Here is a 115,343-nt window from a genome sequence, read left to right as displayed (position 1 = left end):
ATAATAACCTCCCAATGAGGTTGGATAGCTACCACTCTTACTTTCCAAAATATCCTCTGTCAATTGATAGAATACATCAAATTCGACAGCTAATTTCTGATTTAAAACATTGAACTCTAAACCTAGATTATAACTATGAGTAGTGGACCATGTTAAGTTACGGTAGATATATGCATTCTTAGAATAGAACTGAGCCATAGCAGTATTTCCTAAAACCATGCTATTATTAGCGACCGCAAATGTAGAGTTATACAAATAAGGGGTTACATTATCATTACCAGACTCACCATAACTTGCACGGAGCTTTAAGTAATCTACAAATGGAAGAGCTTTCTTAAAGAAATTCTCCTCTGACATTATCCAACCGACGGCGACAGAAGGAAAAAATCCCCAACGGTTTTCCGGAGCAAATACGTATGACCCGTCATAACGGAAAGCAAATTCAGCCAAATATTTTTGATTATACGCATAATTCAGACGACCTGCCCATGAAGCCTGTCCTGTATACGTATGAGATCCAGTTACGGGAGTTTCAGGGAATGTTGTACCCAAAGTCAAATCAACCGGATCATCACTATAGTATCCTAACTTTGTTCCAGTCATGGTATTGGTTGAATTCTTCTGTGCTTCATAAAAGAACAAGGCACTTACATGATGTAAAGCGAAATCGCGGGAATAATCTATTTGTGGACGGAATAACCAAGTATCTCCCCAAGAGGCAGATTTTGTATATCCTCCCCCCTTCGAAAATCCACTGGCACCAGCTACTCCTTCATCAAATGTTTTATTGACATAATACAACTGATAATAACGGTCATAACCAGAATCTGTAGAATTACTATAATTATAGGCAGCAAATACGGATGCTTTTAATCCTTTTAATACATCGGTCAAACCAGAAAAGTCATATTCCAATTTGTAATTAGAATCCAATACCCAACGCGTTTGGCGTTTGTATCCAGATTCCGTCAAAGCTGCATAACCATTTACATAATAGGTGCTTCCCATCCATGCTGTAGGCAATCCATTATATTCTGATTTAATAACCGGCACAGAGTTAATCGCCTGTCTTACAGGATCGAACTCCGCTTGATTACCAATAGCTGTACCAGGCCAGTCTCTATCCAGACGATATCCGGATATATTTGTTGTGAATTTAAGGTTTTTAGCTACCTGAATATCTAAATTTGCACGTACATTGTAACGAGTAAAACTTGTGTTTTTCAAAGTGCCTTCCTGATCCATATAACCGAGGCTGGCAAAATACTTCGTTTTTTCAGTACCACCTGATGCTGAAATATTATGTTGTTGCATCATACCTGTTTGAAAAACTTTGTCCAACCAGTCTGTTTCTCCCCAAATGCTGTTAGGATCATTACTTAACACTTTGTTTTGAATATCTGCTGTCCAGAGTGGTGTCAGACCATCCATTTCACGAGCTTTGTTATGCCAGTACATATAATCTCTCGCATTCAGAAATTTAGGCATCGCTGTGTTTTGAGTCATAGTGAAGGAAGCATCATACGCAATTTTAGCCGGTCCATCACCACCGGATTTTGTAGTGATCAAGATAACTCCATTGGCTCCCTGAACACCGTAGATAGTAGCCGCAGCATCTTTCAAAACTGAAATGCTTTCAATATCATTCGGATTCACATAGTCTATGGGACGAGCTACTCCATCTACAATGACCATCGGGGCATTATCACTAAACGCATTCATACCGCGTACATAAAGAGCTGTTCCATCTGCACCCGGTTTACCAGAAGATTGGATACTGGTTAATCCGGAAACTTTTCCTGTAAGCAAGTTTGATACATTTTGCATGGGTGCTCTCAATAGTTCTTTTGAACTTACTGTTGAAACAGATCCGGTCAGATGACCTCGTTTTTGAGTACCATATCCAACGACCACTACTTCTTCCAATGACTTTGAATCATCAATCAAAACAATTTTGATTTCCGAACGTCCCTCTAATGCAACCTCTTGTGTCTGGTATCCAATAAAGGAGATTACTAGCGTTGAATTCAAGTTTGGCACATTCAAATTAAATTGTCCGTCAATATCGGTAATAGTACCATTGGACGAGTTTCCTTTTAGACTAACATTAGCACCAATTAACGGTTCTTTGTTAGAGTCATACACTGTTCCTTTCACATTTGTGGCTTTCTGTGCCTGAATGCCTAGAGCTGAAAATGAACAGATCAATAAGGCTATAAGCCTTATACTCCATGTGATTTGTTTTTTCATATTAAATATAAGTATTAATAAAACAAAAATGATTATTTTATTTGTCTTTCTTATTGTTGTGTTTCAGCACGTTTAATGCCTTCTTTTATTCCATCCCACAAGTTCATTTCTATTACTTGCACGATATCAAAGACCATTAAACCTTCTGATTTTTCGAGACAGATGCTGACTGCGTCAGCTATATTTGTTTTATGATTTAAGGCATAAATGGTTCCAAATACACTACAGTCATCGCCAATTAGCTTTTGTGCGCGAGCTATTCCATATTCTATGGATTCAGGATCATCCATTCCATAAATTCTTTCTAAATAGGTTCCACATAAGAACGTATCCAGGTATGGTGCAAAGCCTGTTTCATTATAAGCTTTTGATCCCCATGGATAATTGAGTGAAAAGTCAGACTTAGGACTTGCCCAATTTTGTCCTTGTCCATAAATCGCGTGAATCCAGGAGGCGGCCCAATACTCCAACTCTACCTTATCATTAATTGTATCAATGTTATCACGCACATCTTTGACAAAACTGGATATTACATGAGAACGGAACGCCCACCATTCTTTATAGTAGATACCGGGATTTTTTGTTCCATCCGCGTTCCAAGTATATACATCTTCGGGAAAGTTCTTAACCTTTTTGCCTAGATATCGTTCGAAAGCGTTACGCGTTTCTTTTGAAAAATCACTGTCATCAGAGGGATATCTACAATAATCCAATGCATAAGCATCTACATCGTATTTTTTTACTATTTCACGAACGATACTCAAAGCAAACTTACGTACATCTTTACGAACAGGATTCAGAAAAGCACCAACTTTCTGTTTGTCATCTCTGATATCAAGCATTTGTCCGTTTGGCATATACTCCAAACACGTTTTTCCGTCCCAACGGTTATCTTTATAGACCAATCCTTCACCTGTTCCGGGATGTCCCGATGGAAACATAGCTGTAGAAACGGTTACTTTCAATCCAAGACGATGAGCCTCATCTACAAAATATTGCAGGTAATCCCAATCTCTGTGAATGACTTTACCATTGACAGTGGTAAGTGGAGTAAGAATTTTACTTTTGTATAAAACTTCTCCGTATATTGGTTTTACATCCACTACTACTTGATTGAATCCAACAGATTTGGCTTTCTCTAAATAGTAAGAGATAGAATCTCTAGAAGCAAAACGTTCAAAGTTGGCTTCTGCATCAAACCAGAGGTATTTGGGCTTTTCTTGGCATATAATCTCTGTGAAAGGACAGATTGTTAGAAATACCAACAGAAAAACAATATGATATCTTTTCTTTAGCATTGTTCAAGATTTATACAGGTTTCTATGACTTCTTCTTTCTCCAATTTTTCCAGTGTCTTCCAGCACTGGTACAACCCCCTTGGCACATGGAAACATCCCTTCCACTTTCCCCCTTTGAGCGGTAACAACACTTCCCCTCTTCGATTCAGGTAACCGAACCATTCGGGATAATCCGGATCTTTAAAATGGCTCCATGTATAATCGTGTACTTTCTCAAACCATTCCAGGCAGTGTTTATCTCCGGTCAGTTGATATCCTTTCAATAGGGAGATTAGTGTTTCTATATGTACCCACCAGAGTTTCTGGTCCCATTCCAATTGTTGGGGGGGACAGCCTTTGCGGTCCATGAAGTAGTAGATGCCTCCGTATTCTTTATCCCAGCCGTAATTGAGCATGGTAAGAGTGACATTTTTCGCCTTTTCAATCAGCTCAGGACGATTCAAACGTTTGCCAAGGTCCATGATGAACCACATGGCTTCTATGGCATGGCCGGGGGTGAGCTGACGACCTTCGAAACAATCTGCAAGGCTGCCGTCCGCATTTACATTCTCTACTATGATGCCTCCCAGTTCGGGACGGTAGAATATGTCCATTACTTCGTGGATGCAGGTTTCCATGGTTTGTTGAAGATAGTCTTCATCCAGCAAATGTTCAATCTCCAGAGCCAGATTACAGAGAATCATCGGTAAAGCGAAGTTTTTCAGGTTGCGGGTTCCCGGATGGAGTTTGTTCCATTTTCCTTTCGGATTATCCACCTTGGAGAGAATAATCTCGAATGTCTTCTTTGCGATATCAGCATATTCCTGATTTCCCGTTGCCAGACTCAGTTGCCCGAAGGCCATGGTGGCGAAGGTATACGAGAAGATGTTGTAGGGTTCTACCAGGGGGCTACCCGAACGGTCGAGGGAGAAGTACCAGTTGTAATTCCCATCATGTCCGTATTTCTTTAGAAATTCACCGCCTTGGATGGCGCAGTCGAGCCATTCCTGACGTTTTTCTACTTTGTTGTAGAGCATGGAGTACATCCAGACTTGGCGGCCTTGGAGCCAGATGAATTTGTCTGTATCGAAGACATTCCCTTCACGGTCCAGACAGGTGAAATAGCCGCCGAACTGATGATCTTGAGAGTTTTTGAGCCAGAATGGAAGGATGTTATCCAGCAGTTCATCCTGGTATTGATTTGCTAATTTCTTAAAATCCATAGTGTTGTTTTTATTATAGATAGGTATAGGGGTACGGCAGGTAAGGAAATGTTTTTTGAATGGCTATACCAAAATGACCTGTGACTTTTCTATACTTCTCAGTTGTTAGTTTATTGTTATTAAGGTCTTTTCTCTGACTGTTCCGAACGGGTCCAGTATCTTTCTATTTCTTCCAGGGACTTGCCGGTGGTTTCCGGCACGAGTCTCCAGACGATGAGCATATAAGGCACGCACATGAGGGCGAACAGGAGGAATGTTCCGGCGGGGGTCAGGTTTTGGAGCATCCAGGGGGTTAGCTGTCCGATCAGGTACGTTCCGATCCATAGGGCGAAGCCGGCTATGGACATGGCGAGTCCGCGTACTTTGGTGGGGTACATCTCTGAGAGGAGTACGAATATTACGGCGCAGATGGAGACGGCGCAGCAGAATACATAGAATAGAAAGAAGGTTAGCAGGAAGAGGCTGGAGATGCCCAGAGTTTCACCGTAAAGGAAGTAGGACCCGATAAGAAGCAGGGAGATGACCATCCCGGAGACTCCGTAGTATACCAAGGTTTTACGACCCACTTTGTCGATGATGGTAAGGGCAAGGATGGTGGTGAGCGTATTGACTAGTCCTACGAGAACTTGGTAAAATAAAGAAAGAGTTGATGCTTCTTGTCTGAAAATTAGTCGGAAAGTTATATCTTTACACCGTTAAAAACTAACTAATACCCCCAATTTATGAAAACAAGTCGTTGTTTACTTTTCCTGATTTTATTAGGATTTTCCTTTTCTCTAAAGGCTTCGGATACAGTGCATATACGTGAAACACAGATTCCTATTTTGATTGAACGCCAAGATAATGTGTTATTTTATCTTCGTTTAGATGCCAAAGAAAGTAAGGTGTTAAATGAAGTACTTCTGGATTTTAGTAAAAGCACAAATGTCTCAGATATTCAAGCGGTCAAACTTTATTATGGAGGAACGGAAGCTTTGCAAGATAAAGGAAAAAAAAGATTTGCTCCTGTTGAATATATTTCCAGTCATCGCCCGGGAGAAACTTTAGCAGCTAATCCCTCTTATTCAATAAAATGTGCAGAGGTACTGAAACCTTCTGGTAAGGTTGTATTAAAGAGTAATTATCAGTTGTTTCCCGGTGTAAATTTCTTTTGGATTAGTTTGCAGATGAAATCTGGTACTTCTTTACATACAAAAATAAGTTCTTCATTACAGTCGGTAAAGGTAGATGGGAAGGCTGCTATCTGTCAATCAGTTTCATCAAAAGATATTGTTCATCGTATGGGTGTCGGAGTACGCCATGCCGGTAATGACAGTTCTGCATCTTTCCGTATTCCAGGGTTAGTTACTACGAATAAAGGAACATTATTAGGTGTATATGATGTCCGATATAATAGTAGTGTCGATTTGCAGGAATATGTAAATATAGGTCTGAGTCGTAGTGCGGATGGCGGAAAAACCTGGAAAAAAATGCGTCTACCTCTCTCTTTTGGTGAATATGGCGGACTACCGGCTGCACAGAATGGGGTAGGAGACCCCTCTATTTTGGTAGATACTAAGACAAATACAGTATGGATAGTTGCTGCATGGACACATGGAATGGGAAATCAACGTGCATGGTGGAGCTCACATCCGGGTATGGATTTGAATCATACAGCACAATTAGTGATGGCAAAAAGTACGGATGACGGTAAAACCTGGTCGAAGCCAATGAACATAACAGAGCAGGTGAAAGATCCGTCCTGGTATTTCTTGCTTCAGGGACCGGGACGGGGTATTACAATGAATGACGGGACTTTAGTATTTCCCACTCAGTTTATCGATTCTACACGTGTACCTAATGCTGGTATTATGTATAGTAAAGACAGGGGAAAAACATGGAAAATGCACAACCTTGCACGGACGAATACCACTGAGGCGCAAGTCGTTGAAGTGGAGTCGGGAGTACTGATGCTGAATATGCGAGATAATCGTGGAGGGAGTAGAGCTGTCTCTATAACGAAAGATTTAGGTAAAACATGGACGGAACATCCTTCATCACGTAAAGCATTGCAGGAATCGGTATGTATGGCAAGTATTATTCATGTCAGTGCTGAAGATAATGCCTTAAATAAAGATATTCTTTTCTTTTCTAACCCCAATACTACAAAAGGACGAAATCATATTACCATCAAAGCAAGTTTGGATGGAGGACTTACTTGGCTGCCTGAACATCAGTTATTACTGGATGAAGCAGAAGGGTGGGGATATACTTGTCTGACTATGGTTGATAAAGAAACAATTGGAATTTTGTATGAAAGTAGTGTGGCACATATGACATTCCAGTCTGTGAAATTTACTGATATTGTACAACAGTAATTGTTTGCAAGAAATTTCTTTTATCTAATAGACATAGAATGCATGAAATATAATCATATTATTTATACAATTTTCCTTTGGTCTGTTTTTTGTTTGGTATCAACTGCTACGGTAGCTGATAATCTTCTATTGCCTAAACCACAATACTTTTTTTCTCACGGTTCTGATTTTACGTTGAATAAAATTAATCTGATTACTCCGGTTCTTCAAAAGGAATGGGTGGATTTTATTAGAGAGCACGGTGGGGATATAGACTCTAATGCAAGTTCAGTAATAGAAGTTGTATTGCTTTCCTCTCTGAAGGGTGTATCCGTCAATCAGGAAGAAGCTTATCATCTGAAAGTGAGTAAACGAAAAATAAAGATTGAAGCTATTACAGAACGTGGAGTATATTGGGCTATGCAAACGTTAGCACAACTGGCTAAGAACTCAGAGACAAAGATCCGTTTTGATGGGTGTGAAATATTAGATTGGCCTGCTTTTCGAATTCGAGGATTTATGCAGGATGTCGGACGTAGTTATCTGTCGTTGGAGGAGCTAAAGGGAGAGATTGCTATCCTTTCAAAATTTAAAATCAATGTATTTCATTGGCATTTGACGGAAAACCAAGCGTGGCGTTTGCAAAGTAAAATATTTCCAATGTTGAACGATAGTACAAACATGACTCGTTTTCCTGGCAAATATTATACCTTGGAGGAAGCCAGAGAATTGGTGGCTTTTTGTAAAGCTCATCAAGTGCTGTTAATTCCGGAGATAGATATGCCGGGACATAGTGCAGCTTTTGTACGTACTTTCCGTCACGATATGCAAACACCGGAAGGCATGAAAATATTGAAGCTGCTATTGGATGAGATCTGTGATACGTTCGATGTCCCTTATATGCATATTGGAACAGATGAAGTTGGATTCACCAATCCGGAATTTGTTCCTGAAATGGTAGCATATGTACGATCTAAAGGGAAAAAAGTGATTTCATGGAATCCGGGATGGAAATATAATTTGGGAGAGATTGACATGACTCAACTCTGGAGTTATCGTGGCAAAGCTCAGGAAGGTATTCCGGCTATCGATTCCCGGTTTCATTATTTGAATCATTTCGATACTTTTGGTGACATTATTGCATTATACAATAGTCGGATTTACAATGAAGGAATTGGTAGTGATGATCTTGCCGGGGTCATTTTAGGGGTTTGGAATGACCGTCTATTGAATAGTGAGCAAAATATAATTCTGGAGAATAATTTCTATCCGAATATGCTGGCTATCGCAGAACGTGCGTGGAAAGGAGGGGGAACTGAATATTTTGATGAACAAGGGACCATTCTTCCTACAGACGAGAATTCCGAAATCTTTCGTGATTTTGTAGATTTTGAGTATCGTATGCTATGGTATAAAGAGCACTTGTTTAATAATTATCCGTTTGCTTATGTCCGACAGACAAATGTGAAGTGGAATATTACAGATGCTTTCCCGAACGGAGGTGATCTGACAAAAGTTTTTCCTCCGGAAAATGTACTCAACGATTCGTATATTTATCAAGGTAAACAATATAAAGTACGTCCGGCAATAGGGGCGGGCATTTATCTGCGACACGTTTGGGGGAATATTGTACCTGCTTTTTATAAAGATCCGCAAGAAAATCATACTGCTTATGCCTACACTTATGTATATTCTCCTCAAAAGCAGGATGTTGGTTTATGGGCGGAATTCCAGAATTATGGACGTTCAGAAAGCGATTTGCCCCCTTTGCCAGGTAAATGGGATTATAAAGAAAGTCGTATTTGGTTAAATGATCAGGAAATATTGCCACCTGTATGGACTGCTACTCATCGGGAAAGAAGTCAGGAAATTGCATTAGGCAATGAGAACTGTATAGCTCGTGCTCTTTTGAAGGTTCATTTGAATAAAGGTTGGAATAAGGTACTGCTAAAACTTCCGGTTGGTAAATTCACAACTAATGAAGTTCGTTTGGTAAAATGGATGTTTACTACTATATTCGTAACTCTTGATGGTGAGAAGGCTGTGGAAGGTTTGGTCTATTCACCGGAGAAAAGATTGTAATGATGATAGATATAGTTATAGGATCGGAATTATAAAATCATACATTTGTGAAAAATGAAAAAGCTCGTATTTGTTTATATATGCTTGGTTATGACTCTTTTTGTCAATGCTCAACAGCGTAAAAAAGTAGCGTGTATCGGTAATAGCATAACGTATGGTTATAGTTTACCCGATCGAAATACACAGTCATATCCGGCACAGTTACAGAAAATGCTTGGTGAATCTTATGAGGTCAGTAATTTTGGTAAACCTGGTGCTACTTTATTAAATAGAGGGCATTATCCATACACACAACAGGAAGAATATAGGAAAGCTATCGATTTTGCAGGAGATATAGTTATTATTCATTTGGGCATCAATGATACAGATCCGCGTAATTGGCCTAATTATCGTGATGATTTTGTAAGAGACTATGTTGCATTGATTAACTCTTTCCGAAATGTGAACCCGAAAGTTCGTATTCTGATTGCCCTAATGACTCCGATTACTGACAGACATCCTCGTTTTTTGTCAGGAACCCGCGATTGGCATGGAGAAATTCAGTTAGCTATTGAGAATGTAGCCCGTTATACCGGAGTACAATTAATAAACTTTTATACTCCTTTACATTTGTATCCTTTTATGTTGCCAGATGCGGTCCATCCTAATCAGGAAGGAGCATCTATTATGGCTCAAACAGTCTATTCTGCCATTACCGGTGATTATGGAGGTCTAAAAATGTCGATGCTCTATACCGATAATATGGTGTTGCAACGAGATACTCCATTGACAATTCAAGGCAAAGCTAATGCCGAAGAACAAGTGACAATAAGTATTTCTAATCAACACTTGAAGACAAAAACAGGACTGGATGGAAAATGGTCTATCAAACTTCGTCCTTTAAAAACCGGTGGACCTTATACCTTGAAAATAGGGACAGCTAATCAAAAGCTTCAATATAATAATGTATTGGCTGGAGAAGTGTGGCTTTGTTCAGGACAATCGAATATGGCGTTTATGTTAAAACATAGTTCAACAGCAAAAAAGGATATACCACAAGCTACTGATCAGCAAATTCATTTATATGACATGAAAGCACGTTGGCATACCGATGCAGTAGAGTGGGATGCAACAGTACTTGGTTCATTAAACCATCTTCAATATTATCGAAATACCGAATGGAAAACTTGTATTCCTGCAACTGCTTCCGATTTTTCAGCAATAGCTTATTACTTTGGAAAAGCATTGCGTGATAGTCTGCAAGTTCCGATTGGTTTGATTTGTAATGCGATTGGTGGATCTCCTATAGAATCTTGGGTGGATAGATCATCACTCGAATATGAGTTTCCGGCTATCTTAAAAGATTGGCTGAATAATGACTTTATACAAGGATGGACGCGTGAACGAGCAGCACTAAATATTAAGAAATCAACAGATCAATTCCAACGTCACCCTTATGAGCCTAGTTATCTATATGAATCAGGCATCTGTCCTTTGGAGCAATATCCTATTAAAGGTGTCGTTTGGTATCAAGGAGAGTCGAATGCACATAACTGGGAAGCTCATGAGAAACTCTTTAAACTATTGGTACAGAGTTGGCGAAAAAAATGGAATGATGATTATTTACCTTTTTATTTTGTACAGTTGTCTGGTATAGACCGTCCTTCCTGGCCTTGGTTTCGTGATAGCCAACGACGATTAATTGAAGAAATTCCATATACAGGTATGGCTGTGTCCATTGATCATGGCGATTCATTAAATGTTCATCCTAACTGTAAGCAACCAATTGGTGAACGCTTGGCACGTTGGGCATTGAACAAGACCTACTCAAGGGATATAATACCTTCCGGCCCTTTATTTCGTAGTGCTATTAGTCGGGGTGGAGCCGTATTTTTGTCTTTTGATTATGGACAAGGAATGAAGAGCTCTGATGGGAAATCATTACGTACCTTTGAAGTGGCAGAAATAGAAGGTCTATATTATCCTGCAATAGCAGAGATCGTAGGAGAACAAGTGAAAATCCGTAGCAAGGAGGTTCCAAAACCTCGATACGTAAGATATGGATGGCAGCCTTTTACCCGAGCCAATTTGATAAATCAGGTATCTCTTCCGGCTTCTACCTTTATGGCCGAAATTCCGGTGAAATAAGAATTTTGTATGTTTTATAGTAAAGATTTGACAAAAAAATAGTATCTTTACTCCGTTAAATATCTAATGCCCCCACTATGATTTTAAATTTAACAGGAAAAGTGAGCAAAATAGCATATGGATTGTTATGCTGCTGCACTATGGCTTATGCTCAGAGAAATGATACTTCTGAAATTGTCATTCTGGACACTGGTTGGGAGTTTTCACAAGCTGGAATAGATAAATGGATGTCGGCTACCGTACCCGGTACAGTCCATCAGGACTTAATCCATTATAACTTATTACCAAATCCTTTTTACGGTACTAATGAAGAAAAAATCCAATGGGTAGAGGATAAAGACTGGGAATATAAAACTTCCTTTATAGTATCCGAGGAACAATTGAGCAGAGATGGAGCTCAGCTTGTTTTTGAGGGGCTTGACACTTATGCCGATGTATATCTTAATGGAGCTCTGTTGCTAAAAGCAGACAATATGTTCGTTGGTTATGCTCTTCCGGTAAAACCAGTATTACGTAAAGGAGAGAATCATCTTCAGATTTATTTTCATTCACCTATTCGTCAGACGTTACCTCAATACGCATCCAATGGATTCAATTATCCTGCCGATAATGACCATCATGAAAAACACTTAAGTGTTTTCACTCGTAAAGCTCCATATAGTTATGGTTGGGATTGGGGAATCAGAATGGTGACAAGCGGTATTTGGCGCCCCGTAGCACTTCGCTTCTATGATGTGGCAACTATTTCTGATTATCATGTAAAACAGACATCATTGACGGATGAGGCTGCAAACTTATCCAATGAATTGATTATTGATAATATTTCGAAAGAAACAACTGCAGAAATTAAAATCAATGTTTCTTTAGACGGAAGTGCTATCATAGGAGAAAAGAAATCGGTAATACTACGTCCCGGCACTAATCATATAACACTACCTGTAGAAATATCTCAACCTATTCGTTGGATGCCCAATGGTTGGGGAAAACCTGTTTTATATGATTTCTCTGCTCAAATACTAGTCAATGGAAATATAATTGCCGAGCAAACTCATCGAATTGGCTTGCGTACAATCCGCTTGGTGAATGAAAAAGATAAAGATGGAGAATCCTTTTATTTTGAAGTAAATGGTATTCCTATGTTTGCTAAAGGTGCCAACTACATTCCTCAGGATGTAATGCTTCCTTCGGTCACCACTGAACGTTATCAGAATTTGTTTCGTGATATTCGTGAGGCAAATATGAATATTGTTCGTGTATGGGGAGGGGGAGTTTATGAAGATAATCGTTTCTATGATTTAGCAGATGAAAATGGAATTCTGGTGTGGCAGGATTTTATGTTTGCTTGTACCCCGTATCCTTCAGATCCGACTTTTATGAAAAGAGTCGAGGCGGAGGCTGATTTTAATATCCGGCGACTTCGTAATCATGCCTCTTTGGCTATGTGGTGTGGTAATAATGAAATATTGGAAGCCTTAAAATATTGGGGTTTTCAGAAAAAAATTACCCCTGAAGTATATCAGGGAATGCTAAGAGGTTATGACAAATTGTTCCGTGAATTGCTTCCTGCCATGGTGGATAAATTTGATTCCGACCGATTTTATGTACACAGTTCTCCTTATTTTGCTAATTGGGGACGACCTGAATCATGGGGAATAGGAGATAGTCACAATTGGGGAGTCTGGTACGGCAAGAAACCATTTGAATCCTCAGATACGGATATTCCTCGTTTTATGAGTGAATTTGGCTTCCAGTCATTTCCAGAAATGAAAACTATAGCAACTTTTGCTGCTTCTGAAGATTATCAGATTGAATCCAAAGTGATGAATGCACACCAGAAGAGCAGTATCGGTAACTCATTGATTCGTACTTATATGGAACGCGACTATATTGTTCCAGATAAATTTGAAGATTTTGTGTATGTAGGATTAGTCTTACAAGGAAAAGGAATACGGCATGGATTAGAAGCCCATCGTCGTAATCGTCCCTATTGCATGGGTACTATGTATTGGCAGTTGAATGACAGTTGGCCGGTTGTATCTTGGTCTAGTATCGATTATTATGGCAATTGGAAAGCTTTGCATTATGAGGCAAAACGTGCTTTTGAACCGCTTTTGATTAATCCTATACAACAGAATGACAGCTTATGTATTTATCTGCTTTCTGATCGGCTGGATACAATAGAACAAATGAAGTTGGAGATGAAAGTTCTTGATTTTGAAGGGAAACCAATAAACAAGAAGATTTTGATAAACTCATTGACTGTTCCTTCGAATACTTCTTTGTGTGTTTACAAAGAAGATTTCAAGACCAAACTGACCCCGGAACAACTTCAACATTGTCTCTTACAACTAACACTTAAAAATAAATCAGGACAGGTTCTTGCAGAGTCAATCCATTTCTTCAGAAAGACGAAAGAACTGTTTCTGCCTCAAACAACAATTAACTATAAGATGAAACAGACAGCTGGTAAGTGTGAATTAACCATCATTTCTTCCAAATTAGCTAAAGATGTATTTATAGAAGTCCCCTTTCAGGGAGCTCATTTCAGTGATAACTTCTTTGATCTTTTACCGGGAGAACGTAAGACGATTGTTATAACTTCTCCTTTTATAAAAAAAGGACAGAAGTTACCTCTGAAAATCAAGCATATTCGTGAAACTTATAATTAAACCCCAATTTATTAACTAACAAATTTATTAACTAACCCCTAATTTTTATTTTATGAAACAGTTCTTAAAATTAACCGGATGCCTGGCAATTATGGGAATTGCTACTTCTTGTCAATCAGTACAACAAGAAGCAAATTACCAGATTATTCCATTGCCGCAGGAAATAGTGACCACTCAGGGAGATCCTTTTGTCCTAAAGAGTGGTGTTAAGATTCTCTACCCCGAAGGGAATGAGAAGATGCAGAACAATGCAGAGTTTCTAGCTGATTATTTGAAAGCATCAACCGGAAAAGACTTTGCTATTGAAGCAGGTACGAAAGGACAAAATGCAATTGTACTGTCGTTGGGATTAGAGTCTGAAAATCTTGAAGCCTATCAATTAAAGGTGGCGAGTGATGGAATTACGATTACGGCTCCTACAGAAGCCGGAGTTTTTTATGGAATTCAATCCTTACGTAAATCATTGCCTATCGTAATAGAGGGAGATATTTCATTACCCGCTGTGGAAATTAATGATTATCCTCGCTTTAGCTATCGTGGTGCACATTTCGATGTAGGACGTCACTTCTTTACAGTAGATGAGGTGAAGACTTATATTGATATGATGACATTACACAACATGAACCGTTTACATTGGCACCTTACTGAAGATCAAGGCTGGCGTTTGGAAATCAAAAAATATCCGGAATTAACGGAAATCGGTTCTAAACGTTCAGAAACTGTAATAGGACGTAATTCCGGTGAGTATGACGGTAAACCTTACGGTGGATTTTACACACAGGAACAAGTTAAAGATATTGTAGCTTATGCAGCTGACCGTTATATTACCGTTATTCCGGAAATCGACCTTCCGGGACATATGCAAGCTGCTCTTGCTGCTTATCCGGAATTGGGGTGTACAGGTGGTCCTTATGAAGTATGGAAAATATGGGGAGTATCAGACAATGTGCTTTGTGCCGGAAATGATAAAACCTTGCAATTTATTGATGATGTACTGACTGAAGTAATGGAAATCTTCCCTTCAGAATATATTCATGTCGGTGGTGACGAATGTCCGAAGACACAATGGGAAAAATGTCCAAAGTGTCAGGCACGTATCAAAGCATTAGGTTTACACTCAGATGCATCTCATAGTAAAGAAGAGCGTTTACAAAGCTTTGTAATCAATCATGCAGAGAAATTTCTGAATGACCATGGTCGCCAGATTATTGGTTGGGATGAGATTTTGGAAGGTGGACTTGCTCCTAATGCAACAGTGATGTCATGGCGTGGAGAAGCTGGTGGTATCGAAGCTGCTAAGCAAAAACATGATGTAATTATGACTCCTAATACTTATCTTTATTTTGATTATTACCAGACTAAAGATGTAGAAAACGAACCTTTGGGTATTGGTGGTTATGTACCTATTGATAAAGTTTATAGCTACGAACCTACCCCATCTTCACTTACTCCGGAAGAACAGAAACATATTATAGGCGTGCAGGCTAATCTTTGGACAGAATACATTTCTACTTTCTCTCATGCTCAGTATATGGTATTGCCACGTTGGGCTGCATTGAGCGAAGTTCAATGGACTATGTCTGATAAGAAGAATTTTTCAAATTTCTTATCTCGTCTTCCTCAATTGATAGAATGGTACGAAATTGAGGGATACAACTATGCAAAACATGTATTTGATGTAACAGCTGAATTTACTCCGAATCCGACAGACGGTACATTAGACATCACGCTGACAACGATTGATAATGCACCTATTCATTATACGTTAGATGGTACAGAGCCTACTGCAACTTCTCCATTGTACGAAGGTATGTTGAAGATAAAAGAGAATGGAACATTAACAGCAGTTGCAATCCGTCCGACCGCAAAGAGTCGTAAGATTTCAGAAAAAATAGATTTTAGTAAATCTAGTATGAAGTCAATTATAGCTAATCAACCTGTCAATAAACAATACGAATTCAAAGGTGTAGCTACATTAGTAGACGGTTTGAAAGGAAATGGTAATTATAAAACCGGTCGTTGGATTGCATTCAACAAAAACGATATGGACGTAACCATGAACCTTCAGCAACCGACAGAGATTTCAAGTGTTGCGATATCTACTTGTGTGGAAAAGGGTGATTGGGTATTTGATGCAAGAGGACTATCTGTAGAAGTATCAGAAGACGGTAAAAACTTCAGAAAAATAGCTTTTGAAGAATATCCGGCTATGAAGGAAACAGACAAAAATGGAGTTTTTGAGCATAAATTGGATTTCACTCCGATAAAAGTACAATATGTAAAAGTTATTGCTTTATCCGAAAAACAGATTCCGGAATGGCATGTCGGAAAGGGTAATACAGGTTTCTTATTTGTAGATGAAATCACTATTAATTAATAAATAGATAAAAAAAATACTTTAAAGTTTATCTTTTCTTATAATTAAAGAGGCTGAATCAAAATTGATAATCGCTATTATTTTGCTCTGTCATTCTGAACATAATGAAGAATTTTTTCTATAAGAATAAAAGAGAAGATTCTTCAAGCTGTCTGGGATAACAGAAGAATAAGCTAATCAGTATTTTGAGACAGCCTCTTTGTGTACAAGAAATGTATGTGGCGATAAGTAATTTGGTAGATGGATTTTTACAAATGAAATAATCGTGAAATCAAATTGAAGACAGATATTTATGATGATAAAAACTAAAATTCTATTAGGACTGGTTATCCTTTCATTTTTCAGTGTGTTGAATGCGCAAGTACGTACTTCTTATACTTTTGAAAAAGGGTGGAAGTTTACACGTGAGGACAATACTGAATTTTTTCAGCCCGATTATAGTGATACTAAATGGCAATCAGTGGTAGTACCCCATGATTGGGCAATTTATGGACCATTTGGTATAGACAATGATAAACAAATGACAGCCATTTCGCAAGATGGGCAAAAAGAGGCGATGGAACATGCAGGACGTACCGGAGGGCTCCCTTTTGTAGGAGTCGGTTGGTATCGGTTACAGTTTGAAGCTCCTTCTTTTACGAAAAGAAAGAAAGCTACCCTTATTTTTGATGGCGCTATGAGTCATGCCCGTGTTTATGTGAATGGACAAGAGGCGGGTTATTGGCCATATGGTTATAATTCTTTCTATTTGGATGTCACTCCTTATTTAAAAGAAGGAGCATCAAATATATTGGCTGTCCGTTTAGAAAATAAACCAGAATCTTCCCGTTGGTATCCTGGTGCCGGACTTTACAGAAATGTACATCTGGTGATAACAGAGGATGCCCATATTCCAACGTGGGGTACACAACTGACAACTCCGGTTGTAAAAGATGATTATGCGAAAGTAAACTTGAAGACAATACTTGTAGTACCCGCTGGTAAAAACTTCGATAAATATCGTATTGTAACTGATTTGTTGGATAAGAATGGCAAAGTAGTAGCTACTAATGAAAAACAGGGTAACCGTTTTGAAAACAATACTTTTAGCCAAGAACTAGTCGTTACTTCTCCGGCTTTATGGAGTCCCGCAACTCCAAATCTTTATCAGGCGATATCGAAAGTTTATGAAGGAGAGGTGTTGAAAGACGAGTATACTACCTCTTTCGGTATACGAACCATTGAGATCATTCCCGATAAAGGTTTTTATCTGAATGGAAAAAGAACGGTTTTTAAGGGAGTATGCAATCATCATGATCTTGGTCCTTTGGGTACTGCCGTCAATGATGCGGCTATCCGTCGTCAAATCCGTATTCTGAAAGATATGGGTTGCAATGCCATCCGTACATCCCATAATATGCCGGCACCGGAATTGATTAAAGCCTGTGATGAAATGGGAATCATGATAATGGCTGAATCCTTCGACGAATGGAAAGCAGCCAAAGTTAAGAATGGCTACCATCTTGTATTTGATGAATGGGTTGAGAAAGACCTGACTAGCCTGATACATCATTATCGTAATAATCCGAGTGTAGTAATGTGGTGCGTTGGGAATGAAGTGTCCGAACAGTGGCAAAATGGAACAGGAGCTAAAATGTCTCTTTTCTTACAAGATATTTGTCATCGCGAAGATCCGACTCGCCCTGTCACACAAGGTATGGATGCACCGGATGCTGTAGTCAATAATAATATGGCAGCAGTGATGGATGTTCCCGGATTCAATTATCGTCCTCATAAATACCAGGAGAATTATAAAAAACTTCCCCAACGGATTGTATTGGGTAGTGAAACGGCTTCTACAGTCAGTGCCCGTGGTGTCTATAAATTTCCTCTTACCCGTCAATGGATGAAGAAATATGACGATCATCAGTCTTCTTCCTACGATGTAGAATCATGCTCTTGGTCTAATCTTCCTGAAGATGATTTTATTCAACATGAAGATTTACCCTATTGCATAGGAGAATTTCTGTGGACAGGTTTTGATTATCTGGGTGAACCGACACCTTATTATACAGATTGGCCAAGCCATTCTTCGTTGTTCGGTATAATCGATCTGGCAGGTCTGCCTAAGGACCGTTATTACCTTTATCGCAGTCATTGGAATAAAGGAGAAGAGACATTGCATATCCTTCCACATTGGAATTGGGAAGGTCGTGAAGGCGAAGTTACTCCGGTTTTTGTTTATACTAACTATCCTTCGGCAGAATTATTTATCAATGGCAAGAGTCAGGGAAAACGTACGAAAGATTTTTCTGTGACAATAGATAACAGTGCCGATTCCGTTTCTATTATGAATTTGAAACGTCAGACACGTTATCGTTTGATGTGGATGGATACAAAGTATGAACCCGGAACTGTCAAAGTGGTTGCTTATGATGAGAATGGAAAAGCAGTGGCTGAAAAAGTAATTCATAGAGCAGGAAAGCCGGATCATATTGAGTTGGTAGCCGATCGTGATAGGATAGAAGCTGATGGAAAAGATCTTTCATTTGTTACGGTGAAAGTGGTAGACAAAAAAGGAAATCTTTGTCCGACAGCCTCTCATGAGATTAGCTTTAAAGTGAAAGGGGCAGGTACATATCGTGCCGGAGCTAATGGAAATGCAGCTTCTTTGGAGTCTTTCCAATCTCCGAAGATGAGAGTCTTTAATGGCATGATGACAGCTATCGTTTCTTCAACGGAACAACCTGGTATGATTATACTTGAAGCCACAGGTAAAGGTTTGAAAAAAGGAGTCCTAACCCTTGAAAGTTCTTCGATAAATGTAAAATAAGAAAAATATTTTATTAAATTCAGGATCCCTCTAAGTGTTTCATTGAAAAATACTTAGAGGGATTTCCTTTAGTCTCTGAAAGTAGATTAATATTGTAGTTGATAAAATTAAAGTGATAAAAGTATGTTCTTTTATTAAATTGTATTACTTTTGCAGTGTTTTAGTACTGTATCCGTTCCTCTATGAACATAAGTTCTTATATGGAGGTAAGATAAAAAGGCTAAATCCTTAAGAGATGCGCTACTGATTCATAAATGGATTTCATTTATGGGTGTCAGGGCGCTTTTGTCTTTTAAGATGCTATAAAATCTAATAAAAAAACTAGGGGATGGTGTAAATAATGAATGAGCGGGGCAACAACCAGCAAATAGAAAAACGACGCGTATGGTATGCCATACAGACTTTCTATTGTAAAGAAGAACATTTGGGGAAATTTTTGGAAGAAAGGGGAATAAGCTATTTTATTCCGATGCGCTATACGGAGCAAGAGACTTTGGATGGCAAAAAGCATCGTAGACTCACTCCTGCTGTTCATAATTTATTGTTTGTTGAAAAAACATTTACAGAGAAAGAGTTCTTAGAAAAAATTGAGGGATGTCCTATTCCTTTTTTAATTGTACGAGATCGCAGTACACGTAAGGGTTATGAAATTCCGGATGGAGAAATGCTGGAATTACGTGCCATCTGTGATCCGAATTACAAAGGAACTCTCTATGTTGATACAACAACAGCTGAAGCCCGCCCAGGACAAGCAGTCCGGGTAATCCGTGGCCCGTTTGCCGGACTCGAAGGCAAACTTACGCAATACAAGAAAAGCTATTATGTAGTCGTTACTTTGGCTACTATTGGCGTTATGCTACACATTCCCAAATGGTATTGCGAGAAAATCAACTAATCATAACTTTTTAATTTTTCAGTACTGCGTGTGACGTGTTTGTAGGCTATTTTCTAAATAGTCCTGCTTTTTCACATCCATTCAAAAGCTACTTTTTATATTTATTGAAAATTTTAATTATCGATGAGAATACAAAAACTTTTTAGTGTATTTCTATTTGCTTTGATGCTAGGAAGTACTTCTTCACTAATGGCCCAGACCATGAGTGACCTGCAAGTACTTGAATACGTAAAGGAAGGTATCAAGCAAGGAAAGGAGCAGAAGCAACTCGCCTCCGAATTAGCTCGTAAAGGAGTAACCAAGGAACAGGCAATGCGTGTGAAAGAATTGTATGAAAAACAGAATAATGTCAATACTTCCAAGTCTACCGGAACGGATGTGAATGAATCCCGTCTTCGTGAGGAAATGAAAGAGAATACTTCCGATATGCTCGAAGACAACCCAACCACACAGGATCTCGCCCATGAAGATCAAGTATTTGGTCGGAACATTTTTAATACTAAAAATTTAACTTTCGAACCCAGTGTCAATCTAGCCACTCCATCCAACTATCGTCTAGGTCCTGGTGACGAAGTCATCATCGATATCTGGGGAGCCAGTCAGAATACCATTCGGCAAACAATCTCACCGGATGGAACCATTAATATCCAAAAAATCGGTCCTGTTAATTTGAGTGGATTAACCGTCTCTGAAGCAAATGACTATCTCAAGAAATCCCTGAATAAAATCTATAATGGTCTGAGTAATGCTACCGATCCCAGTTCCGATATCCGCCTGACACTAGGTAATATCCGTACTATTCAGATCAATATTATGGGTGAAGTTGTTCAGCCCGGCACTTATGCGCTTTCTTCCTTCTCTACTGTCTTTCATGCTCTTTATCGTGCGGGTGGAGTAAGTGATATTGGTAGTTTACGTAATGTACAACTAGTACGAAATGGGAAGAAGATCGCTACTATTGACGTTTACGAATTTATAATGAAGGGTAATACTCAAGACGATATCCGTTTGCAGGAAGGAGACGTAGTTATTGTTCCTACTTATGAAGTCTTGGTAAAGATTAGTGGTAAAGTAAAACGTCCGATGCGTTTTGAGATGAAAAAGGATGAACCACTTTCTACTTTGATAAAGTATGCCGGAGGTTTTGATGCCGATGCGTATACCCGTTCTTTGCGTATAGTACGGCAGAATGGTCAGGAATACGAAGTTAATACAGTGCAAGACATAGACTACAGTGTTTATCAAATGCGCAATGGAGATGTTGTCACAGCTGAGGCTATCCTTAACCGTTTTACTAATAAGTTAGAAATTCGTGGAGCTGTTTACCGCCCCGGTATCTATCAATTAAGTGGAAAACTCAATACCATTCGCGAATTGGTAAACGAAGCCCAAGGCTTGACAGGAGATGCTTTTTTAAATCGTTCCGTTCTTTATCGTCAGCGTGAAGACTTGACTAAAGAAGTTCTTTCAGTGGACATTAAGTCTATCATGGACGGTACGATACCCAATATCGCCTTGATGAAGAACGATATACTCTATATTCCCAGCATTCACGATCTAGAAGATCGCGGTAACATAACAGTTCATGGTGAAGTCGCTAAACCGGATTCCTATCCCTATGCTGATAATATGACTTTGGAGGATTTGATTATTCAAGCGGGAGGTTTGCGTGAAGCTGCTTCTACGGTTCGAGTGGATGTAACAAGACGAATTAAAAACCCTCGCAGTACAGCCGACAATGACACAATAGGTCAAATGTTCTCCTTCTCCTTGAAAGACGGTTTTGTCATAGACGGTCAGCCCGGCTTTGTCCTTCAGCCTTATGATGAAGTCTATGTTCGTAGAAGTCCCAGTTATCAGGCCCAGCAAAATGTCGGTATTCAAGGAGAAATCCTTTTTGATGGTACTTACGCCTTGACCAGTCGCGAGGAACGCCTATCCGATTTAATCAGCAAAGCCGGTGGAGCCACTAATTACGCTTACTTACGTGGAGCAAAACTGACTCGTGTTGCCAGTCCCAGTGAAAAGAAACGTATGGGTGATGTCATCCGTTTGATGCGTCGTCAGTTGGGAGAAGCGATGATCGATTCTTTAGGAATTGAAGTTGAAAACACGTTTACTGTAGGCATTGATTTGGAAAAAGCACTCGCTAATCCGAAAAGTTCGGCCGATCTTGTATTACGTGAAGGCGATGTAATTTCTATTCCAAAAAATACAAATACAGTAACCATTGACGGTGCTGTAATGATGCCCAATACCGTGTCTTACCTAGAAGGACAGGATATTAATTACTACTTGAATCAGTCCGGCGGTTATTCAGACAATGCGAAGAAGAGCAAGAAGTTTATTGTTTATATGAATGGTCAAGTAACCAAGGTGAAAGGTAATGGTAAGAAACAAATAGAGCCTGGTTGTGAGATTATAGTTCCAAGTAAATCTAAGAAGAAAGTGAATATGGGCGAGATTTTAGGTTATGCTACTTCCTTCAGCTCATTAGGATTGATGATTGCTTCAGTTGCTAATCTAATAAAAAAATAGATATATAGGGAAAGAATAGCTTTATTATTTATGAAAAAATGATTATAGGAATTGTATTGAACCTAAATAAATATTGTCCGTATAAAAAAAATAGTTAGATTTATTTTTATGAAGAGAGAGCGTATAACATCTATTGATGCACTTCGTGCTATAACTTTATTAGGCATTCTTTTAGTACACACCGCTGGACTGTTTGGATTTAATAATGAATATAATGATTTTTCCTCTTTTTTATCAGGAAATGTAACATCAAGATTAATATATGCGTTTTTGCCTGGGCGATGTTCTGGTATATTTAGTATTCTTTTTGGGGTAAGTTTCTATTTGATATTAAGAAACCCAGCAAATTCGAGTAAAAAATTCTTTTGGCGTTGTGCCATTTTAGTTTTGATTGGAATTTTAAATAAACTATTTTATACATATGATGCATTAATGTGGTATGGTATGTGTGGAATGATATTGGTTTTTTTAGAAATTTCACTCCAAAAATGTTATTTATTTTATTTATCGTGTTAAAACTAGCTTCTTTATATTTAGCTCGTTTTGATATTGGTACATTATTCTTTCCTGAAACATACTTTAATAATAGTAGGTATATATTGGGAGACTCTTTAAAAAATATAATATCTTATCCTTTAGATAAAGTTATAGTTAATTATATACAAATTGTTTTTAATGGAGGCATCTTTCATACTTTATCTTATTTTGTTTTAGGGTATTATTTTGCAAAAAAGGGAATAATAGAGCATCTTGAAGATTATGTAAAATTGAAACCGTTAATTTTAATAATGTTATTGTACATCAGCTTACTTCTGTTGTTTCATTTTACTTACATAAATACATTACTCTCATTAAGTAATTTATTTGGAAGTCTTTTTTATGCTATGCTTTTCATATATGTATATAACTGTAAGTCCTCATTATTTACACTGTTAGAGCCTTTTGGGAGAATGGGACTTACTAATTATTCTTTCCAAAGTATTATTGGTGTGATATTAATGGTTACTTTTCTTTTGCCGAATAAAATAGGTTTTGATTATATAGTACTGTGTTTTATATTTGTGTATGTTTTACAAGTTTTGTTTAGTATATTGTGGTTAAACTATTTTAAATATGGTCCCTTGGAATGGTTATGGCGTTGCTTTACTAATATGAAATTTAATTCTCCTTTTAAAACAAATATTTTTTTCTATGGAAAATAAAACGATTACTATAATGTTTTCTTTATTTTTTACTTTTGGTATTTTAATTGTTTAAGTTGGTGGTTATTTAAATAATACAAAAAATGGATGGTGAGGTTTCTGGAAAATCGATACATAAAAACAGCGAAGATATCGAAATCGATCTAATGGAGATATTTCGTAAGATTATAGCTATTCGTAAGACGTTGTATAAAGCAGCGGTTATAGGTTTGGTTATTGGTATTATTGTTGCATTTAGTATTCCCCGAAAATACACAGTTAATGTTACTCTATCTCCAGAAATGGGAAATTCTAAGGGAGGGAATGGCTTAGCTGGACTTGCTGCTTCTTTTTTGGGCAGTAATGTCACTAGTGATGGCACAGATGCGTTGAATGCTTCTTTATCGTCTGATATTGTATCTTCCACTCCGTTCTTATTAGAATTGTTTGATATGAATGTACCGATCGATTCGGATACAATTACATTAAAATCTTATTTGAGTGAACAGTCTTCTCCTTGGTGGAACTATGTTATAGGTTTTCCCGGAATGATTATTGGAGGCATTAGATCATTATTTACAGATAAGGAGAGTGAGAATCTTACTAATAGCAATTGGCAGGGGGGGACTATTGAATTAACTGAAAAAGAAAATAGTAAGATAAACTTCTTAAAAGAGAACATAATTGCTACTATCGACAAGAAAACTGTAATAACTAGGGTATCTGTTACGTTGCAAAATCCCAAAGTGGCAGCTATTGTTGCTGATTCAGTTAGTCATAAATTGCAAAAGTATATAATTAGTTACCGAACTTCAAAGTCAAAAGAAGATTGTACCTATCTTGAAAAGTTATTCAAGGAACGTCAGCAGGAATATTATGCGGCACAAAAGAAATATGCTAGCTATGTAGATACTCACGACAATCTGATTCTTCAGAGTGTACGTACCGAACAAGAACGGCTACAAAATGATGTGAGTATGGCATATCAGATATATAGTCAAGTAGCTAGCCAATTGCAAGTAGCCAGAGCTAAAGTACAAGAAGAGAAGCCTGTCTTTGCCGTGGTTGAGCCGGCTGTAGTGCCTTTATATCCATCCGGTATGGGGATGAAAATGTACGTAATACTCTCTGTGTTTGTTGCAGTCTTCTTTAGTATTGTCTGGACATTATTCGGTAAGGGATTACTAAATAACCTGAAGAACGAAATTAAGTAAAACCTAAAATCACAGCCCTATTTCAGGGCTATCTATCGCAATGAATTATTTATTTATAATCTTAGCTTTTGTCATTTCGGCTTTTATTGCAAGGCTTATTATTCCCCGTATCTTGATGATTTCTTTACGGAAGAAATTATTTGATATGCCGGATGAGCGTAAAATACATAAACGTGCTATTCCACGTTTGGGAGGTGTATCTTTCTTTCCTACCATTTTATTTTCATGCTGCGTGATATTAGCTTTAAGAACTTTGACAGGATATGGTATACCTGTTCTTCCGGCAGTTTTCATTCTTCCGGAGTGTTTGCTCTTCATTTGTGGAATGACTCTTTTATATCTGACGGGGATTGCAGACGACTTGATCGGTGTCCGTTATCGTCAGAAATTTGCTATTCAAATCCTTTGTGCTTGTCTCTTTCCTATAGCCGGACTTTGGATAAACGACTTCTATGGATTGTTTGGTATTTATACCATTCCAAAATATATAGGCATTCCATTTACGGTACTGACTGTTGTTTTTATTACTAATGCAATTAATCTAATAGATGGGATTGACGGACTTGCTTCAGGATTAAGTAGCGTGGCTCTTTTAGTGTTGGGAGCATTGTTTGTAGAGAAAGGTTTATGGTTCTATGGCATGCTTGCTTTTAGTACAGTGGGAGTACTTGTTCCTTTTTTCTATTATAATGTATTTGGTAGTGCCGAGCGTGCCCGGAAAATTTTTATGGGAGATACAGGTAGCTTGACTTTAGGTTACATCCTTAGTTTTTTAACTATCAAATATAGTCAGAACAATCCGGAAATAATTTCTTATACGGAAGGTGCTTTTGTGATAGCTTTCAGTACTTTGATTATTCCTTCATTTGATGTTATACGTGTTGTGCTTATTCGTCTTCGTAATGGGAAAAACCCTTTTGAACCAGATAAGAACCACATTCATCACAAATTATTGGCCATTGGATTAACACCTCGCAAAGCAATGATTAGTTTACTATTTATATCTTGTGCTTTTAGTGCTGTCAATATTTTATTTATGCCTTATATTAACAATACCATTATGTTATTGGCAGATATAGTTATTTGGATTGGGCTGAATCTATGGTGGGACAGATTACGTAAAAAAAAGCAGGAAAAACGATCTCAATTAGCGTAGTTTGTATTGAATTCTCTCATTATTTTCTTTGATATTTAAGTAAATTACCATTGTCTGAATCACTAAAAAATAAAACTATTCAAGGAGTTAGCTGGAGCTTTATTGATAATATTGCTAGTTCTGGTATCGCTTTTCTGATAGGATTAATTCTTGCACGTTTGCTTACACCGGCAGAGTATGGAACCATGGCGATAATCGCCGTTTTTATTGCAATTTCCAATTCTATTATAGACAGCGGTTTCTCCAGTGCTTTAATACGAAAGATAAACGTTGAAAGGGCGGATTATAACACCGTGTTTTATTTTAATTTTGTGGTTAGCATAATCCTTTATCTTTTACTTTTTATTTCTTCTCCTGCTATAAGCGCTTTTTTCAAAGAACCTATATTGATTGAAGTAACGAAAACCATAGGCTTGATTTTAATCATTAATGCACTGGGTATTATTCCTCGTACAATTTTCGTGAGGAATATTAACTTTAAGACTCAAACGAAAGTCTCTCTTATATCCTCTATTTCTAGTGGTATAGTAGGAGTGGGTATGGCTTTTGCAGGTTTGGGAGTTTGGAGTTTAGTAGGGCAACAGCTTTCAAGACAGATATTGAACACTCTTTTCTTATGGGTTTATAGTAAATGGCGTCCTGTATGGGAATTTTCAATAAATAGTTTCAAGGAACTTTTCGGATTTGGCTCTAAGCTGTTATTGTCCGGTCTTCTGGATACAATTTATAAGAATGTATATTATATTGTAATAGGTCGATTCTACAGCGCTGCCCAATTAGGGCAATATACCCGTGCAGAACAATTTAATACTATATTTTCCAGTAATTTGACCTCTGTTGTTCAACGCGTTAGCTATCCCGTTTTAAGCTCCATACAAGACGAACCGGAGCGTTTGCGTGAAGCTTATCGCAAAGTTATTAAAATTACTATGTTAGTAACTTTTGCATGTATGTTAGGATTAGCAGCAATATCAAAATCACTAATTTTTATACTAATAGGTGAAAAATGGCTTTCTGCTGTTTATTTCTTACAGATTATTTGCTTTGCAGGTATGCTATATCCTCTTCATGCCATAAATCTGAACATCCTTCAGGTGAAAGGTCGCTCTGATCTTTTTTTAAGGCTTGAAATAATAAAAAAAATTATAGCGATAGTACCTATTACGATAGGCATCTTTCTGGGAATTGAATATATGCTTTGGGGGAGTGTTTTTACTTCTTTTATTGCCTATTTTCTAAATAGTTATTATTCAGCTTGCCTGATTCATTATTCGACGACAGAACAAGTAAAAGATATACTTCCTCTGTTTTTGATTTCATTCTTCGTAGCTGCGGTTATGTGGAGCATCTCTTTATTAAATATATCAGTATTTATAATTCTTCCTGTTCAAGTCTTACTGGGGCTTCTCATTGCTTTCATTATATATGAAAAAACAAAACTACCGGAGTATTTAGAATTGAAACAATTAATATTCTCTATAATCCGTCGAAAATAATTTCAATATGGATAATAAAACAATTACAGTAACTTCCCCGTTACTTCCTTCCTTAGATGATTTTATACCTTATTTACAAGACATCTGGGAACGTAAATGGCTGACTAATAATGGTCATTATCATCAAGAATTAGAGAAAGCATTGTGTGAGTATTTGAAGGTCCCTTACATTAGTCTATTTACAAATGGAACTTTGCCTTTAATGTGTGCTTTACAAGCCTTACGCATAACAGGTGAAGTAATAACAACTCCCTATAGTTTTGTAGCTACGACTCATTCTTTGTGGTGGAATGGCATTAAGCCCGTATTTGTGGATATTAATCCTGAAACTTGTAACCTTGATCCTGATAAAATAGAAGCAGCCATTACTCCAAGAACAACAGCTATCATGCCAGTTCATGTATATGGTAAACCATGTGATACACAACGTATTCAAGAGATTGCAGATAAATATGGCTTAAAAGTAATATATGATGCTGCACATGCCTTTGGCGTTGAAATGAATGGTAAATCTATATTGGAAGCAGGCGACATGTCTACGTTAAGTTTTCATGCTACCAAGGTTTATAATACAATTGAAGGAGGTGCTTTGATTTGTCAGGATGAAAAGACGAAGAAGCGTATTGATTATCTAAAAAATTTTGGTTATGCCGATGAAACAGAAATCGTAGCTCCAGGCGTTAATGGTAAAATGGATGAAGTAAGGAGTGCCTATGGTTTGTTGAATTTGAAACAAGTAGATATTGCAATAGAAGCACGACATCAAGTTGCCATAAAGTACCGTGAGGCTTTGAGAAATGTAGAAGGTATTCGTTTTATGAATGATATGCCGGGAATTCGTCATAATTATTCTTATTTTCCTGTTTTTATAGATGTAGAAAAGTATGGTATGACTCGAGATGAATTGTATTTCAAAATGAAAGATTATAATGTTTTGGGACGTCGGTATTTTTATCCATTAATCAGTGAGTTCTCAACTTATCGCGGGTTAGAATCTGCAAAAAAGGAAAATCTTCCAGTGGCTACTAAAGTTGCAGACAGTGTGATATGCTTACCCATGTATCATAATTTGGGTGAAGATTCAGTAGAACGCGTTATAAATCTAATTATTAAATAATGGAAGGGAAACAAAAAAAACTTTTACTTTTAGGAGGATTAAGATATTTATTACCTGTTATTAAGGCTGCTCATCAGTTAGGTTATTATGTTATTACTTGTGATTATATTCCGGGCAATATAGCTCATAAATATTCTGATGAATATCATAATGTGAGCATTATAGATAAAGAAGCGGTATTAAAACTAGCGCGTGAGTTACAAATAGATGGTATTATGTCATTTGCTGTAGATCCAGGTGTAGTAACTGCCGCTTATGTGCAAGACCAAATGGGGCTTCCTGGGAATCCGTATGATTCGGTTTGTATTTTACAGAATAAAGATCGATTTCGTAATTTTCTCACTGATAATGGTTTTAATGTTCCTAAAGCGAAGGGATTTTCTTCTGTGGAAGAAGCTTTAGCAGAGAAATACTGGTTCCCTTGGCCAATTATGGTAAAACCAACAGACGCTGCTGGGAGTAAAGGAGTAACAAGAGTTGATTGCTTGGAGGAATTGGAGTCTGCTTTGAATTATGCTTTTGAACACTCCTTATCCAAGCGAGTAATTGTAGAAGAATTTATAGAAAAAGCAGGCTGCTCATCGGATACAGATAGTTTTTCAGTTGATGGGGAACTGAAATTTGTTTCTTTCTCTGCTCAGCGTTTTGATGAGGACGCAGCTAATCCTTATACCCCTTCTGCTTATAGTTGGCCTTCTACATTTACTGTAGAACAGGAAGCTGAATTAACTTCCGAAATACAACGGTTACTTACTCTTTTGGGTATGCGTACCTCTATTTACAATATTGAAACCCGAATAGGTATTGATGGTAAACCTTATATAATGGAAGTCTCTCCTCGTGGGGGAGGTAATCGTTTGGCAGAAATGCTATATTATGCTACAGGTGTTGATTTAATTGCCAATGCTGTTCGTTCGACAGTAGGTGAGGAAGTAATTGGTGTGGAACAGAAATCTTATAACGGTCATTGGGCGGAGGTTATTCTTCATGCAGATAAGACTGGGTATTTTGTAGGATTGGATATTAATGAAGATTTTAATAAATCGTGCGTAGTTGAAAAAGATTTATGGGTTAGAGAGGGCGATGCAGTGTCTTCTTTTAATGGTGCAAATGATGCGGTAGGTACTCTTATTTTAAAATTTGATTCGGAAGATCAGCTAAAAAATGTATTGTCGTATCAGACTAATTTTTTTAGAGTAATAATTAAATGATAAAAAACATTGGTTGCTATAAAAAAACAAGATGAACTATTTTGTTAATGCAGATGATTTTGGATTAAATCAATATAGAAATGAGGCGGTAGTTTATTCTTTTCAGAAAGGTATTAGTTCTAAAACTTCTCTCATTATCAATTCTGAATTTACTGAAGAAGCGGTGGAATTATCAAAAAAATACGATTTTTTCGATAAAGTAGGATTACATATTAATATAACAGAAGGCATACCTTTGACGGTAGGATTAAAAGAAATAAGAAGTTACTGTAATGAAGACAGTACATTTGTGAATACTTCTCCTAGGTCTTTATTAAAGGTTTTTTCATTGTCTCATATAAAGGTATTACGTTCTGAAATAGAAGCTCAAATAAAAAAATATTTAGATTATGGGTTTACTTTACCATATATTGATACACACAATGATATAATATTTAATTTACCAGTTTGGTATGCCTTAGAACCTTTGTTATTAAAGTATGATATATCAGTAATTCGTGGTATAGAGCCATATCTTTTTGGTTATTATCGTAAAAGTATTCTTTCCTATTTACCTCTTAAGTACTATTTTATGATGAGATATTTTAAGAAAAAGGCTAATAAAACTAAAATTATAGGTGGAGGTCGAAATATTAATCAATTTGTTTGTGATATGGAAAATTCTAGAACCAAAAGAATTGGTGACATTAATAAATTGAAACTTATAGAAATCATAATTCATCCTGATTTTGATGGAAAAAAATATATCGATCGAACTAACTTTTTAAAGAATAATAATACTCTTATATATAACACATTAGCTGATACAGCTATGAAAATTTCAAGATTTGAGATGAATAAAATTGAATGTGCTGATATATGTAGCTATTTATATTAAATAATTATGAAGAATAAATTGTCAGGAAAAAAAATATTGATTTTAGGAGGTAAACCTATAGGCTCTTTTGAAATCGTGAAATATGCTAAAGAAAATGGGGTATATACAATTGTGACTGATTTTTTACCTAAGGAAAAATCAAAGGCCAAACAAATAGCTGATGAATGTTTGGATATTAGTACTGCAGATGTGGATGTACTATCAAAATATGTTATAGACCAACACATTGATGGAATATATACAGGGGTTCATGAATTTAATGTTGAGATGGCAATGAAAATTTGTTCACAGACTGGAAGACCATTTTATGCAACCCAAGAACAGTGGGAGATTTGTACAGACAAAGCTTTATTTAAAAAGAAGTGCAAAGAATATGGTTTACCTGTTGCACATGATTATTCCATTCATGACATGAGAAATATAATCTATCCTGTTATAATAAAGCCTGTCGATGGTAGTTCTGGGAAAGGTATTTCAATATGCTATACTGAGGATGAACTTTTAGTAGCATACGATTACGCTATTTCTGTTTCTTTAAAAAAAGAAGTTGTAATAGAGGAGTATTTATATGGTGATGAGATTGTTGTATTTTATACCATAGCAAATGGTGAAAGTAGATTGTCTGCTATTAGTGATTATTATTATAACTATGACCAGAAAGTGACAATGCCATTACCGCAATTGTATGTTTATCCTTCACGATATTTATGTAGATTTATGCTAGAAATGGATGCAACAGTTCGTTCTTTCTTGGCTAATTTAGAAATTAAGAATGGAACTTTTTTTCTTCAGGCATTTGTTAATAAAGATGGTTTTTCTTTTTTTGAACCAGGCTACAGACCTGGAGGAAGTTCTGTATATAAATATACATCCTATCTTAATAATATAAGCTATATTGATATGCTTGTCAATTATTCTTTGACAGGATCAGTTGGGGAAATAGATATTAATTTAGAAAATCCCAATTTCTCTAAACCATGTTGTACATTGAGTCTTGTTGCGAAAGGCGGATGTATAAAACAGATTATTGGCTATGAACAAGCATGTCAGATAAAAGAAGTTATTGATTCTGAAAAGCGATATGACATAGGTGATTATATAAAAGAGAATAGTGCTTTGATGCAAATTGTTTTACGTTTTTTTATTGTTGCTGACAATAAAAGTCGTATGAAAGAAGTTATTGATATTATTCAGAATACTGTCCAAGTTTGCAATGATAAGGATGAGAATATGTTAATCGCACCTTTTAATATAGAACGAATCGTCTAATTGCTATGGAAATTTTGATTATTGGATGTGGGAACCAAGGTTTAGCGATTGCTGCGCACTTATCTTTGTCGGGTGTGACAGTGAATATGTGGAATAGGACAGGAGATAATATAAGTGATTTATCACAAACAAAAGAAATATGTAGTGAAGGTGTTATTTGTGGAGTAGCAAAAATAAATAAAATATCTAGTAATATAGATGATGTTTTGACAGAATTTATTATTATTACAGTACCTACTATAGCGCATAATGATATAGCGCGGATGTTATCGGGTCGCATTACTGCCAATACGATCATTGTGTTAAGTCCTGGTCGCACGTTTGGTGCATTGTATTTTTCTGAGGCTTTAGACTTTTCTTCTAATGAAGCTCTACCACATATATTTGAAATGCAAACAATCATTCATACGGCAAGAAAAATGTCTTCGAATAAGGTCCATATTTATGCGTTGAAGAATGAAGTGTTGATGGCCTCATTAAAAACTGAATCGATGTCTTTATTTCATTTGTTTCCACAATCAATGAGACTGTATATAAAGCCTGTTAATTCATTTATATATACATCATTAGGAAATGTTGGAATGCTACTACATTGTGCTCCCACATTGATGAATATTGGATGTATAGAGAGTGAGCGAATCTCATTTAAATATTATTTTGATGGAATTTCTCCAAGTATTTCTTTATTTCTTGAGAAAATGGATAAAGAGCGTTTGTCAGTAGCTGTTGCTTTAGGTTTTTCTTTAGAATCCTTACAATGCTGGCTTTGCCGGACATATTCTGTTTCTGGAGATACACTATATGAATGTTTACAAAATAATTTGGCTTATAGAGAAATAGATGCACCCGCTACTATACAACATAGATATATTTTTGAAGATATCCCTTGTGGGTTAGTTCCATTGGAATCCTTGGCTCAATATTTAAGTATTGAAGTACCATATACTACATTGATAATTGATTTGGCTTGCAAAATAATGAATGTAGATTATAGGATAATTGGACGTAATATAAATAAAAAAACGTTATATTATATTTTGTGAATTATGGATAATCCTTTAGTTACAATTCGTTGTTTAGCTTATAATCATGAACTTTATATTCGTGAGTGTTTAGAAGGTTTTATAATGCAAAAAACACATTTTCGTTTTGAAGCGATTGTTCACGATGATGCATCTACTGATGGTACGGCTGCTGTAATACGTGAATATGCAGAAAAATATCCCAATATAATAAAACCTATTTTTGAGACCGAAAACCAATATTCCAAACACGACGGTTCTCTTCGTAAAATAATGGATGCACATACACATGGAAAATATGTAGCATTATGTGAAGGAGATGATTATTGGATTGACCCTTATAAACTGCAAAAGCAAGTAGAACTTTTGGAGGATAATGCGGATTGTTCATTATGCTGTGGTGGATATATTAGAAGGCAGTTGGGAAAGATAGATAATATACAGAAAATTGATTCTAAAGAAGGATTTTTCTTTTTTACGTTACAAGATTGGGGAAAAAGATGGTTTACGATGCCTTTAACTATTCTTTTTAGGAAAGAGATGTTAGTTGAATATCAACAGAAGTTTAAATATTATAAGTATTCACGTGATATACATTTAATATATCATTTATTGAAAAATGGTAATGGAATATATCTATCAAATGTTTTGGCCGTATATCATGTCCATCCAGGAGGAATCTGTAGCATGATGCCAGCTGCTGTTAATGCAATTAATAATTACAATTGTTATCGTGAATTGTATCAACTGAATAGCGAAGATGAAGTGATGAAAAAATTATATATAGACAGTATATCAATACGTTTAGTATATCCTTCAGAGAAAAGATATTCATCAAAAAAAATATTTTTAAAAGGATGGAAAATATCAACCACCTTTAGGCAAAAAATTAAGTTATTGTATCATTATGTAACTCCATTATCTTTAATTCAAATAATTTCTAATTTGAAAAAGAGAATATGCATAATATAACTTTTTGTGAGTTGGTTATAAATTATAAGGTTTATAGAATTGGCTTTTTACATTTTTATATAAGTAGATTTTATTATAGGATATCTATAATAAATAGTGAGAGCATATAAAATGATTTATTATTTAATTCTTTCTGTGTTATTCTTTTTTTCTATTGTCGATTTTTTTTCAGGAAAGTATGAAAAGGAATTTCATTATTGTTTTTATGCTTTTTTTCTACTATTATTAGTCGTATCTGGATTAAGATATGGCATTGGGATGGATTATTTTGCTTACAATGGGCTATACCAAGATTCCTTTGAACTTAATGATGAAATAAAAGAAACTGGATTCAGATATTTATTTTATTTTTTTAAAAATATATCCGTCCCTTTTGCATGCATGATATTTCTATTTTCTTATATAACAATGAAATATGCGTTTTGTTTTATTCGGAAATACTCTCCTTTTGTGTTTTTATCAGTTCTAATATTTTACTCAGTTGGACAATTTTACTTTAATACATTTAATGTTATAAGACAAACGCTTGTTGCTTATGTGTTTTTGGGAGTATTGGTTGGATGGTTAGAAGAAAGAAATTTCAAGAAATACTTATTAGGGGTTATTTTTATGAGTTTTTGTTTTCATATGTCTGCGATAATATTACTTCCTTTGTATTTCTTTGTGTATAAACGAATAAATAATTATATTCGTTTATTAATAATTATATTACTCTATTTCTCTTCTTCATTATTGATATTCTTGATATATAACTCCCCCTATTCAATGTATCTAACATTTGAGCATAATTCGGCAGAAGTTGCATTAACTATGTATCTAGTTTTTATTATAGCTGTCATTATTGCAGTATTTGAATCTTTTTATTCAGTAAAAACTGTAAGAGAGAAAATTTTATTTAACTTAAACTATATTTCTATTGTTATTATAATGTTGGTTATTTTATTTGAGAATACTCCTTTAGTTTTATTTTTTTCTAGAATTTCATATTTTTTTACTCCAGTGCAAATTGTGTTAATTCCTATAATTATAAATCATTTTTTTCAACATAAGAGTAAACTGATAATAATTAGTTTATTATCTATATTATATACTGGGTTGTGTATTATGTCTATACATTCTAATGGAGTGTCCAATAGATTACTTCCTTATCAAACAATTTTTTCAACATACTAAGAATTGAATTATGAAAATTTTTATTATTTGTGCTGTATGGAAAAATACAAAAAATAACCATGCAGGAATGTATTATTTGGCAAAGCAACTAAAAAAAAGAATAGATTTTGATATCAAAATTATTCCAATATTTGTTCATGGCTCTAGGTTTTTTACTCCTTTATATCGTTTATTGAATTTGTGTATAGGATGTTTTTTATATTTTATTTTAAAGCCGAATGATATTGTTTTTTTAATGGAATATTTATTGCCTGTATGTGAGCAGAGTGATATAGCAAGGATAGTATCTAAAAAAGCTAAAGTGTTAGCATTAGCACATTTAATACCAGCACGTATAGAAGAACAATATTCTCGCGAGGATTTGTTTAAAAAAATATCATATATTGATAATTTGTTAGTATTAGGAACATCGCTGAAAGATTATTTTATTAGCAAAGGGATTGAAAATGATAAGATTATAAGAATATTTCATTACGTTGATAATCATTATTATACAATTGGCAAGAATGATTACAATACAAAATTTAATATAATATGTATGGGAAATATGGAAAGAAATTATACATTATTGTGTGATATACTTTCAAAGTTGCCAGCATTGCATTTTCATATTTGTATGGGAATTGGAGATCTCTCTCAAAAATTTACTTCTTTTTCAAATGTAACCATTTATGGGTATATGGAAGAGTCAGAACTTCTGGAATTAATGCAGTCATCGGATGTTTCGTTGAATCTGATGAATGATACTGTTGGTAGTAATGTTATTACAACTTCTTTAGCTTCTGGGCTCGTTGTATTAGCTTCAAATGTTGGTTCAATTAATGATTATATTACAGATGGAAAAGAAGGATTCCTATTTAATGATATAAATGTCGCAATTGAAAAATTGAGAATTCTTTCCGAAAATGCTGATCTATTATGTTCAATGAAGAAGAATGCAGTTACTAGAGCTGAAGAACTAAGTTTAGATAATTTTTGTCAATGGTTTCGTCAATTAGTAAGTCGTAAATAATGAATTATAACGTATCTATAATAATTCCAATCTATAATGTGGCTGAATATATTCATAGTTCTTTTATATCAGCTTTAAACCAATCTTTTCAGTCTATAGAATATATATTGGTTGATGACTGTGGTACAGATCATAGTATGGATATAATAAACGAGATATTAAAAAATCATGTTCGTCGAAAAGATGTTTTTATTTATAGGCATAATAAGAATCGAGGATTATCTGCTGCTAGGAATACTGGCCTAGAAAAAGCTACAGGAGAATTTGTTTTCTTTATGGATTCAGATGATGAAATAACTTTGGATTGTATTGAAAAACACTATAATGCTATTATTAAAGATAAATCTGATTTTACCATAGCTAATATAAAATTAGTAGGGTCAAGATCTATTCATGTGAAGGATTTTCCGAGAGAATGTGAAGAAATTCCTTTATTTGTCTCTTTTTCCAGAAGAATGTGGAGTGTAAGTGCTTGGAATAAACTATACTTGAAAAAATATCTACAAATGAACCGCTTAACTTTTCAAGAAGGACTTTTGCACGAAGATATATTATGGTCTTACAATTTATGCTTGAATACAGATAAAGTTAGTTGGGTAAAAGAAAAAACATATATATATAAAACAAGAAGAGGTTCTATTACTGTATCTAAAAATACTCCTTTGAAAATCGAAAGTCTAATATTTATTTTAAATAAAATGATTCAAGATTGGGAAAATGGAACGGTGAATCATAAATATGAAAGTGAATTTGCACATATGTTTAGTTTCTATCGATTTAACACAGCACTTCTTTTGTTAAATTTCTCAGATACTATGGAAAAGGCATGGCATTACTATAATCTTTTAAGGACCAATTTTGCGACTTTGTTAAATAACAACTCATTATATTCTCGAATATTGAGTTTGCCTTTTCCTTTATTCTTAATATTTATATACCCGTCTTATTCTGTTTATAAAATATTATCAAAGTAGAATTTATTATGTCCATATTTAAAGACAAAACCCTATTAATCACCGGTGGAACTGGTTCCTTCGGTAATGCAGTTCTACGTCGTTTCTTAGATTCCGATATTAAAGAAATACGTATTTTTTCAAGAGATGAAAAGAAACAGGATGATATGCGTCACGCATTACAAAATCCTAAAGTAAAGTACTACATTGGTAATGTTCGTGACAAATCCTCTGTTGATGTTGCCATGAATGGGGTCGATTATGTATTCAGTGCAGCTGCACTAAAGCAAGTCCCTTCTTGTGAGTTCTTCCCTGTGGAAGCTGTTCGAACTAATATTGTAGGGACTGAAAATGTTTTGAACTCTGCAATTGCGCATGGTGTACAGAGCATAGTCGTTCTATCAACAGATAAAGCTGCTTATCCTATCAACGCAATGGGAATGAGCAAAGCACTGATGGAAAAAGTAGCTGTAGCCAAAGGCCGTGAACTCGGAGAAGGAGCTAAAACAACAATCTGCTGTACTCGTTATGGTAATGTAATGGCTAGCCGTGGTTCTGTAATTCCTTTGTGGGTGGAACAAATGATGGATGGAAAGCCAATCACCATCACCGATCCGGATATGACTCGTTTCATGATGACATTGGATGATGCAGTCGATTTAGTTATATATGCTTTCACGCATGCCCATAATGGAGACTTATTCGTACAAAAGGCTCCAGCTGCAACTTTGGAAACATTAACCCAGGCATTGAAAGAAACCTATGGTAAAGTTGATCCTAAGTTTTTAAAGACTGAAGTAAGAGTAATCGGTACCCGTCATGGCGAGAAATTGTATGAAACATTGGTAACTCGTGAAGAAATGGTACGTGCTATCGACATGGGCGATTATTATCGCATCCCATGTGATACCCGTGATTTGAATTATGATAAGTATTTCACCAAAGGAAATGAAGAAATTTCTAAGATAGAAGATTATCATAGCCATAATACTCATCGCCTGGATGTAGAAGGCATGAAAGATTTGCTATTAAAACTACGTTTTGTACGCGAAGATATGGGATTGGAAGCTAAAGCAAAAGCGCGTGAAATAAGAAGTGAATAACTTATAAATATTTGATTATGCTAAAAGTCATGACAATTGTTGGCACTCGTCCCGAAATAATAAAACTGAGTAGGGTGATGGCTGAATTAGACAAATATACAGAACATATTATTGTCCATACCGGACAGAACTATGACTATGAATTGAATGAAATCTTTTTTCAGGAGCTTCATATTCGTAAACCCGACTATTTTTTGAATGCTGCCGGTAAAAATGCAGCGGAGACAATAGCCAATGTTATTCAGAAATCAGATGAACTGTTGGAAGAGGTAAAGCCAGATGCTTTATTACTTTATGGGGATACTAATAGTTGCATCTCAGTCATATCTGCCAAACGTAGAAAAATTCCTATTTTTCATATGGAAGCAGGCAATAGATGTTTTGACCAACGTGTTCCTGAAGAAATTAATCGTAAAATAGTAGATCACCTCAGCGATATTAATATGCCTCTTTCCGAACATGCACGTAAATACTTATTAGCAGAAGGATTACGTCCGGAGACTGTGATAAAAACGGGTTCTCCTATGACTGAGGTTCTTTTATATCATAAAGAAGAGATTGAACGCAATGATGTATTGGAAAAAGAAAATCTGAAAAAAGGCGAGTATTTTATTGTTAGTACCCATCGTGAAGAAAATGTAGATTCTGAAAAGAATTTTGCAAACCTGCTCAACTCATTGAATGCTATTGTGGATAAATATCACAAAAAAGTAATAGTCTCCACTCATCCACGTACCCGTAAAAAGCTTGAGGCTATTGGTTTTGTAAACTCAAATCCAATGATAGAATTTATGAAACCTTTTGGCTTTATGGAATATATCAAGTTGCAGCAAAATGCTTTTTGTGTTATTTCGGATAGCGGAACAATCACAGAAGAGTCTTCCATACTTCATTTTCCTGCTATTACTATTCGTCAGGCGCACGAACGACCTGAAGGCATGGATGAAGGGGCTTTAATAATGACCGGGCTGAATAGTGAGCGTATTCTTGACTCAATCGACATTGTTACCTCTCAATATGCAGAAGATGCAAGTTCCATTCATTCAATTCCTGATTATGCTGCAGATAATGTTTCGAAAAAAGTAGTCCGTATTATCCTTTCTTACACAGATTATGTCAATCGTACCGTTTGGCATAAAGATATTTGATTTCTATCCCTTATATGTTGAAGAAAAAAGTATTGTTGTTCGGTGCCACTGGTATGGCCGGACATATCGCTTATTATTATCTCCAAAGCACCGGACGGTATGAACTAGTGAATGTTGTGTATCGTACTAAACTGACAGAAGATAGTATAGTAGTGGATGTAACAGATAAAAATGCTGTAGCAGAAGTAGTTCGGAAGGTTCGGCCTGAATTAATCATCAATTGTATTGGAGTCCTGATAAAAGGTTCTAAAGAACACCCTGATAATGCAGTTTTTATAAATGCTTATTTCCCTCATTTATTGAAAAAACTCTCGGACGAAGTCGGAGCAAAATTAGTGCATATCAGTACTGATTGTGTCTTTTCAGGTACAAAAGGAAATTATAAGGAAGATGATTTTAGAGATGCCGATGATGTTTATGGACGTAGTAAGGCTTTAGGAGAAGTCATCAATGATAAAGATCTGACTATTCGTACGTCAATTATAGGACCGGAGTTGAAAGTTAACGGTGAAGGTTTATTTCATTGGTTTATGCACCAAACTGGGAGTGTAAATGGATTTAAAACAGCTATCTGGGGTGGAGTAACAACACTTGAATTGGCTAAAGCCATAGATATAGCTGTTGTCCATGAAAAAACGGGTCTTATACAACTTAGTAATGGTGTAGGTGTTTCTAAATATGATTTATTAAATCTGTTTAAGCGAATCTGGCATCGTAACAATATCGAGATACTTCCTTTTAATGGAAATGGAGTCGATAAGTCTATTGCCAAATCAAACAGATTTGATTATGAAGTTCCGAGCTATGAAGATATGTTGTTGGAACAGTATGAATGGATGAAAAAGAACAATCGTTTATATTCTCAATATCTGACTGATTGATGAAGGGAAAAAAGAAAGCGTTGGTCATTGGAGAAGCCTTCTATCCGGAAGATTTTCTAATTAATGATTTAGTACAAGAATGGGAAAAAGAGCAATATGAGTTTGAAGTCTTAACCAGAGCTCCCTCTTATCCCTTTGGAAAGGTTTATAAAGGGTATAGAAATAAAATATACCAAACAACTTATTTTAATACAATTAAAGTGCACCGTTTTCCTGTGATGCAGGGATATGAAAAAAGTACTTTGATTAAGATTTTAAATTATTTTTCTTTTGTTTTCTGGAGTTTCTGGGTTATTTTATTCATAGGACGCCGGTTCGATAAAGTGTTTATTTATCAAACCGGACCTTTGACATTAGCAACAGCAGGAATTATTTTAAAGAAACTCTATAAAGCTGAAGTAACTATCTGGACACAAGATTTATGGCCCGAAACAGTATATGCTTATGGCTTTAAAAAGACTCGCTTTTTAACCTACTGTTTAGATCATTTTGTAAAGTGGATCTATAAGAATTGTGATCATATTTTTGTTTCCTGCAAGGGATTTGTTGAGCGTCTTCATCGCTATGTGCCGGAAAAAGAAATCATTTTTGTGCCTAACTGGTCATTGATGAAGTACTCACCTAATCATAAGAAGTCATTACCTGGAAAATTTAACTTCACTTTTGCAGGAAATATTGGTAAAGTTCAGAACTTAGAGAACATTATATATGGTTTCTCCAAGTTTGTGGAGGAATATCCGGAAGCATATTTGAATATAATAGGTGATGGTTCTTACTTAGCCGAATTGAAAGAACTGGTTAGTAAAGAAAAGATCCAGAATATAAACTTCATGGGAAGGAAGCCTCTTTCTGAAATGTCCGATTATTACGAAGCAAGCGATGTTTTAATTATATCACTGAAAGATACCCCTATTTATGAAATTATGGTTCCTTCCAAATTCCAAGCATACCTTACTACCCATAAGCCTATATATGCCGTATTTAAAGGTGAAGTAAAGAAAATGGTGGAGGAGTATGAATTGGGAATGGTAGCTCATCCTTCGGATATTAATGAAATAGCTTCGGGATTAGAAGCATTTCTAAAATTATCGCATGATCAGATGAAAAGTATCTCAGAGAATTCATCCCGGTTGTTAGATTCAGTGTTTAACAGAGAAAAGATTATTGAGAAAATTAATTTAATATTTTGGAGGTCTCAAAATGCCTGAAATAGAAATAATCCAAGGAGGTATTTCGGTAGATTCCAGAGGACAAATATCCCATGTAAATAGTTTGGATATGAGTGAGATTGAACGTTTCTATATCATTCATCAAAATGATACATCTATTATTAGAGCCTGGCATGCGCATCAACATGAAAAGAAATGGTTTTATGTGGTTAAAGGATCATTTACTACTGCATTTGTGAAAATAGATAATTGGGAAAACCCTTCTTTAGATTTAATACCGGAAATTTTTCATTTATCGGCAGAAGATAGCCGAGTCTTATGTATTCCTGAAGGGTATGCTAATGGCATAAAAGCAGAGGAGCCGGATTCCGTATTAATGGTTTTTTCGAATAAAATATTATCTGAAGCACTCAATGATAGTTGGAGGTATAATAAAAACTGGTGGATGAATTGGGATAAGTAAGACTTCTACTTATATTTAATAAAATATTTTCAACATACTTTTGAAAGGAGATGACCGCTTAATTTACCAAAATTGAGCGGTCTCTTTCGTTTAAAAATATGGTTTAGCCAATAAAAGGCAACTAATCAATTTGTTATATAAATTAGGAGTTATAGCAACTGAAAGAGCCGAATATTATTAATTGAATATTGATACTTGCTATGTATTAAAAGTGTTTTATTCTTTCTTTTTATTGCTTATTTCAATTAATTTCTTTTAATTTGTTGCATAGTAACCAATAAAACTACTACAAAATGAAAAATTTAGCAATTTCTTTATTAACTATCGCACTCTGTTTTTGGTGTAGCACAGCGTTTGGCTGGGGAAAGGTAGGGCATGATGCAATCGCATACATTGCGGAATGTAACTTAACGCCGAAAGCGAAGAAAAATATCGAAAAACATCTCGGTGGACATTCGATTGTGTATTATGCTTCTTGGATGGATCAAATTCGTCACACACCAACGTATAAACATACTACAGTGTGGCATACCAACAGTGTCGATGCCAATGGCAATTACGCCCCGAATCCCAAAGGTGATGCTATGTCTTTTCTGGAGGACTGTATCACTAAGATGAAAGATTACCGTAATCAGAACGATTCTACTATCACTGTTTCGATCCGCTTTATCGTGCATTTGGTCGGTGATATGCATTGTCCGGGACATGTGAAGTATCCTTGGTATAAAAATATTAATTTCTCGCTAAATGGCAAAGAATATGGTTTTCATAGTTATTGGGACGAGTGGGCTCTTACGCTAAGCAACAAATGGTATTATATGGAATACCAACACCAACTCGACCGTTGTTCGAAAAAAGAGAAGCGTGAATTAGGTAAGGGCACACCACGCGACTGGCTCGCTGACAATGCTCAAAACTGCCGCGTGATCTATGATTGGACTAAACCTAATCAGAAACTCTCGTACGAAGAGTCCAGAGATTTTATTAATTTCTCTCATGGATTTGCTGAAAAGCAGGTGCTGAAAGCCGGATACAGGTTGGCGGCATTATTGAATGAATTGTTTGGATAGCGTTCTACTCATTTCGTCACAGATCTTTAAATATAGTAACGCTATCCCATGACGATAGTAACGGTATAGTTGTCTTATAATGTCACTATATGATCAGGATAGCGTCACTATTTTGTTGCATGAACAGAGGGTTATAAAGAGGGTAAATTTCCATCATCGATTTCTTATAAAAAAGACCGATTAATAGAGGGATGAAGTATATAATACAATCAGAAATCTGTATTTTTCGATACAGGTGATTATTTCTTAAATAGGTGGTCTTAGGCTAAGGAGTTATTCTAATATTATAGTCTTATCATTATCATTCTAGCATATTTTATTGTTCTGATCTTCGATATATACTAACTGGAAAAATACACTATCCTTTGGGTCTGTTTTATAATGAGGGTTAGGTCGTTTTTTGTATCTTGTTGCCATATTCACTTATAAAAAGATATATCGTGGTAACAAAATTTGAATCATTTCTAGCTAAGTCAGACTTGGCGAAGAATACTGTCTCTTCTTATGTATGGACAGTCAATCATTTCTTAGAGAATTATGGAGATGTAAATAAAGAAAACCTTTTAGCTTATAAAGGATTCTTAATTGAGAATTTTAAGCTGCAAACTGTCAATCTTCGCCTACAAGCTATAAATAAGTATCTTGAATTTATCAAGCAAGAGAAACTGAAACTAAAATTTGTTAAAGTCCAACAGAAGAATTTTCTGGAGAATGTTATTAGTGATGCCGATTATCAGTTTTTAAAATCAAGATTAAAGGCAGATGGCTATGATGGATGGTATTTTATTGTATGGTTTATGGCTGCGACAGGTGCACGTGTTGGTGAGTTGCAACAAATAAAAGCAGAGCATTTACTGGCTGGATACTTGGATATGTATGCCAAAGGTGGGAAAATACGAAGATTATATATTCCTAAAGGACTGCGAATAGAAGCTGCTAAATGGATTGCGGAGAAGGATATTCAGTCAGGTTACTTATTTTTAAATCGTTTTGGAGAGCGTTTAACGACTCGTGGAATTGCACAACAATTGAAACATTTTGCTATGAAATATGATTTAAATCCTAAAGTCGTTTATCCACACTCTTTTCGTCACCGTTTTGCAAAGAATTTTCTTGAGCGTTTTAATGATATTGCTTTACTTGCTGACTTGATGGGACATGAAAGTATTGAAACAACTCGTATTTATCTTCGGCGTACGGCAAGTGAACAGCAACAAATTGTAGATAGAATTGTAAACTGGTAAATTAAATAGTTCTTTGAAAGTGTAGATGCATACCTACATTTTCAAAGATATTTCGTCTTTACCGGCAATATACTTGATTAAAGTGAATTAGCAATTTATAATCAGATTATTCAATTTTTCCACTAGCTGCTTCCGGGTTTTCACGAAGCCATCTACGATATAACTCGAAAAATGTGGGAGCATCGAGTAGCTCAATCGAAGGATCAATTTCTGCAATTTTATCCATCATTTGTTTATGCCAGGATGGAGATTTCAGTATATCGCGATACCACCCAAAAGGGATAGGACTATGTTGCATATCTTGTACGATAAACATAGCATTTTGCTCAGGTCTCTGAACTAAATCTGAGCCTGCACGTAGTATGGGCATATTTCCGAAAAGTCGGGTACGTGGAGTCTTTTGTGGTATTATTCCGTTAGGGCTAAACGATGCGTAACACTTTAATCCTTTGTCTGTCAGTCCCGGTGCTTGGCCGTCGATGACGAATCCGGTTATTGTCAGCCCCCATTTTTTATAATACGGACGACAATGGTTTGCCCAAGCATCCAGGGCATCAGGCAGGCCTGATAATTCGCGTGGTGCTTGCAACATCCCCGGCATGAGGTAACCTGCACCGTTGTCAGCCGCTGCGAAATAATCGTTTGGTGAAGCTGTGCGACGTATATAATCCATCACCATTGGAACACGACGTTCGAGGATGGGGCTTATACACCACATTAGAGGTAATTTCCCGCGTTCGGAATCTTTCCATAAGTGAGGTAACACGCTTGTAATCCATGCTGAAGAGTCATAATCACCGACATAAAAGATTATGAATTTACGTCCGTCTATGCGTACATGACCTTTATCATCGAGATAGCCACGATGTTGTAATTCTTCATCTGTGACCCATTTTTGCGGATAATGTTTCGCTGTAGGGTAGTGTTGCCAAAATGAGGCATTTGCCAAAGCTCCATAACCGATAGCGTCGGCATCTTTAAAGGTATTGTAGGCACTTATGATACGACTGAACTCCCATTCAGTAGCTACATCTTCATGCGAACCTCCGGCATGACGGGTATATTTATATGCCCAAGCGGGAAAGCCGCCTATATGACACATCTTCTTGCCACGATTTATGCGGTAGGCTTCGCTGAGCATCTCGGTGAGAGTGCTGAAATCACTGCCGGCAGGTTGAGTCTTTTCGTCTGTTGCTACTTCATCAGCCCACGGTGAAAGGTCAAAAAAGAATGCGCGATGGCTGACAAAGAAATCGTGATTGGTAAGGCAGTGCGCATTCATCGGTGCTGATTGGGGGCTTTGCCTCCAATATTGATCAAGGTAATAAGCACCATATTCACCGCTACAACGATCACGTTTCATATAGTTGTTTATAAACCAAATGTAAGGGTCATTTTTAATTGATCCGGTTGATTGACGATCAGTTTGCGGAATCTGTCCTTGTCCTGTGAACATCGATGTACCATCGCGATTGATAAGCCATGCTTTAACTTCCAGTTTCGGTCCGTTCTTGATCAAACGTTGGTAGAGGCTTTCTTCCGAAGTGTCGTAACGTACGGCTATGAGATTCTCTATGCCGGCAACAGCCGAAGCAACACATGAAGTGGAAGCAACGTTTGGATCGTAGACTACTGCCCCACGGATTTTCTCTTTATAATCTTCAGTCAGTTTCACGATGTCATTGTAGTACACTGTGTCACGTCCGTTAAGCCATTCACCTTTGCGTCTGCAGAGTTCCCACCAGTATCGATCCACCTCCATAAATTCATTTTTTACATAATTGATGTAAATGCGTGGTTCGTTGCGATTGACAACACCTTGCAAAGTGGCAACACAGTGTAATATGTCCCACATATCAGCTACCTGTGTTTTATTTTCCGGTGAGTAATTCCACATATATGATAAATCCAGAAAAGCGATCGGTTCAATAGGTTTTTGCCTGTTTACAGCAAATAGGAGAGTGGTAACAGTCACAGTGATGATTGTAAGAAGTATTTTTCGTATCATAGCTGAAAAATGTTATTTGATATTGGATTTTCCCGTCAGTGTATCAATCATCTGCTGTTGTTTTTCGCCGTTACGGATGATACCGAATCCTCCTTTGTAGTCCCAATTGGCGTATCCTATACCATATTTCTCGCAAATAGATACGATGTCTTTGTACCACTGGATACGATCTGCTTCGGGAGCTCCGTGTATTGCGCCAAACTCACCGAGGTAGGCTTTTTTACCAAGTTTTGAAACTGCGTCAAAGGCTTGTTTGATCTCACTTTCTAGTGTGTTGATATCGTTATAACCACGTTTACCGGCACCGTTAGCGTAACGGTTCTTCATGGATTGATCCATAGCGGCAAAATCTTCCTCGGATATAAGGTTACCGGGATAGTGTATGGTACATGGAATATTTTTCATATCAGTCCATGATGCACGATAGTGGGTAAACATGAATGGATTGTAGAAATGGAAACTGATAATTATATTTTTATCATCAGTGGGCACCCGTAGTTGCTTCACTGTATCGAATGACTGCCAGCGATTTGAACCAATGATAATGGTACGTTTCGGCTCCAGTTTTCTTACGGCAGCCAGACAGCGGTTGGCAATGGTGTTCCATATCTCCGGATCATCTGCCACCGGTTCGTTCATAAGTTCATAGGCTACCATTGAACGAGGATATTTTGATAATTGTGCAGATATCTTACGCCAGCATTCGTAAAATCGTTCCTGTGCTTTCTCATCTGTGAACAGTGGCTTATCCTGTGCATTAAAGTGATGGGTACGGATGATGTGCAGATCGACTACGGCACGTAGTCCGAATTCCTTGCACCAACCTAATGCTTGATGTAAGAGTCCGAAGGCTTCGGCATCAGGAGTTAAGTCTTCATTAAACATTTGTTCTTCGTCGATGGGAATCCTCAAATGATCGAATCCAGATTCCGCTATAAATTTTACATCATCGCGGGTAAACCATTTTACGCGTTCTTCACCTCGGCTGTCGCTCTGCGATAGCCAATGACTGATATTTATACCTCGATGAATGGTGAATGACTTGGCATTGCAAGTACAGAGTACCATGGTGACTGTCATAGTAAATAGAAGGAAAATCTTTTTCATGACATTGATATGTTTTTAGTAGTTTATTAGGTTTTACCACTTGTCGGGGCCGTGATCATGTCCACGTGGGCGGACAGGTTTTTCCGAATAGGGGAATTCGTTACCCGAATGGATAGCATAAAGTCTTTTGGCAGAAGTCTTCATTGCTTCAGTTTGCTCTTTGTATGGACGGTCGGTGACATCTATACAACCACAGTTGTAGTTTTCGCCATCCATACGGCCGAGTATTTCCTGATCGTACCATGTGAAATAGGCTGTACCTATAAGTCCCGGGTGAGCGTATCCGTTTTCCACATAATATCTGTACGCTATTCCGCGTTCTTTCTGTGAATCGACTTGCCAAAGAGATTGTCCCTGTCCCCGATCAACCGTTCCGAAATGGAATTCACCAATGATCATTGGACGACCTGACTCTGCCAATACACGGTCCATCATTTTGTTATCAGGGGCAAGAGCGTAGCAATTGAAACTGATGACATCGAATACTTGACTACAAATATCCATTAACTTGCCGTTTACGGCGTATATGTCACCAAAACGGTACCCAAGATTGAGATGATTAGGATCGAGTTTCATTTGCATGGCTTTCAATTCTTGGATATAGCGGCGGAATGCATCATAAATAAATGCTTTGCGTGTTTCAGGAGTATCACCATGCTGCGTTAAGTATTCTTTCAGGGCATTTTTAATCCCTCTTTCAGGGCCGTCGATTATGAGTTCGCATACGCGTTGCTCTTGTCCAATCCAAACAGGCTCATTGCCCATAAAGTAGCCGATCAACCATGGATTATTGCGATTAGGGTCAATGGTGTGACGCATTGAACGTTCTAATTTCTCGTGAAAATTCTCTTCGTAAATATTTCCCAAGCCCATTAGCGTTGCATCGGCGCCGGCAGGATAGAGGGTACACATGAATGCTTTTTGATTCATTTGCTCCAGACGTTTGTCCGACCAGTTGCCAATGGTGTTCACGCCCCATTTGTCCATGCGTTTAAATGTGGTTTCAGCTGCTTTTGCGAAGTTGTCCTCACCATAACGCCGTTCAAGATTCCAGGCATCATAGCTTGCTATCGTACCGTCGCGTGAATCTGTCTTGCGAATGAATTTCTCCGGTGGGAGTTGTTTTAGCATATTTTCTCGTTTTTCAACATTGCGTACTGACCCACCTCCTGAATTATATATGCAATCAACACCTACCGAAAGGAACAGGTAGCCTTCGGGATCGACAAACCACCAGCGCCCGTCAATGCATTCGGTACGGAAGAACCCTGTACTTTTGACGCGATGAGCTTTGTAGCCGCCAAATTTCGAATAACCATAAAGTTTTTCAGCCGATACTTTTTCTTGTTCTTCAGCTCTCCACACTTTCTTAAGTTTATTCAAGGAATGTATTTTATCGGGATAATCGACTAAATTAGATTGCCCGAATTCGTCAAGTGCAGGGATCTTCCCTAAATAAGTATCTCCCGGATCATTGACAGACAATTCGATATTACGAATTTCGATGGTTTGGTCGCCGATTGGTGCACGCATACGTGCTCCAATTGAATCGACTTTTGTCATAGGACCAACGTTGCCTCCTATATTTATCCAGCCTGTGTAACGTGGTTGGTTGTAAGTTGCGGCCATATCAACTGCGGAGGAGGGATGATCGGTAAAGAAACGGATGGGAATAGCCAAACGGTTCCATTGTCCGGGAGCATAGGAGTGTATACGTACTTCGTCATAACCATGTGACGTGGTGAATCCCAGATGAAAACGTTGTGAGGTTGATATTTTCATTTCGATGATCACATAATTGTAGCCACTCCAATCAGCAGGCATTTTAGAATTGATGTCGTGAATGGCGATTTTACCACCGGACATCTCACGAGAGGAATAAAAATGGATACCGTGGCTGCTTGGTGGATTGGCGACGGTCATGACTGCCCAGAAAGACAGTAATAAGGTGTAAACAAGGTGTAATTTCATAATATATAGCAGTTTAGTATGACAGCTGGAAGCAAAGGTAAGGTTTTTATTTTATTTTGTACTAAAAAAATGGAACTGTGTGGGAAATAAAAACAGGCTCTTCATATAAGCTATTTAGGCACGGATTTCGCAGATTTCACAGTTCTTTGATTTACAAAACTGTGTATTCCGTGTAATCCGTGCCTAAAAGATAGTGATTGTAGGATTTTGAGATATCCTCGTATCAAATAGAAACTTTCGACCTGAAAAACATTATAAAGTTTTTAGTCAAAGAAACTTTTGAATTTCTTGAATATTTTCTCTTTTACGTTGGAACTGGGCTTAAAGTTATCAGAATCGTCGATTTTTTCGAGCATACTTTTTTCTTCCTTATTCAGAGTTTCCGGTACATAAATACTGATATTTACCAATAGGTCTCCTGTTCCGTAACCATTCACGTTAGGTACACCTTTGCCACGTAAACGAAGAACTTTTCCTGGCTGTGTACCTGAATCGATTTTTACTTTTACCTTTCCGTCGATTGTCGGAATTTCCACTGCACCGCCTAATGCTGCAGTAGGAAAACTTAATAGTAGGTTATAGATCAAATCGTTGTCATCACGAATCAAATCCGGATGCGCTTCTTCTTCTACAAGAATCAGTAAGTCTCCAGGTACACCGTTATGCTTACCGGCATTTCCTTTTCCACTCATGGAAAGTTGCATACCTTCTGCTACTCCTGCAGGAATTTGTACGGTTACTACTTCTTCACCATAAATAATACCGTCTCCTCCACACTCGTTACACTTATTTTTGATGATTTTACCTTCACCGTTACAGGTAGGACAGGTGGCACGGGTTTGCATCGTTCCAAGAATGGTCTGTTGATTACGGATTACTGAACCGCTACCTTTACAGGTCGGACAAGTTTCCGAACCGCCATCTCCCTCAGCGCCTGTGCCATGACAATGATTACACGGTACATATTTTTTTAGTTTGAACTTCTTTTCTACTCCTGTTGAGATTTCTTTTAAAGTCAGCTTCACCTTCACACGAAGATCGCTGCCACGGTAACGACGTTGCTGAGTACTGCCACCACCACCAAATCCGCCGAAACCACCAAATCCGCCACCGAATCCACCGCTACGGCCTCCAAAGATGTCACCAAACATGGAGAAGATATCATCCATTGACATACCTTCGCCACCGAAACCTCCGAACGGACCGCCATTACCTGCGGCACCACTTACTCCCGCATGACCGAACTGGTCATAACGCGAACGTTTGTCCGGGCTACTTAATACATCATAGGCCTCGGCTGCCTCCTTAAATTTCTCTTCCGCAACTTTATCACCCGGGTTCTTGTCAGGGTGAAATTGAATTGCTTTTTTACGGTAGGCTTTTTTAATTTCTTCTACTGTGGCTGTCTTCGATACTTCCAGCACTTCATAATAATCTCTTTTTTCTGCCATCTTTATTTTGTTTTCAGCCAATCATTATTCATTATCCATCATCCTTTAAATAACTATTCCCCAACTACCACTTTGGCATGGCGAATCACTTTGTCATTTAATGTATATCCGGTTTGTACACAATCCAGGATTTTTCCCTTCTGTTCTTTAGATGGTGCAGGAATAACGGCGATTGCTTCATGATAATCAGTATCCAATGGTTGGTTTATTGTTTCGATTACTTTTACTCCGTTTTGTCCCAGAACCGTCATAAACTTATTGTAGATTAGTTCGACACCCTCTTTTACAGCATTGACATCTTTAGCTGACTCCATTGTTTTAATTGCACGTTCAAAGTCATCAATTACAGGCAAAATACTGCTTATACTTTTTTCGCCACCATTCAGGATCAGTTCAGCCTTTTCCTTCATAGTACGTTTACGATAGTTGTCGAATTCAGCTGAAAGACGCAGGTATTTGTCTTTCTGTTCTTCGATGGTAGCATTTGCTTCTTCGAGTTCTTTTTCCAGCTTTTCTTCAGGAGTCTGCGAACTAGCTTCTTCCGATTGTTCGTTCTGAGGTTGGTCCGCTGTATCCTGAGTTTCTTCAACGTTCAGTTCTTCTTCTTTTACTTTTTTTTCTTTAGGGTCCATATCTTAATCTATTTTTTGTTCATAATATCAAAATGTTAAGCAAAAACTTTGCCAATATGGCGGTTTTGCCAAAAAACGCTGCAAAGGTAATACTTTTATGTCAGATTGGCACATTCCTAATAGTTCATTATTCATTTTAAATGTCTACCTTTGCACCCTCAAATAGTAAATAACTAGTAAAATAGTAAATAATAGAAGATGATTACAGTTTCAAACGTTTCGGTACAGTTTGGTAAAAGGGTGTTGTTTAATGACGTGAACCTAAAGTTTACGAGTGGTAACTGTTATGGTATTATCGGTGCCAACGGTGCAGGAAAATCTACGTTTCTCCGCACGATTTATGGAGATTTGGATGCTACTACCGGTACTATCGCTTTAGGACCGGGCGAACGCCTTTCGGTATTGAGCCAGGACCACTTTAAGTGGGACGCCTATACAGTAATGGATACCGTAATGATGGGGCATACTGTTTTGTGGGATATCATGAAGCAGCGTGAAGTGTTGTATGCCAAAGAAGATTTTACAGATGAGGATGGATTGAAAGTTTCCGAACTGGAAGAAAAATTTGCTGAACTTGACGGGTGGAATGCTGAGAGTGATGCTGCCATGCTGTTGAGCGGATTGGGAATTAAGGAAGATAAGCATTATACATTGATGGGTGAACTGAGTGGTAAAGAAAAGGTGCGTGTGATGCTAGCACAGGCATTGTATGGTAACCCTGATAACCTTTTATTGGATGAACCGACCAATGATTTGGACATGGAAACAGTAACTTGGTTGGAAGAGTATCTTTCGAATTTTGAGCATACTGTATTGGTAGTAAGCCACGACCGTCACTTTCTCGATTCCGTTTGTACACATACTGTTGATATTGACTACGGAAAGATTAATCTATTCGCCGGTAACTATAGTTTCTGGTATGAATCCAGCCAGTTGGCTCTTCGCCAGCAACAGAATCAGAAGGCAAAGGCGGAAGAGAAAAAGAAAGAGTTGGAAGAGTTTATCCGTCGATTCAGTGCTAACGTAGCGAAGAGTAAGCAAACTACAAGCCGTAAGAAGATGCTTGAAAAGCTGAATATTGAAGAAATCAAACCTTCTTCTCGTAAGTATCCGGGTATTATCTTTACTCCGGAACGTGAACCGGGTAACCAGATATTGGAGGTATCGGGATTGAGTAAAAAGACAGAGGAAGGTGTTGTATTGTTCAATGACGTGAACTTCAACGTGGAAAAGGGAGACAAAATTGTATTCTTATCACGTAATCCGCGTGCGATGACAGCATTCTTTGAAATTATCAATGGAAATATAAAGCCCGATACCGGACACTTTAACTGGGGAGTGACGATTACAACAGCTTACTTACCTGTGGATAATACTAATTTCTTTGATACGGATTTGAATCTGGTAGATTGGTTAGGTCAGTTTGGGGAAGGTAATGAAGTATATATGAAGGGCTTCCTCGGTCGTATGTTGTTTTCAGGAGAGGATGTTTTGAAAAAAGTAAATGTGCTTTCCGGAGGTGAAAAAATGCGTTGTATGATTGCTCGTATGCAGCTTAGGAATGCGAATTGTCTGATTCTGGATACTCCGACTAACCACTTGGATCTGGAATCGATTCAGGCATTTAACAATAATCTGAAATCATATAAGGGAAATATTCTCTTCTCGTCTCATGACCATGAATTTATTCAGACGGTTGCGAACCGTATTATTGAATTGACTCCGAATGGTATTATTGATAAGATGATGGAATATGACGAATATATCACTTCTGATCACATCAAGGAGCTTAGAGCGAAAATGTATGGTGATAAATAAGGATTACGGTAATAAATAAAATACGGGCTGAAAGCTCAACTAATCATAATCTGATTGATTATTAGTTTGGCTTTCAGCCCGAGTTATATTCGGGAATTACTTTTTATAAATCAGTTTGCTGGGAACATTTGCTCCAAACAAATCATCGCCTAACGTAGTGATTTTATTGCTTGTAGCCGCAACGTAGCGGAGATTGTCACATCCCATGAATGCTCCATACTCAATGGCTGTCACGCTGGCCGGTAACTCTAATGTACCGCAAAGACGTCCGCAATTGCTGAATACCCGCTGGCCGATTGACTTAAGATTATGTGGTAACTTGATTCTTAGCAAGTATTTTTTTTGTGAGAAAGTAAAATCAGGAATAGTAGTAACATTTGTATTTGAAATATCGATTGCTACTAAGTTAGGCATATAGTCACGCATTAGTTTGAAATCTGCATTGTCGAGCTTTCCTTCAATAGTCAGAAAGTTGATATCTTTCGGCTGTAAGCCGGCACTAATAATTTCATTCTCTAAGGTACCCATTGCTCCTACTTGTAGTGTTGTTTCTACCGGGTCTCCTTCGATAAAAGCAAATTTTTCCCATCTGTTTTTATTGCGGTATTCATCACTGCTGCCTAATGGAATAAAGATTGCGGTGATACTGTCTGCTAATGCTTCCGGTAAGAGGTTGGGCGCTGTCTTTTTTCGGATCTGACAGATTTTCAGGTTTTCACATCCTTTGAATGCTGCATCTTCTATATTTTTGGTCTTTTCGGAAAGAATCACTTTTTCAAGAGTTTGCTTTCCTTTCGTTACACCGTTTACAACATTTGAGAAAGCATAAGCCGGAATAAAGTTGGGCATATACATATAGAACTTTCCGTCCGGATATGTACCGGCTTTTCCACTATACATCTTTATTTCAACATTGGATATATCCAGTACTTTCAGACTGGCAAATTCATCTCTGAGATGCCTGAAGTCTTCTGCGTTCAATTTACCCGTTAGTGTAAGGTGTGTTACACTGTTTGCTTCCTCTTGAGTCATCATGGAAATAAGTGTGCCGGGTTTGCTGACATAATAGGTCTTACTCACTTGTGAGGCTGCTCCCAAAACATTGGTAGCCAATAAAAAGCTTATCAGTAGTTGTCTAATTTTCATAATTAAGCAGATTTGTTCAGACAAATATAGGAAAAATAGGTAAAATACGACGTTATTTTATGTTTTATATCTAATTTTGCAACCTGATAACACATTATAAAAGGATGAAAGTGGAAGAATTGATTGAAAAGAAGGAATCTCAACGTATCCCAGCATGGGTATGTATCTTGCTAATGGTAGTGGGACTTTTTATATTTTTTGGCCTGTATAGTACGATCGTAAAATGGGGATTAGCGATGACTGTTGGGGAAGGAGTGATGAAAACAGAGATGTGGAAGTATATAATAATGGAGTCTTGTATGCTTTTGGCTGTTCTTTCTTCTGTTATTATTTTGCTTTATTTTGAGCGTCGTCCTTTTTCTGATTTAGGGTTGTCTCTCAAAGGACATATGGAAGGAATATGGTATGGTGCACTGTTAGCCGTTGTGCTATATATGATTGGTTTTGGCTTGTCTTTTGCTTTTGGACTGGTAGAAGTAACTGGCTTTCAATTTGACCTACTTACATTAGTTTGGACTTTTTGCTTTTTCTTGTTGGTTGCCCTGACTGAGGAGATTATGATGCGCGGTTATATTTTGGGTAGGTTAATGTATACAAAGCTAAATAAGTTTCTTTCTCTTTTAATCTCTTCTTTGGTGTTTGCTTTTATGCACCTTTTTAATCCGAATATTGCTTTTTTACCCATGTTAAATCTGGTACTTGCCGGAATGCTTCTTGGTGCTACTTTCTTATATACTCGTAACCTTTGTTTTCCTCTGTCACTGCATCTTTTCTGGAACTGGATACAGGGTCCGGTGTTGGGTTATGAAGTGAGTGGTAATAATTTTGGTACTTCGATGCTGACTCTGCATTTGCCCGAAGAGAACGTACTAAATGGCGGAGCCTTCGGGTTTGAAGGCTCGCTCATTTGTACTGTACTTATGATTGTATTTACTATTCTGATTATTTGGTGGGGAGAGAAGCGCGAGGCTATTAGTCTTGCGGTATCCCGATCATGCTAAGCTGAATTCGTTTTCGGTCGGTATCCACGTTTATGACTTTTACCATGACGTGTTGGTGGATTGATACAATTTCTGTCGGATCAGATATATATCGTTCTGCTAATTGGGAGAGATGTACAAGTCCATTCTCTTTAATTCCTATATCGACGAATGCTCCGAAATTTGTAATGTTTCCTACGATGCCAGGCAGAATCATACCTTCACGCAAGTCTGCAATGGTACGTACATTTTTATCGAATTCGAATACTCTAATAGTCTTACGTGGGTCACGTCCCGGTTTGTCGAGTTCCTGCATAATATCTTGCAGGGTTGGCAGACCAATAGTTTGGGTGATGTAATTGGAGATATTGATTTTCTGCCGAAGTTCTTTACTGGCTAGCAATTCGCTGACAGTACATTTCAGATCTTTGGCCATTTGTTCCACAATGTAATAACTTTCCGGGTGTACTGCGGTATTGTCCAAAGGATTTTTGACTCCGGGAATCCGAAGAAATCCGGCACACTGTTCAAATGCTTTAGCACCCATTCGGGGGACTTTCATTAATTCCTTGCGGGAAGTAAAAGCTCCATTTTCAGCACGATAGTTTACGATGTTTTGTGCAAGTTGAGGTCCTAAACCAGAAATGTATATCAGAAGATGGCTGCTAGCTGTGTTCAGATTTACACCGACCAGGTTTACACAGTTTTCAACAGTCTGATCAAGAGCTTTTTTCAGTTTTGTTTGGTCTACATCATGTTGATATTGTCCTACACCAATAGACTTTGGATCGATTTTAACAAGTTCTGCCAGAGGGTCCATGAGACGACGACCGATGGAGACAGCTCCGCGTACGGTTACGTCATAGTCGGGGAACTCATCACGAGCAATTTTAGAAGCTGAGTAGATGGAAGCACCTTGTTCGCTGACTACGAATATAGGAATCTGACGGTCGAATGTTTGCTGATTGATGAAATCTTCTGTTTCGCGGCTTGCTGTTCCATTGCCAATCGAAATTGCTTCAATCTGATAGGCTTCTATCATTTTTCGAAGTTTGGAAGCTGCTTCTCCGGTCTTGCTAACGGGGGGATGCGGATAAATGTTTTCATTATGCAATAAGTTACCTTGGGCATCAAGACAAACCACTTTACATCCTGTGCGAAATCCGGGATCAATGGCGAGTACCCGCTTTTGTCCTAGTGGAGCGGCAAGTAAAAGCTGGCGTAAGTTCTCTGTAAATACGCGGATAGCTTCTTCATCTGCTTTCTCTTTGGATTGAGCGGCAAATTCTGTTTCAATAGACGACTTGAGGAGTCGTTTATAGGCATCTGTAACTGCTTCGTTCACTTGACGGCTACATTCGCTATTGCCATGTACAAATTGCCGTTCCAGGCGTTCGATACATTCTTCGTCATCCGGACTGATAGAGACTTTTAATAAACCTTCTGACTCTGCTCTGCGGATGGCTAGGAGCCGATGTGAGGTACAACGTTTCAGTGATTCGGAAAAGTCAAAATAATCCCGGTATTTGGCTGCTTCTTCCTCTTTTCCTTTCACGACTTTGGCAGTGATTTGTCCTTGGCGGTTGAATTGATTACGAATTGCATTTCGGGCTCGTTCGTCTTCATTTACTTGTTCAGCAATGATATCGCGTGCACCTTTCAGTGCGTCTTCTACATCTTTTACTTCACCTTTGACGAAAGTGACAGCTTTGGCGGTGAGGTTGTTTTCTCTTTGCAACATTATAATCATGGCAAGAGGTTCCAAGCCTTTCTGACGAGCTACTTCTGCTCGTGTTTTGCGTTTGGGCTTATAGGGCAGGTAGATATCTTCCAGTTCCGTCGGGTTCCAGGTATCGTTGATACGCTTCTTGAGTTCAGGAGTTAGTTTGTCTTGCTCGCTGATTGTACTGAGAATTGTTTCTTTTCTTTTGGCTATATCGCACAACTTGTCATGTTGTTCTTTGATATTCTCGATTTGTACTTCATCCAGTCCGCCTGTTGCTTCTTTTCGATAACGGCTGATGAAAGGAATAGTAGCACCTTCTGTTAGAAGATGGAGGGTGCTGCTAATTTGTTTTTCCGGTATTCCTAACAGTCCGGAAATCATTTTGTGAAATAATTCCATAAATATTTTTTTTGAAAATAAATAAACGACAAAAATACATATAAATCTATTATAGCCAACAAGTTTTATTATATTTGCAGGATAAAATAAAAGGTTACACATCAAAACTATGTAAGTATGTCAGCTTGGGTAAGATATATAGGATACCTGATTGTATGTATGTTTTTTCTTTTTCAGTCCGCTAACCTACGGGCTGTTTCTAAGGACAAAAATCCTATTTTGATTATCTGTTCTTACAATCCGGCGTCCTACCAGACTTCTGCAACTATTTCGGATTATATGGACGAGTACGAAAAGTTAGGGGGAAAACGTGATATTATCATTGAAAACATGAACTGTAAGAGTTTCTCGGAATCTCCTCTTTGGAGTGATATGATGACTGAAATTCTTTCAAAATACCAAGGAGAAAAGTATCCGGCACAAATTATTCTTTTAGGGCAGGAAGCATGGGCCGCATATCTTTCACAACGCGACTCCATGCAGGTGAAAGTCCCGGTGATGTGTAGCTTGACCAGTAGTAATATAGTGATACTGCCGGAAGATACAGTTTCTTCCTTAAATACGTGGTTGCCTGAGTCTGTGGATGTTTTCAGTGACCATATCCATATTCCTGAATTAAAATCGGGTTTTATTTACCAATATAATATTGAAGATAATATTCGGATGATTCGGTGTTTTTACCCGGGTACTGAGAATATAGTTTTCATTTCGGATAATACTTACGGTGGAGTGACGATGCAGGCGTTGGTGCGGAAAGAGATGAGGAAGTTTCCCGACTTGAATTTGATTCTTTTAGACGGACGACAACATACCATTTATACAATTGTCGAAGAATTACGTCAATTACCCGAAAATACGGTAATTATGGTGGGAACCTGGCGGGTAGATATGAATGAAGGGTATTTTATGCGGAATGCAACTTATGCCATGATGGAAGCGGCACCTAAGATTCCTGTCTTTACGCCTTCTTCCGTAGGACTAGGTTACTGGGCTATTGGTGGTGTACTACCGGATTATAAAAAGGTTGGAGGTGAAATGGCTGCGGCTTCTATGGAGATTGACGAGAATCCGGAGGATACTTTGCAGCATCTCACTGTCATTGGGAGTAAGGCTGTATTGGATAGCCATAAAGTGAAAGAATTGGGATTGAATCCTGATATTCTCCCTTTCAATGTGCAGATTGTTAATCAGCCTGTTACTTTCTATCAGCAGTATACTTATCAGATATGGATGGCGTGTTCTGCTTTTGTTATATTAGTATTGGGATTATGTATCTCACTTTTTTATTATTTTCGAACGAAGCGTTTGAAAGACGAGTTACTGAATTCAGAGAAAGATTTGCGCATTGCAAAGGATAGGGCTGAGGAATCCAATCGTCTTAAGAGTGCTTTCCTAGCTAATATGAGCCATGAGATACGTACACCACTGAATTCAATTGTTGGTTTCTCAGACGTCTTATCAATAGGTGACAGTACTGAGGAAGATCGACAATCTTATTATAAAATAATTAAAACCAATTCCGATCTGCTGCTTCGTCTGATTAATGATATTTTGGATCTTTCGCGTCTGGAGGCTAATCGGGTGACTTTAACCTGGGAGTATTGTGATATAGTGCAGCTATGTAAGCAGGTGGTGGCATCTGTAAGTTTCTCCCGCCAGTCATCAGATAATCAGTTCCTGTTCAATAGTAGTTATGAGACTTTTCAGATGGAAACCGATGTACAACGTATGCAACAAGTGATTATCAATCTGATGTCGAATGCGGATAAGTTTACTAAGAATGGGAAGATTACGTTGGATTTTTCTATCGATGAACAGAAAAAGATGGCGATATTTGCGGTAACAGATACTGGATCCGGTATTCCTAAAGAAAAACAAAAGCTGGTATTCGAACGCTTCGAAAAATTGAATGAGTATGCGCAAGGAACCGGACTTGGATTATCTATTTGTAAATTAATTATATATAAATGGAAAGGTGGTATATGGATCGACCCTGATTATACAGAAGGGGCACGTTTTGTATTCTCACATCCGCTTAATATAGAAAAAGAATGAAAAAAAACGTATGTATTTGTGTCTGGCTTCTTTGCTTAGTGTTGTCGGTGACAGCTCAAGAGAAGGTAGTGAAGCTGAAGATTGTGCAAACAAGTGATGTACATGGTAATTATTATCCTTACAATTTTATTACACGTGAGGAATGGCAAGGGAGTTTGGCTCGGATCTATGCTTTCGTTCAAAAAGAACGTGAGCAGTATAAAGAGAATCTGATTTTGTTGGATAATGGGGATATATTACAGGGACAGCCTACGGCTTATTATTATAATTATATAGATACAATATCTCCTCATCTATGCTCGGAAATGATGAATTTCATGAAGTATGATGCCGGAAATATGGGAAATCATGATGTGGAAACGGGGCATAGTGTGTTTGACCGTTGGATTCAAACGTGTGATTTTCCTGTGTTGGGAGCTAATATTATTGATACATCTACAGGGGAAACGCGTTTAACTCCTTATAAAGTACTGGAACGTGATGGGGTGAAAATTGTTGTACTTGGTATGATTACTCCTGCTATTCCGGTATGGCTTTCGGAAAATCTTTGGAGGGGACTCCGATTTGATGATATGGAAGAAACAGCACGTAAATGGATGAAAATCATTCGTGAAAAGGAAAATCCGGATTTGGTTATTGGTTTGTTTCACGCAGGACAGAAGGCATTTAAAATATCGGATAAATATAATGAGAATGCGTCTTTACAGGTGGCAAAGAATGTTCCCGGTTTTGATGTTGTGTTGATGGGGCATGATCATGCAGCTGAGTGTAAGAAGATAATGAATGTTGCAGGAGATTCTGTATTGATTATTGATCCTGCCAATAATGGTATCGTACTTTCTAATGTGGATATAACTTTGAAGTTGAAAGATGGTAAAATACAGCATAAAGATATTCAGGGAGCACTGACAGAAACGAAAGATTATGGAGTAAGCAAAGACTTTATGAAACATTTTGCTCTTCAGTATGAAGCGGTACAGAATTTTGTTTCTAAGAAGATTGGCACATTTACGGAAAGTATTTCAGCTCGTCCTGCTTTCTTTGGACCGTCCGCTTTTATTGATCTGATTCATAGATTACAACTTGATATAACCGGAGCTGATATCTCTTTTACCGCGCCTCTTTCGTTTGATGCGGAAATTAAGAAGGGAGAAGTGTATGTCAGTGATATGTTTAATCTATATAAGTATGAGAATATGCTTTATGTGATGACTTTATCCGGAAAAGAAATCAAGAATTATCTGGAAGATTCGTATTACTTGTGGACGAATCAGATGAAGTCTCCAAATGACCACTTGCTTTGGTTTAAAGAGAAGTCTAAAGAGGGTGCGGCGGATAGGGCTGCTTTACAGAATTTCAGCTTTAATTTCGATTCTGCATCGGGTATAATATATACAGTAGATGTGACTAAACCTAAGGGTGAGAAGATTACTATTATCAGTATGGTAGATGGTACTCCTTTTCGTATGGATAAGATTTATAAAGTGGCTTTGAATTCTTATCGTGGCAATGGAGGTGGTGAGCTGTTGACTAAAGGGGCAGGTATTCCTCAGGAGAAGTTGAAAGATCGTATTATATTCTCTACAGATAAAGATCTTCGCTTTTATTTGATGCAATATATTGAAAAGATGGGGACTCTGGACCCTCAAGCTTTAAATCAATGGAAATTTACTCCTGAAGAATGGACTATCCCGGCTGCTCGACGGGATTATGGCTTTCTCTTTGAAAAGAGGAAAGAAAAATAATATCAGTTTACTTTTTGGTGATAAAAGAATGAGCTGCCTGTTGATTTATCTTCAGGCAATTCTTTTGTTAAGAGATAGTCAAAAAGTTGGGGAAAATGTTCTTTTTGTCTGATTACGTTTGGCATTAAGTTGGGAATTGGATAACTACTGGTATATTTGTCGTTAAAAAAGAGAGTATATGGATATCCAGAGTGTTTTTAAAATAGGTGTTTCTTCAGTGCTTCATTCTAAACATATTGATCCTGCTAATATTGATGTTGTAGATAATGATATAGCAATTTTTGATACGGAGAGCATAATATCTCTGTTCGATAGTCCTAGTAAATTGGAGGTATTGAGTATAGGACTTTGTTTGCACGGACATACTAATTTTAATATAAGTCTCCGTGATTATGAATTGATTCCCGGTAGGATGGTGGTAGTATTACCGAGTCAGATTATTGAAAATCGGGAAGTAAGCAGTGACTTCAAGGGAATATTTTTTGCAATATCCAAGAACTTGCTGGAAGGATTGCCCAAAATGGGGAATATGCTTTCGCTTTTTTTCTATTTGAAAGATTATCCATGCCTCGATCTCACAGCGAATGAACAGGAACTGTTATTAGATTATTATTCTTTTATTCGTAAGCGCTTAAAGAATAAAGAGGATGCTTATCGCAAGGAGGTAGTAGTTGGCTTGATGCAGAGTTTCTTTTTCGAACTATATAATATTTTTCGTAGTCATGCTCCGGTCGTATCCTCTAATGTATCAAATAAAAGCCGTAAGGAGTATATATTTGAGCATTTCTATGAATCTTTGATTCAGTCATATCAGTCTGAACGCAGTGTGAAGTTTTATGCTGATCAGTTGTGCATGACAGCAAAACATCTTTCGGGAGTGGTAAAAGAAATTAGTGGTAAAACTGTGGGAGAGTGGATTGATGAGTTTGTGATATTGGAGGCAAAGGCTCTTTTGAATTCTACAAGTATGAATATACAGGAGATAGCAGATCGACTGAACTTTGCTAACCAATCTTTTTTCGGAAAATATTTTAAACATTATGCAGGCGTCTCTCCTAAGGAGTATCGTAAAAACAGATGATTATAAGAATCTTTATTATGGCTACATTATAATATTCCTGAGCGTACACGACTTAATGTTTCTGGAGTCATCAATAAGTAAGAAGCTATATTTGCCAAAGGAGCTCGTTTGATGATTTCAGGATGCTTTTCGAGAAGAAGGTTGTATCGTTCGCGTGCTGTTTCGAAGCGCCATGAATCTGCTTTTATCTGTGACACAATTAGGGAGTATTCTAGTATTTTCCGGTAGAACATATTGATCTCCCAGTTTTCTTTTGTCAGTCTCTGTATTTCGTCATAAGGGAATAAATAAATGACAACGGGTTCTAAAGTTTCGACCATTAGCCGGGTAGGAATTCGTTTCAGGAAGCTTTCTATACACATTAAGATACAACCCTCATATGAAAAATGTTCAGTAACATCCTTTCCATTCTTATAATAATATTGTCTGAGCATTCCCTTGCCAACAAATACAATTTCGTTGGCTGTCACTCCTTCGTTGAGTGCAATCACTCCTTTAGGGTATTCTTCACGAATTAAAATCTTTTCTATTTCCCGGCGTCCTTCCGTACTCATTTCGGGGAAGCGGGAATTTACAACGGCATTTACTGTTTCTCTTAATAATGTATCCATGTCATTTCCGTCTTGTGTGTGCAAAAATACTAAAAACGATTGACATAAATTAAGTGTGGAACAAAAAAGATGTATCTTTGTTTCTGAAATAAGAAGTTTATAGTAATGAAAAAAATGATAGGAATGGCAGTGTTGCTGCTATGTTTTTGTGGTTGTACTAAAGATAATGATGCTATTTATTATCCGGTGGGTGATGTGGAAATAGAAAGAGGAGGTCCGGCTTTGATAGTTGAAGAGGGACAAGTACCCATTATCCGTAGTTATAATAATGAGGACTATGTGCTAGATACGGTTGCACAGTATCCGAATAATCCAACATTGGGTAAATTGACTTTTATGATTGATTTGAAAAATCAGTTGGCTGATGAAGAGGTATCCGGATTTAATGGTGTTGGAAAATCGAAATTAAACATGAGTCTTGGTTATAAGAATGGTAATTATTTGGAGAAGAGTCAGGTTCCTATTTATACTTCTCCGGATGTAACAACCAGATATGCGGTTAAGCTTCGTTTGAAGGGTGAATTAACTTTATCCGGTGATGAATGGATGATAGATTATGTATATGCTCAACTAGCCAGTTTGTTTCAGCCATATCCGCCGTCTTCTTTCTTTGCGGAAGTATTCATGTGTAAGGGAGGAATGAAATTTGGCACTTTTGATTCTTTCCGTAGAACTTGTACTTTTGATATTAGTTATGATCGCTCTGATTTATCTTTTAGTCAATTATATTTCAATATGTTTGTTAATCTGGCTGGACAGAAGCGTGAGAATAGGATACGCTTAAGAATTGATAAAGAATCATTTCTTGAGATTTATGAGCAGGAGGAGACTGTTTAATATTCGATCAGAATCCATAGGCACAATGAATTCCTACTGAAAAGTGACTGTCATGTCTACTCCATGAATAGTCTATAGCCGGACCCAGGTGAAAATGTTCTAAATGAATCAAGTCGTAGGATATTTCAAAATGTGTAGAAAATTGTGCTTTTTTATTATGTTCATGTTCTTCTCCATGATCATGTTCATGATTGCGAACAAAGAATGTAATACCGGGCATTACAGCCAAATTTAACCTATCTAGTATTTCGTATTTGCCACCTATGCTCATCGTCCAATGTGAACCATGTGCATAGACTTGCTCTAAACTTGTTCCAAGTGACCATGGGCTGTGATCTCCGAGTGTACGGAAGTAATGTGCATGTATTCCAAATCCCCAATTATGATGTGAAGGTGAATAAGTTATACCAGGACTTATACCAAATTCATTTCGGGAATGATGATGTTCCTGAGCTACTATGCCGATAGATAACATCAGAGTAAATATTAATATAATCGTTCTCATTTTAGCGTATTTATTTTAAAGTAACGTTCAATGAACAGTTTAAGTTCAAATGAAGAAAAGAGTTTAATCAATTTACTATGCTCCATTCAGGCTGCTGCAATAATCTAAATACAGATATATTAAAGAGGTGCGCAGTATAATGAACAATGTTTTTTTCAAATATTGGGAAGAAAAATAAAAAGACGGACAGTCTTTTGAAAAAATATTGAGATATTTGAATTCAATCATTGGGAAGATTTATACAAAAAACAAGCAAAAAGAAAACTACTGAGGAAGATAATTACTTGATGTCAAATCTGGTGTAAATCTTTGATACATTATTGTTTTGATAACCATTTCTATTATTCAAATAGTATTGTTTAGTACAAATTATTTGCACCGAATTTGTATACCGAATATAATCTATTACTGCTTATTAGCCTCAAAAAGCGGAATTTAAAAATAAAATGGCACAAAAAAAGCAGTTATATTTATATATAACTGCCTGGTTGTTAATTAGTAGTGGGTACGAGAATCGAACTCGTATTACATGCGTGAGAGGCATGTGTCCTAACCGTTAGACGAACCCACCGATTTTAGATTTAAAAAGAGCCAAGTCTATAAAACTTAGCTCTTTTATTTTTGAGAATTTGCGGAAGCTGGGGGAGTTTCTCTACTATATATATTCCTTTTAAATATTTAGTTATTGATGTCCTATTGTTACTTAAATGTTAATACTGTTACAATACATGTTACACTTTTATATTCATATATTGTGTAATTATCTGTGTATAATATAAGTTATATAATGCCGATCTTGTGAAACTATTGTTAATTTAGAAATTGTTATTAATAATATTCTTCCATTCATCATCAATAATTATTGTTCCGGTATATTTTATTTCGTTACTAAAGAAAATCCCACTATATCTTGTTATAGAATTAATTTCCATTGGTACATTTTCGAATTGATGCGAATACATGATGTTCCCATCTTTGTCTTTGGCTGAAACGGAGAAAGACATTTCGGCGGAGTCGTTTGATGGCAAAAAAGTATAACAAGAGAAAGTGTTATTTTTTGTTCCAATAAAACTAATAGGTATATTTATCGTTTTACTTTGTATAGATTTTATTCCACCTTTCCCGTTTTTTGCATTTAAAGTAGTACTACCATTCGTTGCAACGATATATAGTGAAGTTATATTTGTAGGAATTGCATCAGTAGCTACTAATTCGAATTTAGCAACTTGTCTAACTAGAGATATTGATTGTGACGATTTAGTGTCTTGATTAACTTCAATTGATAAGTAGTGTGTAAATGTATCTCCTATCTTAGAAAATAATAAATTGTAATTATTGATATTGAAATCTAAATTATCTTGGTTGTGTCCAATGAAAAATAACTCATGGGTTCCAAATGAGAGGTCGGTAGTGATAATTCCAAATCCATTTTCAGAAGAGGTTTGATCTATTTTCTGTTCTTCTTTTCCGTTTACACAGTCAATGTAAGTTAGGTGTGAACAGGCTTTTGATAATACAGCTCTTGTTTTGTCTGAAAAAGGTTCTTGTTCGTACTCTTTGATTTTGAACATTATTTTTGCAACAGATGACTCCTCGTCTTGAGCATCATTAATTTTATTTACGCATGAATAGAGAGTGAATAATGTCATTAGGAATATAATGTATTTATATCTTTTCATCCTTTTTTATTTTGATATGATTTGGGTGATTCTGCTACTGCTGAAGGTTTTCTTATACCTTTAGCATAAGATTCTAGCTCTAATTCTTTGTAAGATAGTTGAACATCTGCTAATTGTTTTTTTAATTCGAATATCTCTTGATTTTTTTCTTTAAGTTGATTATTTAAGTCTGCTTCAATTTGTTTTTTCTCCTGATTATATTCGTTTTTTAGATTTGAACGTTCTGTTTCAATTTCAGCCATGGCTTCTTTATGTAATTTGAGTTCCAATGCGGCTAATTCTTTAATTTTAGTTTCACGTTCTCTCGAAAGTTCTTTTTGTGTTTCAACTTGTAATGCTGCTATTTTTCGTTCATATTCAATTATTGTCGATGTGTCAATGTTGAGTTGTGTTGTGTTGGGTTCTTTGTTCTTAAAAAGTAGTTTGGTGCTTCCGCTAGTAGTAATAATAAAATCGGCTAAATCAAGATTAAATTCATTACAAACAGAAAGGAGTCTTTCGATATATATATCTTCACCTTCAATCCATCTATTGATTGTAGAATAATTATTCCCACCACATATTCTTCTTAGAGATGTTTTTGTGACTACTCCTGATTCTATAAGCTCTTTAAACTTTTCTTTGTTGTACGAGTAACTCATAATTGACTATTGTTATGTGTATAATAAATGTTAATAGATATCATTTAATACACTATTATTGTATTATTTGATATACATTTGCCTTACAAATTTAAAAAATAAACGTGATATGAAGAAGGAAATGTTTGAGAATCTTATAAATGGTAGAGGGTGCGCTACTTCCTCTTTATTTTCTGCGGAAGATAAGGAATTAATATATTCCATTATGGAAAAGAATGGAATGTGTCGTAGCACAGCTTATAACCGTTTTTTTAGAGACGGGTTTAAAGAGTGGGAGCTTTTAGGTGCTACCAAAGCGATATACCAGTTTGTACACATGAAGCAGATGGATACTAGTGTACTTGATAATGTGAAAACATTCTTCCTAAGCTTGGAAAACAAGTCGGAATTTAAGTCTTTTATGAATAACCTTGGAATGGGTATTAATTCTGTCGTTTCTCATTTCACGGATTGGTCATTCAAGAAATGGGAAGAAGTCGGAGTTCGACAAATCATTGAGCGGTATTTTTATGATGAAGATGAAATCATTGATTAATGCGATGAATAGATTTCGCGGCAAGAAATTAACACTATGGATCGATTTGAAGCACATATCATAGCAGGTGGCGAGGTGGAAATCCGGTTGCTCGACAAAGGAGAATTTTTTCTTCTTGATAGTGATCGGGGAATGGAATTTTCTTCTGCTTTATTGAGAGAGATTGGCTTGCAGTATCCTTCAATGATTAAAGCAGTGGAGCAGAAAATAAAACAAGGGAACCGATCGTTATATGCTGTGATGAAAGAACAAAGACGGATATACTTGAATCGGGTAGTTTATACGATATGTTCTTGTTGTTTTGGCGAAGAGGACGAGCAGCCCGATTTTGATGGTATGCGTTTCAATATGGAATTTCCAAGGCAGTGCCGGGATGCGAAGTATTGCCCATGGAATGGTTATTCTGAGCGAAACAAAGATTCTTTCCTAGTGGTGTGCGGAGCAAAGCGAGAGTTTGGATTATCTTCTGGGGAGCGGAGGGTGCTACTAAACCTACAAAATGGAATAACGAATATAGAGATTATGGCTGATGTAATGTGTGTAACCAAGGCAAACATTTGGAAATACATGACGAATATACACAAAAAGACCGGGGTGAAGACGCTTCCGGAATTAGTAGAACTGGTACGGGAGGAACGAATATGGCGGCAGATTTGAATATATTTTATGCAGTATACGAAACGGATGAAGAGGAAGCCGTTTATTTCAAATTGATGCAAGCTGAACAAATAAGCCGGATGATGCGAGCATTACTGAGTCAGCATTTCTTTCGCTCTTATGAAATCACGAAGAAAGAAGAGATGTTTCGTAATGGATATATCACTACGGGGTTCAAGGTATTGCTTACCGATGTAAATCATAAGAAAGTGCCTATCTCTGATTTAAAACGTATGATGCAGGAGATGGTTTTTGCCATGGGACACGAACTACGCTTCATACCTTACAATAAATTGATAAACTTAAAATTCAAATAGTATGAAAAAGGTCATAGATATTGCACTGGACATTGAAACATTGAGTAAGAGAGAAACTGCGGCTATCATTAGTATCGCAGCATTACCGTTTGATAAATATGATATAAAAGAGCGTCCGGAGATGTTTCCTGATCTTCTTGTAAAAGAGGGCGGATGCAGTTCTTTGGAGCCATTCTACCAGGTAGTAAATGCTACCAGTTGTGCATTGATAGGGATGCACTTCGAGATGGACACCGTTCGTTTTTGGGCAGAGCAATCACCTGAAGCGAAAGCTGCGTTATTGGGGGATGACATTGTTTCCATCGGTACGGCTATGGAGAGTTTTGTGAAGTATATCGAATGCTTGAAAGAAAAATACGACGCTGACATACATATCTGGGCACAAGGTCTTGACTTCGATATACCTATTGTTCGTAATGCTATTCGTACTGCTATTAATCAGATCACATATCCATGGGAATATTCACATGTTCGTTGCGCGCGAACAAATATTCTTGAAACGATAGAGCAACTTTACGGATTGCTGGATGATCCTTATTCTGTCCTCCCGAAGTACGAAGGGAACGGATGTCGGCATTGTGCAATGTTTGATGCGGAACGATTAGCTTTTAATGTGAGATACCTTTCTGATTTGCTGCAAAGCAAACTTAATCCGATTAAAGCATAATATTCGATGTCCAAATACTTACGTGGAACATATTTTCGATACAATCCGTGGGTAAAAGAGTGGCGTGAATATCTTGGACCTTCTGTCTTTGATGCCAAATACAGAGCTTTATTCCAATTCCTGAGTAGTCTTCATCCGGGACAGTATTTCAAGGTGACGGATGTATGCCGAAGTAATCCTGAAAACCATGATTTGGTAGTCGGTATGTGTGATCTTTATTACCACATGGATTTTTTCATCAACTTGGAATACAATGAAGAAACTGATATGATAACTATCCTTCCTCCTTTTTTCGGAGAGAAGCATTCTACAGGGCAGGTAGATGTGTATAGTAAGATCGTGAGAGACCCGAAAGCATGGGGAGTAGACCCTTGCGATTTATAATCAATGAACCTTTTAAAGCACTCCTTCAATGGGAAATATTTCTGAAAACATCATAGAACGCATTGATAACGCAGACTTACGTAAGATTATGGAATATCACGGCTTCCGCATGGCTGAAAAGCAAACGGAAGTTGATTCATATTCGTATTGGTGCCCGTTCCACAAAAGTAAGTATCCGGATTTTAGAATTAGCAAAGGGAAACGTCGTGGCGGTTTGTACAATGCCACCCAGTTCGGATGTTTTGAGAAGGGTTGCATAGGATATGGCGCTATCGCTTTAGAAGCTCGTTTAAGTGGGCTTTCCGAAATAGGCGAAGACTTATTGATGGTGATTCGCAAAGTGGCTGAGATATGCACCATAGATATTCACGAACTGGATTCATCACATTTGAATGGGTATGTGGAAGAGTGCGAAGCACAACCGGAATATTCTGTTGACGTGATGGAAGGATTCACCATTGAGGGGCTAAAGGCGTTAGGATGCAAGTCGCTACGCGTGTATGATGTTGTAGGAAAAGAGAGACGTGCCGTTCGCAAAGATGGTAATCCGGTCTATCGCTATTCTTTCGGCCCTAAGTTCGGTAATAAGGAGGCACAAGAAACAAACTTCGATACTACCCGCCTGCAAAAAGAATTCAATCTTTACCAGGTAAAGTCTTACATTACTGAATCTCATTATGAAGGTGGACATCAGGTAAGCATAAAGCGCACTGCACATGCGCTGTTTCCTATTTTTGTGTTCCGCTATTGGGCGAACAATGATAAAGGCGAGATGTGCGAATGGGGGCAAATTTACCAGCCAGAATGGCGCAGAACTTCGGATACAGAAGAAGATCAGACATTCATCACTTACTATACCGGTGGATTGACTCATTATAGTGTGAATACCAATCTTTTGGGTGATACCGTTTCGATGCGTGTACTCGATGGTGAGTTTGTTAAACCGGTAGTAGAAGAGATAGGTACCGGCGAAAAGTTGGTAACAACACGTATAATTACGAATGAAACAGATGGTGAGAAGAAAGAAATTAAGGTCGATTTGGAAGACAAAGACATTCGTGTCGCCAACGTACTGCTTTGTAAAGATGGAATTGAAGCAATCAATGCTTATTTCCATTTGAATAGCATCTCACAGACTCACGCAGGAAACCGTATTTACGATAATGTATTTTTTCATACTGTGTGGATGGCTTCCGACAAAAAAGATTTCACGTCCTACATGTTCAATATGATGGGAAAGTTGGCTACCAACAAGTTTCTGATGTTCGACATTGACAATGCCGGTAAGAAGCAATCCTTCCGTATCAGCAAACGATTTACGAAATTCCGCGCCGCTTTCCTGCCTGAGAAACTGAAAGAATTTCCCAAAGAATACCGTGGCGGTCGCTATCACTGTTGCAAGAGCATTCGCTCGTTTTTCATTAAGTATCTGATGAACGAAGAAGAACGATACGGATACGAAAACGATATCAACCTGTTATTCCAGTCTTACATTACGGCCGCACTCCCTATCGAGCCGTTGGTGTATTGTGAAAAGATAGATAAGAAAAGCGGTAATATGGTCGAATACTACTACCGTCTGGATAGTGCTTGCCTGTGGCAATTCATGGCCACCGAAGGTTATTGCCGCGAAGTGGACCACGAATCAACCGATAACATCGGCCGCTTTGTACACATTGATGGCTGCTTCGTGAAAGAACTGGACGCAAAATCGTTGCTTGCCGCCACCGGAAGCGCATTGAATACTTTTGCGCAGCGCATGGCTCGTCCTGGTACCGAAGACTTCCGAAAAATGAGTAACTCCATCATCAACTCAAAGGAGATTGCCGAAAAGTCGGCCGTGAACCTGCCGGAGATGGATGTAGACTATCGTAGTGGATATGGCCCGACGATAGACCATTTCTTCTACCGTAACGGTGTGCTGGAGATTACTCCGGATGATATTCGGTTCAAGTCCTATTCAGAGATTGATTTCTGTGTGGACCGTGCCGAAATTCTCCCGTTCGACTTTCAGATGCCGTGTGCCCGTGGTGAAGCTCCGTTTGCAATCAGCGAAAACCCCGAATACGCTGCCCGCTTGAAAGCGTTGGCAGACCATCGCAAAGATACAGCGAACTATACCCAAGAGATGCTGAAACGGGAAGAATCCGATATTGAAATATGGGCACAACGCAATCGTTGGCTATTCGATTTCCGGGGGAAAGGGATGAAAGACTGGTGGCAACCGCTCCAGGTGCTCCGCTGCTTTGCCAACGAAGAGTATGAAAAGGAAGAGGATCTTATGCGTTCCGGCAAAGTCTTTGAGGAAGAGCAGGAAAAGAACCTGCTTGGGCACTTGGCAAACATCATCTATTCGTTAGGCCGTCCCATTTTCCGTTATCGTGGTGGTGGAACGAACTACATGCCCTACGTCACCGAGAATGGCGTGAGCAAAGAAGGACGAAGCGAAGGCGGTAGCGGAAAGTCTGTATTCGTGAACGTATTCATGGGCTGTGCCGGAAAGATATGTAAGATCAATAGCCGAAACCTAAAGCCGACCGATGATATTTCGCTGAAGCTGGCCAACTATATACACCACTGCCACCGTGTCATCCATTGGGAAGACTGGGGGCAAGGAATGCCGCTCGACCCCATCTACAACTACGTCACCAGTGGTTTTGAATATCGCGACTTCCACAAAAAACCGAAACTGATTTCACTGAAGGACAGTCCCGGACACGTGGCAACCAGCAATTTTCAGCAGACGTATGAAGATCCGTCTTCCAGTGGACGAACGGTGCCGACCGGATTTAGCCACCGATTCAACCGAGGCGATACTCGTAGAAATAAACCGGCTCAAAAGATTAGCTCCGTCATGCCCGGACTCCGGGACGATCCGGAAGACATGGACATAGAACTCCGTTCGCAGATTGCTTACATCGATGCAATGGCTGTTCAGTTCTGTATGCGTGCCGTAGAGCGTGTGCTACCCCCTATGGAAGAGTTGAACAACCGCAGCCGGGTGGCTGCCATGGGTGCCCGCTTTATGGAATGGGCGGAACAATTCTTTGCTCACAACCATGTGTTCAACTGCCCGATAGACTTCAACACCATCTTCAGTGATTACATCGAACTCTGCGAAAGTTCAGAGGATAAGAAGACCAAGTTTGCCCCGGCAGCTTTTCGTGGAAAGATTGAGGAGTATTGTGCCGACATGGGCTATGAGTGCCTGCCTGACGTATGTTATAGCAGCGATACCGACCGCAAAAAACGCTATATGCGTGTGAAAGCATGGTGCAAAGAGGTGTATTTCGATGACGAAAGAGTATGGGGAAAAGACAAGAAGAAAGAAATCCGGGTGCTGAAACAGAGTAACCAATGCGTTTTTTTCTGCAAAAAGGGTGAAGTCCCTGCCGACAATTCCGCAGTGAAAACCCTCTGCAAAGAGTATTACGGTCGCCCTGATCCCGATATGTATCTCGATCCGGATGGCAATCCGGTTGTCTTGACCGATGAAGAACGCGAACAGTGGGATACCTACATGAAGCGTAAGCAGGGCGTTTACGGTTCAGCAAGCAGCATTTCTGTTCCGAATGTGTCGGCATCGGCACCCGTCCCCGGACAGGTAAGTCCGGAGCAGCCGTTGCCATTTTAAAGAAAAGATATTTCTAAGATAATAAACATAGTATCAACCCCTAAAACAATTCAAAATTATGGGAAATTACAAAGGTAGCATCAACTTGATGCAGTTAATGGGAGCAAAAGTAGTGTCAATGGAAGTAAACGGTAAGCCGATGAACTGCGTATGTATTCCGGTTGGATGGAATGATATTGCCGTGACAGCGGATAAGACCACCAACGAACCCAATGGCGCATTCTTAAACCTTCGTGGATGGGAAACGGGTGCTAATTTTCGCAAGGCTTGTGAGGAACGCAATACGGACAAAGAAGGGTACGTAGCACCAAGTCACCAGATTTCAGTAAGTTACACCGAGTCGTTTCAAGAGGCTGCCCAAAAGTCCGCTGAAGCCCGCCTCCGTAACAATGCCGAGTTTATGAAGAATAATCCTACCGATGACGACATTAAGAAACAGGCGAAGTATGACGTAAGCAATAAGAGCCGCGTGGGTACTCTTACGCCGCTTGAACGCCAGCAACCCACCGCTTATGCCGGTCAATCTCCGGCCGCACAAGTTGCAGGTCAGTGGACACCCCCTACTGTCGATGCAGAAGGACATGTTATTCCTGGTGATGATCTTCCTTTCTAACATTCGGCTACGAGCATGAAAGTAAAAACAGAGCAATTAGCAGGCGGGCGCATCATTCTTCATGTAAAGGAGAATGATGGCTCGCCCATCGCTTCGCGAGAAATGAACCCGCAGGAAGTGATGGGAATGTTTGTACACTGGTATCAGTCTATTGTGAAAGAGAGTAAGCAAGAATCATTGGTGATTGAGATTGGAGAAGATAAGGAGATGATTGTGTTCACTAAACAGAAGCAAAAGGCAGAACCGCAAACCATCAAAGAGAAAGAGTAAAGAATCAGCCTTGGGCGGCTTTGTAAAACCCTAATATTATAATGAAAACATTAGATGAAAAATCGGTTGAATACTCAGCCGGACTAAGCAATCAGAGTGGTAATTATACCAAAGGAGAGATTGAAACGGCTTATGTTATAGGAGCAGCTCAAAACATGGAGTTAATCTTCGGTGAAGAAGGAACGTTTGGTCAAGCATTGGTTGCTCTCCAACGTGGCTTTAATATTGCTCGTAAGGAATGGGGCGGTAAATGCTTTATTGTAAAGCAGATTAATTCTGATATCGCATCGGATATTGTGCCTAAAATGCAATCCTTACCGGATGCAGCAAAGAAAGAAATCGGCAAGTGTGCAGATGGTTCGATTCATTATCGAGATCAATGTTTAGTTGTGTATCCGGATTCGGAATGTGGGTGTATGGCTACAAACTATGTGCCTGATTGGCAGGATATGTTTTCCAATGACTGGATAATAGTTGGATAATCACGTTGCCATACGATAGTTGAATGTCTACCGTATGGCTCAATGTAAAATTAAAGAACAATGAATAAACCAAAGTATCAAGAAGGACAAGTCGTAAAGATCAAGTCTTTTGAAGAATTGAAAGCAAATGAATATCATTTGCTTTATTCCGATGAACGCCTGAAAGAAGTGGCAGATGCGGAAGTCGCTATTTATAAAGTAATTAATGACTTGAGAACTATTACATGGTATCAAGTAGGCCAATTGGGACGAAACATTATTGATATTCCGGAAGCATATATCAAAGGGGATGTTTTGGAATTTAAGGCAGAAGTTCCGGCAGACGAAAGAAAAGCTCTCGAACAAAGTTTCTTCGGGTTCAGTAATCAGCTCAGGGCTACCGTACAGAATGGAGAGTACTCTTGTGATGATTTAGAGTGTCTATTAAGAGAGTGCCTAGACCATGTGATAGCAAGAAGGGAAAAACAAAAGATTGAAACAGATCGTCTTATTGTTCGCTCTTTGTTTATTAATAGTGAGATAAAATTAGGGAAGATAGATTTGTCTAATATCAAGACTAGCAAGTTGATTTCTGATTTTAATAGGGTAAAGGAATGGCTGGAAACTCATTATGAATTAAAGGATATTCAGTATTTTGTCGGTCATTACAGGATACTGGATAAGAACACTATTATAAAAGGTTTTGAAGAACTTTTGCATGACATCAAGGTGCAAATAAATAATGGACATTCTAATCCTCTTTTTGATAGTCTAGTTGCTTTGTGGGCAAGGGCTGTAGTCTTTATCGTTATTGCCGAAAATCCTAAAGAATTAGATCGTGAGATACTAACCAAAACTTTCTATTCCGCCACAACTCGGATGGCGGAACTCTTTCAACGAAAGAACCAAGACTACGGCGATTCCTTTTTCAAACTCTTGGATGAAGACGGATTATTGGTGGTTTATATGCGTATCAGCGAAATGATAAATAGATATTGCGTATTACTAGATAATGAAGGTAGAGCCGAAGTTAAAAGTGAAAGCATAGTGGATACCCTGATAGACATGGCAAACTATTGTGTGATGACTATTATGTGGATAGAAGATCAACTAAAGAAGGAATCCGTATAGCCATAACAGGAATAAATAATCATTCAGTAATAACAAACCCAAAAATATCAAATTATGAAATTTACCGTCTCCGCCGCCGCCATGCGCAGCGCGCTCACCATTGCCGCAAAGGCAATCAGTTCCAAAAACACGCTTCCTATCCTGGATAACGTGAAGCTCGACTTCCCCGAACGGGAAGATCCGCAGATGACCATCACCGGAAGCAATGTCGAAACCACCATCACCGTGGCATTGCCCATCAGCGAAGCCGAAGGCTTGAAATCCATCTGCCTGCCGGCGCGCATTTGCTCCGATATGTTGGCACAGCTTCCTGAGCAACCCATAACGTTTGAGATAGACACCGAGTCACTCAACGTGGAAGTGCGCTATCAGAACGGGCACTATTCATTCATGGGAGAATTTCCGAACGAATACCCCATTTCCGAATCTCCCGATGCCGATGCCCTCCGCACCACCCTTGATGGCGCATTGCTCAACCGCATTTGCGCCCGCCTGGCTCCCTATGCCGCCAACGATGAACTTCGCCCTGTAATGAACGGCATCTACTTCGATTTCCGCAAGGAAGGACTTACCACCGTGTCCAGTGACGGGCACCGGCTTCTCCGCTGGATTCACAGCGACATTGTGGCAGCGGAACCGGGTGCATTCATTCTTCCTGCCGGCATTGCCAACGTGCTGAAAACCTGCATCAAGTCGGGCGAAGTATCGGTGGCGTTCGATGCTACCAACATTCATTTCACCACCGAAAACGAAGGAATTACCATCACCTGCCGGCAGATTGAAGGACGCTACCCCAACTACAACTCAGTCATTCCGGAAGGCAATCCTTTCACGCTCACCGTGAACCGGCTGGAACTGATAGCCGCCATCCGCCGTGTGATGGTGATGAGCGACAAAGCTGCGGGTACCATCCGCCTGGGCATGAAGCCGAAAGACGATAGCGTGAGCGTGGATGCGCAGAACATTGATTTCTCCACCAGTGCCGAAGAATCGGTGACGGGCACACACAACATTTCCCGTTCATTTCGTATCGGCTTCAAAGGCGAATTCCTGCGCACACTGCTGGAGACGGCCACCAGCGATCAGGTAGACATCAGTCTGTCCGACCCGTCACGTGCCAGTGTCACCACCGAGCACGAGGGTGACGATTCCATTCTCCTGCTCCTTATGCCGATGATGATCTCTGATTAACCCGCAGGGTGTAAACACAAGTCGGTAGTATTGTCCCGTTGGTAGCCGCATGGCCGCTAACGGGATTTTTCGTGTCCGGGGCATCCACCCCAAAGGAAGGAAACCCCCGCACCCCCTATATAAGAGTGGTCGCAGACACCGCCAGTGGCTGACAAAGATACCCCATGCGGGGTGCGGGGCGAATCATTCACAAGGTAGCACACACTATGATGCGCTGAATGCCGGACTTAATAGGATATGACGTAGGAGATGCACCGTACATAAATGTGTTCATTTGTCTTTACAGTATATATATTATTATTTTCTCAATACAATATTATTATTATATATATAGACAAACAGACAAAAAGTCTGTTCTTTCTCTTGTAAAAGTTTGATTTTTAAGTGGTTTTTGATTTTGTCTTTTTTGTCCGTTTTTGTCTGTTCTTGTCAAACTGGGTGTTTCTTTGTCTAAAAGCTGAATTTCGGAGCTGTTTAGGGTGTGGTTTGGCTGTTTTGTCGGCTTTCGATGGCTGAAAAGGCGAAAAGCGTGCGCACGGATTCAGTAATAATTCCGTAATTCTTCTATTTTCAAAAATGCGTAAGGAAATTGCCGTACTGCTGGCGGGTAACGGCGGCTTTATTTTATCGGAGTGCCGCGAAAAAAGAATTTCCCAAATGCTTGACATCGCCTTTTTGGCGCTGTATCTTTGTGGTAACAAATAACTTAAACCTCACAGAAATGATTGAAGAACCTTCGCAACAGTTGCGGCATTCGCTGCCGCATTACACATTCACCGAGTTGGCGCAAGCCTATTTCCCCGGAACTTCCAAACAGAGTACCGCCCGAAAGAACCTGCATAATTGGATCGGCCGTGTGCCGAAACTGAAGGAGCAACTTTCGGCATCCGGATTCGATCCGCTTTCACGGGTGGAACTCCCGCCCAGAGTGGTGGCGTTTATCTTTGCTGCTTTCGACGAACCCTGATCCGTCCGGTTGGGTACCGTAACATCCCGTTTCGTCCCGCTCGCTCCGCTTCCGCCCGGTTGGAAGAAAACGACGGTTGCCGTCTGTGATACCTTTGCAGTGTCAATCGTCACCGGAGCGACGGTCGCTTTCGTCCGACTACTTGCCCTCTGTATAGCTGCCACGGGTGGAGATGCCCGGAGCGTGGTTTTTGAAGGAAAGCGCAAGGGGAACGTCGGGCAACAAAGCAGCTTTTGCGGATAACCCCGATGGGCACACGGCACCTTGGCCGAGCAACAAGGCAGGTGGGGACAACGGCGGCCGACGGCTCCGGCAGGCGAATGACATACGAACGAGAGTATTCACAATCTAAATCGAAAGAAACGTATGGCATTAGATGTAGAGATTAAGAAAATGACGTTGAACTTCACCAAAGACAAGGTAGTGAAGTATGTGGCTTCGGCCAATCGTGGCAACGTGGTGCAGTGGGACAAGTTAGTGAACATCATCCATCTGGAGAGTGGCATTGCCAAGCAACAGGTGCGTAGCGTGATTGCCACGCTGGTCGATTCGATGGCGGTCTACCTGTCCGAAGGTCACGGTGTGCGTCTGGACGACTTTGGGACGTTCCTTCCGGCCGTGGTGAGCGACAGTGCCGATACGGCGGACAAAGCCGGAGTGAAACGGGTAAAGGTGACGTTCATGCCCAGCAAAGCATTGCGCGATATGGTGAGCGGCATCAGTATCAGTACCGAAAATCAGTATGTTTCGTCCGGCGGAAGCGGTGATTCGGGCGGCGTAACGCCCCCATCGGGCGGTGGTGGCGAACTGGAATAGCAGTTGTCGGTAGAAAAAGAGAGGGAAAAGCATCGGTTTCGGTGTCTTTTCCCTCTTTTTTTGTGCCTTTTCGGCTGAAGTCAGGCAGTTGCCGTGCTGTAGTTTCCCTACTGCGGCACTTTAGTGTCCCTACTGAATGACGGAAGACTCCCTACTGCCATTCGTCGGGATGGCAACTGCCTATTTTCTGATTCCATTCTGTTTTATTTTTCTCCCGGTCCTTATTCTATCCCCGAAGCTCCGTTTATTGGCTCTTTTTCCCGTCCGAAAATCACAAAATACACTACTTATGTGTATTTATGTTATAAAACACGTGTATTAAAGAATGAGTAATGTGTATTTTATGATACCTTTGTGTCTATAAAATAAGTTAAGCAAGTGTATGAAGTTATATATGTTTCGTGAGTGGAGATACAGCAAGTATCGCGGACTATATTTCACCGGTGAGGTGCTTTTCGGTTTGCGGTTGGTTCGAGAATCTTCCGAAGTTTACGCTTCTCTCCATCTTTTAGGGTTGTGTTTGGGTGTAAGTTGGGAGCGAAACAGGAAAGGTAGCAAATGGTAACGAATGTTTAATGTTTAAGTAAATAGATAGAACGAAATGGAAAAAGGACTAGAGTCTTTAAAGGCCGATGTGATGAAGGATTGTGAAGCGGGCGAAGGATGTTTCAACCCCGCAGGATGCAATCACGAGTTCACCTGTATTGTTCCGCAGGAAAATCCGAATTTGGTTAAGATGGGAATTACAACTGCTTGCAAGCGAGTGTCTAAGTGTACGCATCAGTATTGCGATACGTACAAATGGGTGCTGGAACGTGCGGAGATGTATGCCAAGTTTGCAGGCGTCACTAAGGAAGAAGTGATTGAAGCCTGGGAGAAAGATCGCCATTACTGGTATATGAATTATTATCAAGATTGTAATCAGCCTCTTATTATCGGTGGAAATGTATTGACTATCCATCAATGGCGCGCTAAGTTAATAGAACGATTTGGCGAGAATCCTTGTGATTGGAAATTTGTATGTCCGTCTTGTGGGCACGTTCAGTCGGGTGCCGATTTTCTTGCAGTCGGAAAAGATATCCAAAATGCTTATTGTAGTTGCATCGGTCGTTTCAAGGAAGGGACAGGCTGCAAATGGAGTATCAACGGGCTGATAGCTTTGAATAAGACAACCGTATTGTCCGAAAAGTTTGTTCCGGTGAAGGTATTTGAGATGGCGGAAGCAGATGTGAAACAATAAATCAAGAATGATATGGCAAAGAATAGAATCCTACAAATAGATGCAAAGCGATTATTGCAAGATGTTGCTTTGATGGAATGTAACCTATACGTTGATGGGTGCTGTTACAAAATGCTTATCTCTCACTCAACTTATGAAGAGATGATAGCTGACAAGGTTTTCATTCGTGACGGGATGACGGCAGACAGTGCCGGGGTACTGAATACGACGAACACGTTCGAGGAAAAGGACGATGAGGTGTAATTCTGTAAAAGATGATACAATGGGAAAACTAAAAGTAGATATCCGATTTGGATACAAGAACCCTTTCCTAAGCGTGTGTCTTTTGGGAGACAACCCTAATGACCGTTGGGATAAAGTTCACAATTGGGTACACCATCACCTCTATTGTGCAGCGTTGCAAACCATGCGGAAAAAGGGTGCAGAAGTAGGCAAAAACCCACGTATAGAAAGACAATCTCCTATATTATCCAGCTATCACGGATATGGCAATTGGCACGGATTGGAATTTCAAAGCGAAATACACATGAGTAGTTTCATATTGGAGTTTTACCAAAACGTTACCCCGTCCGAGAACCGGAATGGCGGATATTATGATTTCGATAAATATAAGAAATTCCCTTATCTGATACGGCTTAGGCTCAAAGTAGCCATCAACTCGCTTATAGCAGCCCTTACGCCACTGTGCGACGCTACGGTTACGTTCACCGATCTTCCGGAGAAGGCCGAAGAACGAATAATGAAAGAGTACCGAGAGTCGTGCCATAAAAGGCAGAATATATCTTCTCTGGCCGATGCTCAATCGGCATTGAGTGATTATGACTTGTCGCAGAACAACAACGACCGTGACAATAAGAAGATAGTCTGTGGAGATTTGAAGTACTTCTACTCCTACGATGGCTACCTGCACCGAGGCATCGTTTACCACAATCTAAATAATATGTGGTGGGTGGTAGAGAATGATACCACACTTCGCAATATAGCTTCTTTTTATCTTTTCGACAGAACAGACGAACCTATCAGGAAGGTGCTAAGTGCTGATAAGAAACTGGAGAAGCTGAAGGAAGAGCGTTCTCGCCAAATCAAAGCGGAGAACTTTCTGCGGTGCGATAGGATTCAGAAGGTGATTAATAGGATGGCAAGTCAATTAGGATAATACGAATTAAAGATGAAGAATATAGATGACATGACTATTGAAGAGCTAATTGCCAGCGAAACAGAAAAAAGAACTGTATCATTTTGGGGGAAAGATTACGAAATACAACCAGTTGTCTGTTCGACAATCATAGGAGACGGATTACAATTAGTGTATGTGAAATCTATAGACCAACGACCTGATTATTGGCTTATCCGTATTGATAGTAAAACAGATATTGATGCCGATGATTTTGACGAAGAAACATTGCTTGAACCTCTTGAAGAAGAGTTTGGAAGAGAACCTGAGTACTATTGTCATTATCAGGAAGAATTCATTGAAGCCAAGAATAACAAAGACCATCCGGGGCACGATTGGGCAAAAGAATATGATACGTATGAAGAATATGAAGCAGACTTTTCTTTTCCGTGTGTTTGGTGGCAAGGAGGATTTTATGGAACGGTTAAGAATTTTGGAATGTTAAAATCAAAATAGAAATGAGCATAAGTTGGGAATTATACTTGAAAATCCGGCAAGCAATCGACTTTCTTCGTAGTATGGAGCGTGACAATCCTTTAAATCTTGGCTTCTCCGGTGGAAAAGATAGCGTAGTTATCCTTAACCTTGCTGAACGTGCAGGTATCAAATACAATGCAATCTATGCCAACACTACCGTAGATCCACCCGGAACAATCAGTTTCATAAAAAAGAATTATTCACAAGTGCAGATAATGCACCCAGAAAGATCTTTCTTTAAACTGATTGAGGGGAAGGGGTTTCCATCACGACTTCGGCGGTTTTGTTGTGAAGAACTGAAAGAGCGTTATGGTATTGGGAAACGTAGTATTGAAGGCATGAGAGCATCGGAAAGCCAGAACCGGAAAGATTACGAACCTGAACAATGTGATACCCGTAAGTGGATGAAAGGAGCAATACATATTCTTCCTATTATCGGATGGACGGAAGATGATGTTTGGAGTTACATTCTTTATTATGATTTGCCATACTCAAAGTATTATGACGATCCATACAATCTGAATCGTCACGGTTGCGTCGGTTGCCCTCTCTGCAATTGTAAGCAGATGCAATTAGAGTTCAAGATGTTTCCCCGCTATGCAAAATGCGTGATTGTAGCAGTTGAACGATACATGAATACTCATCCTAATGGTTTTCTTGCTCAAAACTTTGTGGACGGATACGAGGCTTTCTACTATTACATTAATGAAATCCCCATTGCAGAGTTCCACGAGCTAAAGAAAGGCTTATTCAGTTTCAATGCAAAGGAAATTATTCAGAGAGAAATTTTAAATCAAATTGAGTAACGATAAATATGAGTAAAACGAACTTTAAACCAGTATGCGGAGATGAGTTTTATGTGAATTATAAAAACTCCGATGCGAGGTGTCACCGCAAGAAAGTAAGCTATGCAATAGCCATTGTAAAAAACAACAATAGTGTTTGTGCAGGTTGTGTATATAACATCTAATTTGATATAATATGAACCGATACATCATCAAAGCCGCCCAGCATCCGAAAAGTGATCCTTTTGGTTTCTCCGAAGCAACAGATCACGTTTACCTGTTCGCCAGGGGATTAAAGGACTTGCGAGATACCATTCGTTGCATCACACCTCAAGGCTATAATGTAAGAAGTCCGCGATGGTTTGGAAAACGCCTGAAGTCGGGTAAGCTTACATTAAATAACCCCCTGTTAAGGACAACGATGTACGAAATAAGACAAGTTGATTCTGAATTGAAAGTAGAGCATGAGTTTGACTTTACAAACAGAACTAAGTTTCAGCATAGACTTAAAATAGTGAGTGTTGAGAACTGGAAATGATAATCGAAAACAATTAACATTAAAAGAATATGGAAAGAAAAGACTTTTTTACCCCGGCATTTTATGAGAATCCAGAGTTGGCTTTGGATATACTCAATCAATTGGTTCTGCAAAAGCTGGTTGCAGATATAGATATGTATAGTAGTGGTACATTCCTGAATATGAGTGTGCATGATAACACCGAAAGTCGTTCGTTACTGTCCAAAGTGATTTCGGACCTTGATGCTTACAAAGAATATAATAATGAATGTTTCACTTGCAAATGTTCCGAACACTTAATCGTCTTATGCGCTTTGTATGACGAACACACAAGTGCCTTCCGCAATTGTGAGGGATGCAAGGAAATTGAATGGGATTGCAATGCCGGTGAATTCTTGTTTGCTGAAAACTTTCCGGCTAAATTCGACTAACTCCCACGAAGACATGAAAGCAAAGAAGTCAATGCGACCGGAACTAATCAGGGTAATTCGTTCCAGAAAAAGAGGACTGGAGATAGATTACAACTTCAACACTTGCGATTTGCGAATGGAATTCGATAATGAAATAGGTGAAATCACTTTAAACGAAAGTGAAGCCAAGAGATTGCATAAGGCTATTTCCCGGTTCTTGGATTTCAGAGAACACTTACGTGAGAATATGTAATTTAAAGAGAAAGGGCTAAGTTATGGACCAAGAAGTGATAAAAGGCTTATTAGAAACAGCCAAAGAGATGGATGCCGAAGTGTGGGTTGTGCAACAAGCATTATGGAATGCTCACAATGGAATGCGCCCGGTTAAAGCGTTGAATGAAGCTATCAAGGAGTATAGCGATATTCAAAAAGATATTGAAGAAAATGGCTAAAAAGAAAGGACCAAAGATGGAAACAAATGACATTGTAGTATTCACAGGGTGTTCCCCTGAGCAACAAAGATTCGGAGAGTACTCAGATCATTCTATTTTGAAGATAAGTTGTGAATATCAAGTAACAGAGGTTGAAGTTCATTCTTATCATACAAGGGTTAAACTCAGTGGTATAGATGGCTGGTTTAACAGTGTATGTTTTGATTCAAAAGAAAAATAGTAAGTGCCATGAGTGAATATGGAACCGTTACATTAGGATTCGGGACGGACGAACAAAGAGAAGTCGAAATAGTCGATTACATCCGTTCTGAGTTCAAAGACCATCGGCTTATAACCGTGGCTAAAACAGAAGAAGACGCTTATTTGCTTTGTGTGGAGAACCCCGAAAGTTCAGGAAGGAATACCTGTTCAAAAATGTATCTCTCGCTGGGAAGTCTTGTCGCATTGCTGGCATCAACACATTTGTTCTTTCAGAATCAAGGGCTGGACATGGCTGAGTTACTGAAAGAATATGTAGAAGGAGATGTAATCAACTATGAATATCCAAACGATAATAACCAACAAAATAGTGAGGAATAATTACAGTCATGAAAAAATATACTAAAGATAATTTTACGGATGATGTGAAAAAAGCTCGTTTGATGGCTGGAAAATTTCATCTACAATACTTAGGATGCGATTGTAATTGTTTTAGGGTTTCTTTTGAAGATAGTGATTTAGGTTTTCGAATGGATTTATATCTTTCAAAGATGACTTTGTGCATTCATTCTTCAAATAAAGCTAATCCGATTAAGTATTTCAAGAATCAGACTTGGTGGCAAGTGGAGAGCGTTATGAAAACCTATTATAATTATATATAATGTGCTTTCTACGGTATAATCATTTATAAATAATAGAATATGTACTACAAAATAGTAAACAAAGACAGCTCTATCTATCAGAAGCTGGTAGAGCAACGTGAAAAGGAACTCAAGACCAAAGAAGAAAATAAAGTGCTCTTGAAGCAACACATTCCTTACGCTTATGAAAAGTTCGCAGGGTTTACAGATCAGGGAGCAAGGAGAATTCCCATCCCGGTAGGCTTCTACTTTCTTCATCCGGAAGAGGTGGACTTGACTGTGTGGAAGGAAGACGGCAAACGCAAAGGCCTATTCTACCCATCTAAGCGGACGAAAGCCGGACGGGAGATGGAGAAATTCCTTGAATCTCTCAAATCGTATTCAGCCTTCCGTCTTCTTGACGAAATAGGGATAGATTATTGTGGCGAGTTCCACACCCCTTTCTTGGAAATGGCAGGTGATGTCGTCGTTCTTCATCTGGACGATCATCACGAACCGAAAGACGAAAACTTCATAGAGATTACGAAGAAAGAAGCGTGTGAACTATTTGAACTGACTAAATAACAACAGATATGGAATTATATTTTAAAGTAAAGAAAGATAGCAAAACGGGTGCAAAGCTCAATGAACTTTGTCAGCGTGGAGACAAATGCCAGGATGCAGTCATTGCATTTCTTGACAAGTACGGATTTAAACAGTATCGTCCCAGTCGCATTTCTTATGTGGGCGGTATATCATCGTGCGGTGCTCCTGTCTCTCCGGTAGATACGAAAGTTTGGAAAGAATCTGGATGCGGAGTAAATGAGTGGATGCCCAAACTGAACTGCAAAGAGGGAAAGGCTATCATGGAAGAGATTAAATCGCTTCCCATTGTAGATATTGATGAGTTGAATAATGTGGTTGGTTATGAAGGAAATCATTTCAAGTCAGCTTCTATTGGCTTCTCCGGCGACAAAGCGAATGAAGAATATTTTGGGTTTGTCGTGGTCGATAAATGGAAAGCGAAAATTCCTTCGGATTGCGTGGAGATTACGGCAAGTGAATACAAACGGATATTCAAAGATAAGGAAGATGGAGACGAGTAATCCGAAGAAGATTGTCAAAGCAAGAGTAGGCAAATGCTTGAATATTGACACCAGCAGCATAATGTTTCAACTCCAGTTTAAAGCCGAAGGTGAACACCGGTACAGAGGTTTTTCGACTGATACATTCGAGGACGCCTACACAGCCAAACAGGCTTTACGGAAGCATAATGATAACAGCAGAACTTATGTGCCATACTTGACGAAGGGGAAGTATTTCTTCTGTAGGGTGGCGCGATAAACTTAGATGTGTTTAATTAATCAACGAATACAAAATCATGGTAGAAATCAGTAATTTACAAATTTACGAACTCAGAGAAAGCATCATTGCATGTAGAAACGCTATGCGCACCGAACTTCCGGATTATGATAACGATCAGGAATATGAGGAATCTTTGAAAAGAGCCATATCTTTGGCTAAGTCCCCATCGAATAGCGGACATCCTAACTTTCTTACAGGCATCCGAGTAGCATTTGACATCAAGTATCCGAACTACTTCTCGCCCGAATTGCAGCGTTATCATTTCATCGACATTGTGACCTCAAGCAGCAAGATGCACCGCCTTGCCGGAATCGTAGCCAAAGGTTCATTCAACAAGTATGTGCTACCCGAAACCATTGAACTGGTGCAGCGGTTGGCCGATAAGTTCAATGAAGATCCGTCCTACGAGAATCTTATCATCCTGCTAAGTAACTGTCCGCAGGGTATCGAACTATTTATGCGTGTCAATACCAATTATATGCAGCTTCGCAACCTATACCACCAGCGCAAGAATCATCGCTTAGTGGAAGACTGGGGTGCTTTTTGCGACATGGTTAGGGGTTTGCCTTATTTCGAGGAGTTTATAAACAAAGGTGGTCATGAGTGATAGACATTTTGTGGATAATCTGTGGCGTTGGAAATGTGGATTGCCCGAACTGGAACCGGGCAAACCACAAATTCATACCTACGAAGAATTGCGTAAAACGGAGTGGTCGCCGGAGTTTGAAGAATTGATGCGAAACCGACTGATCATGGGAGCTATGCGTTACGGGATGATTGGTGCCAATAATAAACCTGATTATGATCGTGTGTCTTCCGTCATCCAACGAATGAAGCAGTTTCAGAAAACCGGAAACAAGGAATTACTTGTAGATGTAGCCAACCTTTGCCTGCTTGAATTTGTGGAGTGTAAGCGTCCAAATGCACACTTCTGTGCGGTGGATGATGGGGAACACGTGGGAATAAAATAGAGTAACTGATATGTTAGAATTGAATAAAATATACACCACCGAATGTTGTGCCGGGCTAAAACAGTTGGCAGATAAAAGCGTGAACTGTTGTGTTACTTCACCGCCCTATTACGGGTTGCGTGATTATGGTAATCCACTGCAAATAGGGCTGGAAGAAACTCCTGAAGCATACATTGAAAAGTTGGTAGAAGTATTCCGTGAAGTGCGTAGGGTGCTGACGGATGATGGTACGCTGTGGGTAAATATAGGCGATTCTTATGCAGGTTCCATGAAGGGTGCCGCAGGTTATCCCGATAATGCAATGAACTACAAACAGGGTACAAATCGTGGATCGTTGGGAAAAGCTACGTTAGTAAAACAATGTACTGGATGTAAACCAAAAGACTTGATAGGTATTCCCTGGATGCTTGCCTTTGCGCTTCGAGCCGATGGATGGTATCTGCGGCAGGATATTATTTGGAGTAAACCCAATCCGATGCCCGAAAGCGTGAAGGATCGTTGCACACGTTCGCATGAGTACATATTTCTTCTCTCTAAAAGCAAGACCTATTATTACGATTTCGAGGTAATTAAGCAAGAAGCGGTTACGAGTGTGAAAAAGAGGGTTGGTAAAGTAGAGAATGTGGGGTATAAGCATTTTAATGACACTAACGTATTAAGTGAATCAGACCCTATGTTTCGGAAGAATACCACTCGTGATTATACGTACACCGACAAAGCAAATAAACGTTCGGTTTGGGTGGTTCCAACAGCAGCCTGCAAAGAAGCTCATTTCGCTGTCTTCCCCGAAGAATTGATAGTAGATTGTATCAAAGCAGGCTGTCCCGAAGGAGGTGTTGTGCTTGATCCGTTTGCTGGTACCGGAACAACACCCGTTGTGGCTCGTAAGTTCGGTCGCAATTACATAGCTTTTGAGATTAGCCCTATGTCTGTTGGTATTGCCAATATGCGCATGGATAAGGAGCTTGGAATGTTTAAGTAATCAATATAGTAACAAATAAAAAATAGTAGAACGATGGAAAATTCAAATGAACAGAAAAGAGGGATTAAAGAAGGTGACTGGGTTAAGATTATTTCAAAGGAGAAGATTGTAGAAAAACTGAGTAGTGGAGAAATAAAACAACTTCAGACTGATAGTTTAAAGAATTGTGGCAATAGCTATGTTGTCCGTGAAATCATTGAGTCCGGGAATGGATTATGGTATAAACTGAGAGGATTTCACAAAGAAGACACATTTATTGTACACGAATGTTGGATCAGTAATGAATCTCCTTCTGGACTCATCGTGTCGGACGACTTAGAAATACGAGGGACTATCGGGTTCGGCAGTACAAAAAACAGAGTTGAATTAGCAGCTAAATTCCTTACAGAGATGCTTCGAGGAGCATCATTAAACGATTTTGGATTAAAAGAAGATTGCTTTGTGAACTCTGCATTTCGGATGGCTGATCTTTTTATAGAAGCTGAACAAAACGTCGTTGCAACCAATGCCAAAGAATGATTCTTCTTCCAATATCAATCCCATACCGCGCATCGACTGCAAAAAGTTTGCGCGGTGTGGCGATAAATCCCTGTCGTATTGTCGTCGCTACCGAGGAAAGTCAGAAGCCTGCGCCGGATGTACGCTTATCAAACGGAAGGCGAAAAACCGAACGGTGGTAGGCGGAAAAGAAATGAAACTTTGCACCCACTGCGGGCGGGCGCTTCCCCTAAATCGCTTCTACTACCAACACAGTCAGCGAGGTGGGAAAACGTACTACTTCTATTCATCGTGGTGCCGGATGTGTACTTCGGAAAACAACAATACCAGACAACAACGTAATAAATCAACCCAATATGAAAGGAATATGCTTTAAAGAACAACTCTTCTTTGCCACCATCGAAGGGCGGAAGTTTCAAACACGACGCATCGTTGTCCCGCCCAAAGGGGCTTACGGATTAGCATTGGTGCGAACCAGAGATACACGTACATTCTTGGGCTTGCTTGCCGTCAACGAACAAGGTGACGCCAAGAAACCGGGCACGGAACAGGAATGGCGTATCCAGCCCAAATACAAGCTGGGCGAACGTGTCTATTTGAAAGAGCCTTATATGCCCTGCCCCAATTTGGAACTTATCAAAGAGTGTCCGACACTTAACCCACACGGGAATGGATATCGGTACCGGTTCAGCGAAAGCAAACAGTTCAACGAAGAGTGGGCTTCGAAATGGTGTAACAAACTGTATATGCCATATAGTGCAGCCCGATACTTCATCTTCATAACCGGCTTCCGTGCCGAATTATTGCAGGAAATCACCGATGAAGACTGCCAGAAGGAAGGAATTTCTAGGTGGACGCCTGAAAAGTTGGGTAAACTTGGAGTCGCAGACTGGAGAACAGCCAAGAATATGGTTCGTTGGGATGATTCATTTTCTTTGGATGCCCATTTTTCGGCACGCGGAGCTTATGCAGCCTTGATAGACCATATCAACGGTAGAGGAACGTGGGACTCCAATCCAATTGTGTGGGTGTACGATTATCTGTTTGTAACTCCTGAAACAATGAATCATGGGAAGTAAGTATGAGCATGAAGAACAAGAATTTTATCTATTTCCCGAACGGGATGATCGGTTATTCGAAGTTGCTATATCGGGAGGTCGCGGGTGTTGCAAAAAGAGTTTGTACATGGGACTGGAGTCTTTTGTAGAGAACATGGATCATTTGATAGCGGTATATCGGGAAGAACACTTTGATGTTGTGGTGGGTGGAAAAGGTGGAGAAAGCCATGCTTTCATATCGAAGCGATTGACGGATGCAGAAGTTGCATTCTTGAAGGAAAAGGGTTGCAAGGTGCTGTTTGATAGACTAAGAACTGATAGAGGCATATCTATGGCAGTTCCAAGAATCTCATATTCGAATTTGCGTTTTGATTTCTTAGAAATTAGGAATCAATATAGGACAAAGCGCATAGAGAATGTTTCCAAAGTGGACTTAACAGATACGGATATAATTGATTCCTTCGATTGTTTGTTTATGAGGTATTTCGGAAAGAAGGAAGGAGGTAATAATGAACGGTAGTGGAATAGGGTTCATTATTGCCGATGAAATCTCTAAAGAAGCATTCAGAGATTATTTGTGTGCAGCGAGGTTGGATGCAACTATGGTAAGAGATCTTAGAGTTCCAGATATTCTCGTTAGTTGTTCATGCACCGATGTTAAACTATTGAATGAAGTTGAGGAGCGCGATACGTCTACTTCGTATAGTTTATCCTTGGCTTTTGAAGAAGTGAAAGCGATAGATCGTCATTACGAGATAGATGCTCGGACTTGTGATCCGCATTCCAACTACTATATCCCTTCGTACTTCTCCATTTTCGGAAGTACCTGTCCGGTCAGAGAAAAACGCATCGGTCTCCCGGTCCGCAAGGTTCAGAAGAATGTACGTCCAAAGGGAACGCATACACATTGGAAGTTTTACCGATAAAAATAATTATTAATATGAGCTATAGCGAAGTAACCGGAAGACTGGAAACAGAAGGATTCAATAAGGTATTCCTTTCCATCTTCCAAGAAGCAGACTATTGGGCACAGGAAGTAGAAGAGTTGGAGAAACAACTTCGGTCTGCCACTGACAGCCGGGGAATGGCTGCCGGAAATCTGGAACATCTTGTGCTGGCTGCCAGCCGCAGGGATGAGTTTAAAAATGTGGTGCAACGTGATGGGCAAAACTTGATACTGCGAATGGTGTACAAGGGTGAACTTTATGTGGTGGAAATCATTTCGCAAGGCGATGGTAAGTCGTTACGACGATGGAATAAGTACTCTGTATCGGTGATTGAAGATAAAGAATGACATGACCATCGGACTGATAGACGTAGACGGGCACCGTTTCCCCAACCTAGCATTGATGAAATTGTCGGCATGGCATAAGTCGCAAGGTGATGTCGTTTCGTGGTATACCGGCATAGAACATTACGACCGAGTATATATGGCCAAAGTATTCAGTTTTACTCCGGACTACGGCTACTGCATCAATGCCGGCCAAGTGGTGAAAGGTGGTACCGGCTACGACATCACAACGGTTCTCCCGGAAGAGGTGGACCGAATGCCGCCGGATTACAATCTGTACCACCTATCCAATGACCTTGCCTACGGATTTCTGACTCGTGGGTGCCCCAACAAATGCAAGTGGTGCATTGTCCCCACCAAAGAAGGGAACATCTCACCTTACATGGATATAGAAGAAGTTTCTGGAGGGCGAAAGAAAGTCATTCTGATGGATAATAACATTCTGGCATCCGACTACGGATTGCAGCAACTCGAAAAGATTATCTCACTGGGCATTCGGGTAGATTTCAATCAGGGGCTGGATGCCCGTTTGGTGACGGATGACATCGCCCGGATGCTGGCAAAGGTGAAATGGATAAAGCGTATCCGCTTCGGTTGCGATACGCCCAAACAAATAGCCGAAGTGGAGCGTGCCACGGCCCTGATAGATAAGTATGGTTATGGCGGTGAATACTTTCTGTATTGCATCTTGATGGAGTTTGAAGAATCTTTCCATCGGGTGAATTACTGGAGAGACAAAAGTCATCGGTTTGTTCTCCAAGGGCAACCTTATCGGGATTTGAATAATCCGCATCAGGTGCTTCCGCAATGGCAAAAGGATATGGCAAACTGGGTGAACCGGAAAGAACTCTACATGAGTTGCGAATTCAAAGACTTCACTCCACGTAAAAGATTCCGGTGTGAAAAGTATTTTAGTGAATATAAATAAAGGAGAAAGAAAATGAAGAAACTGTTTAAACGGCTAATTGAATGGGCTTTCAGCGAAGAACTTGCTGAAATAAGAAAAGATACCGGCAGGATTAAAGAGCTGTTAGGTAATATGGATGTGAGTGTAGATGTTCACCATTATTCACTCTCATGGGCGGTAATTTCCATTCAGGGAGAAAAGGCGAGCTATATCAAGTTTATATCTTTAGGTAGGGATGATTTACGAGACATAAAGCGTTTCCTGTCCCAGTACGACCGTTCGAAGGTGGATTGTAGCCCTGCGGATGCGCATTATTTTTTTGATGATAGATTTATTAAATTTTGAAGGAATATGAAAAAGAAATCAGGGAAGTACATTGTATATGTAGATCAGGAATATTTCCAGTTTTTATGTGATAAAAATGGCGTTAAAACTCGTGCTGAAGGGGATGTGTTTTTTCATAAGTTAATGGACGAAGTGAGTAATTTTATCAAAGGGAAAGGAATAGGAAGTGTTTTGTTTACTTTGTCGTTTATAGATAAGAACGGGAATCGTAGAAAATCCATTGAAGTCACCCCGTTGTTGTCTGCCGATAATCCTAAGACGCTGCATTATATAAGGAAAATCAATAATAGAAAAAAGAGATGACTAAAACCCAACGAATAAATCGTCTGTACAGTCAGATTTCGGCTGAAAGTTCCGCATTGCAATCCAGATTGGCTCAACTTGATAATCGCAGAAGTAAATTGAATCGTATCGCCAAATCAATAGACGAACCTCATGCACTGATACCAAACTCTTGCCGATCTGTAGAAGAATGGATTGAAGGTCATCCATTCCCATCTGCCGTGATAGCAAACGTGTTTCCAAACTACGCAACGGCTTTTGAAGCGAGTTTATTTAGTCTTTTTGTGTCTGCAAAATATTACTGTGTACCTTGTGAATCACGAGAGTATTACCGATTAAAATACATGAACAATGAAAGAGGAAAACAATCTGAATGAGATTCAGGACGAATTTAAACAAGCCGTAATGAAGCACAAAAGGCTTGTATTGGCTGCTACTTACAACATTTTGTTTGTAAACGACATTGTTATCGGGATGACAATAGATTGCTTCGATGTAATGAAGAAAGAAGATCAGTACAAGCACAAAAGCAAGCAGCTTATGAATGAAGTGAACAAGGAGTTGAAGAAATACGAATTGATGGTAAATCGTGTGATTGGTCCGTCGTCTGAGTATTTCGCCAATGGCAATGATGCTTTCTGTACAGAGGTGCGTCGTTATGTCGATTCGCTGTTATTCTGCGTAAAGTCCGTGCTTGACAAACAACAAGCTCCCAACTCTCTATTGTTGGCGCACATGGAAACAACCCGGTTTACTTGCAATCTGGCTTGTGAAAAGGTGGAATCATGGATGAAGAAGATTGAGCAAACCGACCGAGTGTTTGCCAGAAAGGTTTCTTTGCGCTATCTACGTCTTACGGAACTGAAAAACAAGATTGATCGTCTTTGTGACTTCTTGTGTAGTTCGAATCATCTTTCATTCCAGACTGCAAATTCGCAATGCGAAGTTGCTTCTAAGATTCTGATAGGGAAGTTGTCTGACGAACATACGGTAATACAAGCTATTGAAGCTGCCGAAAAAGAGGTTCGATGAATAGTGTATAAAATGATATAAGTAGTGTATTAAATGTTTCACGTGAAACATTTAATACACTACTTGGTTTTGATTGCAACATTTTTTATATCTTTGCCCTATTCAAAATTAATTAGTATTCGTGAGTAAACAGTAAATGTGTTAATTGGTAATTATAGTTTATATGGCAAATATATATCTTCGAGTTCCGCATTATGTGGGTTCCTATTTTAGAAACAAAGAGCAGTCGAAGCCTATTCCCGTGGGCGGAGTAATTGTGTTGGAAAAGACGGATACGCTTTGGACTATTTTATCTTCTATGATTCATTTCAATAACATTGATAATATCGTTAGGCAAGGATGCTTTTGCGAACGGCAGTGGAAGATGATGAAGAGAGGGGTGTCTATCGTTCCGGGTGCAAAGAATATACGTGTTCTTGTCCCGGAAGATAACGTAATTCTCAGTGATGAAGAAGTCGTAAAGATGTCAGGCTTGAATAGATTGAAAGGTGGGGATGATGTAGAATATGTGTGCTTGAAGTTACCCCAAGAAGTTTATGTAAACGGAATGCTACGAAAAACAAACGATCAATGGCAGTTGCTGAACATGGGTGCCATCCGTATGCTTGAAAGAATGAAAGATGAATTTTGGAGAGCTTTCTTTGTATATACAGATCGATATAAGGATTGGTGTGTTTCGCACAATATCGAATTTAATATCCTCGAAGGCATAGAACGGTTTATGACCAGATATGATATTTGCAACTCTATAGACGAGCATGAAAAGAAAGCATTGAAGCGAAATTATTACAGAAAGAGAAAAGCCTATAAGTTTACTTTCGATGACTTTGTAGAATTCGCCACAGAAAAGGAGTTTGCGACAGGGTTATAAATAGATTTTTGCTTTTGTGTAAAGTAGTATATAATATAAGTTAAATATATATGTTTTGAGCGTGGTATTTGTCGCACGCTTGTCACTCGCTAAAAAACTAAAGAAATGAGTACGGATTATTGTGCATCAAGTAGTGAATTGTTCGCCGACATCGTTCGGATCTATCCGTTTAAGTTTGGAGAGATAAAGCACGTTGTTCCTTTTAATGTCAGAAAGGAAACTGTTACGGTTGCCGAATTGGGTGTAACAGAAATGAATAAATTGCTGGAAGGAAGACAATGCTATTCTACTTCCATCTTATTGGGTGAAAATGATAAACTGATGAGTATTGATCTGGATGCTGGGGCGACCTATGAAGACAGTACTGAAACGTCTGTTATAGGCATTTCTCACAAAGTGGTACTTGACTTTAAGGTACTTGATCCGCTGATTCGTTGCATTCAGCCATTAACGGATTTAGAGTTAGCTACTGCACAAGACTTTATTATAATGACTTCCGATGACCAATACCTTTTAATTAGGTGCCCCGAATACGCATACAAATGCACGGTAAAGAAAGGTCCGGAGTTGAAGCAAGCATCCATCGAAATAAAGAATATAAATGGAGTTCAAATTATAACTGTTTAATTTTGTCTTTTACTTTAAACATTTTGCTATGAAGCCTGCGGTTCGAAGAGAATAGCAGGCTTTTCTTATATCCTTACCTTATTATATAGCTGTTTTTCAGTCACCACTTAGCCTTACCATCTATCTATTTTCGCTGAAAATTAATAACCTAAACAGCGAAAAATCAATGTACAGTACTTTAATCGAAATTTTTGGCGAACGCCATTACTGTATGCTACCCTCTGTTTTCCAAGCCATGAGTAGTCAGATTCGCGCCAATATCGAAATGCACATCCCCGTGAGCATTGAAAAGGATGACAGACTTCAAACGCTGATTCCTTTCCATGCCGGACAAATGGGCATGAACGATTTCAGTGCGGAAGTATTTATGGGCGATGCCGAATGTATGAAACGTTGGGACGAATTGGAAAATGACGACCAGGTAATCAATGTTGTCCGGTTGGTGGGTGCCATGACTCGCAACGGTGGAGATTGTAGTTACGGTAGTATTCAGCTTCGCGACAAGATGATGCGTGCCGCAGATGTGAAACAAACCATCGGTCATATAATCTATGCAAACTGCCCGGGAGGAATGGCGAGTGCTTTGCTCGATTTTCGTAAGGCCATCGAATACTGCCATAGCAAAGGACAGAAGGTATATATGTTTTGCGATGGAATTGTAGCCAGCGGTTGCGCATTTGTATCTGCTATGTGCGATGGAACTTACTACTTCAATGGCGATGACATGATTGGTAGTTTGGGCATGTACACTGCTTTTATGACCATGACAGATGGAGATAAAAACCCGTCTACCGGAGAAACCTATCACGAACGTTACGCATCTCGGAGCACCCGAAAGAATGAAGAGGTTCGTGCAGCAGCCAACGGCGATATGAGTGTTCTCGAAAAAGAGTTGGACGAACATCTGGAAGAACTTCTTACCAATCTGAAGAAAGATCGCCCACAAGTAAAAGAGGAGCAGCTTGACGGTGCCATGTTCAAAATGAAAGATGTAGTAGGCTCCCTCGTAGACGGACAATCGACTATGCCGGGACTTGCTACTAAGATTTACGACGATTGGGTGGCTTGCAAGCAGAAGAAGAAACCATCTGGAGGTGGAACAAACGGTAATCAAAATTCAAATTCTAAAAATACCAATGCGATGAGTAAAGAGTACAAAGAAGTGGCCGCCTTTATCGGTGAAGAGCCATACGTGAGTGATAAAGAAGGTAACTTAACCTTGGAAGCAGGTCAAGCGGATGCCTTAGAAGGAAAGTTGGCTACCATTAATTCCTCTAGCGAACAAATGGCTACTGAAAACACCGATCTGAAACAGCAGGTAGAAACCTTGACTGCCAGTGAGAAGTCCTTGAAAGAGGAACGTGATTTATTTGCGCAGCAAGTAGCCGACCTGACTGATAAGTTGAATGCCGCCAACGTTTTGGCAGATCAATACAAAGCATCTTCCGAAGAAGCCACTAAAACCGCATCCGGATTGCAGGAACAGGTAACTACTTTGACAACTGCTAAAGAATCCGCCGAAGCTACTGTTGCTACACAGAAAACCACTATTGAAGAAAACGCTCAAGTGATTGCCGACCAAGTATCGAAAATCACCACTCTGGAGAAAGCTTCTGGAAAATCACCTGATTTGGGCGAGTCTCCTAAAACCAATGGCGCACAAGGTGGTCAATTGACAATGGAAAAAGCTCCGAAGTGGGACCCGATGTTGAGTGCATTGGAAAATAAGAAACGGTTGGATGCTTACAACGAAAAGCTTCGTGAGCGTGCAATGAATGCACATCAATAACCGGAGATAAAACAAATAATAATAACCTAAACATTTTAAAATTATGGCAGAAACAAGAGCAGCCTTTATTGGTGTAAGTGCATTGGAGCAAATCGCTACGAAGTACACGAAGCAAATTGTGATGGGTGGCGTACATTATCGTCCTGATGTGTTCGACCGCATGAAGATCCTGGTATCTACCGGACTCCAGTTCAAAGACGTGAAAACGATTATGAACCGTAAAGGTCATACCACTGTTCGCAAGGTCGTAGGCAAACCGGTAAACAACACAATCGGGTATCTGGAAGAGCGTAAGATGGTAGGCCATTTGGCTATGAACCATTACCTTGACAACAAGGACAACTACAACGAATTGGCGATTGTAGACGGAGTTGATAATGTAAACTACACCTACCCGCTTTCTGAGATTGCTTTTCAGGCAGCAGTAGCCAACTACGGAGAAGACATCTTCGATAACTTGTGGCATGGTGATGATACTATTCCTGACGATAAAACGAATCCGAAATGGCATCTCCGTCTTTATACTGGCTTCATTACCTATCTTCGTCAGGATATTGCGATGAGTCGCATCAGTAAGGCAAACAAGAACTATGTAGAAGTCGAAACGATTGGAAAACCTATTGATGAAAAAGATCCAACTCCATTCAATATTTTCCAAAATTTCCGCATGGGATGGAGCCAAAACCTGCGCAATGCACCGGAAGTTATGCTTTACTGTACGGAAGAAACAGGTGAAGCCATTGCCGATGGATATGGCAACAGCAAGGGAAATAACAAGAGTGTGATTTACAATGAAGAAGCGGGTACTTTCACCATCCCCGGATACAGAAATGTAACTTTCTGCCCCGAAGCATCATTCGGTACCGGAGATTTGATGATTGCTACTGTTCCGTACAACTTTGAATATGGTGTAGATGACAAAGACAGCCGTACCAGTGTATCAGTCCGTGTAGGTAGTGATAACGACCATACAGATATCTCATTCCAGGTACAGTCTATTCAGGCTACTCGCGTAATCAATGTAAACTCTGACAGCTTCTGTATGAGTAACGGTTCTTTGATTCCTAACGACTGTGCAGGCGATTACACCAAAGATGTATTCGTTGTTCAATCTAGCGATACAACTCTGGGTACTGTAACCGTGAATGATGCAGCACCAAACAACGAAGCAGAATACACTTCCGGTGCTGTATTGAAGTTGGTTGCTGCACCTACTTCTACAGGTGAGTTCGTAGCTTGGAATACAGGCGAGAAAACAGCGGAAATTACCGTTGTAACCAAAGGTCAGCCGGGGGCTAGAACTGCAATCTTCAAGAAGAAGACTACATAAATGTAAGTAGAGGGAACCAGGCTTCCATTGAGTAGTCTGTTCCCTTCTTCTTTACGATGCGTAAATCTATTTTAAGTAACAAGTAAAAACTAAGAATATGGCAGAAAATGCAAGTCCTTGCCCTACCATGGGGCATTTTTTAGAGGGAGAACAGTGCTTGGAAAATTTTCCTGGTACCAGTCCTCTTATTTACTTCGGAGTGAAAAGTGAACTTTCCGAACCGATGATATTGACGGACAACGTGTATAGTGCTCCCAAGTTTAAACCAGGAAAAGGTTTGTTCAAATTTGAATGTAAGGATGACTCCAATAGTATTGAAGGTTCTTCTTTAGGAAAACGTGCCGGATATAAACTCACAGTAAAAGCAGTGTTGGATGCTGCCAATAAGATGACATCCAAACTTGGAAGACCTTTGAATAACTTGGATTTGTTCGCAATTATACCTGATGGCGATGATTTCCAAATTGCGTATGACAAAGATCGTAAGTTGGTATTTGATGCTGATGGTATCAAGGCTGAAACAGGTGCTGGCGGAACAGATGCTCGTGTAACAACCATCACTGGAACATTGTCTCGTGTTAAATATCCAATGCTTTATGTTGATATTGATAACATCGACACTCTTCTCGAAGGATATGTTGCCCCAGCAAGTACCTAATCAACAAATCTATTTAATTAGAAAGCCCGGACGCATCCATCAAACGATGCTTGTCCGGGCTTTTTTGTGTTCGCCAAATCCGTGCGAAAAAGCTGTCCCCCGTGCGTCGGCAAGTTCGCCCATATTTGTGGCTACTAAACTGATTTATAAATCAAAAACAAAGGAATATGGAAAAAGTAAAGCTTTACAAAGACATGACTCCGGAAGAACAACTGAAATGGATAACTGATTTTTCCACTTTCACCAAAGAACAGTTACCTATTCTTTGCGCATTGGGTGATGTGTGGGTAGAAAGTAGTATCAAGAGTTTTCAAAAGGGGTTGGCATTGATGAACGCCTTTGCCTATTGTCGTGACTTCATTGATAAATCATTGTTATTTCGTGATTTCTCGCGCCGCGTGAATCTGATGGTAAAGTACACCGACAAGATTAAGGCGGAAATAGGAACGGGAACGGTTATAAGAGGAGCAAATGGAGAAACACTTGCTTATATGCCTGTAACCCAAGCAGCAACTCGCCGCCGTGGTCGTCCGTCGAAAGAAGACATGGATGCAGCTATTGCCGCAGCATCAGGGAATGACCTTGAATTGCAAAAGGCGAAAGCCATTGCCAGTCTTACAGAAAGCGTTATAGTAGCTCCGACAACCGAAGCATCTACTGAAAAAGCCGCTGAAGAAGCTGCAAAGAAAGTAGCAGAGGAATTGGCGAAGAAAGCCGCACAGCCATCTTTGTTCGATCAAGGTGTAAACGCCATACTCGGTGATAAAAAGTTGCATTTCGATCAATTGCAATGGCTGGTAAGCGAAGAACTTCGTGCTGAAATGAAAACAGTGAGTGCGCTTCGTGCAACGGCTGCTTTGGCGAGCGAACAGGCAAAGGCTTTGGAAAAGCGAAATGTAGCCCCGGAGATAATCGAACCTCATACGCGTGCTGCCGCAGAAGCTACGAGTGCTTATCTGGCTATATATGCTCGTGTTGATAAGGAGCTGGCTACGCTATTTGTTACGTTAACCAAAGAACCCGACTTTGGTGAATTCAAGACTCGTATGGAATCATCCGGTCAAACATTGGAACAGTTAATGAATATCCTTCGTCCATACTACGAAAAAATGGGTGGTGAAGCTTTCGCCGCTGAATTGGAAGCATCTGTTGCCGAAGCGAAGGCTGCGGTAAAAACTCCCGAACAAATCAAAGACGAAGAGGACGCCAAGAACGTGGCGGCCGCCAAAGCTAAAACGCTGCATACCATCCGCACCTATATGCTTCGCTCTGATATGAAGGTTACTTCAAAGCGTGTAGAAAAGATGAAAGAGTATTTGGAAGAGGTAAAATCATTGGGTGAACCGACCGAGGAATACGATGTGATTATAGCCAAAGCCGAACAGGAACTTGCCGAAGCTACCGCAGCTAAGAAAACGGGTAAGGCAAAGAAAGAAGAAGCAGGTAAAGAGAAATCTACAGCCGCAGAGGAAGAAGATGCTGACTTAGAAGCAACAGCAGGCATCATCCTTGGAGCGCTTGATACGCCACCTGTAAACACTTCTGTTGATTCTAAAGCAGAAACCACCGAAAAAGAATAAGCCATGTATATTCAACCCTGTTGTATAAACAATGAGTTGCCGCCTATTGCGCGGCAACCGTTCGCCTACTTTCAAAGTAATGGCGATTGGCTCCTGAAAGACCTCATGGCAGCCGTCGGGCAGTTAGTGCCCGATGCCGTTTGTCTGATTACCATCCCTGAAGTGAATGTATTTACGCTTCGAACGCTGAACACCTATTTGGTGAAAGGTTGGTTCAAGGCTCTTTTGTTGGTAACAAACAAACCGCAGACTGAATTGGTAAAAAATGAGTTGGCGGGTAATCTGGATAAGGTATGCTACACGTTCGATTCTCACATTTTAGATGGTGTATTTGCATTGACCGACTTTCATCGTTTCCTGCACATACAGGGACCGTTGTTGCTCGAAACAGACTTTACGCTCTGTATGTACAGCAGCAGCTACGGTACGGATGCCGGATTGTTTAAGTCGGCTACTGAAGCCATTACTCCGAAGTTGAAACTAACCACCGTGCTTCCGAGTAAGAACGAACTGATTGTGAAGTTACTGAATAAGAAATATTGAGTATGAAGGTAAGTGATGGTTATCTTGAATTGGTAGATAAGTTCATCTTCATGGGCACTTCTCTTCGCCACATGCGGATGACAGAGGAGCAGAAGCTTCGCACCATGATAGCCTATGAAGCTTATCAGGTGTGGATGTCGAACAAACAGATCAAGCCAACTGAACTTTGCCGTCGTATCTCTGCCCGCATATACGATGACTTCCTTACGAAAGCGAATCACGATCCTCATTATGCCGAACTATGCGAGAAACTGGGCATCAAACTCGGAAAGCCCCGCGATTACAGCAAGTTAGCAAATGACGTACAGACGTTGGACCACATCATCGGGGTATTCAATCGCCCTACCGCTAACATTGAACGAGCCAAAGTGGAGGATTCCAGCGACTGGCTCATTTCAGAAGGAATGAAGACCGGTAACGGTCGCGACGTGAAAGGTGGTGCCGAATTGAAAATGCGTCTTTACAAGGACTTCGACGAGCAACAGCAAGGTTTCGATGACTTGGCAAATACTGACATCAACATCACCGGCGATGTAGGTGTAGTGAAGCCGGGACGAATCAACCTGACGGACGATGAGAAACGCAATCTCGCTGCTCAATATGGCGTCAGTGAGAAGGAGGTGGAAGACCTTGTACTCAATGATGAAGGAATGTACGAAACAGCTCCGGTGGAGGAAGAGAAAGAACAAGATATTTACGAACGAAATGAATAATCAACAGCCCTTGGGCGGGCTTCATTATAAAGAAATGAATAATTTATGACGGAAGATAAATGTAATAAAGCTGTATCACTCTATAATGAAAGAAGCAAGCTGAATGAAATTCTTGGTAATATTGAGAGTCCAATATGTAAACTATGCTTTATTGAAGGAAGTAGGGATAGTATGACATGGAAAGAAAATATGTACATCAGAGAAATTAAAGAGTTACATGATATATTAGATACACATCATTCGTTGATTATAGGGAAAATAAAACTACGCATTGAAGAAATAAGTAAAGAAATAGAATCATTATAGTTATAACACATATAAACCTAAACCTTTCCTATCATCATGGCCGAACGTCGGGACGTATATCTAAACAAGATTCAGCAACGCATCTACTACTGTGGCGCACGAGATACTCGTGTCATTGCTGCTCGACGTTTTGGTAAAACGGATGGAGTTATCGGGCCGCAAAGCGGTCGTGTAGTACAATCCATGCCGCAAGGGGCGGGTATTTGGGCGGGTAATAGTCGGAAACAACTCTTCACCCGTACCGTGCCCGCGACCATTGCAGCAATCGAACGTTTTTGGGGGCTAAAAGAGGGTGTTCATTTTTGGTGGGGGCAACCGCCAAAATGCTTGAATATTCCCCGTCCCATCATCAAGCCAAAAGACTGGAGCCATTGCATCACCTTCTATAACGGTTTTGTGTGGCATCTCGTCAGCCTCGAAGTACAAGGCTCTGCCAATTCCATGACTGTGAACTACTTTATCGTGGACGAAGCGAGATTCATAAAACGAGAAAAGTTCGTATCAGAGGTGCAACCCGCTCTATCCGGTATCACCCATCCACTTGGTGACTGGCGTTTCTCTGAACAAAATCCCTACTACAAAGGCACGCTATTCGTGAGTGATGCCGCACTTTCACAACGCGATAGCTGGATGGAGAAGGAAGAAGAGAAGTGCAGTATTTCACTCGAAAGTGGCCCATTCAAAGGTCGTAAGCCATCGGAATTACAAGCAGAGTTGGAACATTATTCCGACCGAGTAATTTTCTTCAATGAAATGCTTCGTAGTGCTAAGAAAACAGGGCATTCGGTACAGGTGGTTTCAGAGGAAAAGAGAAGGGAAATACAGCTTGTGGCAAACTGCTGCATGGAGCGGAAAGGAACATTCAAAATACTTCCGCAGCCGGGTATAAGTAAGCGTAACGTTGATATGTTGGTGAACTACAACGTCGTTATAGCATCCGACGCGGAACTATTGTTCAACTATGAGTATCTGATTACAAAGCAGGAATACTTTGAAATGCAAATGATACTCAAGTCGAAAAGCTATGAGAAACGTATCAACGAATTACGTTGCAACACATTTGCCTTCTTCCGGGCCAGTACGCTTGACAATATTGATTTGTTGGGTGTAGATTACATTGCTAAGATGAAGCGCGACCTTTCGCCCATCGTATTTGCTATCTCCATCTTGAACATGAAGAAGCAACACTCTAGTGATGGGTTCTACTCAAAGTTAGATATTGATAATCTTCATGGTTACGTTCCGAGCGATTGTCCGGCTATCGAAATGAGTATGCACAAGCGCATAGCCAGTACGGTGATTGGTGGACAGACGGTGAAGACAGACTATGAAACTATTGACTTTGCCGAACTTCAAAAAGTGAAGAATTGCACTAAGGACGGGGATGTGAATCTCAACCTCCCGTTGCATATTGCCTTCGACTACAACGCGAATATCAACTGGGTAGTGACCGGACAAACATACTATGATTCCGGTTGCGGACGTGAAGCTTTGATGGTTCTTAGCTCCATGTACGTGAAGAATGAACGTAAGCTTCGCGAGTTGGTTCGTGATTGGTGTAAGTATTACGAACCGCACAAAAAGACATGCCGGTATGTTAACTATTACTACGACACCACTGCCAAACATAAGGGCTATGCACTTGAAGCGCAACAAGACTTTAAGGACGTAGTAATAGAGGAATTGACTAATGGTGGGTGGATCGTGAATCCAATAGACATGGGGCGTCCGGCAGAGCACCCGATGAAGCACAAAGACATCAACGAAGCGTTAGCAGGCGTAAGTTACCCGTTTATCCGTATCAATACGGATAACAACGAGTCGCTGATTGTAGCAATGGAGAATACGGCGGTACGTGTGGGAAGTCGCGGATTCGAAAAAGACAAGTCAAAAGAGAAATACATCGAAACAGAGTACGATCCGCTGGAACTCCGAACGGACGGTACCGATGCTTTCGACGTGTTGTTTATGGGCGTGAAGTACTTTCAGACCAATATGACCGGTATTTGTTTGCCGATGACGGGATAACATAAAAAAAGGCTTCCAAACTCGTGGAAGCCTTTTACATACGTCTCAAAATCAATTTGTCACAATTAAATAGAGACTCTATTTAGTTCGCCTGCCAATCGGTGCAGACCATCTACAATTTTTTTAGCTTGTTCCAATCGGGGTTTAGACCTTCCGGCAGCATAGTGGCATAGCTGTTTCTGGTTAATCCCTGTCAAATGTTCTAACGCAGAGAAAGAAAAAATGTTTTGATAAAAGCATAATAAGCTTTGAATATCAAACTTGTACTCAAATATATATTCTCTATCAAAGACGACCGGATATGTTTCATAGTCTTCTTTGGCGCAATCTACGTAGAAGTCTACGCTTTCTTGAACCTCTTTTTCCAATGCTTCAAAATCCCCGGTTACGGCTACTACCCATCCGGGAAGCAAATCACATGAAGCGGAATAGCCTTTCTCTGTACGCGAAACTTGAATTGTTACTTTTTCCATGATCTTTTTTTTGTTGTAAATTAGAGAGAAGGACGGAAGTTATTCCGGAACCTTCTCTGCTAATACTTTGTCTATTAAAAAATACACTTCTATGAAATAGGAAAAGGGGGTGGGGTTAGAAAACTAACCCCGATTGTTCCTCCACACTTTTCAACTCTCTCCCCCAGATGTCATCTGAAGGCTTACCGTTTAAAGTAACTTTCCCTTTTTTAGTGGGATGCTTGAGTTGGCGGTGACTCCCTTTTTGATGAACGATTTCCCAACCGTCATCAAGCAATGCCTTTAGCACTGCACCTGTTTTCAAAACTTTCATAGAACGATTATTTAATTGTGACACTGCAAAGATAGTAGTTTTACTATTACCCACAAACTAAATATACTTTATTAGTAGTAAAATTACTACTATTTAACGAACGCGGCAGAAAATATATACATTGGTGTAAAAAATATCATTTGTCTGATGGATGAATAGCGTTGTTTATCATAAAATAGACCCTCTCATAATACCCTGTGTCGATACCTCAAGTATACCTACTAAGACACCGTCGTCTCGCAGTAGGGATTACCATTTCGCCGTCTCGCAGTAGGCTTTTTTTAGTCCCCTTATTTTCTTGTCACCCCCCCACAAAAGACATTGCATAAATTTGTCATAATGAAACAAAAAATCAGCAACTATGCCTAAACAATCGCAAACAGTAAGTTTCACTCTAATAAGGATGTATACTGAAAAATTCAAGTGGATTGATCCAAAGACAGGGGAAACACGTACAGGGTTCAATCCGCCGGAAAATGCCGGTTTCAAGGAGAGAGTGCCGTTTTTCATCCGCTTTATTACGGAGGAAGGAAAAGTCGTTAGTGGTATGGTCACTTGCATAGCGGTGTACCCCAATCGGTTGCAGCGGCTGGTTAAGTTCGTCGAAAGCGGAGAAAAACGCATTGCTCGCGATTACCTCGTGATTGAAATAGACGGAACCCATTTTTTCACGCATTAATCCCCCGATGAACTACAATGAGCCAAAATAAACCTAAACCTGATAATTCAAGTTCGCCAATCGGAGGTTCCATAAATACGGTTGCGCTGAGAGATGAAGTACAAAAGGCACAAAGCGATGGATATGTAGCCTTACCCATGAGCCAATTGTTTGGCGACCGTGCAGTTCCTAAAGAACCGCAGTGGTCGGATGTGTTGAATACCATGTTCTCTTCGTCTTCCAAAGGCGAAAGCGGTGGCAATCTCTATGCGTCCGTGGGTAAGGAATATCTCATATCATCGTGTGGAACCAAAGGAAAGGGATATATGGAATGGGGATCGGGAAACCGCTTGCCAAATGCCATTGCCCTGCTTACCTCGTTGCTCCCTTATACGGCTGCCGGTGTAAAGTTCAACACCGATACCGCTGCCGGATTAGGTCCGAAACCGAAGTATCGGTATTCGTATTATACCAATGGCGCGCTTGTTACTAAGGAAATTGATTACTCCGATGCTGGTCTTTACCTGGAAGGGCAATTAATAGGAGCTCATGGAGCGTTGGGTGATTTCTACAAGCGCTGCCGTGAAAATGATGTGGACATCAGTAAGAGACTACGCGATACTGATAAATCAAAAGAGACTGCCGGACAAACCTTGCAACCGGCTTCGGCTACAAATAACACCGCTTCGGCTTTCGGCTCACAACCGGAAGGAGCGAGAGATGCTGACGGGAAACTTCTAGCAACCGATGCCGAAATCCGCATCAACCAGCAGATGGAGCAACGGATGTTGAAGCAAGTAGCCGATGCGGAGTTAGCTTACCACATTTGGGAGAAAACGAACAAAGAAGTAAAAATTTTCCTCGAAAACAATAATCTTGACTTGATTTTCCTGGAGCTCTTCAACGATATGTGCCACATGGGTATTTGTTTTCCCGAAATCGGTCTGGAACAGCAAGCTTTACAGGAGAACACTGTATTGTGGAATCCAAAAGTATCGTCTATTAGCCATCGTAGTACGCTCACTTGTCGTCTGGAACGGATGGACGAAGAAAATCACATTAATTATGTGTATGTCAGCAATCGTTGGTTGGATCAGTCAGCAGTGGCTACCGTGACACAGACGCAAGATATTGCTGCATTCCATGCACTCGACCCGCAACGTCCGTTGGCTTCGCTTCGTGCCAAGGTACGTGATACTCGACTGAAGGCATATAATGGGAAAAAAGACGGGCGGGGCACTCCGATTGGAGAACGCCCAACCCGGTTTATTCTTCCTGAATTCTATCCCACAATGGGACGGCCCTACTATCCGCAACCATCGTGGTGGACGGTATTCGGTGGGGAGATTTATAAGTATGCCAGTACGCTGATAGAGAATCGCGTAACTGCCCGTGAGAATAGCAATATGTGGGGAAAAATAATCTATGTACACACGGAATATCTGAACAAACTCTTCTTACAGGAACAGGCGGCCACAAAAGATGAACGTGATAAAATCCGCGATAAGTTATGGAAGGAAATCAATACCTTCCTCAAAGACCGCAGCAAAAACGGATCTACATTGCTTTCGTTCACTTTTACGGGTAATGATGGAAAAGAACATGAGGCATTCCGCATAGTGGATGTTCCGCAAGGGGACAAAGACACTGCTTCTGTCAATAAAACAGAGTTAGCCGAAGCCGCCAGCATTATTTTCTTCGCCCTTGAAATTCATCCGGATCTTATCGGCGCCGTACCCGGTCGCAGCGGAAGTAGCGGCGGAACTTATCAACGAGAGATGTACGAAATGAAAAAACTAATGATGGCACCTACGCAAAATCTTGTGTTGAAAGTACTCGAAATGACGCGCGACTTCAACGAATGGGATTCGCACTTGGTGTGGCCCATCAAGCAGATGTCGCTCACGACGTTGGACAGAAACGCGACAGGCGTTGAAGAAACAAAAGTATAACCCCAAAAACGAATTATCATGCTATTAACCACACCAGAAGAATTACGTTTGTACCTTCCTACTCATGTGATAGATCATATAGAGTCGATGGCAGGGTTCATTGACAACAGTGAGCACGACTTCCTGATGGATAAAATCGGTCGTCCGCTTTACGCCCGTCTTTGTCAGGAATATAAGGCGATGGGAGACAAAATCGTTTTGTCACCGGAAAACGCAGAATATCAGACACCGTGGATGCAATTACTCGTGCTTTGTCAGCGTGCCGTAACGTTCGACGCTTTCTTTCGTGCCGCAGACATTGCAAGCGTCAGCGTCAATGATTCGGGTATCAATGTCATTGGCACCGACGACTACGATCCTGCCAACAAAGATTCTTTGTCCAAATACAAATCTCGTTGTAACATCGAAGCCCACCGGGCAATCGACCGGATGTTGGTTCAACTCGAAGAGTGGGCACAGGAATCAGCTATCGAGGAAGCTCCCGAAGATACAATAACTGACGAAGAAGTACAACGCGTTGCCATTCGTGCGGAAATCGTTGCTCTTTGGCGCAAGAGTCGTTACTATTACCTTGCCGATGGGCTGTTTATAAATACTGCACATAAGTTTAACGAATTCATTGATATCTACGATAGTCGGGAGAAATTTATCCAGTTATTGCCCGATCTTCGTTACTGTCAGGAGATATCTCTTCGTTCGGAACTAGGCGATGATCTTATCGATTCCCTCATAGATAAATATCAGACCGGACAACTGACGGAGATTCAAAAGAAAGCCGTCGTGAATCTGCAACGCGCTTTGGCACTTGCCGTCGAAGCCCGGAATAAAATGTTCAGCCGAAAAGATGCGCGTGACGAAGCCATTATGAACCTTCGCATCGCCATCACATTCATAGCCAAGAATCAGGATGCGTTTCTTCCGGATATTGAGTCGTCACCTATCTACGTCAAACCCAAAGAAAAGGTCAGCGTAACACAACATGGTAGTGCAACCCCTTCCATGATAGGAATGCCGGACCAACCGCAACCGGCTGAAGAACCATGGAGAAACAATCGCCGGGGGGACACATTGTTTGTAACCCCATCTGTCGAGTAATTCAACAACAACCATCGTACCTATGCAAACAAAAGAACGTATAGACCTGCATATGCCCATTAGCTGGAACGCTATGACTACCCGTGAACTGGAAACCATAGCCGGTATTCTATTGAAATCATCCGCCAGCGCAGACGAACGTCATCCGCTCAATTTCAACGCGGCTAAGATAGAGATGTTTCTTGCTCTCACGGAGCTGAAGGTGGTGTCATCCGCCAATCCGGTGAAGCCGATAGAAGAACAGTACATAGTAGTAAGAAGACGCAAAGAGACGGATACATTCAATCTTTACTTGTGGCAAATTCACTACTGGATTCAGGAGTCAATGAAGTGGATGGATAAGAAATCTACGCTTACTCGTTTCCCATATCCTGAATATCGGCATTGGTTTCGGAGATTTATCGGTCCGGGCGCATTGATGCAAAACTTTAAGTGGCGGCAATACCGCATTGCTTGCGACTACATGAGCTATTATTTGATAGAGCAAGATCAGTTGGTTGGCATGAAGTTCCGAAAGAATCAGTCTGCTTCCGAATTGAAAAAACAGACAGAAGTTGTCCGTACAGCAAAGGCAATGTTTCTGGCTACCATTTTTAATGGGCGAGTAAAGTTTGTCGATGCCGAAACTAAACGGATGGTGTGTGATTATGCCTATGTCAGCAATCAGAGTACAGACCATCTAAAAAGCTTCAAGGTTTTCCCGGATGCAAAGTTCCAATGCATTCTTTTTTGGTGGGCAGGAATGATGAACTATTTGCAAGGGAAGTACCCTAAAGCATTCAAGGAAGAAAACCCGAAGCGGCAAGCGATGGTGAACCCGTTGGATCTATATACTCGTACTACTGCTGTGATGGAAAAGTATCTGGGCATCAATGAGGAAAAGTTGAATCGTGAAACTTATACGGTAGTCTTGCAGCATATCAATGATATGGCGCGTGAGCAGGCGGAAATGGATAAGTTGAATAATAGATAAAAGGAGGATAGTATATGGACGAATTTAATGAACTTCATTCGAAGATATTATCTGAAATAAAGAAGAATGGTTCTTGCGTGGAAGGATATGAGGATATATTTCGTTCAAGTTCTATATCTGAAATTTCGAAACACGTAAAGAAATGGTGGAATGAAGTGCTTGATATGCACTTAGAAAGTTCGCTTCATCTTTTTAGTGATTTTTTTAGCAAGTTCGAGAAAGAATTTAATACCAATGGAATATACTTCAATCAAGATGCTCCAGAGGGATATGCGATAATTTATAATGGAAAAGCTCGTTTGAGCGGGAATGCTTTAGGACGTTCATTTGGATGTTCGCAAGTAGAGACTGTTGATTCTTCATCATTGATATCCTTTGGAAAGACAAAAGTAAATGTCCGTGATTGCTCCAAAGTAGAATTGAGAGAACAGAGTAGTGGGGTGATGTACGATGAAAGTGAAGTGACGGCATACGATTCGGTATATGTTGTCTGTCAAGGAGGTAAAACCCTTCATTTGGCGGGAACAACAATAGCAGAAGTACATCACTGTGGCAGTATCTATGCCTACGGTGATTCTCGAGTTAAAAATGTAAATCCACGCATGGAACGCAGGATTTATTTATACGAGCAAAGTTCAATGATTTAAAGGTATAAGCTATGAATGATAGATTAGCGGTAATGATTGGCGATGAGTATCTGAATTTGCCGGATGACTTTTCGATAGATATTGAAGATGTCAATCCTCTTTTCAACGAAGGAGATGCTTTCAGTTATCCTACAACGGTACCATTGGAAACCAATCGGCATGTTTTGAAAAATATAGATGACATTCAAAGCGATAAGCGATTAGTAGATTTTGATAATAAAGATATGACCATTATCGCAGATGGAAACATGTTTCGCACGGGCAAGGTTCAAACTTCAGAAGATGAAGAGTTGAAAGATGAAATATCTTTCTCGATGGTGTCCAACATTCGCACATTTTCTGAAATGATTGGAGATTTAAGTTGTCCTGACATTCCGGTAAAGGATAAGATTCAGATAGGAGAGTGTATAGGGAATGTGCAGATGGATGTGAGTTTTAGATATCAATTGTATTTCCATGCAAAAGATGAATGGTGATTTTTTATAATACAAATAAATATGAGTAGTGGTGGTAGTAGAGAGTTTTGGGGGACATTGGTGAATCCTAAAACTATAAATATTAAAGAAACTTATGAATTACAAGCATTAGGTTATTCCGTACCAGTGGTCTATAAAGAAAATCCCAATACGCATCAAGCAATTGCTGGTAATCAGTATGAAAAGACATTCATAAATGTGGTGAATGCCTATAATATGCCTGATTCAGAGCATGGATTGTCTATAACTCCTTATGTGAATGCCCGTGTTTGTTATAAACATTATCAGAAAGCATTAGATGGAAAGTCATCTAGTGATTCTGTTAGTACGGGAGAAACGTATGATCCGTATTTCGTTTTACAAGCTGATCGTCCATCAAGCGGGATTTGTTTTTATATCCTTTATTTTTTAGACTGTTTATTTAATCATTTAGGATTAGTATACGATCAGAAAGATTTGATGTCAGTAGGTGATTTAAATAGGTTGTGCTTTTTTACGACAAAGTGCAAATATTCAACGGAACGGAAATATAATAAAGACTACATTGATAACAATGGGAAAGAAGTCAAAGTGTTCGATTTGAACAATCTCAATGCCATTAATGCGTGGCTTGGTTCACGTAGAACAAAAGCCTATTTAGAGACAAAATACGACATACAGAAGGATTTGAATAGTGCTGTTGTTAATGGACAATACTATGAAGTTGGTGGACAAGGTTATCAAAACGGAATGCAGGCTACTATTCGTGAAATTAGATATGAGTTGAATGGTGAACCATCTATTAATGTATCAGCCAATATAATGAAAATGTTTGCTAATTCAGATAATTTCCCAGATGTTTCTGTTAGTACTATTATTGATTCACTTTGGGCTTCGTTCGGAATAAAGTTTATGATAGATTATGATAAACAGACGGTAAAAGCAAAGTTGATTAGAAATGTTTTAAGAGATAAGGATACACCTATACGGATAAAGTGTAATGTAATATCTGTAATAAAAAAATCGGAAAAGATTACAGGATTCAGAATGAAGTATAGTGCTGAAAGTGATAAGAAGGAAAAATTGAATAATATAAAGAATCGTGTATATGATTATGATACGACCTACGATTACGAAGATTATTCAAAAGTAGATTACTCAAAGTCTTATGTTGATATTATTCAAAAAATAGGAGGGTCGGATAAAACATGCTATATTGATAAAAATACGGGTAATCAATATCGAATTAAAGTGAATGGCGATGCGACTACAGCCAGCGAGTTGCAACCTGCTATTTTTGAAGTAGCTCAATGTCATGGCGTAGAAATTGGAGATTGTTCTCTTGAAAACGATGATTTTATTGAGGAACTTGCTAGTGAATTTGAGCCGTTGATTATGAATGATGTAAATGGGAAGAATGAAAAAACTGTCACATCGGGTAAATCATCTTCTATGATAGATGAAAAAACTGGAAATTCTTACTCTGTTTCAGGCCCATCTTCTGGTAATATGCGTCAAATATTGGCAGCTTTTGTGGATGAAGAAATGTGGCATGAAAATATTACTTTCAAAATACAAAATTTATTAGGTTCGGATAATGCAAATTTCTATTTGAATGAAGTTATAGCTACCGATGAATGCTATGATCCCAGTAGTACCGAAGATGGGAATTCTCCCCTTCAACACCATGATTGGGGTTTGGCAATTTCTATTATGCGTGGGGGAGGATCTACTTCAAAGCTTGAATCGTATGATTACAATTATGATGGCATGGGAAGTAGTAAGTGGCGCATGAAGTCCGGCGAATATCAAATGGGATTGGATTCAATAGATAATTGGGGTAATGATTTCGACTATAACGGTACCCAACCCGGTATAGGAGATGATGAGCGATTCTCGTTGAAAATACGTGCTTATGCCCCAATAACGGATAGTGATGGCAGCATTTTGTGTAAAGCAGACAGGTACGATCAGAACGGCAATATGGTAGAGCGTATTGCCAGTCGGGGATTATTTGACACCTTTATGAGTGAGTATGCTCACTTCGTGAAGAATCGCAAGAAACTGGAAATTAAAATTAGATGCGAATCTGCGGAACTTAGTAATATCCAATGGGATAAACGGTATGATATTGGTGGAAATGTAGGATGGATAAATAAGTTGAAATATACGTTGTCTTTAAAAAGCGGGATAAGTGAGGTTACAATCGAAATGTATGTATTATAAAAATAGAGTATTTTATGGCAAAGTCTATTGTTTTATCATCCGGAAGTTTGTTGTGTGGAAGTCCTATTGTTTTTAGCGTGATGCCAAACACTATTAACGAACGAGCTACTTTCCATCGTGTTAAAATGGAAATATCGGCAGCATTGAGTACTGACTCTTCTTTTGATAATTATATTCAAAGTGCCAAAGCAAAAAACGGGGTAGAGGTTGCTTTCGATGTATCTTCTACACTTCGCAGTGTAGCTAGTAAGTATGTATACGAATATCAGACAACCGATAGAGTTTACCCATATCTGATTTATGAATTGAAAGTCTATGATGAATACATGATAGATGGCATACTTCACGAAAAAGAAGGAGTAATGAGCTATGGTTCAACTCTCTATGCTTATATTGGCGAATTTACAGACATAGAACGCTACTTGTCTAGCTCTTCAAAATCGGTACAGCGTTTTTCGAGGAAACCAAAATTAGGTGAGGTGTGTGCTACCGATGAATTACTTTTGTATCCCACCACTTTGTTAGAACCTGCATTGATGGATAGTGTAATTACTACTGGTCAAAAGGTCAATGTCCGTTCTCTATCAGGCTTATCTGGTGTCAATACGTTCGACGGACATACTGTTTACGTAGTACCTTCATCTTCCAATCGTATTCAATTCCAGTTTGTAAATAAATTGGGGGTTGTTGAAAGTATTTCAGTTGAAGTGAGGAAGTCATTATCTTATGAAACTATTACCGAAACGGACACAGTTTCTGTCCCAAGTGCTTTTTGTCCTGGTAGAAGAATTCTCTCTCGCAAAGGAACAAAGCAACAGACTTATGCAATGTCTACAGGTGCCTTAAATGAAGATTGGGCAGATTGGTGGATTAATGAGTTTTTGGATTGTACCAAAGGAGCATGGGTTAAAATGGAAGGTATTTGGGTTCCTTGTGAAGTGATTCCTGAAGATACAATTATTGTTTCTGATGAAACTACAGGCGAGTTATGTACTATCAACTTTACTATTCGTTTAGCTTTGTCAGGTGGATTCCGAAATAGATTATAAAATAGTATGTCACCACTTTGTTATTAGCCTTTATTACTTTCGTAGCAAGATAAAATAGATAAGGCTTTTATGGCAAACATATATTCTACTCCTTCAGATTATTGGATAAAGCCCGGTGCTTTTACAATATCGCTTAATGCGTTGGATAATCCACAATACTTACAAGCATCTGTGCTTTCAGGTGCTGTGATTATGGCATATAAATCAGGTGTTATAGGATACGATTCTTCTCATAATTACAGGAAATGGAATTTGGAAGCTTACAATAATTTATTCGATAATACTTCTGCAAAATTTATATATGCTCGTTTGGATAGGGAGGAAGATTCTAATCAGGCTTTGATTGTATACTCCCCAGAGAAGTTAGATATTGTAGGTAAAATCGAGAATGATGAAAATAGCGTTGAAGATACTTGTCATTTCTTTATTTATTTAGGTTCTATTTCGTCATCTGTAAATAAGAATGGAGAATCTATACCTCGTATATGGGATGAGTCTTATAACTCTGGAACATTGGCTACGGATCAAGCTATTAGAGAAGAATCAAAGACTGAATTATCAAAAATGTTTCGGTTGAACGAAATTACAGGGATGATAGATGTATTCAAAACGATAAGTGAAGCGACTATTAATATCGTCCGCATTGGTAAGAAATTAATACTTGGAGGGAAGGAAATTACAGATGTAAAAAGGAGTACTGATAGCGAAGATGATGTTCCGGTAGGAGATGATAATTTAACGACTAGTAAGTATGTATCAAAGACAATAAAAGAATGTTCTATTAGCAAAATCAACGACGACAAAGCCGCCGGTCATATCACTTTCGAGCAAGGTATACATGTAAAAGGAGGAACAGTAGGTGATGGTCAATCTATCTTAGAGGATCAAAACAGCATATTAGAGGAAGGAAATGGGATCATTGAAGAGTCATTGTCTGCTCCGGCTCCAGTAACTTCCACCTTGGGAGGATTGGATAATGTCAATGACATCGTAGATATCCCTTCCAATAAGGATGTTGTATTAGTTAAGAAAGCAGGTAGTCTTGAATGGACACAGGAAGATAAGACTGTAAACGACACTATCCCTGAGGCTCCAAAAGACGGCAAACAATATGCGCGTCAGGATGGTGGATGGTCCGAAGTAAAGGATACTCCTGTTGATATGCCTACAAAGATATCTCAACTGGAGAATGACGCTAATTATATTCAGGATGCTCATTATATCCACACTGACAATAATTTCACAACTGCTCTTAAAAATCAGTTGTCAGACCTGAATAGCGAATTTTTAAATACTGACAATAAGAACAATTACGTAAAGGCTAGGAGATTTTTTGCAAAAGCATTTGAAAACATCGACGCTCCTTGGGGCTTTATGCGTTACTTGAATAACACTCCTGAATTAACAGCCACTACCGTTAAAGTTACAGCAATAAGAAGTGATTTTAATGGAAATCCGATTGATAACTCTTACGTTACTATATCCGCTGCTACTCAATCTCTTGCAGGTATAATGACCGCAGCAGACAAAAAGAAGCTGGACGGTATAGCAGAAGGAGCTACTAAGGTTATTATTGATTCGGCATTGAGTGCGACAAGTCTTAATCCTGTTCAGAACAAAGTAATATCCTCTAGTATTACCACTTTAGGAAACAGAACAACCGTTCTTGAAAACAATTATTCGACTCTCAATACCAATTTCTCACCGATCAAAAATGCTTTTGATAAAAGGGGAACAAAGGACGGATTTTTGATATTGGGTGATAATGGGATAATATCATCTCAGTTTCTACCTTCCTATGTTGATGACGTACTAGAAGTATATGCTACTTATGATAAGTCGGCTACCGGAGTATTGTCTAATATTAAGTTATATACTAATTCTACTCATACGACTGCTGTTGTTCCTGAAACAGGGAAGATATATATTGATATTACAACAGGTAAACCGCCTTATCAATTCAGGTGGTCCGGCACTACATATATAGATCTGAATACTGGTGGTCTAATTCTTGGCACAATCACCGGTACTGCTTATGATGGAGGAGAAGGCAGTAAAAATAGAGCAGCTATTAACAGTTTACCCGATAGTTTGATAACTA

General features: G+C 39.2%; 114 protein-coding genes, 1 tRNA gene and 2 pseudogenes (1 of these 117 running past the window's edge). 99 read left to right on the top strand and 18 right to left on the bottom strand.

What is annotated here, in order from left to right; all coding sequences use genetic code 11:
• From PHO71_RS09005 to PHO71_RS08990, 4 genes and pseudogenes are all read right to left on the bottom strand, one after another.
• Positions 1–2,250, bottom strand: the 5' portion of a protein-coding gene (locus PHO71_RS09005; RefSeq protein WP_300201965.1) for a TonB-dependent receptor. It extends 870 nt beyond the left edge of the window; the window shows 2,250 of its 3,120 coding nt (coding positions 1–2,250); it begins with the start codon at positions 2,248–2,250; the stop codon falls past the left edge of the window.
• Positions 2,251–2,300: 50 nt separating this feature from the next.
• A complete protein-coding gene (locus tag PHO71_RS09000) occupies positions 2,301–3,548 on the bottom strand; it encodes an alpha amylase family protein (RefSeq protein WP_300201962.1) in 1,248 nt (415 codons plus the stop codon).
• Complete coding sequence (locus PHO71_RS08995; protein WP_300201959.1) at positions 3,542–4,750, bottom strand: AGE family epimerase/isomerase; 1,209 nt, start codon at positions 4,748–4,750, stop codon at positions 3,542–3,544. The genes PHO71_RS09000 and PHO71_RS08995 overlap by 7 nt, the downstream gene beginning before the upstream one ends.
• 119 nt (positions 4,751–4,869) lie before the next feature.
• A pseudogene (locus tag PHO71_RS08990) lies at positions 4,870–5,391 on the bottom strand (MFS transporter); the annotation flags it as partial.
• 81 nt (positions 5,392–5,472) lie between these two features.
• Between PHO71_RS08990 and PHO71_RS08985 the strand changes: the two are divergent.
• From PHO71_RS08985 to PHO71_RS08845, 29 genes are all read left to right on the top strand, one after another.
• Positions 5,473–7,107, top strand: a complete 1,635-nt coding sequence (locus tag PHO71_RS08985; protein WP_300201956.1) for a sialidase family protein — start codon at positions 5,473–5,475, stop codon at positions 7,105–7,107.
• A gap of 42 nt (positions 7,108–7,149) precedes the next feature.
• Entirely contained in the window at positions 7,150–9,168 is a 2,019-nt protein-coding gene (locus PHO71_RS08980; RefSeq protein WP_300201952.1) for a family 20 glycosylhydrolase, read from the top strand.
• Positions 9,169–9,222: 54 nt separating this feature from the next.
• A complete protein-coding gene (locus PHO71_RS08975) occupies positions 9,223–11,295 on the top strand; it encodes a GDSL-type esterase/lipase family protein (protein ID WP_300201949.1) in 2,073 nt (690 codons plus the stop codon).
• A 77-nt stretch (positions 11,296–11,372) separates the two neighbouring features.
• Positions 11,373–13,964, top strand: coding sequence for a glycoside hydrolase family 2 protein (locus PHO71_RS08970; protein ID WP_300201947.1), 2,592 nt, complete (start codon positions 11,373–11,375; stop codon positions 13,962–13,964).
• Between the two features lie 52 nt (positions 13,965–14,016).
• Positions 14,017–16,341: a glycoside hydrolase family 20 protein gene (locus PHO71_RS08965; protein WP_300201944.1), complete on the top strand. Its 2,325-nt coding sequence runs from the start codon at positions 14,017–14,019 to the stop codon at positions 16,339–16,341.
• Between the two features lie 295 nt (positions 16,342–16,636).
• Positions 16,637–19,153 carry a beta-galactosidase GalB gene (gene galB, locus PHO71_RS08960; RefSeq protein WP_300202033.1) on the top strand — a complete coding sequence of 839 codons (2,517 nt, stop codon included), beginning with the start codon at positions 16,637–16,639 and terminating at the stop codon, positions 19,151–19,153.
• A 340-nt stretch (positions 19,154–19,493) separates the two neighbouring features.
• Positions 19,494–20,048, top strand: coding sequence for a UpxY family transcription antiterminator (locus PHO71_RS08955; protein WP_300201941.1), 555 nt, complete (start codon positions 19,494–19,496; stop codon positions 20,046–20,048).
• Positions 20,049–20,171: 123 nt separating this feature from the next.
• Positions 20,172–22,586 carry an SLBB domain-containing protein gene (locus PHO71_RS08950; RefSeq protein ID WP_300201938.1) on the top strand — a complete coding sequence of 805 codons (2,415 nt, stop codon included), beginning with the start codon at positions 20,172–20,174 and terminating at the stop codon, positions 22,584–22,586.
• A 108-nt stretch (positions 22,587–22,694) separates the two neighbouring features.
• Entirely contained in the window at positions 22,695–23,102 is a 408-nt protein-coding gene (locus PHO71_RS08945; protein ID WP_300201936.1) for a heparan-alpha-glucosaminide N-acetyltransferase domain-containing protein, read from the top strand.
• Positions 23,096–23,788: a DUF418 domain-containing protein gene (locus tag PHO71_RS08940; protein ID WP_300201933.1), complete on the top strand. Its 693-nt coding sequence runs from the start codon at positions 23,096–23,098 to the stop codon at positions 23,786–23,788. The genes PHO71_RS08945 and PHO71_RS08940 overlap by 7 nt, the downstream gene beginning before the upstream one ends.
• Before the next feature lie 83 nt (positions 23,789–23,871).
• Complete coding sequence (locus PHO71_RS08935; RefSeq protein WP_300201930.1) at positions 23,872–24,981, top strand: Wzz/FepE/Etk N-terminal domain-containing protein; 1,110 nt, start codon at positions 23,872–23,874, stop codon at positions 24,979–24,981.
• A gap of 40 nt (positions 24,982–25,021) precedes the next feature.
• Positions 25,022–26,137, top strand: a complete 1,116-nt coding sequence (locus PHO71_RS08930; protein ID WP_300201927.1) for an MraY family glycosyltransferase — start codon at positions 25,022–25,024, stop codon at positions 26,135–26,137.
• A gap of 50 nt (positions 26,138–26,187) precedes the next feature.
• Positions 26,188–27,633, top strand: a complete 1,446-nt coding sequence (locus tag PHO71_RS08925) for a lipopolysaccharide biosynthesis protein (protein ID WP_300201924.1) — start codon at positions 26,188–26,190, stop codon at positions 27,631–27,633.
• Between the two features lie 7 nt (positions 27,634–27,640).
• Positions 27,641–28,750: a DegT/DnrJ/EryC1/StrS aminotransferase family protein gene (locus tag PHO71_RS08920; RefSeq protein ID WP_300201922.1), complete on the top strand. Its 1,110-nt coding sequence runs from the start codon at positions 27,641–27,643 to the stop codon at positions 28,748–28,750.
• The gene (locus PHO71_RS08915; protein WP_300201919.1) at positions 28,750–29,961 is read left to right on the top strand and encodes an ATP-grasp domain-containing protein; all 1,212 of its coding nucleotides are present in this window, start codon (positions 28,750–28,752) and stop codon (positions 29,959–29,961) included. The genes PHO71_RS08920 and PHO71_RS08915 overlap by 1 nt, the downstream gene beginning before the upstream one ends.
• A 31-nt stretch (positions 29,962–29,992) precedes the next feature.
• A complete protein-coding gene (locus PHO71_RS08910) occupies positions 29,993–30,838 on the top strand; it encodes a ChbG/HpnK family deacetylase (protein ID WP_300201917.1) in 846 nt (281 codons plus the stop codon).
• Between the two features lie 6 nt (positions 30,839–30,844).
• Complete coding sequence (locus PHO71_RS08905) at positions 30,845–32,107, top strand: ATP-grasp domain-containing protein (protein ID WP_300201914.1); 1,263 nt, start codon at positions 30,845–30,847, stop codon at positions 32,105–32,107.
• Between the two features lie 5 nt (positions 32,108–32,112).
• Entirely contained in the window at positions 32,113–33,150 is a 1,038-nt protein-coding gene (locus tag PHO71_RS08900) for an NAD/NADP octopine/nopaline dehydrogenase family protein (protein ID WP_300201912.1), read from the top strand.
• Positions 33,151–33,153: 3 nt separating this feature from the next.
• Complete coding sequence (locus PHO71_RS08895) at positions 33,154–34,101, top strand: glycosyltransferase (protein WP_300201909.1); 948 nt, start codon at positions 33,154–33,156, stop codon at positions 34,099–34,101.
• Positions 34,102–34,212: 111 nt separating this feature from the next.
• Entirely contained in the window at positions 34,213–35,274 is a 1,062-nt protein-coding gene (locus tag PHO71_RS08890; RefSeq protein WP_300201906.1) for an EpsG family protein, read from the top strand.
• A 10-nt stretch (positions 35,275–35,284) separates the two neighbouring features.
• On the top strand, positions 35,285–36,286 hold the full coding sequence (locus tag PHO71_RS08885) for a glycosyltransferase family 4 protein (RefSeq protein ID WP_300201903.1): 1,002 nt from the start codon (positions 35,285–35,287) through the stop codon (positions 36,284–36,286).
• Entirely contained in the window at positions 36,286–37,260 is a 975-nt protein-coding gene (locus PHO71_RS08880; protein WP_300201900.1) for a glycosyltransferase family 2 protein, read from the top strand. The genes PHO71_RS08885 and PHO71_RS08880 overlap by 1 nt, the downstream gene beginning before the upstream one ends.
• Before the next feature lie 8 nt (positions 37,261–37,268).
• Positions 37,269–38,342: a polysaccharide biosynthesis protein gene (locus tag PHO71_RS08875; protein WP_300201897.1), complete on the top strand. Its 1,074-nt coding sequence runs from the start codon at positions 37,269–37,271 to the stop codon at positions 38,340–38,342.
• A 17-nt stretch (positions 38,343–38,359) separates the two neighbouring features.
• Complete coding sequence (gene wecB / locus PHO71_RS08870; protein WP_300201894.1) at positions 38,360–39,490, top strand: non-hydrolyzing UDP-N-acetylglucosamine 2-epimerase; 1,131 nt, start codon at positions 38,360–38,362, stop codon at positions 39,488–39,490.
• Between the two features lie 14 nt (positions 39,491–39,504).
• Positions 39,505–40,371, top strand: a complete 867-nt coding sequence (locus PHO71_RS08865) for an SDR family oxidoreductase (RefSeq protein ID WP_300201891.1) — start codon at positions 39,505–39,507, stop codon at positions 40,369–40,371.
• Complete coding sequence (locus PHO71_RS08860; RefSeq protein ID WP_300201888.1) at positions 40,371–41,579, top strand: glycosyltransferase family 4 protein; 1,209 nt, start codon at positions 40,371–40,373, stop codon at positions 41,577–41,579. Before PHO71_RS08865 ends, PHO71_RS08860 begins: the two co-directional genes overlap by 1 nt.
• Positions 41,572–42,003 (top strand): WxcM-like domain-containing protein, encoded by a 432-nt coding sequence (locus tag PHO71_RS08855; protein ID WP_300201885.1) that lies wholly within the window; start codon positions 41,572–41,574, stop codon positions 42,001–42,003. The genes PHO71_RS08860 and PHO71_RS08855 overlap by 8 nt, the downstream gene beginning before the upstream one ends.
• Before the next feature lie 293 nt (positions 42,004–42,296).
• A complete protein-coding gene (locus tag PHO71_RS08850; RefSeq protein WP_300201882.1) occupies positions 42,297–43,073 on the top strand; it encodes a S1/P1 nuclease in 777 nt (258 codons plus the stop codon).
• Between the two features lie 440 nt (positions 43,074–43,513).
• The gene (locus PHO71_RS08845; RefSeq protein ID WP_300201880.1) at positions 43,514–44,317 is read left to right on the top strand and encodes a tyrosine-type recombinase/integrase; all 804 of its coding nucleotides are present in this window, start codon (positions 43,514–43,516) and stop codon (positions 44,315–44,317) included.
• A 106-nt stretch (positions 44,318–44,423) separates the two neighbouring features.
• On the opposite strand, the gene PHO71_RS08840 is transcribed toward PHO71_RS08845, so the two are convergent.
• The 5 genes from PHO71_RS08840 to PHO71_RS08820 all read right to left on the bottom strand — a co-directional run bounded on the left by PHO71_RS08840 (position 44,424) and on the right by PHO71_RS08820 (position 51,486).
• The gene (locus PHO71_RS08840; protein WP_300201877.1) at positions 44,424–46,325 is read right to left on the bottom strand and encodes a GxGYxYP domain-containing protein; all 1,902 of its coding nucleotides are present in this window, start codon (positions 46,323–46,325) and stop codon (positions 44,424–44,426) included.
• Positions 46,326–46,337: 12 nt separating this feature from the next.
• On the bottom strand, positions 46,338–47,432 hold the full coding sequence (locus PHO71_RS08835) for a glycoside hydrolase family 5 protein (protein WP_300201875.1): 1,095 nt from the start codon (positions 47,430–47,432) through the stop codon (positions 46,338–46,340).
• Between the two features lie 33 nt (positions 47,433–47,465).
• On the bottom strand, positions 47,466–49,403 hold the full coding sequence (locus PHO71_RS08830; RefSeq protein WP_300201872.1) for a hypothetical protein: 1,938 nt from the start codon (positions 49,401–49,403) through the stop codon (positions 47,466–47,468).
• Between the two features lie 263 nt (positions 49,404–49,666).
• A complete protein-coding gene (gene dnaJ, locus PHO71_RS08825) occupies positions 49,667–50,854 on the bottom strand; it encodes a molecular chaperone DnaJ (protein ID WP_300201870.1) in 1,188 nt (395 codons plus the stop codon).
• Between the two features lie 53 nt (positions 50,855–50,907).
• Positions 50,908–51,486 (bottom strand): nucleotide exchange factor GrpE, encoded by a 579-nt coding sequence (locus PHO71_RS08820; RefSeq protein ID WP_300201867.1) that lies wholly within the window; start codon positions 51,484–51,486, stop codon positions 50,908–50,910.
• 198 nt (positions 51,487–51,684) lie between these two features.
• Here PHO71_RS08820 and PHO71_RS08815 point away from each other — a divergent pair, with 198 nt between their 5' ends.
• The gene (locus PHO71_RS08815) at positions 51,685–53,304 is read left to right on the top strand and encodes an ABC-F family ATP-binding cassette domain-containing protein (RefSeq protein WP_300201864.1); all 1,620 of its coding nucleotides are present in this window, start codon (positions 51,685–51,687) and stop codon (positions 53,302–53,304) included.
• Between the two features lie 96 nt (positions 53,305–53,400).
• Here PHO71_RS08815 and PHO71_RS08810 read toward each other — a convergent pair whose 3' ends face one another.
• Positions 53,401–54,450, bottom strand: a complete 1,050-nt coding sequence (locus tag PHO71_RS08810; RefSeq protein ID WP_300201860.1) for a leucine-rich repeat domain-containing protein — start codon at positions 54,448–54,450, stop codon at positions 53,401–53,403.
• Between the two features lie 104 nt (positions 54,451–54,554).
• Here PHO71_RS08810 and PHO71_RS08805 point away from each other — a divergent pair, with 104 nt between their 5' ends.
• On the top strand, positions 54,555–55,451 hold the full coding sequence (locus PHO71_RS08805) for a CPBP family intramembrane glutamic endopeptidase (RefSeq protein ID WP_300201857.1): 897 nt from the start codon (positions 54,555–54,557) through the stop codon (positions 55,449–55,451).
• On the opposite strand, the gene PHO71_RS08800 is transcribed toward PHO71_RS08805, so the two are convergent.
• The gene (locus PHO71_RS08800; protein ID WP_300201854.1) at positions 55,423–57,555 is read right to left on the bottom strand and encodes a Tex family protein; all 2,133 of its coding nucleotides are present in this window, start codon (positions 57,553–57,555) and stop codon (positions 55,423–55,425) included. The genes PHO71_RS08805 and PHO71_RS08800 overlap by 29 nt on opposite strands.
• A 159-nt stretch (positions 57,556–57,714) precedes the next feature.
• Here PHO71_RS08800 and PHO71_RS08795 point away from each other — a divergent pair, with 159 nt between their 5' ends.
• The 3 genes from PHO71_RS08795 to PHO71_RS08785 all read left to right on the top strand — a co-directional run bounded on the left by PHO71_RS08795 (position 57,715) and on the right by PHO71_RS08785 (position 62,436).
• Positions 57,715–59,610, top strand: coding sequence for a HAMP domain-containing sensor histidine kinase (locus PHO71_RS08795; RefSeq protein ID WP_300202030.1), 1,896 nt, complete (start codon positions 57,715–57,717; stop codon positions 59,608–59,610).
• Positions 59,607–61,355, top strand: coding sequence for a bifunctional UDP-sugar hydrolase/5'-nucleotidase (locus PHO71_RS08790; protein WP_300201851.1), 1,749 nt, complete (start codon positions 59,607–59,609; stop codon positions 61,353–61,355). Before PHO71_RS08795 ends, PHO71_RS08790 begins: the two co-directional genes overlap by 4 nt.
• A gap of 178 nt (positions 61,356–61,533) precedes the next feature.
• Positions 61,534–62,436, top strand: a complete 903-nt coding sequence (locus tag PHO71_RS08785; protein WP_300201848.1) for an AraC family transcriptional regulator — start codon at positions 61,534–61,536, stop codon at positions 62,434–62,436.
• 26 nt (positions 62,437–62,462) lie between these two features.
• Here PHO71_RS08785 and PHO71_RS08780 read toward each other — a convergent pair whose 3' ends face one another.
• Positions 62,463–63,047: a Crp/Fnr family transcriptional regulator gene (locus PHO71_RS08780; protein ID WP_300201845.1), complete on the bottom strand. Its 585-nt coding sequence runs from the start codon at positions 63,045–63,047 to the stop codon at positions 62,463–62,465.
• Between the two features lie 99 nt (positions 63,048–63,146).
• Between PHO71_RS08780 and PHO71_RS08775 the strand changes: the two genes are divergently transcribed.
• A complete protein-coding gene (locus PHO71_RS08775) occupies positions 63,147–63,884 on the top strand; it encodes a DUF3845 domain-containing protein (RefSeq protein WP_300202027.1) in 738 nt (245 codons plus the stop codon).
• 7 nt (positions 63,885–63,891) lie between these two features.
• On the opposite strand, the gene PHO71_RS08770 is transcribed toward PHO71_RS08775, so the two are convergent.
• From PHO71_RS08770 to PHO71_RS08755, 4 genes are all read right to left on the bottom strand, one after another.
• Positions 63,892–64,389, bottom strand: a complete 498-nt coding sequence (locus tag PHO71_RS08770; RefSeq protein ID WP_300201842.1) for a hypothetical protein — start codon at positions 64,387–64,389, stop codon at positions 63,892–63,894.
• 499 nt (positions 64,390–64,888) lie between these two features.
• A tRNA-Glu gene (locus PHO71_RS08765) sits at positions 64,889–64,960 on the bottom strand.
• Positions 64,961–65,204: 244 nt separating this feature from the next.
• Positions 65,205–66,068, bottom strand: a complete 864-nt coding sequence (locus tag PHO71_RS08760; protein ID WP_300201840.1) for a hypothetical protein — start codon at positions 66,066–66,068, stop codon at positions 65,205–65,207.
• Positions 66,065–66,709, bottom strand: a complete 645-nt coding sequence (locus tag PHO71_RS08755; protein ID WP_300201837.1) for a hypothetical protein — start codon at positions 66,707–66,709, stop codon at positions 66,065–66,067. Before PHO71_RS08755 ends, PHO71_RS08760 begins: the two co-directional genes overlap by 4 nt.
• Before the next feature lie 109 nt (positions 66,710–66,818).
• Between PHO71_RS08755 and PHO71_RS08750 the strand changes: the two genes are divergently transcribed.
• From PHO71_RS08750 to PHO71_RS08480, 55 genes are all read left to right on the top strand, one after another.
• Complete coding sequence (locus PHO71_RS08750; RefSeq protein ID WP_300201835.1) at positions 66,819–67,244, top strand: hypothetical protein; 426 nt, start codon at positions 66,819–66,821, stop codon at positions 67,242–67,244.
• 36 nt (positions 67,245–67,280) lie between these two features.
• On the top strand, positions 67,281–67,901 hold the full coding sequence (locus tag PHO71_RS08745) for a hypothetical protein (RefSeq protein ID WP_300201833.1): 621 nt from the start codon (positions 67,281–67,283) through the stop codon (positions 67,899–67,901).
• The gene (locus tag PHO71_RS08740; protein ID WP_300201830.1) at positions 67,886–68,218 is read left to right on the top strand and encodes a hypothetical protein; all 333 of its coding nucleotides are present in this window, start codon (positions 67,886–67,888) and stop codon (positions 68,216–68,218) included. The genes PHO71_RS08745 and PHO71_RS08740 overlap by 16 nt, the downstream gene beginning before the upstream one ends.
• A gap of 1 nt (position 68,219) precedes the next feature.
• Positions 68,220–68,885: a 3'-5' exonuclease gene (locus PHO71_RS08735; protein ID WP_300201827.1), complete on the top strand. Its 666-nt coding sequence runs from the start codon at positions 68,220–68,222 to the stop codon at positions 68,883–68,885.
• A 6-nt stretch (positions 68,886–68,891) separates the two neighbouring features.
• A complete protein-coding gene (locus tag PHO71_RS08730; protein ID WP_300201824.1) occupies positions 68,892–69,269 on the top strand; it encodes a hypothetical protein in 378 nt (125 codons plus the stop codon).
• 28 nt (positions 69,270–69,297) lie between these two features.
• Entirely contained in the window at positions 69,298–72,903 is a 3,606-nt protein-coding gene (locus tag PHO71_RS08725) for a hypothetical protein (RefSeq protein ID WP_300201821.1), read from the top strand.
• 58 nt (positions 72,904–72,961) lie between these two features.
• Positions 72,962–73,516, top strand: a complete 555-nt coding sequence (locus tag PHO71_RS08720) for a hypothetical protein (protein WP_300201819.1) — start codon at positions 72,962–72,964, stop codon at positions 73,514–73,516.
• Positions 73,517–73,531: 15 nt separating this feature from the next.
• Positions 73,532–73,786: a hypothetical protein gene (locus PHO71_RS08715; protein WP_300201816.1), complete on the top strand. Its 255-nt coding sequence runs from the start codon at positions 73,532–73,534 to the stop codon at positions 73,784–73,786.
• Positions 73,787–73,827: 41 nt separating this feature from the next.
• Positions 73,828–74,268 (top strand): MW1434 family type I TA system toxin, encoded by a 441-nt coding sequence (locus PHO71_RS08710; protein WP_300201813.1) that lies wholly within the window; start codon positions 73,828–73,830, stop codon positions 74,266–74,268.
• Between the two features lie 60 nt (positions 74,269–74,328).
• A complete protein-coding gene (locus PHO71_RS08705) occupies positions 74,329–75,378 on the top strand; it encodes a nucleotide modification associated domain-containing protein (RefSeq protein WP_300201810.1) in 1,050 nt (349 codons plus the stop codon).
• Positions 75,379–75,432: 54 nt separating this feature from the next.
• A complete protein-coding gene (gene dnaN, locus PHO71_RS08700) occupies positions 75,433–76,569 on the top strand; it encodes a DNA polymerase III subunit beta (protein WP_300201807.1) in 1,137 nt (378 codons plus the stop codon).
• A 576-nt stretch (positions 76,570–77,145) separates the two neighbouring features.
• Positions 77,146–77,274 carry a hypothetical protein gene (locus PHO71_RS08695; protein ID WP_300201804.1) on the top strand — a complete coding sequence of 43 codons (129 nt, stop codon included), beginning with the start codon at positions 77,146–77,148 and terminating at the stop codon, positions 77,272–77,274.
• Between the two features lie 16 nt (positions 77,275–77,290).
• On the top strand, positions 77,291–77,536 hold the full coding sequence (locus tag PHO71_RS26190; RefSeq protein WP_367279890.1) for a DUF4248 domain-containing protein: 246 nt from the start codon (positions 77,291–77,293) through the stop codon (positions 77,534–77,536).
• 366 nt (positions 77,537–77,902) lie between these two features.
• Positions 77,903–78,352: an HU family DNA-binding protein gene (locus PHO71_RS08685; RefSeq protein WP_300201799.1), complete on the top strand. Its 450-nt coding sequence runs from the start codon at positions 77,903–77,905 to the stop codon at positions 78,350–78,352.
• A gap of 123 nt (positions 78,353–78,475) precedes the next feature.
• Positions 78,476–78,685: a hypothetical protein gene (locus tag PHO71_RS08680; RefSeq protein ID WP_300201796.1), complete on the top strand. Its 210-nt coding sequence runs from the start codon at positions 78,476–78,478 to the stop codon at positions 78,683–78,685.
• Positions 78,686–78,734: 49 nt separating this feature from the next.
• Positions 78,735–78,917 carry a hypothetical protein gene (locus PHO71_RS08675; protein WP_300201794.1) on the top strand — a complete coding sequence of 61 codons (183 nt, stop codon included), beginning with the start codon at positions 78,735–78,737 and terminating at the stop codon, positions 78,915–78,917.
• A gap of 36 nt (positions 78,918–78,953) precedes the next feature.
• Positions 78,954–79,592, top strand: a complete 639-nt coding sequence (locus PHO71_RS08670; protein WP_300201791.1) for a VVA0879 family protein — start codon at positions 78,954–78,956, stop codon at positions 79,590–79,592.
• Between the two features lie 12 nt (positions 79,593–79,604).
• Entirely contained in the window at positions 79,605–79,835 is a 231-nt protein-coding gene (locus tag PHO71_RS08665; protein WP_300201788.1) for a hypothetical protein, read from the top strand.
• Positions 79,836–79,854: 19 nt separating this feature from the next.
• Complete coding sequence (locus tag PHO71_RS08660) at positions 79,855–80,748, top strand: hypothetical protein (protein ID WP_300201785.1); 894 nt, start codon at positions 79,855–79,857, stop codon at positions 80,746–80,748.
• 12 nt (positions 80,749–80,760) lie between these two features.
• Positions 80,761–81,222, top strand: coding sequence for a hypothetical protein (locus PHO71_RS08655; RefSeq protein ID WP_300201782.1), 462 nt, complete (start codon positions 80,761–80,763; stop codon positions 81,220–81,222).
• 2 nt (positions 81,223–81,224) lie between these two features.
• Complete coding sequence (locus PHO71_RS08650; RefSeq protein ID WP_300201780.1) at positions 81,225–82,049, top strand: phosphoadenosine phosphosulfate reductase family protein; 825 nt, start codon at positions 81,225–81,227, stop codon at positions 82,047–82,049.
• A gap of 175 nt (positions 82,050–82,224) precedes the next feature.
• Complete coding sequence (locus tag PHO71_RS08645) at positions 82,225–82,566, top strand: hypothetical protein (protein ID WP_300201777.1); 342 nt, start codon at positions 82,225–82,227, stop codon at positions 82,564–82,566.
• Positions 82,567–82,595: 29 nt separating this feature from the next.
• Positions 82,596–82,976: a hypothetical protein gene (locus PHO71_RS08640; RefSeq protein WP_300201774.1), complete on the top strand. Its 381-nt coding sequence runs from the start codon at positions 82,596–82,598 to the stop codon at positions 82,974–82,976.
• Between the two features lie 13 nt (positions 82,977–82,989).
• Positions 82,990–83,208 carry a hypothetical protein gene (locus PHO71_RS08635; protein WP_300201771.1) on the top strand — a complete coding sequence of 73 codons (219 nt, stop codon included), beginning with the start codon at positions 82,990–82,992 and terminating at the stop codon, positions 83,206–83,208.
• Between the two features lie 22 nt (positions 83,209–83,230).
• Positions 83,231–83,407 carry a hypothetical protein gene (locus PHO71_RS08630; RefSeq protein ID WP_300201769.1) on the top strand — a complete coding sequence of 59 codons (177 nt, stop codon included), beginning with the start codon at positions 83,231–83,233 and terminating at the stop codon, positions 83,405–83,407.
• Positions 83,400–83,627, top strand: coding sequence for a hypothetical protein (locus tag PHO71_RS08625; RefSeq protein WP_300201766.1), 228 nt, complete (start codon positions 83,400–83,402; stop codon positions 83,625–83,627). The genes PHO71_RS08630 and PHO71_RS08625 overlap by 8 nt, the downstream gene beginning before the upstream one ends.
• Before the next feature lie 8 nt (positions 83,628–83,635).
• Positions 83,636–83,986, top strand: coding sequence for a hypothetical protein (locus PHO71_RS08620; protein ID WP_300201763.1), 351 nt, complete (start codon positions 83,636–83,638; stop codon positions 83,984–83,986).
• Between the two features lie 8 nt (positions 83,987–83,994).
• On the top strand, positions 83,995–84,267 hold the full coding sequence (locus PHO71_RS08615) for a hypothetical protein (protein WP_300201760.1): 273 nt from the start codon (positions 83,995–83,997) through the stop codon (positions 84,265–84,267).
• Between the two features lie 39 nt (positions 84,268–84,306).
• Positions 84,307–84,810 (top strand): hypothetical protein, encoded by a 504-nt coding sequence (locus tag PHO71_RS08610; protein WP_300201758.1) that lies wholly within the window; start codon positions 84,307–84,309, stop codon positions 84,808–84,810.
• An 8-nt stretch (positions 84,811–84,818) separates the two neighbouring features.
• Positions 84,819–85,331, top strand: a complete 513-nt coding sequence (locus PHO71_RS08605) for a hypothetical protein (protein ID WP_300201755.1) — start codon at positions 84,819–84,821, stop codon at positions 85,329–85,331.
• Positions 85,318–85,569 carry a hypothetical protein gene (locus tag PHO71_RS08600; RefSeq protein WP_300201752.1) on the top strand — a complete coding sequence of 84 codons (252 nt, stop codon included), beginning with the start codon at positions 85,318–85,320 and terminating at the stop codon, positions 85,567–85,569. The genes PHO71_RS08605 and PHO71_RS08600 overlap by 14 nt, the downstream gene beginning before the upstream one ends.
• A 37-nt stretch (positions 85,570–85,606) precedes the next feature.
• Positions 85,607–86,197: a hypothetical protein gene (locus PHO71_RS08595; protein WP_300201749.1), complete on the top strand. Its 591-nt coding sequence runs from the start codon at positions 85,607–85,609 to the stop codon at positions 86,195–86,197.
• Positions 86,190–86,561 (top strand): hypothetical protein, encoded by a 372-nt coding sequence (locus tag PHO71_RS08590; protein WP_300201747.1) that lies wholly within the window; start codon positions 86,190–86,192, stop codon positions 86,559–86,561. The genes PHO71_RS08595 and PHO71_RS08590 overlap by 8 nt, the downstream gene beginning before the upstream one ends.
• 10 nt (positions 86,562–86,571) lie before the next feature.
• The gene (locus PHO71_RS08585; protein WP_300201744.1) at positions 86,572–87,543 is read left to right on the top strand and encodes a site-specific DNA-methyltransferase; all 972 of its coding nucleotides are present in this window, start codon (positions 86,572–86,574) and stop codon (positions 87,541–87,543) included.
• 33 nt (positions 87,544–87,576) lie between these two features.
• Positions 87,577–88,062: a hypothetical protein gene (locus tag PHO71_RS08580; RefSeq protein WP_300201741.1), complete on the top strand. Its 486-nt coding sequence runs from the start codon at positions 87,577–87,579 to the stop codon at positions 88,060–88,062.
• A complete protein-coding gene (locus PHO71_RS08575; protein ID WP_300201739.1) occupies positions 88,049–88,417 on the top strand; it encodes a hypothetical protein in 369 nt (122 codons plus the stop codon). The genes PHO71_RS08580 and PHO71_RS08575 overlap by 14 nt, the downstream gene beginning before the upstream one ends.
• Positions 88,398–89,120, top strand: a complete 723-nt coding sequence (locus PHO71_RS08570; RefSeq protein WP_300201736.1) for a hypothetical protein — start codon at positions 88,398–88,400, stop codon at positions 89,118–89,120. Before PHO71_RS08575 ends, PHO71_RS08570 begins: the two co-directional genes overlap by 20 nt.
• A complete protein-coding gene (locus tag PHO71_RS08565; protein WP_300201734.1) occupies positions 89,110–89,619 on the top strand; it encodes a hypothetical protein in 510 nt (169 codons plus the stop codon). The genes PHO71_RS08570 and PHO71_RS08565 overlap by 11 nt, the downstream gene beginning before the upstream one ends.
• Positions 89,609–90,025 (top strand): hypothetical protein, encoded by a 417-nt coding sequence (locus PHO71_RS08560; protein WP_300201732.1) that lies wholly within the window; start codon positions 89,609–89,611, stop codon positions 90,023–90,025. The genes PHO71_RS08565 and PHO71_RS08560 overlap by 11 nt, the downstream gene beginning before the upstream one ends.
• A 14-nt stretch (positions 90,026–90,039) precedes the next feature.
• Positions 90,040–90,393, top strand: coding sequence for a hypothetical protein (locus PHO71_RS08555; protein ID WP_300201729.1), 354 nt, complete (start codon positions 90,040–90,042; stop codon positions 90,391–90,393).
• A 1-nt stretch (position 90,394) separates the two neighbouring features.
• Positions 90,395–91,318 (top strand): radical SAM protein, encoded by a 924-nt coding sequence (locus PHO71_RS08550; protein WP_300201727.1) that lies wholly within the window; start codon positions 90,395–90,397, stop codon positions 91,316–91,318.
• 12 nt (positions 91,319–91,330) lie between these two features.
• Complete coding sequence (locus PHO71_RS08545; protein ID WP_300201724.1) at positions 91,331–91,642, top strand: hypothetical protein; 312 nt, start codon at positions 91,331–91,333, stop codon at positions 91,640–91,642.
• A 6-nt stretch (positions 91,643–91,648) separates the two neighbouring features.
• The gene (locus PHO71_RS08540; RefSeq protein ID WP_300201722.1) at positions 91,649–91,945 is read left to right on the top strand and encodes a hypothetical protein; all 297 of its coding nucleotides are present in this window, start codon (positions 91,649–91,651) and stop codon (positions 91,943–91,945) included.
• Positions 91,942–92,301, top strand: coding sequence for a hypothetical protein (locus PHO71_RS08535; protein ID WP_300201719.1), 360 nt, complete (start codon positions 91,942–91,944; stop codon positions 92,299–92,301). The genes PHO71_RS08540 and PHO71_RS08535 overlap by 4 nt, the downstream gene beginning before the upstream one ends.
• Complete coding sequence (locus PHO71_RS08530; protein WP_300201717.1) at positions 92,276–92,956, top strand: hypothetical protein; 681 nt, start codon at positions 92,276–92,278, stop codon at positions 92,954–92,956. Before PHO71_RS08535 ends, PHO71_RS08530 begins: the two co-directional genes overlap by 26 nt.
• A gap of 163 nt (positions 92,957–93,119) precedes the next feature.
• Complete coding sequence (locus PHO71_RS08525; protein WP_300201715.1) at positions 93,120–93,827, top strand: hypothetical protein; 708 nt, start codon at positions 93,120–93,122, stop codon at positions 93,825–93,827.
• A 105-nt stretch (positions 93,828–93,932) separates the two neighbouring features.
• The gene (locus tag PHO71_RS08520; RefSeq protein WP_300201712.1) at positions 93,933–94,454 is read left to right on the top strand and encodes a hypothetical protein; all 522 of its coding nucleotides are present in this window, start codon (positions 93,933–93,935) and stop codon (positions 94,452–94,454) included.
• Between the two features lie 166 nt (positions 94,455–94,620).
• On the top strand, positions 94,621–96,243 hold the full coding sequence (locus PHO71_RS08515; protein ID WP_300201709.1) for a hypothetical protein: 1,623 nt from the start codon (positions 94,621–94,623) through the stop codon (positions 96,241–96,243).
• A 43-nt stretch (positions 96,244–96,286) separates the two neighbouring features.
• Positions 96,287–97,573 (top strand): hypothetical protein, encoded by a 1,287-nt coding sequence (locus PHO71_RS08510; protein WP_300201706.1) that lies wholly within the window; start codon positions 96,287–96,289, stop codon positions 97,571–97,573.
• Positions 97,574–97,670: 97 nt separating this feature from the next.
• On the top strand, positions 97,671–98,231 hold the full coding sequence (locus PHO71_RS08505; protein ID WP_300201704.1) for a hypothetical protein: 561 nt from the start codon (positions 97,671–97,673) through the stop codon (positions 98,229–98,231).
• A 167-nt stretch (positions 98,232–98,398) separates the two neighbouring features.
• Positions 98,399–99,811, top strand: a complete 1,413-nt coding sequence (locus PHO71_RS08500; protein ID WP_300201701.1) for a hypothetical protein — start codon at positions 98,399–98,401, stop codon at positions 99,809–99,811.
• A 3-nt stretch (positions 99,812–99,814) separates the two neighbouring features.
• On the top strand, positions 99,815–100,354 hold the full coding sequence (locus tag PHO71_RS08495) for a hypothetical protein (protein WP_300201698.1): 540 nt from the start codon (positions 99,815–99,817) through the stop codon (positions 100,352–100,354).
• 2 nt (positions 100,355–100,356) lie between these two features.
• Entirely contained in the window at positions 100,357–101,067 is a 711-nt protein-coding gene (locus tag PHO71_RS08490) for a hypothetical protein (RefSeq protein WP_300201695.1), read from the top strand.
• A 45-nt stretch (positions 101,068–101,112) separates the two neighbouring features.
• Positions 101,113–101,373 carry a hypothetical protein gene (locus PHO71_RS08485; RefSeq protein WP_300201692.1) on the top strand — a complete coding sequence of 87 codons (261 nt, stop codon included), beginning with the start codon at positions 101,113–101,115 and terminating at the stop codon, positions 101,371–101,373.
• A gap of 36 nt (positions 101,374–101,409) precedes the next feature.
• Positions 101,410–103,401 carry a hypothetical protein gene (locus PHO71_RS08480; RefSeq protein ID WP_300201690.1) on the top strand — a complete coding sequence of 664 codons (1,992 nt, stop codon included), beginning with the start codon at positions 101,410–101,412 and terminating at the stop codon, positions 103,399–103,401.
• A 65-nt stretch (positions 103,402–103,466) separates the two neighbouring features.
• Here the strand turns inward: PHO71_RS08480 and PHO71_RS08475 are convergent, their stop codons facing one another.
• Both PHO71_RS08475 and PHO71_RS08470 read right to left on the bottom strand, forming a co-directional pair.
• The gene (locus PHO71_RS08475; RefSeq protein WP_300201687.1) at positions 103,467–103,874 is read right to left on the bottom strand and encodes a hypothetical protein; all 408 of its coding nucleotides are present in this window, start codon (positions 103,872–103,874) and stop codon (positions 103,467–103,469) included.
• Between the two features lie 115 nt (positions 103,875–103,989).
• A complete protein-coding gene (locus PHO71_RS08470) occupies positions 103,990–104,241 on the bottom strand; it encodes a type II toxin-antitoxin system HicA family toxin (protein ID WP_300201684.1) in 252 nt (83 codons plus the stop codon).
• Positions 104,242–104,548: 307 nt separating this feature from the next.
• Here PHO71_RS08470 and PHO71_RS08465 point away from each other — a divergent pair, with 307 nt between their 5' ends.
• The 9 genes and pseudogenes from PHO71_RS08465 to PHO71_RS08425 form a co-directional block, all read left to right on the top strand.
• On the top strand, positions 104,549–104,866 hold the full coding sequence (locus tag PHO71_RS08465) for a hypothetical protein (RefSeq protein ID WP_300201681.1): 318 nt from the start codon (positions 104,549–104,551) through the stop codon (positions 104,864–104,866).
• 17 nt (positions 104,867–104,883) lie between these two features.
• Positions 104,884–106,797: a hypothetical protein gene (locus PHO71_RS08460; protein WP_300201678.1), complete on the top strand. Its 1,914-nt coding sequence runs from the start codon at positions 104,884–104,886 to the stop codon at positions 106,795–106,797.
• 18 nt (positions 106,798–106,815) lie between these two features.
• Entirely contained in the window at positions 106,816–107,892 is a 1,077-nt protein-coding gene (locus PHO71_RS08455) for a DUF6712 family protein (RefSeq protein ID WP_300201676.1), read from the top strand.
• A 22-nt stretch (positions 107,893–107,914) separates the two neighbouring features.
• Entirely contained in the window at positions 107,915–108,865 is a 951-nt protein-coding gene (locus PHO71_RS08450; protein ID WP_300201673.1) for a hypothetical protein, read from the top strand.
• A 14-nt stretch (positions 108,866–108,879) separates the two neighbouring features.
• Positions 108,880–109,512 (top strand): hypothetical protein, encoded by a 633-nt coding sequence (locus PHO71_RS08445; RefSeq protein WP_300201670.1) that lies wholly within the window; start codon positions 108,880–108,882, stop codon positions 109,510–109,512.
• Positions 109,513–109,523: 11 nt separating this feature from the next.
• Positions 109,524–109,988, top strand: coding sequence for a hypothetical protein (locus tag PHO71_RS08440; RefSeq protein WP_300201667.1), 465 nt, complete (start codon positions 109,524–109,526; stop codon positions 109,986–109,988).
• A 21-nt stretch (positions 109,989–110,009) separates the two neighbouring features.
• Positions 110,010–112,193 carry a hypothetical protein gene (locus PHO71_RS08435; RefSeq protein ID WP_300201664.1) on the top strand — a complete coding sequence of 728 codons (2,184 nt, stop codon included), beginning with the start codon at positions 110,010–110,012 and terminating at the stop codon, positions 112,191–112,193.
• 14 nt (positions 112,194–112,207) lie between these two features.
• Positions 112,208–113,242, top strand: coding sequence for a hypothetical protein (locus tag PHO71_RS08430; RefSeq protein ID WP_300201661.1), 1,035 nt, complete (start codon positions 112,208–112,210; stop codon positions 113,240–113,242).
• 69 nt (positions 113,243–113,311) lie between these two features.
• Positions 113,312–115,343, top strand: a pseudogene (locus PHO71_RS08425) (hypothetical protein); the annotation flags it as partial.

Origin of the sequence: Bacteroides sp. (assembly GCF_028690125.1) — a bacterium.
Classification (GTDB): Bacteria; Bacteroidota; Bacteroidia; order Bacteroidales; family Bacteroidaceae; genus Bacteroides.
Note: the sequence above shows the minus strand (reverse complement) of the source record. Positions and strands in the feature narration are given on the sequence as shown.

Bases quoted from the DNA above. Each gene is read 5' to 3' on its own strand.
- PHO71_RS09000 (WP_300201962.1), bottom strand. From the start codon at position 3,548: ATGCTAAAGAAAAGATATCATATTGTTTTTCTGTTGGTATTTCTAACA.
- PHO71_RS08995 (WP_300201959.1), bottom strand. From the start codon at position 4,750: ATGGATTTTAAGAAATTAGCAAATCAATACCAGGATGAACTGCTGGAT.
- PHO71_RS08985 (WP_300201956.1), top strand. From the start codon at position 5,473: ATGAAAACAAGTCGTTGTTTACTTTTCCTGATTTTATTAGGATTTTCC.
- PHO71_RS08980 (WP_300201952.1), top strand. From the start codon at position 7,150: ATGAAATATAATCATATTATTTATACAATTTTCCTTTGGTCTGTTTTT.
- PHO71_RS08975 (WP_300201949.1), top strand. From the start codon at position 9,223: ATGAAAAAGCTCGTATTTGTTTATATATGCTTGGTTATGACTCTTTTT.
- PHO71_RS08970 (WP_300201947.1), top strand. From the start codon at position 11,373: ATGATTTTAAATTTAACAGGAAAAGTGAGCAAAATAGCATATGGATTG.
- PHO71_RS08965 (WP_300201944.1), top strand. From the start codon at position 14,017: ATGAAACAGTTCTTAAAATTAACCGGATGCCTGGCAATTATGGGAATT.
- galB (WP_300202033.1), top strand. From the start codon at position 16,637: ATGATAAAAACTAAAATTCTATTAGGACTGGTTATCCTTTCATTTTTC.
- PHO71_RS08955 (WP_300201941.1), top strand. From the start codon at position 19,494: ATGAATGAGCGGGGCAACAACCAGCAAATAGAAAAACGACGCGTATGG.
- PHO71_RS08950 (WP_300201938.1), top strand. From the start codon at position 20,172: ATGAGAATACAAAAACTTTTTAGTGTATTTCTATTTGCTTTGATGCTA.
- PHO71_RS08945 (WP_300201936.1), top strand. From the start codon at position 22,695: ATGAAGAGAGAGCGTATAACATCTATTGATGCACTTCGTGCTATAACT.
- PHO71_RS08935 (WP_300201930.1), top strand. From the start codon at position 23,872: ATGGATGGTGAGGTTTCTGGAAAATCGATACATAAAAACAGCGAAGAT.
- PHO71_RS08930 (WP_300201927.1), top strand. From the start codon at position 25,022: ATGAATTATTTATTTATAATCTTAGCTTTTGTCATTTCGGCTTTTATT.
- PHO71_RS08920 (WP_300201922.1), top strand. From the start codon at position 27,641: ATGGATAATAAAACAATTACAGTAACTTCCCCGTTACTTCCTTCCTTA.
- PHO71_RS08915 (WP_300201919.1), top strand. From the start codon at position 28,750: ATGGAAGGGAAACAAAAAAAACTTTTACTTTTAGGAGGATTAAGATAT.
- PHO71_RS08910 (WP_300201917.1), top strand. From the start codon at position 29,993: ATGAACTATTTTGTTAATGCAGATGATTTTGGATTAAATCAATATAGA.
- PHO71_RS08905 (WP_300201914.1), top strand. From the start codon at position 30,845: ATGAAGAATAAATTGTCAGGAAAAAAAATATTGATTTTAGGAGGTAAA.
- PHO71_RS08900 (WP_300201912.1), top strand. From the start codon at position 32,113: ATGGAAATTTTGATTATTGGATGTGGGAACCAAGGTTTAGCGATTGCT.
- PHO71_RS08895 (WP_300201909.1), top strand. From the start codon at position 33,154: ATGGATAATCCTTTAGTTACAATTCGTTGTTTAGCTTATAATCATGAA.
- PHO71_RS08890 (WP_300201906.1), top strand. From the start codon at position 34,213: ATGATTTATTATTTAATTCTTTCTGTGTTATTCTTTTTTTCTATTGTC.
- PHO71_RS08885 (WP_300201903.1), top strand. From the start codon at position 35,285: ATGAAAATTTTTATTATTTGTGCTGTATGGAAAAATACAAAAAATAAC.
- PHO71_RS08880 (WP_300201900.1), top strand. From the start codon at position 36,286: ATGAATTATAACGTATCTATAATAATTCCAATCTATAATGTGGCTGAA.
- PHO71_RS08875 (WP_300201897.1), top strand. From the start codon at position 37,269: ATGTCCATATTTAAAGACAAAACCCTATTAATCACCGGTGGAACTGGT.
- wecB (WP_300201894.1), top strand. From the start codon at position 38,360: ATGCTAAAAGTCATGACAATTGTTGGCACTCGTCCCGAAATAATAAAA.
- PHO71_RS08865 (WP_300201891.1), top strand. From the start codon at position 39,505: ATGTTGAAGAAAAAAGTATTGTTGTTCGGTGCCACTGGTATGGCCGGA.
- PHO71_RS08860 (WP_300201888.1), top strand. From the start codon at position 40,371: ATGAAGGGAAAAAAGAAAGCGTTGGTCATTGGAGAAGCCTTCTATCCG.
- PHO71_RS08855 (WP_300201885.1), top strand. From the start codon at position 41,572: ATGCCTGAAATAGAAATAATCCAAGGAGGTATTTCGGTAGATTCCAGA.
- PHO71_RS08850 (WP_300201882.1), top strand. From the start codon at position 42,297: ATGAAAAATTTAGCAATTTCTTTATTAACTATCGCACTCTGTTTTTGG.
- PHO71_RS08840 (WP_300201877.1), bottom strand. From the start codon at position 46,325: ATGATACGAAAAATACTTCTTACAATCATCACTGTGACTGTTACCACT.
- PHO71_RS08835 (WP_300201875.1), bottom strand. From the start codon at position 47,432: ATGAAAAAGATTTTCCTTCTATTTACTATGACAGTCACCATGGTACTC.
- PHO71_RS08830 (WP_300201872.1), bottom strand. From the start codon at position 49,403: ATGAAATTACACCTTGTTTACACCTTATTACTGTCTTTCTGGGCAGTC.
- dnaJ (WP_300201870.1), bottom strand. From the start codon at position 50,854: ATGGCAGAAAAAAGAGATTATTATGAAGTGCTGGAAGTATCGAAGACA.
- PHO71_RS08820 (WP_300201867.1), bottom strand. From the start codon at position 51,486: ATGGACCCTAAAGAAAAAAAAGTAAAAGAAGAAGAACTGAACGTTGAA.
- PHO71_RS08815 (WP_300201864.1), top strand. From the start codon at position 51,685: ATGATTACAGTTTCAAACGTTTCGGTACAGTTTGGTAAAAGGGTGTTG.
- PHO71_RS08810 (WP_300201860.1), bottom strand. From the start codon at position 54,450: ATGAAAATTAGACAACTACTGATAAGCTTTTTATTGGCTACCAATGTT.
- PHO71_RS08805 (WP_300201857.1), top strand. From the start codon at position 54,555: ATGAAAGTGGAAGAATTGATTGAAAAGAAGGAATCTCAACGTATCCCA.
- PHO71_RS08800 (WP_300201854.1), bottom strand. From the start codon at position 57,555: ATGGAATTATTTCACAAAATGATTTCCGGACTGTTAGGAATACCGGAA.
- PHO71_RS08795 (WP_300202030.1), top strand. From the start codon at position 57,715: ATGTTTTTTCTTTTTCAGTCCGCTAACCTACGGGCTGTTTCTAAGGAC.
- PHO71_RS08790 (WP_300201851.1), top strand. From the start codon at position 59,607: ATGAAAAAAAACGTATGTATTTGTGTCTGGCTTCTTTGCTTAGTGTTG.
- PHO71_RS08785 (WP_300201848.1), top strand. From the start codon at position 61,534: ATGGATATCCAGAGTGTTTTTAAAATAGGTGTTTCTTCAGTGCTTCAT.
- PHO71_RS08780 (WP_300201845.1), bottom strand. From the start codon at position 63,047: ATGGATACATTATTAAGAGAAACAGTAAATGCCGTTGTAAATTCCCGC.
- PHO71_RS08770 (WP_300201842.1), bottom strand. From the start codon at position 64,389: ATGAGAACGATTATATTAATATTTACTCTGATGTTATCTATCGGCATA.
- PHO71_RS08760 (WP_300201840.1), bottom strand. From the start codon at position 66,068: ATGAAAAGATATAAATACATTATATTCCTAATGACATTATTCACTCTC.
- PHO71_RS08755 (WP_300201837.1), bottom strand. From the start codon at position 66,709: ATGAGTTACTCGTACAACAAAGAAAAGTTTAAAGAGCTTATAGAATCA.
- PHO71_RS08750 (WP_300201835.1), top strand. From the start codon at position 66,819: ATGAAGAAGGAAATGTTTGAGAATCTTATAAATGGTAGAGGGTGCGCT.
- PHO71_RS08745 (WP_300201833.1), top strand. From the start codon at position 67,281: ATGGATCGATTTGAAGCACATATCATAGCAGGTGGCGAGGTGGAAATC.
- PHO71_RS08740 (WP_300201830.1), top strand. From the start codon at position 67,886: ATGGCGGCAGATTTGAATATATTTTATGCAGTATACGAAACGGATGAA.
- PHO71_RS08735 (WP_300201827.1), top strand. From the start codon at position 68,220: ATGAAAAAGGTCATAGATATTGCACTGGACATTGAAACATTGAGTAAG.
- PHO71_RS08730 (WP_300201824.1), top strand. From the start codon at position 68,892: ATGTCCAAATACTTACGTGGAACATATTTTCGATACAATCCGTGGGTA.
- PHO71_RS08725 (WP_300201821.1), top strand. From the start codon at position 69,298: ATGGGAAATATTTCTGAAAACATCATAGAACGCATTGATAACGCAGAC.
- PHO71_RS08720 (WP_300201819.1), top strand. From the start codon at position 72,962: ATGGGAAATTACAAAGGTAGCATCAACTTGATGCAGTTAATGGGAGCA.
- PHO71_RS08715 (WP_300201816.1), top strand. From the start codon at position 73,532: ATGAAAGTAAAAACAGAGCAATTAGCAGGCGGGCGCATCATTCTTCAT.
- PHO71_RS08710 (WP_300201813.1), top strand. From the start codon at position 73,828: ATGAAAACATTAGATGAAAAATCGGTTGAATACTCAGCCGGACTAAGC.
- PHO71_RS08705 (WP_300201810.1), top strand. From the start codon at position 74,329: ATGAATAAACCAAAGTATCAAGAAGGACAAGTCGTAAAGATCAAGTCT.
- dnaN (WP_300201807.1), top strand. From the start codon at position 75,433: ATGAAATTTACCGTCTCCGCCGCCGCCATGCGCAGCGCGCTCACCATT.
- PHO71_RS08695 (WP_300201804.1), top strand. From the start codon at position 77,146: ATGCGTAAGGAAATTGCCGTACTGCTGGCGGGTAACGGCGGCTTTATT.
- PHO71_RS26190 (WP_367279890.1), top strand. From the start codon at position 77,291: ATGATTGAAGAACCTTCGCAACAGTTGCGGCATTCGCTGCCGCATTAC.
- PHO71_RS08685 (WP_300201799.1), top strand. From the start codon at position 77,903: ATGGCATTAGATGTAGAGATTAAGAAAATGACGTTGAACTTCACCAAA.
- PHO71_RS08675 (WP_300201794.1), top strand. From the start codon at position 78,735: ATGAAGTTATATATGTTTCGTGAGTGGAGATACAGCAAGTATCGCGGA.
- PHO71_RS08670 (WP_300201791.1), top strand. From the start codon at position 78,954: ATGGAAAAAGGACTAGAGTCTTTAAAGGCCGATGTGATGAAGGATTGT.
- PHO71_RS08665 (WP_300201788.1), top strand. From the start codon at position 79,605: ATGGCAAAGAATAGAATCCTACAAATAGATGCAAAGCGATTATTGCAA.
- PHO71_RS08660 (WP_300201785.1), top strand. From the start codon at position 79,855: ATGGGAAAACTAAAAGTAGATATCCGATTTGGATACAAGAACCCTTTC.
- PHO71_RS08655 (WP_300201782.1), top strand. From the start codon at position 80,761: ATGAAGAATATAGATGACATGACTATTGAAGAGCTAATTGCCAGCGAA.
- PHO71_RS08650 (WP_300201780.1), top strand. From the start codon at position 81,225: ATGAGCATAAGTTGGGAATTATACTTGAAAATCCGGCAAGCAATCGAC.
- PHO71_RS08645 (WP_300201777.1), top strand. From the start codon at position 82,225: ATGAACCGATACATCATCAAAGCCGCCCAGCATCCGAAAAGTGATCCT.
- PHO71_RS08640 (WP_300201774.1), top strand. From the start codon at position 82,596: ATGGAAAGAAAAGACTTTTTTACCCCGGCATTTTATGAGAATCCAGAG.
- PHO71_RS08635 (WP_300201771.1), top strand. From the start codon at position 82,990: ATGAAAGCAAAGAAGTCAATGCGACCGGAACTAATCAGGGTAATTCGT.
- PHO71_RS08630 (WP_300201769.1), top strand. From the start codon at position 83,231: ATGGACCAAGAAGTGATAAAAGGCTTATTAGAAACAGCCAAAGAGATG.
- PHO71_RS08625 (WP_300201766.1), top strand. From the start codon at position 83,400: ATGGCTAAAAAGAAAGGACCAAAGATGGAAACAAATGACATTGTAGTA.
- PHO71_RS08620 (WP_300201763.1), top strand. From the start codon at position 83,636: ATGAGTGAATATGGAACCGTTACATTAGGATTCGGGACGGACGAACAA.
- PHO71_RS08615 (WP_300201760.1), top strand. From the start codon at position 83,995: ATGAAAAAATATACTAAAGATAATTTTACGGATGATGTGAAAAAAGCT.
- PHO71_RS08610 (WP_300201758.1), top strand. From the start codon at position 84,307: ATGTACTACAAAATAGTAAACAAAGACAGCTCTATCTATCAGAAGCTG.
- PHO71_RS08605 (WP_300201755.1), top strand. From the start codon at position 84,819: ATGGAATTATATTTTAAAGTAAAGAAAGATAGCAAAACGGGTGCAAAG.
- PHO71_RS08600 (WP_300201752.1), top strand. From the start codon at position 85,318: ATGGAGACGAGTAATCCGAAGAAGATTGTCAAAGCAAGAGTAGGCAAA.
- PHO71_RS08595 (WP_300201749.1), top strand. From the start codon at position 85,607: ATGGTAGAAATCAGTAATTTACAAATTTACGAACTCAGAGAAAGCATC.
- PHO71_RS08590 (WP_300201747.1), top strand. From the start codon at position 86,190: ATGAGTGATAGACATTTTGTGGATAATCTGTGGCGTTGGAAATGTGGA.
- PHO71_RS08585 (WP_300201744.1), top strand. From the start codon at position 86,572: ATGTTAGAATTGAATAAAATATACACCACCGAATGTTGTGCCGGGCTA.
- PHO71_RS08580 (WP_300201741.1), top strand. From the start codon at position 87,577: ATGGAAAATTCAAATGAACAGAAAAGAGGGATTAAAGAAGGTGACTGG.
- PHO71_RS08575 (WP_300201739.1), top strand. From the start codon at position 88,049: ATGCCAAAGAATGATTCTTCTTCCAATATCAATCCCATACCGCGCATC.
- PHO71_RS08570 (WP_300201736.1), top strand. From the start codon at position 88,398: ATGAAAGGAATATGCTTTAAAGAACAACTCTTCTTTGCCACCATCGAA.
- PHO71_RS08565 (WP_300201734.1), top strand. From the start codon at position 89,110: ATGGGAAGTAAGTATGAGCATGAAGAACAAGAATTTTATCTATTTCCC.
- PHO71_RS08560 (WP_300201732.1), top strand. From the start codon at position 89,609: ATGAACGGTAGTGGAATAGGGTTCATTATTGCCGATGAAATCTCTAAA.
- PHO71_RS08555 (WP_300201729.1), top strand. From the start codon at position 90,040: ATGAGCTATAGCGAAGTAACCGGAAGACTGGAAACAGAAGGATTCAAT.
- PHO71_RS08550 (WP_300201727.1), top strand. From the start codon at position 90,395: ATGACCATCGGACTGATAGACGTAGACGGGCACCGTTTCCCCAACCTA.
- PHO71_RS08545 (WP_300201724.1), top strand. From the start codon at position 91,331: ATGAAGAAACTGTTTAAACGGCTAATTGAATGGGCTTTCAGCGAAGAA.
- PHO71_RS08540 (WP_300201722.1), top strand. From the start codon at position 91,649: ATGAAAAAGAAATCAGGGAAGTACATTGTATATGTAGATCAGGAATAT.
- PHO71_RS08535 (WP_300201719.1), top strand. From the start codon at position 91,942: ATGACTAAAACCCAACGAATAAATCGTCTGTACAGTCAGATTTCGGCT.
- PHO71_RS08530 (WP_300201717.1), top strand. From the start codon at position 92,276: ATGAAAGAGGAAAACAATCTGAATGAGATTCAGGACGAATTTAAACAA.
- PHO71_RS08525 (WP_300201715.1), top strand. From the start codon at position 93,120: ATGGCAAATATATATCTTCGAGTTCCGCATTATGTGGGTTCCTATTTT.
- PHO71_RS08520 (WP_300201712.1), top strand. From the start codon at position 93,933: ATGAGTACGGATTATTGTGCATCAAGTAGTGAATTGTTCGCCGACATC.
- PHO71_RS08515 (WP_300201709.1), top strand. From the start codon at position 94,621: ATGTACAGTACTTTAATCGAAATTTTTGGCGAACGCCATTACTGTATG.
- PHO71_RS08510 (WP_300201706.1), top strand. From the start codon at position 96,287: ATGGCAGAAACAAGAGCAGCCTTTATTGGTGTAAGTGCATTGGAGCAA.
- PHO71_RS08505 (WP_300201704.1), top strand. From the start codon at position 97,671: ATGGCAGAAAATGCAAGTCCTTGCCCTACCATGGGGCATTTTTTAGAG.
- PHO71_RS08500 (WP_300201701.1), top strand. From the start codon at position 98,399: ATGGAAAAAGTAAAGCTTTACAAAGACATGACTCCGGAAGAACAACTG.
- PHO71_RS08495 (WP_300201698.1), top strand. From the start codon at position 99,815: ATGTATATTCAACCCTGTTGTATAAACAATGAGTTGCCGCCTATTGCG.
- PHO71_RS08490 (WP_300201695.1), top strand. From the start codon at position 100,357: ATGAAGGTAAGTGATGGTTATCTTGAATTGGTAGATAAGTTCATCTTC.
- PHO71_RS08485 (WP_300201692.1), top strand. From the start codon at position 101,113: ATGACGGAAGATAAATGTAATAAAGCTGTATCACTCTATAATGAAAGA.
- PHO71_RS08480 (WP_300201690.1), top strand. From the start codon at position 101,410: ATGGCCGAACGTCGGGACGTATATCTAAACAAGATTCAGCAACGCATC.
- PHO71_RS08475 (WP_300201687.1), bottom strand. From the start codon at position 103,874: ATGGAAAAAGTAACAATTCAAGTTTCGCGTACAGAGAAAGGCTATTCC.
- PHO71_RS08465 (WP_300201681.1), top strand. From the start codon at position 104,549: ATGCCTAAACAATCGCAAACAGTAAGTTTCACTCTAATAAGGATGTAT.
- PHO71_RS08460 (WP_300201678.1), top strand. From the start codon at position 104,884: ATGAGCCAAAATAAACCTAAACCTGATAATTCAAGTTCGCCAATCGGA.
- PHO71_RS08455 (WP_300201676.1), top strand. From the start codon at position 106,816: ATGCTATTAACCACACCAGAAGAATTACGTTTGTACCTTCCTACTCAT.
- PHO71_RS08450 (WP_300201673.1), top strand. From the start codon at position 107,915: ATGCAAACAAAAGAACGTATAGACCTGCATATGCCCATTAGCTGGAAC.
- PHO71_RS08445 (WP_300201670.1), top strand. From the start codon at position 108,880: ATGGACGAATTTAATGAACTTCATTCGAAGATATTATCTGAAATAAAG.
- PHO71_RS08440 (WP_300201667.1), top strand. From the start codon at position 109,524: ATGAATGATAGATTAGCGGTAATGATTGGCGATGAGTATCTGAATTTG.
- PHO71_RS08435 (WP_300201664.1), top strand. From the start codon at position 110,010: ATGAGTAGTGGTGGTAGTAGAGAGTTTTGGGGGACATTGGTGAATCCT.
- PHO71_RS08430 (WP_300201661.1), top strand. From the start codon at position 112,208: ATGGCAAAGTCTATTGTTTTATCATCCGGAAGTTTGTTGTGTGGAAGT.